Origin of the sequence: Streptomyces sp. SCSIO ZS0520 (genome assembly GCF_025643355.1) — a bacterium.
GTDB lineage: Bacteria > Actinomycetota > Actinomycetes > Streptomycetales > Streptomycetaceae > Streptomyces > Streptomyces physcomitrii.
Genome location: NZ_CP092644.1, coordinates 1722353 through 1837695, shown reverse-complemented (window position 1 = coordinate 1837695; position 115343 = coordinate 1722353). Strand labels below are relative to the sequence as shown.

The following is a 115343-nucleotide window of genomic DNA, read 5'->3' as shown; positions in this document are numbered from 1 at the left end:
CTGCCGGTCGCCGTTCGGGGAGCCCGGGTTGCCGCCGGCCGTGGAGCCGCGGCGCGGGAGGCCCGCCTGGGTCAGTTCGTGACCCCCGGCGGGGGCAGCGGGAGTGGAACCCTGCAGGTCGAAGCCTAGTCCCTGCGGGTCGGGAGCGGCAGGCTCCGGAGCGGATCCGCTCTGCTCGGGCTGCTCGCCGGGCCCGGGCCGGGGGCCCTGGTACGCGTCCTGGGGAGCGGGCACCAGATCGGCGCCGCCCGCCTCCGCGTAGGCGACATCCGGGTAGCCGTCCTGGCTCGGGTAGAACTGCTCGTCGTAGGTCGACTGCTGCCGCTCCTCGAAGGACTGCCGGGCCTCGTAGGGCCCCGGCTCCTCGTAGGACCGGTGGTCCTCGTAGGAGGGGCGCTCCTCGTACGGCGGCTGCTGCTCGTACGCTCCCGGCTCCTCGTACGGCTGCCCGTTCCCGTAGGACTGTCCGTTCCCGTACGCCTGCCCGTTCCCGTAGGGCCGGCCGTTCCCGTGGGGCTGCTCGTCTCCGTAGGAGAGGCCGTCCTCGTAGGGGCCCGGGTCCTGGGAGCGGGGCGGGAGGGGGAGGGCGTAGCCCGGGGCGGGGAGTTCGTAGCCGGGGCCCTGCGGGTGGCCGTTGCCGGGGCCCGGCGGGATCTGCCGGTGGGGGCCCTCGAGCTCGGCGGGGCCGGACTGGGCCTCCAGGGCCGCCCGGCGCTCCTCGCGCATCAGGGAGCGGCCGACCGGGTCCAGCTCGCGCAGGTCGTCGGGGATCTCCTGGTAGCGGCTGTCGTCGAAGCCCAGTTCGGCGGCGGTGCGCAGCGGGGCGGGCTCCGAGGCGTGCTGCTCCGGGATGATCGAGGAGACGGTGAACTCGGGGTCGGCGGCGAGGTCTCCGCCGCCGCCGTGGGTGATCACCTCGGGGAGCATGACCAGCGAGGTGGTGCCCGCCTGCTCGCCCGAGGGCCGCAGCTGGACCCGGATCTGGTGCCGGTCGGAGAGCCGCCCGACCACGAACAGGCCCATCCGCTGGGAGATCGCCGCGTCCACGGTGGGCGGGTTGGCCAGCTTGTGGTTGATGTCGGCGAAGTCCTCGGCGGTCAGGCCGATGCCCTTGTCGTGGATCTCGATCATCACCCGGCCGTCCGGCAGCCGGGTCGCGGTGACCTTCACCTTGGTCTGCGGCGAGGAGAAGGAGGTCGCGTTCTCCAGGAGCTCGGCGAGCAGGTGCACCAGGTCGGTGACCGCGCGGCCGTGGATGTCCGCCTCCGGCACCCCGGCCAGCTCGATGCGCTCGTACTGCTCCACCTCGGAGGAGGCCGCGCGCAGCACGTCCACCAGCGGAACCGGCTGGTCCCAGCGGCGGCCCGGCTCCTCGCCCGCGAGGACCAGGAGGTTCTCGCCGTTGCGGCGCATACGCGTGGCCAGGTGATCCAGGCGGAAGAGGTTCTCCAGCTGGTCCGGGTCGGCCTCGTTGTTCTCCAGGTCGGTGATCAGGGTCAGCTGGCCCTCGATCAGCGACTGGTTGCGGCGCGAGAGGTTGGTGAAGATCGCGTTGATGTTGCCGCGCAGCAGGGCCTGCTCGGCGGCGAGCCGCACGGCCTCGCGGTGCACCTGGTCGAAGGCGCGGGCGACCTCGCCGATCTCGTCCCGGGAGGAGATCGGGATCGGCTCCACCCGGGTGTCCACCCGGCCCGGGTCGGTACGCGAGAGCTGGTCGACCATCATCGGCAGGCGCTGCTCGGCGACGCCGAAGGCGGCGGTGCGCAGGCGGCGCATCGACAGGCTCATCTGGCGGGCCATCAGCCCGGCCAGGACGAAGGCGGCGAGCAGGGCGAACAGCACCACACCGGCGGTCACGAAGGTCGAGCGCCGGGCGTCGTCGGCGATACCGGCCGCCTCGGCCACGGCCTTGTCGGACAGCGTGGTCTCGATCTCGCGGTACGCGGTGAAGCGCAGCGTGTTCACCGCCCACCAGGCCTCGGGGGTGACCCCCTTCTTCGCCAGGTCGGCGCGGGCCCCGCGGGAGGTGTCCGGCAGGGCGGTGACCAGGCCGACCATCTGCGGGGTCGCGGGCGGGGCGACGTACTTCTCGCCCCGGGCCTTCGCCTCGGCGGCCTGCTCCCTGGCCAGCGACTCGCCCTCGGCGCGGATCTGCTTCTCGGCCTTCTCGTAGCGGGCCACGTCCGCGGGGGTGCCGCCGGACTTGTACTCCTCGGTGGCGATGGCCTCCAGATACGAGTACGAGCCGAGCGAGGTGCGCTGCATCGCGAAGCCGGCGGCGTCGGGTCCCGGCTTGATCAGCAGGTGGGTGCCGATGGAGCGCTGGAGCGAGGCGGCGCCCTTGGCCAGCGCGATCGCGTAGACGGTGCGGCCGTAGCTGGTGATGTTGCCGGTGCCGAGGCCCAGTTCGTTGGCGAACTCCATCAGCGGGTGCTGGATGGCGATATAGCCCTCTTCGGTCTTCACCCCGGTCAGCTTGCCGGTGTAGGCGGCGGCGCGGAGGTCCTTGAGGTCGGGCTCGTTCTGCCGGAAGGCCTCCAGGCGGCGTTCGAGTCCCGCCTTGGAGGGCATGTTCCGGGCGGCCTTGTCGAACTCCGCGGCCGCCCGGTCGGTGGCGCCGCGGGCCGACTTGACGGCGGCGCTGTCCCGCTTGCCCTGGAGCAGCGGGGCCGCGCTGATGTCGCGCTCGTCGATCAGGGCGTTGCTGTAGGTCAGCGCGGCGCGGACCAGGACCGCGGTGTTCTCCGCGTCCTCGGCCTCCTGCCAGGTGTCGATGGAGCCCTTGACCTGGAAGCCGCCCATGACCAGGCCGACCAGGACGGGTATGAGGAGGATCGCGTTCAGCTTGGCCGGTACCCGCCAGTTGCGGGGCGAGAAGCGGCTGCCCGCGGGCGGGAGCGACTCCGGGTGCGACAGGGTCGCGGACGCCGCCGCTCCACGCGAGGGCGGGGTGAAGTTGCCCCGTGCCGAGGGCTCGGGACCGTTATTGCTTCGCCTCACTCGACCAACAACCTCTCGGCGCCGGCACCTGACCCTGTGCCGCTCTGTGCGTCTCCCGGCCCGCGAGCACGGGCCGGTTCTGCGCATTCCAGCACGTCAGACCGGGCTCTAACAAACAGTTCGACGTGCAACTTCCGAGTGGCGCAGACCTCAGTCAAAGGGGGTGAAAAGGGGCGAGCCCCGCCAAAAGGCGGGGCTCGCGTAGCTGGCCGGAGTTGAACACATGCGAACAGTGCTCAGCTCGGTGCAATTCTCTCTCGAAACGTTATGAACACCCCGTTAACGCGTGTCGCAGCCCACAGGGGCACCCGGTGCGCCTACTGCAACTGCCGTACGGATCAAGGAACTTGTGCAGTACCGGGACCGGGCGCGGCCGTGGCCGGGGTGGTGTCCGCTAGCGCAGTCGTGCCATGAGGGCGTGTTCGACGAGGGTGATGAGGGCGGATTTGGCGTCTGCGCGGTGGCGGGCGTCGGTGGTGATGATGGGGGTGTCGGGGCCGATCTGGAGTGCTTCGCGTACTTCGTCGGGGGTGTAGGGCTGGTGTCCGTCGAAGCCGTTGAGGGCGATGACGAAGGGGAGTCCTGAGTTTTCGAAGTAGTCGACGGCGGGGAAGCAGTCGGCGAGGCGGCGGGTGTCGACGAGGACGACGGCGCCGATGGCGCCGCGGACGAGGTCGTCCCACATGAACCAGAAGCGGTCCTGTCCGGGGGTGCCGAAGAGGTAGAGGATGAGGTCCTGGTCGAGGGTGATGCGTCCGAAGTCCATGGCCACGGTGGTGGTGGTCTTGTCTCCGGTGTGGGTGAGGTCGTCGATGCCCGCGCTGGCGGATGTCATCACTGCCTCGGTGCGCAGCGGGTTGATCTCCGAGACCGCGCCGACGAACGTGGTCTTGCCCACGCCGAAGCCACCCGCGACGACGATCTTCGCGGAGGTCGTCGAGCGACCCTGGTCAGAGCTTGCGAAGTCCACTGAGCACCCTTTCGAGCAGAGTCACGTCTGGCTGGCCACCGGCGTTCTCGTCGCCGCCCGGCTGGTGGATGGCGACGAGTCCCGCCTCCGCCAGGTCGGCGACGAGGATGCGGGCCACACCGAGGGGCATCGAGAGCAGCGCGGAGACCTCCGCCACCGACTTCACCTCGCGGCACAGGTGGCATATCCGCTGGTGTTCCGGGAGGAGTCCCATCTGCTGGGCCGGGTCGGCCGTGGTGCTGACCAGCGCCTCGATGGCGAGCTGGTAACGGGGCCGGGTCCGGCCGCCGGTCATCGCATACGGACGTACCAGCGGCTGGTCGCCCTCGGATCCGTACAGGTCCTGTTGGGCTCCGTACGGATCATGAGAGGCGGTGGGCGGGGTCATCTGGGTCCTCCGGGCGGGACAGCAAGGGGTCTGCAGTGCCGTCTGACAAAGCCGGTGGGGAGCGCTTGGCGGCCGGACGGTTGGACGGTCGGTCGGTCGTACGGACGTGACGGAAACATGAGGCGGGCAATACGGGAGCGGGGCCGTCAGTGCAGCAGGCTGCCCTGGAGCTCGGCGCGCAGGTCGGGGGTGAGTACGTTCCCGGCGCGGTCGACGAGCAGCGCCATCTCGTAGCCCACCAGGCCGATGTCGCACTCCGGGTGGGCGAGGACGGCCAGTGAGGAGCCGTCCGAGATGGACATGATGAAGAGGAACCCCCGCTCCATCTCGACGACGGTCTGGTTCACGAGCCCGCCCTCGAAGATGCGCGAGGCACCCGCGGTGAGCGAGGTCAGTCCGGAGGCGACCGCCGCGAGCTGATCGGCGCGGTCACGCGGGAAGCCCTCGGACATCGCCAGAAGCAGCCCGTCGGCGGACACGACGACGGTGTGGGACACCCCGGGGGTGTTGTCAACGAAGTTGGTGATCAACCAGTTGAGGTTCTGTGCAGCCTGGCTCATCGGACTCAACTAACGCTCCTGCTGGTGAGTGGGGCGCGGGAAACTGCCGGTCGACGGACCGCCTCCGGCCTGGCGACCCTGTTGGATGCCCCGGCGGAGATTGGTCAGCCGCCCGCGCACCTCGTCCGGCGCACGGGAAACCTGGGGACCTGCTGTCTGCTGCTGCTGGGACTCCGCGGTACCCGGCACCAGGTTGGCGCGGGGGACCCGCCGGGGCAGGCCGGAGTCGGTGACTCCGCCCGCGGAGGGCTGACGTACCCGCTCCGCCTGGCGGACCAGTTCGTCGTTCGGGGAGCTGCGCCAGCCGGAGCGGGCGCCCTCGGCCGCGCGCGGCGCACCGTCCGGGCCCTGGCCGCCTGCGGCGGGCTGCTGCGGACGGCCCGGCAGGCCGCCGAGACCGGGGCGCCTGCCCTCGGGTCCGGTGCCCTGCGGACGGCCGGTGCCCGGACGCCCGGGCGGCGGGCCCGCCGGCTGCTGCGGTTCCTGGGCGGCCAGCCGCTCCCGCTCGGCGGCAGCGGCCTGCTGCCCGCGGAACCAGCTGGTCTCCAGGGTGTCGTAGAGCGGGGTACGGCCGTCGCCGGGACCGGAGGCCGGGGGCAGCGCCTCCGGCTCGCTCGGCCGCGGGGCGGACGGCGAGGGCGGCAGCACCCCGCCGGGTCGCTGCGCGGGCGGCACGGGCGCCTCGTAACGGCCGTTCTCCGAGGGGGCCTCGGCGTCCGGGCGCGGGAAGGAACCGGTGCCCTGGGGCTCGTGGCCACCGCTCCCCGGCCGCGGGTAGGAGCCGGTGTCCTCGTAGGAGGCGTTGGCCGGGCTCGGGTACGCGCCGGTGTCCTCGTACGGGGCGTCCGCGGGCCGCGGGTAGGAACCCGTGTCCTCGCGCGGGTAGCCGCCGTCCGCACCCGGGTAGTCGGCGTGCGCCGGGCCCGGGTAGGAGCCGGTGTCCTCGTACGGCGTCTCGGCGGGGCGCGGGTAGGAGCCCGTGTCCTCGCGCGGGTAGTCCGCGGCGGGGGCCTCGTCCCGGTCGCGGCCGGGGGGCGGCGAGGCGAAGCCGCCGGGGTTGCGGCGGGCCGGGCCGCGGCCGCCGAAGACGTCGGAGCGCATGTACGGACCGGCGTTCGGCTGCGGCGGGCCGCCCTCGGGCCGGCCGCCGTCCTCCTCGACGCGGGGGAACTGGCCGGTGGAGCCGGGGCCGTCCAGGACCGGGCGGGCGAACTCGCCCGTGGAACCGGGGCCGTCGAGCTCGGACCGGGCGAACTGGCCGGTGGAGCCCGGGCCCTGGCGGTCGTCGAGCTGGGGGAACTGGGCCGTGGAGTCGGGCTCCTCGTGGCCGCGGGGTCCGTCCTGGACGGGGCGTCCGGCGCCGGGCCGGTCCTCGCCCCAGCCGGGGTTCGCGGGCCGGGGGCCGCCCGGCAGTTCGGGGCGCGGTCCGCCCGGCGGCGGCAGCTGCGGACGGCGGGTGCCGTCGCCGCGCTCGCCCGGGCGGGGGCCCTCGCCCTGCCGCGGACCCGGGAGCCCGGTTCCGGCGGACTGGAGACCGGCGGGCACCGGGGAGCCGGGCCTGCCCTGCTGCGGCTGCTGCGGGACCGCCGGGGTGGAGCCGGAGTCACCGGGGCGCGAGCCGCCCTGCTGGGGGCCGGTTCCCCCCGGGCCGGGGCCGCGGCCGCCGGTGTCCCGGGTGGGCAGCGCGGCGCGCGGGCCGGTGCCCTGGACCTGGCCGCGGCCGGGGCCGGAACCGAGGCGCTTGCCACCGGAGTCGGAGCCGCCCGCCGACGGGGCGTTCTGCGCCTGCTGCGAGGCGACCGCGCTGCGACGGCCCGCCGCGGCCTGCGCCGCCGCCGAACCGCCCACGCCGCCACCGGGCTTGGCGGGCATCTTCCTGCCGCCCTGCGCGACATCGACCGGGAGCATGACCAGGGCGGTCGTCCCACCGGAGTCGGAGGGCCGCAGCTGTATCCGGATGCCGTGGCGCTGCGAGAGGCGGCCGACCACGAACAGGCCCATCCGGCGCGAGACGGAGACGTCCACGGTGGGCGGCGCGGCGAGCCGCTCGTTGATGGAGGCCAGGTCCTCGGGGGACAGGCCGATACCGGTGTCGTGGATCTCGATGAGCACCCGGCCGTCCGGCAGCGCGTGGCCGGTGACCTTCACCTTGGTCTGCGGCGAGGAGAAGGAGGTCGCGTTCTCGAGCAGCTCGGCGAGCAGGTGCACGAGGTCGTTGACGACGCGGCCCGCGACCTCGGTCGCCGGGACCGAGGACAGCTCGATCCGCTCGTACTGCTCCACCTCGGAGGCGGCGGCGCGGAGCACGTCGACCAGCGGGACCGGGCGGGTCCAGCGGCGGCCCGGCTCCTCGCCCGCGAGGACGAGGAGGTTCTCGCCGTTGCGGCGCATACGGGTCGCCAGGTGGTCCAGCTTGAAGAGCGAGGACAGCTGGTCCGGGTCGGCCTCGCGGGACTCCAGCTCGGAGATGAGCGAGAGCTGGCGCTGGATGAGGCCCTGACTGCGGCGCGAGAGGTTGGTGAACATCGCGTTGACGTTGCCCCGCAGCAGGGCCTGCTCGGCGGCGAGCCGGACCGCCTCGCGGTGCACGTCGTCGAAGGCCGCGGCCACCTTGCCGATCTCGTCCCGGGAGTGCACACCGACCGACTCCACGGAGGTGTCCACGTCCTGCGGGTCCGACTCGGAGAGGTGCTTGACCAGCTCGGGCAGCCGGTCCTGGGCGACCTTGGTGGCGGTGTCCTGGAGGCGGCGCAGCGAGCGGATCATGGAGCGGGCCACCACGAAGGCGCCGACGAGCGAGACACCGAGCACGAGGAAGACCAGCGCACCGCTGATGATCGCTTCCTGCTCGGACTCGTTGCGCAGTTCGCGGGCCTGCTGCTCCATCTGGTTGAGCAGGGTCAGCTCGATCCTGGTCATCTGCTCGATCTTGGCGGTGTCCGCGTCCACCCAGTCCTTGTAGGACCGCTTGTCCTCGGTGCGCATCCCGTCGGGCTGCGTGAGGACGCGCTTGGCGTAGGCGTCCGCCTCCTTGATCGTCGGGCTGCCGTCCTCGATCGGCTTCAGCAGCTCCTCGACGTTGCCGCCCTGGTAGATGTTGCGGAAGGAGCTCAGCTCGTCCGCCTGGTTCTCCTGGGCGGCGTCGCCGTACTGGCGGTCGGTCTCGGAGAGGTCGCCGCGCTCGCGGTTGTTCGGCGGCAGCGCGGCGGCGATGATCGCGCGCTGCACCGAGGCGTACTCCTTGGCGGAGGAGAAGGCCGCCAGGGCGCGGGTGCGCTGGATCATGTCCGGGTTGCTGGTGGCCTGCGCCATGTCCTGCGAGAGGCTGAGCAGCTGGTCGATGAGCCTGCTGTACGCCTCGACCGTGCGGGAGGTGTTGTTGTCGTCCTTGTACGCCTCCTGCCGGATGCCGCTGAGCTTGGTCAGGCTTCCGGAGATGCGGATGACGTTGTTGCGGATCCCGTCGAGGCTGGCCGCGTTCCCGCGGTCCTGGATCTCGTGGGTGGCCTCCATGAAGGCCTGGCGCTCGCGGTCGGTGGTGTCGCGGGGGCCCTTGACGTCGAAGTCGCTGCCCTTGCCGCCGTTGGCGAGCGGACCGGCCGACTGGTCCCGCTCCTTCTGCAGGGCGCTGGCCAGCTCGGTGGCCTGCTTGGTCATCTCGGTCAGCAGGCGCATGTTGTCCAGCTGCTCGATGTCCTCCATCGACTGGTTGATGCGCATGCCGCCGAGCGTGGTCGCGGCGACCACGGGGAGGGCGAGCAGCGAGACCAGGCGGGTGGAGATGCGCCAGTTGCGCAGCAGGAGCCGGTTGCCGGTGCCGGGTGTGGCCGGGGCGGCGGAGGCGGCCGGGGCCGCGCCCTTGCCGCCGGTGCCCGTGCCGGGCCGGGCCTCGCCGGCCTTCGGGGCGCCCGCGGACGGGCTCGGGGCGTGCTGGGCCGAGGAGCCGCTCGCGCTGCGCTCCTGCTCAGCCGCGGCTTCCCCACGGCTCTGGGGGGCCTGGGGAGACCCCTTGCCATCCCTCTTGAAACGTCCCTGCACTAGCGTCGCAACCTCTGGACCAGGCGTCCTGCCGGAATACGGCGGGACGGTGTCGGTGTTCCGGGATGTCCTGCACCCCGTGGCGGTCGTGATGACCGGCCCTGATGTTCCCCCTTCCCGCAGTCACCCGGCGCGTGGTCGTGCGCGCGAGTGCGCCGGGTCGAACCCGCGGCGGTCCCGGGAATTCCAGCACAGTGCTCGATCTCCAACAAGGCCCGACGGCCAGCCTGTGACTCTCGTGACACCTGGTGATTTCAAGGTCACGAAGGGTGCAAAGCGTTCTGGTGCACTACCCGCATTCAGGACGAAATCCCAGGCGGGCCGCGGGTGCCCCAGTCGAGATGATCAGGTGCGTAATGGAGGGTTTTCGACTCTTTGGCGCTTTCGAGGGCGCGGGGGGATGGAGCGATTCGCGCTATTTGTCCGTTAGTTCGTGAGTAAAATCACATGCACTTCGCTGTCTGCTCCCGGTGTCCGCCGGGGAGGGGATGTTTAGCCTGTGCCTTTACAGGGACGGTGAATCCGACAACCCGCGCCCCCCACGGCGGTCGACGGCGACCGCACGGCGGGGGCGCCGTGACGACAGGGCCAGACGGCAGATGAAGAGCATGATGTTCCGCAACATTGCCAACCCGCGGCGCACCACCCTCGCCCACCTGGAGGGCGCGGAGGGTCCGACGGCCCCCGAGCAGCCGGAGCACCCGGCCGCGCTCCCCGCCCAGACCGCCAACCCCCGGCGCACCATCCTGATGACCGCCCCCGAAGCGGCGGTCGTCGCCTCCTGACCCCCGGGCCAGGACCTCTTCCGGCACTTCCGGCCCGCCCCCGGTGCGCACCCGGCACCGGGGGCGCGCCGTGCCCCGGCCCGCCGCCGGGCGGCCCGGGCGCCCCCGCGCGGAGCGATAGCCTGGAGCGTCAGACTCCGGCCAGCGGAAACAGAGGGGCACAGGCACTCCCGTGCGCATCGCCAGGTTCTCCATCGACGGCAACGTCGCGTTCGGCGCGGTCGAGGGCAGCGCCCCCGACGAACTCGTCCTCGACATCATCAAGGGCATCCCGTTCGCGGACTTCGAGCTCTCCGGTACGAAGGTCCCGCTGAGCAAGGTCCGGCTGCTGCCGCCCGTACTGCCCAACAAGGTCGTCGCCTACGGCCGCAACTACGCGGCCCACGCGAAGGAGCTCGGCAACGAGACCCCCGAGGTCCCCTTCGCCTTCTTCAAGCCCTCCACCTCGGTGATCGGCCCCGGGGACGAGATCCAGTACCCCTCCTACAGCCAGGAGCTCCACCACGAGGCGGAGCTGGCGGTGGTCATCGGGCGGATGTGCCGCGAGGTGCCGCGCGAGCGGGTCAAGGACGTCATCCTCGGCTACACCTGCGCCAACGACGTCACCGCCCGCGACATCCAGCGCACCGAGAAGCAGTGGGCCAGGGCCAAGGGCTTCGACACCGCCTGCCCGCTCGGCCCCTGGGTGGAGACCGGCCTCGACCCCTCCGACCTGACCATCCAGTGCACCGTCAACGGCGCCCAGCGCCAGCTCGGCCGCACCGGCGAGATGATCCACTCCGTCGAGGACCTGGTCGTCAACATCTCCGAGGCCATGACGCTGCTCCCGGGCGACGTCATCCTCACGGGCACCCCGGAAGGGGTCGGCCCGCTCAACGTCGGCGACGAGGTCGCCGTCACCATCGAAGGCATCGGCACTCTCACCAACAAGGTGATCAAGCGTGGCTAACGCATCCTCCCCGTCCCCCGTCCGGGTCCGGTTCTGTCCCTCGCCGACCGGCAACCCCCATGTGGGCCTGGTCCGCACCGCCCTGTTCAACTGGGCCTTCGCCCGGCACCACCAGGGCACCTTCGTCTTCCGTATCGAGGACACCGACGCGGCCCGCGACTCCGAGGAGTCCTACGAGCAGCTCCTGGAGGCCATGCGCTGGCTCGGCTTCGACTGGCAGGAGGGCCCCGAGGTCGGCGGCCCGCACGCCCCGTACCGCCAGTCCCAGCGGATGGACCGCTACCAGGAGGTGGCCGACAAGCTCCTCGCGGGCGGCTACGCCTACCCCTGCTACTGCACCACCGAGGAGCTGGACGCCCGCCGCGAGGCCGCCCGCGCCGCCGGGAAGCCCTCCGGCTACGACGGCACCTGCCGCGAGCTGACCGCGGAGCAGAAGGCCGCCTACGAGGCCGAGGGCCGCAGCGCGGTCATCCGCTTCCGGATGCCCGACGAGCCGATCACCTTCACCGACCTGGTCCGCGGCGAGCTGACCTTCACCCCGGAGAACGTCCCCGACTACGGCATCGTGCGCGCCAACGGCGCCCCGCTGTACACCCTGGTCAACCCGGTGGACGACGCCCTGATGGAGATCACCCACGTCCTGCGCGGCGAGGACCTGCTCTCCTCCACCCCCCGCCAGATCGCCCTCTACAAGGCGCTCATCGAGCTGGGTGTGGCCAAGCAGGTGCCGCTCTTCGGGCATCTGCCGTATGTGATGGGCGAGGGCAACAAGAAGCTCTCCAAGCGCGACCCGCAGTCCTCGCTCAACCTCTACCGCGAGCGCGGCTTCCTGCCCGAGGGCCTGCTCAACTACCTCTCCCTGCTCGGCTGGTCGCTCTCCGCGGACCGGGACATCTTCTCCGTCGAGGAGATGGTCGCCGCCTTCGAGATCGCGGACGTCAACCCCAACCCGGCCCGCTTCGACCTGAAGAAGGCCGAGTCGATCAACGGCGACCACATCCGGCTGCTCGACGTGAAGGACTTCGCCGCGGCCTGCGCGCCCTGGCTGAAGGCCCCCTTCGCGCCCTGGGCCCCCGAGGACTTCGACCAGGCGGCCTTCGACGCGATCGCCCCGCACGCGCAGACCCGCCTGACCGTGCTCTCCGAGATCACCCAGAACGTCGACTTCCTCTTCCTGCCCGAGCCGGTGGCGGACGAGGCCTCCTGGACCAAGGCGATGAAGGAGGGCTCCGACGCCCTGCTGCGCACCGCCCGCGGAAAGCTGGAGGCGGCCGACTGGTCCAGCCCCGAGTCCCTGAAGTCCGCCGTCCTCGCCGCCGGTGAGGAGCACGGGCTCAAGCTCGGCAAGGCCCAGGCGCCGGTCCGGGTCGCGGTCACCGGGCGCACGGTGGGCCTGCCGCTCTTCGAGTCCCTGGAGGTGCTCGGCAAGGAGCGCACCCTGGCCCGCATCGACGCGGCGCTGGCCAGGCTCGCCGGCTAGTACGGTCCGGTTCTCCCCGGGGGCGGCGTCCGTACGGGCGCCGCCCCCGGGCGCAGGCGCGGCCGCTACTGTCGGAGCAGGGCCACCCGGCGACGGGGAGCCGCGGGACGGGAGCCGGGAGACGGGGAGAGCGGGCAGTGACCATCGAAGCCGTTGTCTGGGACATCGACGACACCCTCTTCGACTACGCGGGCGCCGACACCGCGGGCATGCGGGCCCACCTCGCCGCCGAGGGCGTCCTGGACCACCACGCGTCCGCCGCCGCCGCGCTCGCCGAGTGGAAGCGGATCACCCAGGTCCACTGGGCCCGCTGCGAGGCGGGGGAGACCGACTTCCTCGGCCAACGCCGGGACCGCGTACGGGAGTTCCTCGGCACCCGGCTCGACGACGGGCAGGCGGACGCCTGGTTCGAGCGGTACGTGGTGCACTACGAGGCGGCCTGGTCGCTCTTCCCCGACAGCCTGCCCGCCCTCGACGCGCTCACCGGGCACTACCGGCAGGCCGTGCTCTCCAACTCCGCGCTGCCCAACCAGGAGTACAAGCTGCGCACCCTCGGCGTCCGCGAGCGCTTCGAAGCCGTGCTGTGCGCGGTCGAACTCGGTGTCGCCAAGCCGGAGGCGGCGGCCTTCCTCGCGGTGGCCGAGGCGCTGGGCCTGCCCCCGGAGCGGATCGCCTATGTGGGCAACGAACCCGACATCGACGCCCGGGGCGCCCGGGACGCCGGAATGCTCGGCATCTGGCTCGACCGGCTCAACTCCCCCTTGCCCACGCCGTCCGGAGTCCGGCGGATCTCCACGCTCGGCGAACTTCAGGCCCTGCTCGGCGGCCATACTCGTTTTGGAGCGCCGTCCACCTTCGGGTAATGTTCTTCCTGCGCCGCCCGGAAGGGGTCCAAAGCCCGGCCGGTCGGCGTACGGATAAGCAGAAGCCCTCAGCAGGGGCTTGCGCTTTGATGGCCTATGGTGTAATTGGCAGCACGACTGATTCTGGTTCAGTTAGTCTAGGTTCGAGTCCTGGTAGGCCAGCTCGCAGAGCTCATCTGCAAAGCCCCCGTTGTGTAGCGGCCTAGCACGCCGCCCTCTCAAGGCGGTAGCGCCGGTTCGAATCCGGTCGGGGGTACAGATCCATCCCGCGGTGACAGCCGGGTAGCTCCCACTGTCCATGCGGTGACAACACTCGGCTCCGGTCGGGTGGGATCGCCAGGGCCCCCGTTGTGTAGCGGCCTAGCACGCCGCCCTCTCAAGGCGGTAGCGCCGGTTCGAATCCGGTCGGGGGTACTGCAGGTGGTCTAGACCACCAGTGGGCTATGGTGTAATTGGCAGCACGACTGATTCTGGTTCAGTTAGTTTAGGTTCGAGTCCTGGTAGCCCAGCTCGATCGTGTACAGCACGGTCCGCGCCCCCGTTGTGTAGCGGCCTAGCACGCCGCCCTCTCAAGGCGGTAGCGCCGGTTCGAATCCGGTCGGGGGTACGCAGACGAAGGGCCCTCCGCGGTGGCGGGGGGCCCTTCGGCATTCCATGACTCCGGTGCGCGCCGCCTCGGCGCGGGGCTCAATACCCGTACCGCCGGGCCGATTCCTCCTCCTGGGCCAGCCGCCGCAGGGAGAGCAGCAGCGGCTCGAAGAGCACGGCCGAGCCGACCGCGGTCTCCACCTGCTCCGCCTCCGAGTCGAGGGCCTCCAGGGTGTCCAGGTCGCGCTCCGCCAGTTCGTGCATCGCCCGGGCGTAGGGCAGCAGGGTCTCGATGTCCCCGGGGAAGCCGAGCCGGCGCAGGGTGGCGAGCCCGGCCGCCAGGGAGCGGTAGACGGGGGAGAGGGCCCCGATCTGCTGGGCGTTGGACCAGCCGAGCCGGGTCAGCAGCTCCTCCAACTCCGCGGTGGCGGCGGCGACTTCGGGGTCCTCCAGGTCCTCGGCGGGCGGATTGCCCTGGGGGAGCGCCCAGAGCGCGGCGCCCAGCCGGATGGTGCGGCCGAGCGAGTCGTCGTCGACATGGCTCAGCACCTCGCGGGCGGTGGCCACCGGCACCTTGCCGATCTGGATCAGCGCGCGCACCAGGCGCAGCCGCCGCAGGTGGTGTTCGCCGTACTCGGCCTGGGTCGCGCTGATCCGGCGGCCCGGCGGGAGCAGGCCCTCGCGCAGATAGAACTTGATCGTCGCGGTGGAGACGCCGCTGTGCTCGCTCAGCTCGGAGAGTCTCATCCCTTGCGCCTCCTGATGGTGAGTGCCACTATCCAAGCATGGATAGTCGAGCTATCCAATGGCGAGCGGGAGGTCCCAGGATGTTCGCGAAACCGGTTCCGGGCCGGGCGGTGGCCGCCGCCGAGGGGGAGGTCGTCGTCCTGCTGATCGGGATGCGCATCAACCACTTCTGGGCGGTGCACCACTGGCTGCCCGTCTTCCTCGCCATGCCCCGCATGCTGCGCGAGCTCTCCCGGGACAAGGAGCGCGGGCTGCTCGGCCACACCCTGCTCTCGGGCTCGCCCCGGACGTACTACGTGGTCCAGTACTGGGAGTCGAGGGAGAAGCTGTACGCCTACGCCAAGGCGCCGGACATGTTCCACCGGGCGGCCTGGGCGCGGCTCAACCGCAAGGAGAAGAAGGCCCGTCAGCACGTCGGGCTCTGGCACGAGAGCTATCTGGTGCCCGAGGGCGGCTACGAGAACATCTACTTCGACATGCCCCCGTACGGACTGGCCAAGGCCAAGGGCGTCCTGCCCGTCGAGGCGCGGGGCCGCAGCGCCGCCGCCCGTCTCGCGCACCGGACACCCGGGCGGGAGACGGCTTCCGCCTCGGAGACAACTTCCGTCCCGGAGGCGGCGCCCGCGCCGGAGGTGTCTGTCGCTGCGGAGGCCGCGCCCGCCGCGGAGTCGGCTCACTCGGCTCACGCACCGGAGGTCGGGCAGGGCCGGGTGCGCTGACGGCCCGCCGGGGGCCGTGCGCCGCGAGGGGCGGCGGCCCGCGGGGGAGCCCGTCAGCCGTTGCGGCGCAGGGCCTCCGAGAGGCGGCCCGCGGCGTCGATGACGGCCTGGGCGTGCATCCGGCCCGGGTGCCGGGTCAGCCGCTCGATCGGTCCGGAGACCGAGACGGCGGCGACCACGCGGTTGGACGGTCCGCGTACCGGCGCCGAGACGGAGGCCACCCCGGGCTCGCGCTCGCCGATGGACTGGGCCCAGCCCCTGCGGCGCACCCCGGACAGGGCGGTGGCGGTGAACCGGGCGCCCTGCAGGCCCCGGTGGAGGCGCTCGGGCTCCTCCCAGGCCATCAGGATCTGGGCCGAGGAGCCGGCCTTCATGGTCAGCGTGGAGCCGACCGGCACGGTGTCGCGCAGCCCGGAGAGCCGCTCCGCCGCGGCCACGCAGATCCGCATGTCGCCCTGGCGGCGGTAGAGCTGGGCGCTCTCCCCGGTGACATCGCGCAGGTGGGTGAGCACCGGGCCCGCGGTGGCGAGCAGGCGGTCCTCGCCCGCGGCCGCGGCCAGTTCGGACAGGCGCGGGCCCAGGATGAACCTGCCCTGCATGTCCCTCGCCACCATGCGGTGGTGTTCCAGTGCCACCGCGAGACGGTGTGCCGTGGGCCGTGCGAGCCCGGTCGCCGCGACCAGCCCGGCGAGGGTGGCCGGACCGGACTCCAGGGCGCTCAATACCAGAGCTGCCTTGTCGAGAACGCCGACGCCGCTAGAGTTGTCCATGCAACGATATTCACGTCTCACTCTGTGAAACGCAAGTTCCTTTTTCCGTGGGACTTGCCACTCTGTAGGGACAGCGGCCCGCGGACCAATCGGGCCCGGTGGGGCATGCCCGGCACTGCGGGCAGCCGACCGCGAACTCTCTAGTGGGGCCGGCGGGCCCGTGACGGACCGCCCGGCCGAAGGGAAAGCGATGGGTAGGACACTCGCGGAGAAGGTCTGGGACGACCATGTCGTCCGGCGCGCCCAGGGCGAGCCCGACCTCCTCTTCATCGATCTGCACCTGCTGCACGAGGTGACCAGCCCGCAGGCCTTCGACGGCCTGCGCCAGAACGGCCGCCCCGTCCGGCGCCTCGACCTCACCATCGCGACCGAGGACCACAACACCCCCACCCTCGACATCGACAAGCCCATCGCGGACCCGGTCTCGCGCGCCCAGCTGGAGACGCTGCGCAAGAACTGCGCGGAGTTCGGGGTGCGGCTGCACCCGCTCGGCGACGTCGAGCAGGGCGTCGTCCACGTGGTGGGCCCCCAGCTGGGACTGACCCAGCCCGGCACCACCGTGGTCTGCGGGGACTCGCACACCTCCACCCACGGGGCCTTCGGCGCGCTGGCGTTCGGCATCGGCACCTCCCAGGTCGAGCATGTGCTCGCCACCCAGACGCTGCCGATGTCCCGCCCGAAGACGATGGCCATCACGGTGGACGGCGAACTCCCCGAGGGCGTGACCGCGAAGGACCTGATCCTCGCCATCATCGCGCGCATCGGCACCGGCGGCGGCCAGGGCTACGTACTGGAGTACCGCGGCTCGGCCGTCGAGAAGCTGTCGATGGAGGCGCGGATGACCATCTGCAACATGTCCATCGAGGCCGGCGCCCGCGCGGGCATGATCGCCCCCGACGAGACCACCTTCGACTACCTCCGCGGCCGGGCGCACGCCCCCGAGGGCGAGGAGTGGGACGCCGCCGTCGCGTACTGGAAGACCCTGCGCACCGACGAGGACGCCGAATTCGACGCCGAGGTGGTCATCGACGCCGCCGAGCTGGCCCCCTTCGTCACCTGGGGCACCAACCCGGGCCAGGGCGCGCCGCTGTCGGCGCACGTCCCCGACCCGGCTTCGTACGAGGACGCCTCGGAGCGCTTCGCCGCCGAAAAGGCCCTGGAATACATGGGGTTGACGGCCGGGCAGGCGCTGCGCGACATCACGGTGGACACCGTCTTCGTAGGTTCCTGCACCAACGGCCGGATCGAGGACCTGCGCGCCGCCGCCGAGGTGGTCACCGGCCGCCGGGTCGCCGAGGGCGTACGGATGCTGGTGGTGCCGGGCTCGGCCCGGGTGGGCCTGCAGGCCGTGGACGAGGGTCTGGACCGGGTGTTCAAGGAGGCCGGTGCCGAATGGCGGCACGCGGGCTGCTCCATGTGCCTCGGTATGAACCCCGACCAACTCGCCCCCGGCGAGCGCTCCGCGTCCACCTCCAACCGCAACTTCGAGGGGCGGCAGGGCAAGGGCGGGCGCACCCACCTGGTCTCGCCGCAGGTCGCCGCCGCCACCGCGGTCCTCGGCCACCTGGCCTCGCCCGCCGACCTGTCCGGCGCCCCGGCGTCCCCGGCCGTTCCCGAACCCTCCGGAGTCTGAACACCATGGAAGCCTTCACCACGCACACCGGGCGGGCCGTCCCGCTGCGCCGCAGCAACGTCGACACCGACCAGATCATCCCCGCGCACTGGCTGAAGAAGGTCACCCGCGACGGATTCGAGGACGGGCTCTTCGAGGCCTGGCGCAAGAACCCCGACTTCGTGCTCAACCGGCCCGTGTACCAGGGCGCCACCGTGCTGGTGGCCGGACCCGACTTCGGCACCGGCTCCTCGCGCGAGCACGCCGTCTGGGCGCTGCAGAACTACGGCTTCAAGGCCGTCGTCTCCTCCCGCTTCGCCGACATCTTCCGCGGCAACTCGCTGAAGAACGGCCTGCTCACCGTCGTACTCGACCAGAAGGTCGTGGACGCGCTGTGGGAGCTGACCGAGCAGGACCCGAACGCCCCGGTCACGGTGGACCTCCAGGACCGCCAGGTCCGCGCCGAGGGCGTCACCGCCGACTTCGAGCTGGACGAGAACGCCCGCTGGCGACTGCTCAACGGCCTCGACGACATCAGCATCACGCTCCGCAACGAGGACGACATCGCCGCCTACGAGGCCGCCCGCCCCTCGTTCAAGCCGAGCACCGTGCAGCTCTAGGCACCGCCGCCGCACCACCCCGCGCCCCGCTCCGTACCCCCGGCCGTCCTCGGCCGGGGGTACGCCCATTCGCGCGCTTCCCCGGCGCCCGGAGGCATCCGGCGGCCCGACACGCCGGAAGGCTCAACTCCCTTGATTCGAGGGGCACAAGAGAGCTTTCGGCCCTGTTCAGGGACGGTATCCGGCTACCGCCACGACCCCGTACGGGCGGGGCAGTTGCGCCCCCCGCAGGCGACAACTCGCCCCAGATGGCACAATCGGCGCATGGACCGCGACGACCAACTCGAGCTCTACGAGGCCGTGGCGGACCAGCTGAAAGAAGCGCACGCAAGGGTGCGCGCACTGCAAGTCCCGGAGGGCGTACGGATGGCGCTGACCCGGAAGCTGCTGGTCATCACGGCCGTGGCCAAACACGATCTGGCACAGGCGGCAAGGCGCCTCGAGCGATTGACCGCTGATCTTGACGCGGGCCGATTCCCGGAAGAGGCCTGAACGTCAAGCCCTGGGCCGCGCAACGAAGTCCACAGGAACCCAGTTGGTTGCGGCACAAGGGTGATTACACCGTTTCGTGTTTGATTTGCGGTATATATCTGCCTAACGTGCGAAAAAGCTTGAACACATTCGTTCCGGCAATGTCTCCGAAGGGGAAGACGTGAACAAGGCGCAGCTCGTAGAAACGATTGCCGACAAGGTCGGCGGGCGTCAGCAGGCCGCCGATGCTGTCGACGCCGTACTCGACGCCATCGTCCGCGCCGTTGTCGGCGGAGACCGGGTCTCGGTCACCGGCTTCGGCTCGTTCGAGAAGGTCGACCGGCCCGCCCGATACGCCCGCAACCCGCAGACCGGCGAGCGGGTTCGGGTCAAGAAGACCTCGGTGCCGCGCTTCCGCGCGGGCCAGGGATTCAAGGATTTGGTGAGCGGCTCGAAGAAGCTCCCCAAGAACGACGTCGCGGTGAAGAAGGCCCCCAAGGGCAGCCTCACCGGCGGCACCAAGACCACCGCCAAGGCCGCGGCCAAGAAGGCGACCGCCAAGAAGGCCACCGCGAAGAAGGCCACCACGGCCCGTAAGACGGCGGCGAAGAAGGCGACCGCCAAGACCACGGCGAAGAAGGCCACCGCCAAGAAGTCCGCGGCGAAGAAGTCCACGGCCAAGAAGGCGGCGACGAAGAAGTCGGCCGCCAAGAAGGCCACCGCCAAGAAGACCGCCCCCGCGAAGAAGGCGACCGCCAAGAAGGCGCCCGCCCGCAAGTCGACGGCCCGCAAGACCACTGCCAAGAAGGCGACCTCTCGCCGGAAATAAGCCCACGGGCCGCTCACGCGCCGGGCCGGACTCCTCAGGGAGCCCGGCCCGCGGCGTTTTGTCACGGTGTGTGGCGAGAGGGGTGCGGGGGGTGCGGCGGCCGGTCCCGGCTCCTGCCCGCGTCCCGCGCGGCGGCCCCGGAGCAATCAGACCCCGAACGGCCCCCGCGGCTTCGGAAATGTCCCGGGACCGCGGTCAGAAAGTCTGCAGCGTGATCAGGGTGATCCGCCGGTCCCCGCCCTCGCCGGACATCTCGATACGCACCCGCTGCCCGGACCTGAGCAGCCGCAGACCGCCCGCGTCGAAGGCGGCGGCGTCGAAGGGCACCGGGGTCCCGTCGTCGAGGAGCACACTGCCGCTGCGGGAGTCGGGATCGTAGGTGTACGAGGTCGCCTGCATGCCGCCAGCCTAGAGCCTTTCCTTCCGCGGCTCACTCGGCGATCAGCAGCCGGGACGCGGCGGCCAGGGTGCGCGGGCCCACGCCGAGTGCGAAGGCCGCCCGCAGATCCTCGCCGGTGTCGACGTCCTGGCGTACCGAATCCACATCGGAGAGCAGGATTTCGCGGGCGCCGGAAGCGAGATGGCGGGTGCGGGAAGCCTCTCCGAATGCGGGCCGCAGGGAATTGCCGGGAAGGGCGCTCAGCAAAGTCGTGCCCCGCCGGGCGGCGTCCGCGACAAATGCGCGACCGAAGGGTTCGGCGGCTTTCAGCACCCGGCCGAGTTCCGCCGGGCGAAGGGCCGGAAGGTCCGCGTTCATCGCCGCGACCGGGGCGCGGGGGCGGATCCGCCGGGCCGCCCGTACCCCTTGCCGCAGCGCCGCGTTGAGGCCGCTGCCCGGCGGATCGGGCACGATCCGGGCGCCGAGCCGGGAGAGTTCGGCCGCCGCCTGCGGGTCGTCCGTCACCACCGTGACCTCGCCGACCGGCGGGCAGGCCAGCGCCGCGGCCACCGTGTCGAGCGCGAAGGCGAGGGCGAGGCGGGGGCGGAGCCCGTCGCCCGCGAACGGGGCGAGCCTGCTCTTGCCGAGCCCGAGCGGCTTCAGCGGAATGACCAGAGTCCATTGCACCTGTAGGGTCCGTCCCTTCCTTCGCGCCCCATTGTGACCGCCCGGCCCCGTCTCCCGGGCGCCGGTGAGCGCCCGGAGCGCGGAGATGGGTGGTGTGGGCAACGACAGGGGGGCGTACGGTGTCTCTCGACAGACCGGCGGCCCGGGGCGACACTTGTGCGGCCGAGAAGCAGCTAGAGGAAGGTGTCGCGCGTGTCCCGCCGCAAAATCGGCTTCTGGTACCGCCTTGCCGCGGTCATCTGCAAACCGCCGCTGGTGGTTCTGGTCAAGCGGGACTGGCGCGGAATGCAGCACATTCCTGCCGACGGCGGTTTTATCACCGCGGTGAACCACAATTCGCTGATCGATCCGTTCCTCTACGCGCACTTTCAGTACAACTCGGGTCGCGTTCCGCGTTTCATGGCCAAGCACAGTCTTTTCGGCAAGGGAATCGCGGGCACCTTCATGCGGGGCACCGGGCAGATCCCCGTCTACCGCGAGAGCACCGACGCCCTGAGCGCCTTCCGGGCCGCCATCGCCGCGGTGGAGAGCGGGGAATGCGTGGCCTTCTACCCGGAGGGCACCCTGACCCGCGACCCCGCCCTGTGGCCGATGACCGGAAAGAGCGGGGCGGCCCGGGTCGCCCTGCAGACGAAGTGCCCGGTCGTCCCGGTCGCCCAGTGGGGCGCCAACGAGGTGCTGGCCCCGTACTCCAAGAAGCCTCGGCTCTTCCCGCGCAAGACGCACCGCGTCCTCGCCGGGGAGCCGGTGGACCTCTCGCGCTTCTACGACCAGGAGATGACGCCGGAGATCCTCAAGGAGGCCACCGAGGCCATCATGGCCGCCATCACCGCGCTCCTGGAGGATGTACGCGGCGAGAAGGCGCCCGACCGCGCCTACGACCCGCGCCGCGAACGCATCGAGCAGCGGCGCCGGTCCGCGGCCGCCCGGGAGAGGTCCGGGGACCTCGCGAGCGGCGCGCACACCGCCGACAGCGCGGACGCAGCGAAGGACGCCACGTGACCGACACCGTCAAGGCAGCGGTCTTCGGCACCGGTTCCTGGGGTACGGCCTTCGGCATGGTGCTCGCCGACGCGGGCTGCCAGGTCACCCTGTGGGGACGCCGCCCCGAACTCGCCGCCGCCGTCAACTCCACCCGGACCAACCCCGACTACCTGCCGGGCATCGAACTCCCGGCGAATCTCGGTGCCACCACGGACGCCGCCGAGGCCGCCGCCGACGCCGACTTCACGGTGCTCGCGGTGCCCTCGCAGACGCTGCGCGCCAACCTCGCCGCCTGGCAGCCGCTGCTGCACCCCGGCACGGTGCTCGTCTCCCTGATGAAGGGCGTCGAACTCGGCTCCGCGATGCGGATGAGCGAGGTGATCGAGGACGTCACCGGCGCCGGCGCCGAACGCGTCGCCGTGGTCTCCGGGCCCAACCTCGCCCGGGAGATCGCCGCCCGGATGCCCGCCGCCGCGGTGGTGGCCTGCCGCGAGGCCGCGGTCGCCGAACGCCTCCAGCGGCACTGCCACACCCCGTACTTCCGCCCGTACACCATCACCGACGTCACCGGCTGCGAACTCGGCGGCGCGGTCAAGAACGTGATCGGTCTCGCCGTCGGCATCGCGGACGGCATGGGCCTCGGGGACAACGCCAAGGGCTCGCTCATCACCCGGGGCCTCGCGGAGACCACCCGGCTCGGGCACGCGATGGGCGCCGACCCGCTCACCTTCTCCGGGCTCGCGGGCCTCGGCGACCTGGTGGCCACCTGCTCCTCGCCGCTCTCGCGCAACCACACCTTCGGCACCAACCTCGGCAAGGGCATGACCCTGGAGGAGACCATCGCGGTCACCAAGCAGACCGCGGAGGGCGTCAAGTCCTGTGAGTCGGTGCTGGATCTGGCCCGGCGGCACGGCGTCGACATGCCCATCACGGAGACCGTCGTCGGCATCGTCCACGAGGGCAAGCCCCCGGTCGTGGCGCTGAAGGAGCTGATGGCGCGCAGCGCCAAGCCGGAGCGCCGCTGAGCACGCGCCCCCACGCGCGCCTGCCACGCAGGCCGCGCGCGCTGACGCGGGCAGTACCAGCGGGTACGCTCATCGCGATATGAGCAGCGAGAACTCCTCCCAGAGCCACGAGACCCGCAAGCCGCGCATCGCCGTCGTCTTCGGCGGCCGCAGCTCCGAGCACGGCATCTCGGTCGTCACCGCCGGTGCCATCCTGCGGGCCATCGACCGCACCAAGTACGACGTGCTGCCCATCGGCATCACACGGGACGGGCGATGGGCGCTCACCGCGGACGAACCGGACCGCATGGGCATCACCGAGCGCCGGGTGCCGAGCGTCGACCAGCTCGCCGAGTCCGCCGAGGGCGCGGTCATCCTGCCGGTCGAGCCCGCCAACCGCGAGGTGGTCTACGCCGAACCGGGCCTGGTGCCCAAGGCGCTCGGGGACGTGGACGCCGTCTTCCCGATGCTGCACGGCCCCTACGGCGAGGACGGCACCCTGCAGGGCATGCTCGACCTCGCCGGGATCCCGTACGTGGGCGCCGGTGTGCTCGCCTCGGCGGTCGGCCAGGACAAGGAGTACATGAAGCGGATCTTCCTCTCCTTCGGGCTGCCGGTCGGGCCCTACCTGGTGGTGCGGCCGCGGGAGTGGGAGCAGGACGAGGCGGGGGCGCGGGCCGGGATCGCGGAGTTCGCCGCCGACCACGGCTGGCCGCTGTTCATCAAGCCCGCCCGGGGCGGCTCCTCGATGGGCATCACCAAGGTCGACTCCTTCGAGGGCCTGGACGAGGCCATCGCCGAGGCCCGGCGCCACGACCCCAAGTTCCTGGTCGAATCGCTGCTGCGCGGGCGGGAGATCGAGTGCGGGGTGCTCGAATTCGAGGACGGGCCGCGGGCCAGCCTGCCCGCCGAGATCCCGCCGGTCACCTCGCACGACTTCTACGACTTCGAGGCCAAGTACATCGACTCGGCCGCCGGGATCGTGCCCGCGCCGCTCACCGAGGAGGAGACCGCCGAGGTGCGGCGCCTGGCCGTGGCCGCCTTCGAGGCGACCTCCTGCGAGGGCCTGGTGCGCGCGGACTTCTTCCTCACCGAGGACGGCTTCGTCATCAACGAGATCAATACGATGCCGGGCTTCACCCCGATCTCCATGTACCCGCGGATGTGGCAGGAGAGCGGCGTGGCCTACCCCGAACTCGTCGACCGGCTGATCCAGGCGGCGCTCAACCGCTCCACCGGGCTGCGCTAGCCGCGGGCCCGCCCGCGAGCCGCCGCCGGGCGGCCGCCGTCACCGGAACTACAGCCTGGAGGCGATCCCCTTGGGGACCGTCCTGCTGATCGGGGCGGCGAAGTCGGTGAGCGGGGCGAGGCCTTCGCCGGTGCGGCCCTCGGGGATGGTGACCTCGACATAGGCCTTGCGCCGGGCCGTGGTGAAGCGGAAGGAGCCGTCCTGCTGCTTCTCCAGGAGCCAGCCGACGCCGTCCACCTCCACGCCGTCGGCCTTCAGATCGTCCATCTTCGCGGGGCGCTCCACCCCGCAGCGAAGTATGATCGCCGGATCGCCCCAGCCCGCGGTCAGTTCGGACCGCGGCCGCGGGTCGTTCCTCCCGTCCCCGGCGACCTCGCGCGGCAACCGCCCGCCGAGGTCCCGGCACAGCCGTGCCGCTTCGGCGCGGGGGGCGGGAACCTCGGCCTCTGTTCCCCCGTCACCGGAGGTACAGGCCGTGGCGAGCAGCAGCAGGGCGAGGGCGGCCGGGGGGCCGGCGGCAGCCGGGCGGCGGGAGAGCGAGAAGTTCACCGGCCAAGCGTAGACGGGGGCTACAGATGCACGACCGGGCAGGTCAGGGTCCGGGTGATCCCGTCGACCTGCTGCACCTTCGCCACCACCAGGCGGCCCAGTTCGTCGACGGTGTCCGCCTTGGCGCGGACGATGACGTCGTAGGGGCCGGTCACGTCCTCGGCCTGCACCACGCCGGGGATGTCACTGATCGTCTCGGCGACGGCCGATGCTTTACCGACCTCCGTCTGGATCAGGATGTACGCCTGTACCACGGAACCTCCAGGGCGGCCACGAGGACGCTGTGCAAGGGATCACGTACGGAAAGGGACGCCACGGTACCGCGTCGCCGTGCGCCGCGGGGAGACCCACGGCCGCGACGGCGGACTCGGAGTGCCACAGGCGCGCCGGGCTCGCCCGCCACGACCGTACCGAGCCCGCGGTGTCCCCGCGACCGCGCGCCCAGGGCCCCGGGGGACACTGGGGGCACCCGCACCACCGGACGGCGGAGAGCCGCGGCCCGGGGAAACCAGCAGACCGGTGAAAGGCAAAGGTGAGACGCGGTGAAGGGAACCGTGGGCGAGTTGGGGGAGTTCGGGCTCATCAGGGAGCTCACTTCCCGGCTCACCACCACCCCGGCGGTCCGGATCGGGCCGGGGGACGACGCCGCGGTGGTGGCCGCGCCGGACCGCAGGGTCGTGGCGAGCACGGACATCCTCCTGGAGGGACGGCACTTCCGCCGCGACTGGTCCACCGCCTACGACGTGGGCCGCAAGGCCGCCGCGCAGAACCTCGCGGACATCGCCGCGATGGGCGCCGTACCGACCGCGCTGCTGCTCGGCCTGATCGTGCCGGCCCAACTCCCCGCCACCTGGCCCTCGGAGCTGATGGACGGGCTGCGCGACGAGTGCCAGGTCGCCGGTGCCGCGGTGGTCGGCGGGGACCTGGTGCGCGGCGAGACCATCACCGTCGCCATCACCGCGCTCGGTGACATGCGGGGCCAGGAGCCGGTGACGCGCGCGGGTGCGCGGCCCGGTGACGTGGTCGCCGTCACCGGCTGGCTCGGCTGGTCCGCGGCCGGTCACGCGGTGCTCTCCCGCGGCTTCCGCTCCCCGCGCGCCTTCGTGGAGGCCCATCGCCGCCCGGAGCCCCCGTACCACGCGGGCCCCGCGGCCGCCGCGCTCGGCGCCACCGCGATGACCGACATCAGCGACGGGCTCATCGCCGACCTCGGGCACATCGCCGAGGCCAGCAAGGTGCGGATCGACATCCGCTCCGGCGCGGTCGACGTGCCCTCGCAGATGAACGACATCGGCCAGGCCGTCGGCGTGGACCCCCTGCAGTGGGTGCTCACCGGCGGCGAGGACCACGCGATCGTCGCGACCTTCCCGCCCGAGGTGAAACTGCCCGCCCGCTGGACGGTGATGGGCGAGGTGCAGAACCTCTCCGCCCTGCCGCAGGTCACGGTGGACGGCGCCCCCTGGACCCGCAAGGGCGGCTGGGACCACTTCGGGGACATCGAGTCATGAGCACCCCGCGTACCCCGGGCAGCGCCCCGCCCCGCGTGCTGACCGTCGCCGGTTCCGACTCCGGCGGCGGCGCGGGCATCCAGGCCGATCTGAAGACCATGCTGGCCCTCGGCGTGCACGGGATGAGCGTGCTGACCGCGGTCACCGCGCAGAACTCCCTCGGCGTGCACGGCGCCTGGGAACTCCCGCCGGAGGCGGTACGGGCCCAGTACCGGGCCGTGGTGGACGACATCGGGGTCGAGGCCGTGAAGACCGGCATGCTCTCCTCCGCGGTCCTGGTGGAGACCGTCGCCGAACTCCTCGCCGCGGGCACGGCCCCGGTCGTCGTCGATCCCGTGGGCGTCTCCAAGCACGGGGACCCGCTGCTCGCCGACTCGGCCCTGGACGCGGTACGCCACCGGCTGCTTCCGGTCGCGACGGTGGCCACCCCCAACCTCGACGAGGTGGCCCAACTCACCGGCATCCGGGTGGAGTCCGCCGAGGGGCTGCGCGAAGCGGCCCTGGCGGTCCTGGAGTTCGGCCCGCGCTGGGCGCTGATCAAGGGCGGCCATCTGCCGGGCGAGGCCGTCGACCTGCTCACCGACGGCACCGCCGAGCACTGGCTGCGCGCCCCCCGCCACGACAACCGGCACACCCACGGCACCGGGTGCACCCTCGCCAGCGCGCTCGCCTCGGGTCTCGCCGGGGGACTGCCGGTGCCCGAGGCCGCGGCCCGGGCCAAGGAGTACGTCACCGGGGCGCTCGCCGCCGGGTTCGCGCTGGGGGCGGGGATCGGGCCGGTGGACCACGGCTGGCGGTTCACCGGGGGCGGGGACGGCTGAGGCTCCCGGACCGGTCTACGCCCGGAGGACGGAGCCGGTGCACCCCGGTGAGCCGCTACCGGTGCACCTCGGGGAGCACATAAGTGAAGGGCCGGCCCACCCGGAGGTGGACCGGCCCTTCACGGCAACCAGCTGAGTGGTCACGCTGCCAGACGTCAGCGCGCGACCTTGCCGGCCTTGATGCACGAGGTGCAGACGTTGAGCCGCTTCGGCGTCCCGCCGACCACGGCACGCACGCGCTGGATGTTCGGGTTCCAGCGACGCGGCGTACGGCGGTGCGAGTGCGAGATGTTGTTGCCGAAGCCCGGCCCCTTGCCGCAGACGTCGCAGTTGGCAGCCACGGGTCACTCCAAAGACTTCAGAACTTACGGTTGAACCCGGCATGCCGGGTCAGAGGTCTGAGTGGCGGTGCCAGGGGGAAAAGGCCCGAAAGTATCGGGCAACCGGAGCAGCATACAACGGGTGCTCCGGTTCGACGAAATTACCATGATTGCCCCCGCCCCCCGAACCCGCCCGCAGGCGGGCCTGGGTCTACCCTGCCTCCCAGTCCACCGAGCAAGGAGGCACGGGTGCCGCAGTTCCTCGACGCCGGCGCCGTACGTGTCTGGTGCGCGCTGGCCCTCGGCGCCCTCGGCCGGGCCCGCGAGGAGATCGACGCGATCAACGTCTATCCGGTCGCGGACGGTGACACCGGGACGAACCTCTATCTGACCCTGGAGTCCGCCGCCCAGGAGATCGAGCAGGTCTTCACCGGCGGCGGGGCCCCCGAGTCCGCCGGGGCCGGTCACCCGCTCTCCCTCGGCGAGGCGGTACGGGCGATGGCGTACGGCGCGCTGATCGGGGCGCGCGGCAATTCCGGAACCATCCTCGCGCAGCTGCTGCGGGGCATGGCCGAGGTCCTCGCCCAGGACGCCCCGGGCCCGGTCGGCCGGGACCGGTCGGCGCTGCCCGGATCCGCCGAGGCGCAGGCAGCAGGCGTACGGGACGGGGCGGCGCCGCCCGCGGAGAGCGGCGACCGCGCCTCGGGGGACGCCGCCGACGGCCGCCTGCTCGCCCTGGCCCTGCGCCGGGCGGCGGATTCCGCTTACCAGGCCGTCGCGCACCCCGTGGAGGGCACCGTCCTGACCGTGGCCACCGCGGCGGCGCGGGCCGCGGACCGGCTCGGCGGCGAACGCGACTGCGGTGCCGTCGCCCGCGCCGCCTACGAGGGCGCCAGGACGGCGCTGGCCGCCACCCGCGGGCAGCTCGCCGTGCTCGACCGCGCGGGAGTCGTGGACGCGGGCGGGCGCGGACTGGTGGCGGTGCTCGCGGCCCTGGTGGAGGCGCTGACCGGGCAGCGGCCGGATCCCGCCGGGGGCCGGGGCCAGGGGCGCGGGACGGAATCCGCGGCGGACGCGGCCTCCCCCGCGGAGCCCGGCGCCGGTGGGGCCCCTGCCGTGCGGAGCGAGGCGCCGCCCGGGCCCGCGGCGCCGGAGTGCGCCGAGCCCGCGGTCGGCGGCAGCGAGGCCGCGGCGGACACCGGGGCCGCGGGGGACGACTCAGGAGCCGCGGACGACGGCACCGGGCCCGCCTTCGAGGTGATCTATCTCCTGGAGGCGGAGGAACCGGCGGTGGCCGCGCTGCGCGAGCGGCTCGACGCCCTCGGTGACTCCCTGGTGGTGGTCGGCGGCGAGGGGCTGTGGAACGTCCATGTGCATGTGGACGACGCGGGCGCCGCGGTCGAGGCCGGGATCGAGGCGGGCCGCCCGTACCGGATCCGGATCACCCACTTCGCCGCCGGGGACGTGCACACCCGCACCGGACGGCCGCTGCCCGCGCGGGCGCCCCGGGCCGTGGTGGCGGTGGTGCCGGGCGAGGGCCTCGCGGAGCTGTACGCCGAGGCGGGGGCGACGACGGTGCCGCTGCGCCCCGGCCACCAGCTCGCCAGCGCCGAACTCCTCGGGGCCCTGCACCGGGCGCACGCCGAGGAACTGGTGCTGCTGCCCAACGACACCGAGCTGCGGCACACCGCCGCGGCCGCCGCCGCACAGGCCCGCTCCGAGGGGCTGCGGGTCGCCGTCATCCCGACCCGTTCCGCGGTGCAGGGGCTCGCGGCGCTCGCCGTGCACGAGCCGGAGCGGCGCTTCGACGAGGACGTGGTCCAGATGACCTCGGCCGCCGGTGCCACCCGCCACGGCGAACTGGCCGTCGCCCAGGCGCAGTCGTGGACCATGGCGGGCGTCTGCCAGGCCGGGGACGTGCTCGGCCTCATCGACGGGGACGTGGCCGTGATCGGCGACGACGTCCAGGGCATGGCGGTCACCGTGCTCGACCGGATGCTCTCGGCGGGCGGCGAGCTGGTCACCCTGGTCCTCGGCGAGGAGTTCCCCGACACCTTCGCCGAACAGCTCGAAGAGCACGTACGGGAACGGCACTTGGCGGTGGACACCGTGGTCTACCGGGGCGGCCGGGGGTCGGCGCTGCTGTTGGTCGGGGTGGAGTAGGGGCGGCTGCCGCCGCTCAAGTGCCTTGGCTCGGCGCGGAGTTGCCCGATTCCCTTGCCGCGAGCCGGAGTTCGGCCGCCTCGGCACGGTGCTGGGCGGCGCTGTCGGAGTCCTCCTCGGCGTACTCCCGCTCGACCAGGCGGGCCCGGTCGGCCGCAGCCGCGGGGCGGCCGAGGTGGTGGGCGAGCCAGCCCGCTTCGAGCAGGGCCGCGGCACGGCGTTCGCGTGCGGCCGGGCCCAGTGCGCCGAAGGCCTCGGCGGCGCGGTCCATCAGGGCCAGGGCCTCCTCGTACGCCTGCCGCGCCGCCTCCGGGTCGGGGTCGCCGTCCGGGGCGCCGGGGGCGAGATGGGGCAGCAGACCGGCGAACTGGTGCAGGGTGTCGGCGTGTTCGGCGGCGAGGCGGGTGCGGAGGTCCTCGACTTCGGTGGTTCCGGTCCCGGCGGGTGCGATGTCCTCGGGGGTCTCGGGGGTCTCGGGGGTGTCGGTGGTTCCGGCGGTCTCGGCCGTTCCGGCGGTCTGGGTAGCCCCGGTCCTGTAGGTCGCGGTGGTGTCGGCGGGCGCGTTGTCCTCGGCCGTCTCGGGGGTCTCGGTGGTTCCGGTGGTCCTGATGGTCCCGGCCTCCTCGGCACTCCGCAGTGCCGTCTCGGCCTCTCGTAGGGCGGTGGCCATCAGGGTGCGGGCCTCCTGCGGTGCGTCGAGTTCCCGGGCCAGCCAGGCGCGGGCGCGCAGGCTGCGGACCAGGCCGGGGGTGTCGCCGAGGCCGCGCCACAGTTCGGAGGCGCGGGCGTAGGCGCGGGCCGCCTCGCGCGGCAGACCGGCCCGGCTGAGGGCCTCGCCCGCGAGGTGGGCGAGGGCCGCGTGGTCGTCCTGCTCCGGCCAGGTGCGGGCCGACTCGGCCGCCCGGAGCCAGTGTTCGGCGGCGGCGCGGTGTTCGCCCAGGGCGCTGAGGCTCTCGCCGAGCCACCAGCGCGTCTGCACCACGGGGCCCTCGCCGTGGGTCTCGGCCGAGAGTTCGGTGAGGACGCCTTCCAGCACCTCGGCGGCCTCCGCGTGCCGGTTCTCGCGCAGCAGCAGCCCGCCGAGCCGGTGGCGCGCCCAGGCGCCCAGGGTGCCGCTCTCGCCCGCCTCGTCCGCCCAGTGCGCGGCCTCCAGGGCGTGCGCGGCCGCCTCGGCGCTCTGTCCCGTCCCCTCGGGCCCTCCGGTGGCGCCGAGGAGGTCGGAGAGGCGCAGGTGCACCCGGGCCCTGCCGGACGCGGTGAGGTGGCCGCCGCCGTGCTCCAGGGCGGCCCCGGCCGCGGCCAGGGCGCCCGCCACGTCGCCGCGCCCGCGCAGCAGATCGCTGAGCCGGATCTCGTACTCGGCCGCGAACCACGGCACTTCGGCGCGCGTGAACAGCTCGGCCGCGGCGCGGTAGTGCGTACCGGCCGCGGTGAACTCGCCCCGATGCTCCGCCAGTTCACCGAGCGCGGCGTGCGCCTCGGCGAGCCGGGAGGGGAGCGGGGGCTCATCGGCGTGCGCCTCCGCGAAGGCGAGCAGCTCCTCGGCGGCCTGCTCCGCTTCGCGGAAGGCCTCGTCGGAGGTCTGCTCCGCCTCGCGGCCGAACTCCCCGGCTGCGGGGGCGACTTGCCCGGCCGCGTCCTCCGCAGCCACCCCGGCCAGCAGCACCCGTACCCGGGCGGCGAGGACCGCGGCGGTCTGCGGGGCCCCCGTGGCGCCCCGGGAGTGCAGGGCGAGGACCCGGGAGCGGGCCTCGGCCGCGGTTGCCCGGGCCTCGGGCAGGAGGCCGGTGCGGGCGAGTACCGCGGCCGCGCGGGCGCGGCAGGCCTCGGCCTCGCCGGGGTCGGCCGCCTCCTCGAAGAGGGCGGCCGCCTCGTGCAGGCAGGCCACCGCCTCGTCGGGCTCCGCCGCCGCGTCCCAGGCGCGGTGCTCGGCGACCCGCGCGCGGTCCCGGGCGCCGAGGGCGCCGTCACCGGCCTCCGCCGCCCGTGCCACCGCCGCCCAGGCCGCCACCGCCTCCGGACGCTGGGCCGCGGTGGCCGCCCGCGCGTGGTCCAGGAGTGCGGCCAGCCGGTCCTCGGCCGCGGGGGCGTCCGCGGCACCGGGGCCGTCTGCCCGCTGCCCTCCGGCACCGGGAGCGGAGTCGGCGGGCGGCAGGGATGCGGCGGTGGCCGACGGGGATCCGGCAGTCGGCAGGGATCCGGCGGCCGGCAGGGTCTCGGCGGGCGGCAGGGACGCGGCGGGAGGCAGGGTCTCGGCGGCCGGTACCGGTGCAGGTCGCGGCACGGTCGCCGGCCTGGTCGTACGGATGCCGAGGGGCAGGCGCTCCGCGAGCGGCTTCGCGGACATGCGGGCGCGGACGCGGGCGCCGAGGTGGCCGGTGCCGTTGCGGGCGTCGAAGCGGGCGGCCAGGGCCAGGGTCTCGGCGCGGGCGTGGGCGGCGAGCCCGGCGGCCTGCCAGGTGCGGCCCGCGGGACCCGGCACCTGCTGGGAGCCGTGGCCCAGGGCGACCAGGCGGTCCATCAGGCGGGTCACCACGGCCAGGAACTCCATCCGGCTCAGCGGGTCGCCGTCGGCGGTGAAGTAGGCGGGGCGCTCGGCGAGCAGTTCCAGGGCGCGGGGCTCGTTGCCGGTGAGCGCGCAGAACTCGACGTGGTCCGCGAAGGCCTCCCGCATGCTCTCCATGGGGCGCACCAGGCGCAGCCCGCGCAGATGGTTGGCGCGGGCCTCGTCCGGGCGGCCCTCGCGCAGCAGCGGCAGGAGCGAGGAGGCGAGGGCGGCGTGCGGTTCGTGGGCGCAGCTGTGCTCGCCGGACAGGACCGGCGCCCACAGGGCGAGGGCGGCGCGGTCCTCGCCCCGGTGGGCCTGCCAGGAACCCTGCTCGTGCAGTTCGCAGGCGTGGCAGTCGGCCATGTCGTCGCGGTCGGCGGCGAGCCAGGCCTTGTAGGCCCGCTGGGCGCGCGCGGTGTCGCCGATGTGGCGGGCGACGGCGTGCTCGCAGGAGCGCACCGCCCGCTCGGAGTGTCCGGCGAGCCGGTAGCGGTGCGCCATCTCGGCGAGCCACTTCTCGATGGAGGCGAGCGGGATGTGCGGCTGTCCGAGCATGCCCGCGGACATCCACTTGAAGACCCAGTGCAGGGAGTGCGCCTCGTAGGAGTCGAAGTCGCCCGGGCGCTCGTCCCACATGCGCAGCAGCCGCGCGAAGGGCACGAACATCTTGTCCTTCTCGGAGCTGTAGTTGTACGACCGCAGCTGGTGTCCGAGGGCCTCGACCACGGCGAGCGGGATGCCGAGCCGCTCCGCCTCGGCGAGCAGCTGCTCGGCGCGGGCGTTGCGGGCCGGGCCCTCCGGCTGCTCGTCGTTCTCGGCGACGGCCGCCCGCAGCTCGCCGAAGTCCATGGCCGGGGAGCCGGGCCGGGGGTGGCTCATGTGCCGTCCTGTTCCGGGGCGTGGTGGGTGGCCCATTCGAGCAGGCCGAGGAAGGAGCGGTTGAGGAGCGCGGAGTCGGCGGGGCGCAGCGGGCGCTGGGCCATGAGGAGCGCCTGGCCGTAGAGGGATTCCACCGCGGTGCCGACGAGTCCGGGATCGCCGAGCGAACTGATCCGCCGTACCAGCGGGTTGAGGTGGTTGAGGACGAGGCGGGCGCGCGGGGCCTCGCCGCGCAGCGAGCCGAGGATGCCCGCCCAGAGTTCGTCGGCGCCCTCCGCGGCCTCCTCGCGCGCCTGTTCGTGGCGGGCGGCCCGGTCGTCCAGGTGCAGGGCGGGCACCGAGAGCGGGTGGAAGGAGCGCAGCGCCACCTCGCAGCCGAGCGCGTCGAGCCGGGCGCGTGCGGTGCCGAGGAACCCGGCGAGCGCCAGCTCCTCGGCGGGCTCGACGGGGTCCAGGTGCGCGGTGACGGTGTCGGCGTCGAGTTCGGCGGCGACCGTGCCCGGGCGCACCGAGGGCAGCGCCTCGATGAGGGCGGCGTCATAGGTGTAGCCGCCGTTGACGACGCCGATGCCCTGGGCGGCGGCGATCGGCGCGACCTGGCGGAACTCCTCCACGGTGCGGGTGAAGTGCACCACCGGGTGCCGCCCGGCGAACTCCTCCAGGCTGAGCTGCCCGTCGGTGGTCTCGAAGGGCAGCCAGGGCAGCATGGTGCGCAGCATGTCCGGGTCGTGGCGGGCCAGCGACTTCACGCCGAGGTGGTGCACGGCGAGGAAGGCGCCGAGCCGCTCGGGGTCCCCGGCCGCGAGGCGGGCGAGCCAGTCCCGCAGATGGGCGCCGAGGGCGTCCCGGACGGTGGCGAGGGTCTCGTCCTCGTACAGGGACTCGCGGGAGGCGGTGGGCCGCAGGCTGTCCGTGTCGAGGACGCAGCGCACGAAGAACGCCCAGTCGGGCAGGAGTTGCTCGGCCCGCTCGGTCAGCAGCATGCCCTTGAGATGGACCCGGTGCCGGGCGCGCTGGGCCGGGCTGACCGCGGCGGGCAGCACATGGGCGACGCCGCGGACGCCCGCCAGCGGGATGTCCAGGGTGATGCTGTCCAGCGGGGCGAAGCCGAAGACCTCCTGGCAGTGCGCGGCCAGGGCGCCGCGCCGGGCGGCCGGGCTCGGGTACGAACGGTCCCAGGGCGCGGGCAGCTCGCCGATCGGCTCCTCGCCGACCCGTACGTCGTAGGGGAGCAGGGCGCCGAAGTCCCGGGCCAGGGCGCGCACCCGGTCCTCGGTCAGCCATTCGCGGGTGTCGCCGCGGGCCACCAGGTGGACGGTGGTGCCCGGTTCGGGGCGCGCGGCCTCGTCGAGGGTGCGCACGGTGTACGAGCCGTCGTCGCTCGCGGTCCACTCCACCGGGGGCGCCCCGGGCTCGCGGGCGCTGCGGCTGACCACCCGGATGCGGTCGGCGACCACGAAGCAGGCGAGCAGCCCGATGCCGAACTGCCCGAGGAATCCGGCCTGTCCCTCCCGCGCGGCCTCAAGACCGTCGGCCCGCTTGGAGCTGCGCCCGATGGTGGCGAGCAGGCTGTGCACATCCGCCTCGGTCAGGCCGATGCCGGTGTCCTCCACCCGCAGGGCGCCCTCCTCGGCGTAGAGCCGCACCCGGGCCGGGGCGCCGGGCTCCTCGGCGAGGCGGGCGGTGAGGGCGTCGACGGCGTTCTGCAGCAGCTCGCGCAGATAGACCTTGGGGCTGGAGTAGAGGTGGTGGGAGAGCAGGTCCACCAGGCCGCGCAGGTCGACCTGGAAGGAGTGCGGCGACGGCGGTGTCGGCGGTGTCGGCAATGTCGAAGGGTCCATGCTCGCTTCGCCGGTGGGGGAGGGGCGGCGCGGGTCGGGCGGTTCCGGTGGGAACCGCGGGCGGCTGCGGGGGGAGTGCGTCATCCTAGGCCGCCGGTCAGCCTTGTGACCAGCCGATCATCGGGTAACTGCCGTGCTGCGGAGGGTGGTCGGCCGCCCGCTCGCGGGGTGCGCGGCCGACTCCCGTACGGCGTACGGGGGTTGGGGCGGCCGTGCCGCGCGGCCGGGCGGCTGCCGGTGCGGCCGGGCGGCGCCGGGCCGGGGCCGGTGCCCCGGTTGCCGGGCGTTGTCGGTGCCGTGGTGTCCAATGGGGGGCGTGTCCGTGCCCGAAGAAGCGCAGCCCCAGCCGCTGCGACAGCCCCTGAAGAAGGTCCTCGGCGCCGCCACCGCGAAGGTGATGGCCGAGGCACTCGACATGCACACCGCAGGCGACCTCCTGCACCACTACCCCCGGCGCTACGCCGAGCGCGGCGAGCTGACCCGGCTCGCCGAACTCCCGCTCGACGAGCACGTCACCGTGGTCGCCCAGGTCGCCACCGCCCGGATCCTCACCTTCAACTCCGGCCGCGGGCAGCGCCTTGAGGTCGTCATCACCGACGGCAGCGGACAGCTCCAGCTGGTCTTCTTCGGCCGCGGGGTGCACAAGCCGCACAAGGACCTGCTGCCGGGGACCAGGGCGATGTTCGCGGGCAAGGTCTCCGTCTTCAACCGCAAGCTGCAACTGGCCCACCCCGCCTACCAGTTGCTGCGCGGCGAAGGAGCCGAGGACGCGGTGGACAGCTGGGCGGGCGCCCTCATCCCGCTCTACCCGGCCACCGCGAAGCTGGAATCCTGGAAGATCGCCAAGGCGGTGGACGCGGTGCTGCCCAGCGCCCAGGAGGCCCTGGACCCGCTGCCGCCCGCGCTGCGCGAGGGGCGCGGACTGCTGCCGCTGCCCGAGGCCCTGGAGAAGATCCACCGGCCGCGCACCAAGGCCGACATCGAGCAGGCCCGCGCCCGCCTCAAATGGGACGAGGCCTTCGTCCTGCAGGTCGCCCTCGCCCGCCGCCGCCACGACGAGAGCCAACTGCCCGCCGTGGCCCGGATCCCCGGCCCGGACGGCCTCCTCGACGCCTTCGACGCCCGTCTGCCCTTCACCCTCACCGAGGGCCAGCGGACGGTCAGCGCGGAGATCTTCGCCGCCCTCGCCACCGACCACCCCATGCACCGGCTGCTCCAGGGCGAGGTCGGTTCCGGCAAGACCCTGGTCGCCCTGCGCGCCATGCTCGCCGTGGTCGACGCGGGCGGCCAGGCCGCGATGCTCGCCCCGACCGAGGTGCTCGCCCAGCAGCACCACCGCTCGATCACCGAGATGATGGGCGAGCTGGCCGAGGGCGGCACCCTCGGCGCGGCCGAGAAGTCCACCAAGGTCGTGCTGCTCACCGGCTCGATGGGCGCCGCCGCCCGCCGCCAGGCCCTGCTGGACCTGGTCACCGGCGAGGCCGGGATCGTCATCGGCACCCATGCGCTGATCGAGGACAAGGTGCGGTTCCACGACCTGGGCCTGGTCGTGGTGGACGAGCAGCACCGCTTCGGCGTGGAGCAGCGCGACGCCCTGCGCGGCAAGGGCAAGCAGCCGCCGCACCTGCTCGTCATGACGGCCACCCCCATCCCGCGCACCGTCGCCATGACCGTCTTCGGCGACCTGGAGACCTCCGTCCTGGACCAGCTCCCCGCCGGGCGCTCACCGATCGCGAGCCATGTGGTGCCCGCCCAGGACAAGCCGCACTTCCTCGCCCGCGCCTGGGAGCGGGTCCGCGAGGAGGTCCGCCAGGGCCACCAGGCGTACGTGGTCTGCCCCCGCATCGGCGACGGCGAGGACGAGAAGGCGGCCCCGAAGGGCGGCAAGGACGGCGCCAAGGGCAAGGAGTCCGCCGCCGAGGACCCGGAGAAGCGCCCGCCGCTCGCGGTGGTCGAGGTCGCCGCCGAGCTGTCCGCGGGCCCGCTGAAGGGCCTGCGGGTGGAGATCCTGCACGGCAGGATGCCGCCCGAGGACAAGGACGCGGTGATGCGCCGCTTCGCCGCGGGCGAGAGCGACGTCCTGGTGGCCACCACCGTGATCGAGGTCGGGGTGAACGTCCCCAACGCCACCGCCATGGTCATCATGGACGCCGACCGCTTCGGCGTCTCCCAGCTGCACCAGCTCCGCGGCCGGGTCGGCCGGGGCTCCGCGCCCGGGCTCTGCCTGTTGGTCACCGAGATGCCGGAGGCGAGCCCCGCCCGGGCCCGGCTCGGCGCGGTCGCCGCCACCCTGGACGGCTTCGAGCTCTCCCGGATCGACCTCGAACAGCGCCGCGAGGGCGATGTGCTCGGCCAGGCCCAGTCCGGGGTGCGCTCCAGCCTCAAGGTCCTCGCCGTCATCGAGGACGAGGAGATCATCGCCGAGGCGCGGCAGGAGGCGAGCGCCCTGGTCGCCGAGGACCCGGAGCTCCAGGGCTATCCGGGGCTGCGCACCGCCCTCGACGCCCTGCTCGACGAGGAGCGCGAGCAGTACCTCGACAAGGGCTGAGCGCAGGGGGACAGGGGTGGCCGCCCCGCCCCCGCCGCCTATCGTGGAAGAGCACCGCGTACGAGCCGGGACCGCCCGTACGCGGGAGGAACCCGGAATCCGGCCACCCTGAACAACCTGGCCGACCCGACCCCCCCGCAGAACGAGCAGAAGAACGAAGGGCTCCGATGACCCGCGTGATCGCCGGCCGGGCCGGTGGACGCCGACTCGCCGTACCGCCGGGCAACGGCACCCGTCCGACCTCCGACCGCGCGCGCGAGGGCCTCTTCTCCACCTGGGCCTCGCTGCTCGGCGGCGGCTTCGAGGGCGAGCGCGTCCTCGACCTCTACGGCGGTTCCGGCGCGGTCGGCCTGGAGGCGCTCTCCCGCGGCGCCGCGCACTGCCTGCTCGTCGAGTCCGAGGCCCGGGCGGTGCGCACCCTGCGGGAGAACGTCCGCGCGCTCGGCCTGCCCGGCGCCGAGGTCAGGGCGGGCAGGGCGGAGCAGATCGTGGCGGCCCCGGCCCCCGGGGAACCGTACGGACTGGTCTTCCTGGACCCCCCCTACGCGGTGCCCGACACGGAACTGCGGGAGATCCTGATCACACTGCGCGCGGGCGGCTGGCTCACCGAGGACGCGCTGGTCACCGTGGAGCGCAGCACCCGGGGCGGCCCCTACACCTGGCCGGAGGGCTTCGAGGAACTGCGCTCCCGCCGCTACGGCGAGGGAACGTTTTGGTACGGTCGCGCCGCCGCTGTGACCGTCCCCGGACGCACAGACGCCTCATGACATCGGAGAGCGAGGGACTTCAGTTGCGCCGCGCCGTCTGTCCTGGGTCGTTCGACCCCATCACCAACGGACATCTCGACATCATCTCCCGAGCCTCCCGGCTGTACGACGTCGTGCACGTCGCGGTGATGATCAACCAGTCCAAGAAGGGCCTCTTCGAGGTCGAGGAGCGGATCGAGCTGATCCGCGAGGTCACCGCCGAGTTCGGCAACGTCGAGGTCGAGTCCTTCCACGGACTGCTCGTGGACTTCTGCAAGCAGCGCGACATCCCGGCCATCGTGAAGGGCCTGCGCGCCGTCAGCGACTTCGACTACGAACTCCAGATGGCCCAGATGAACAACGGCCTCTCCGGAGTCGAGACGCTCTTCGTGCCGACCAACCCGACCTACAGCTTCCTCTCCTCCTCGCTGGTCAAGGAGGTCGCCAACTGGGGCGGCGACGTCGCCCACCTGGTGCCCCCGCAGGTGCTCGGCGCCCTGAACCGGCGCCTCGGCCGCACCTAGGGGCGGGAGCCGTCCGGCGCCTGAGGGCCCGTCAGACGGTGTCGGCGGGCCCGCGCCAGGCCGTACAGTCGTGAGCGTCCGTCTCCCGCGACCCGGGGGCGTCCGACTCCCGTCAAGGGACTCCCGTCAAGGCAAGAGAGTGGCGAGCACACGGTGGACGTGCAGAAGAAGCTCGACGAGATCGTCGACGCAGTCACAGGCGCCCGGTCCATGCCCATGTCGGCCTCCTGCGTGGTCAACCGCGCCGAGCTGCTCGCGCAGCTCGAAGAGGTCCGCGCGGCGCTGCCCGGCTCGCTGGCCCAGGCGCAGGAGCTGATCGGCGACCGGGACCAGATGGTCGCCGCGGCCCGCCAGGAGGCCGAGCGCATCCTCGCCTCCGCCCGCGCCGAACGCGGCTCCCTCGTCTCCGGCACCGAGATCGCCCGGCACTCCCAGGACGAGGCCGAGCGCATCCTCGCCGAGGCCCGCCGGGAGGCCGAGGAGGTCCGCGCCGAGGCCGACGACTACGTCGACTCCAAGCTGGCCAACTTCGAGGTCGTGCTCACCAAGACCCTCGGCTCGGTCGGCCGCGGCCGCGAGAAGCTGCTCGGCGCCCAGCCCGGCGGCGAACAGGGCTACGAGGACCCCGACTACGCCGAGGCCCCCGAGCGCAGCCAGGACCCCGAGACGCTGCGGCAGCGCGCCGACGCCTATGTGGACGTGAAGCTCGGCGCCTTCGAGGCGGTGCTCGCCAAGACCCTGGAGGCGGTCGGCCGCGGCCGCCAGAAGCTGCACGGCAGGGTCGCCACCGACGAGCTCGGCGCCCTCGCGGAGCTGGGCGCCGAGGGCGGCCACACCACCGACTCGGACTACCTCGCGGGCCTCGCCGGACCCGCCGCGGCACCGGCCGCCCCCGCCGCCCCCGAGCCGCCCGCGGCGGTCCCGCCGCCCCCGTCCCCGACGCCCTTCGCCCAACCCGAGCAGCCGTCCTACGCCCCGGCCGCCCAGGAGGCCGCCGCCCAGACCGGGGCCTACGCCGCCCAGGACCCGTACGGCTACCAGCAGCAGGATCCCTACGGCGGCTACCAGCAGCCCTACGCCCAGCCGGACGCCTACGGCTACCCGCAGCAGCAGGACCCCTACGCCCAGGGCGGCTACCCGCCCCAGCCCTACCCGCAGGACCCGCTCCAGGGCCAGGACCCCCTCGGCCAGGGCTACGATCCGGCCGCCTACGACCCACAGCACGGCTACCCGCAGAGCCGCCACCCCCAGGCCCCGCAGGAGCCCACCGCCCTGGACGAGACCAGCCTCTTCGACACCGGGATGATCTCGGCGGAGCAGCTGCGCCAGTACGAACAGGGCCGCTGACCCCGGGCCCCGACCGCCCGGACCGGCCGCCGCCGGCGGCCCCCGAGCATGCTTCGGGGACCGGATTGGGCCGTGGGCGAAAGGTCAAGTATCCTGGCTCTTCGGTCACGCGCGCCCCGCGCCGTGCGCCGATCACCGCTGTACGAGGCTCGCCCGTTCCGACGGGCCTGGGCCGTGCAGCACCCCACCGAGTTCTGAGGACCGACAGCAGGAATGGCCGCGAACGCCCGCCTTGACCACCGCAACCCGCTCGTGTTCGACACACATGAGCTGGGTCGGCGTCCCGGCGCGCTCCAGCGTCTTGACCGGACCGTCGACGCCCCGGGCGGTGAGGCGCCCTTCGGTATCGAGGGCGTCGTACAGGTGCCGGAAGGCGCCCCGGTGGAACTCGACCTCCGCCTGGAGTCCGTCATGGAAGGTGTGCTCGTCACCGGCACCGCCCGTGCCACGGCCGAGGCGGAGTGCGTAAGGTGTCTGGAGCCGCTCGGACTCGACGTCGAAGCGGACTTCCAGGAGATGTTCTCGTACCCTGACGCCGACGAGCGGGGCCGTGGGATCGCACGATCCGACCCGGACCCGGCCGAGGACGAGGAGGACGAGGACAGGCTCTTCCTCGAGGACGGCATGTTCGACCTCGAACCCGTGCTGCGGGATGCGGTGGTGCTCGCACTGCCGATGCAGCCGGTGTGCCGGGAGGACTGCCCGGGACTGTGCTCCGAGTGCGGAGTCAGGCTCGCGGACGATCCGGACCACCACCACGACGCCGTCGACATCCGTTGGGCGGCACTGCAGGGACTCGCCGGAACCACCCGGGACGGCGAGAAGGACGAGATGAGCGGTGAGGGACCCGAGTCGGGACCCGCCGCCGAGAAGCAGGAGAAGTAGCCGTGGCTGTTCCGAAGCGGAAGATGTCGCGCAGCAACACGCGCCACCGCCGGTCGCAGTGGAAGGCTGCGGTCCCCACCCTGGTCGCGTGCGAGCGCTGCCGTGAGCCCAAGCAGCAGCACATCGCCTGCCCCGCTTGCGGCACCTACAACAAGCGCCAGGTCCTCGAGGTCTGAGCGGCTGGTGAGAGGCACAGTGTCGGAAACCCGGGAAACCCGGAAGAACGCCCCTCGCTCCGGTGGGAGCGCAGCGGCGGACACGGCCTCGTCCCACACGCTTCTGGAAGGGCGGCTCGGCTATCGGCTCGAGTCCGCCCTTCTGGTGCGCGCGCTGACCCACCGTTCCTACGCGTACGAGAACGGCGGCCTGCCCACCAACGAGCGCCTGGAGTTCCTCGGGGACTCCGTGCTCGGCCTGGTGGTCACGGACACGCTGTACCGCACCCACCCCGATCTGCCCGAAGGCCAACTGGCCAAGCTGCGGGCCGCGGTGGTCAACTCGCGCGCGCTGGCGGAGGTGGGCCGCGGGCTCGAACTCGGTTCCTTCATCCGGCTCGGCCGCGGTGAAGAGGGCACGGGCGGCCGGGACAAGGCCTCCATCCTCGCCGACACCCTCGAAGCGGTGATCGGCGCGGTCTACCTCGACCAGGGACTCGACGCGGCGGCGGAGCTGGTGCACCGGCTCTTCGACCCGCTCATCGAGAAGTCCTCCAACCTCGGTGCCGGACTGGACTGGAAGACCAGCCTCCAGGAACTCACCGCGACCGAGGGGCTCGGCGTGCCCGAGTACCTGGTCTCGGAGACCGGCCCCGACCACGAGAAGACCTTCACAGCTGCCGCCCGCGTCGGAGGCGTCTCGTACGGCACCGGCACTGGCCGCAGCAAGAAGGAAGCAGAGCAGCAGGCTGCCGAGTCGGCCTGGCGCGCCATCCGCGCCGACGCCGACGCACGGGTGAAGGCGGCGGCCGCCGAGGCCGCCGAGGAGCAGCAGCCCCCGTCCGGGGCCGACTCCCCGGCGACGGGCTCCGCCCCGGCCTGAGCCGGACGAAACGCAGGTGCCCGCGCCCCGGTCCGCCGGGGAGCGGGCACTCTCGTCTGCGGCCCACCCCGCGAAGGACCGTGGCCCGCCCCGCGAAGGAGACAGAGAGTGCCCGAGCTGCCCGAGGTCGAGGTCGTACGCCGCGGACTCGCGCGCTGGGTGGCCCACCGCCCGGTGGCGAGCGCCGAGGTGCTGCACCCGCGGGCGGTACGCCGCCACCTCGCGGGCGGCGAGGACTTCGCCCGCCGCCTCGGCGGGGTCACCTTCGCCGCCCCGCACCGGCGCGGCAAGTACCTGTGGCTGCCGGTCGAGGACGCCGGCTTCTCCGTACTGGCCCACCTCGGCATGAGCGGACAGCTCCTGGTGAAGACCGAGGCGGCCCCCGACGAGAAGCACCTGCGGATCCGCATCCGCTTCGCCGACGCGCTCGGCACCGAACTCCGCTTCGTCGACCAGCGCACCTTCGGCGGCCTCTCGCTGCACGAGAACACCGCGGAGGGACTGCCCGAGGTCATCGCCCACATCGCCCGCGATCCGCTCGACCCGGACTTCGACGAGGAGTCCTTCCACACCGCGCTGCGCCGCCGCCGCACCACCGTCAAACGCGCCCTGCTCGACCAGTCCCTGATCAGCGGCGTCGGCAACATCTACGCGGACGAGGCCCTGTGGCGCGCCAGGCTCCACTACGACCGGCCGACCGCCACCCTCACCCGCCCCAAGTCGGCCGAACTCCTCGGCCACGTACGGGAGGTGATGACCGCCGCGCTCGACGTCGGCGGCACCAGCTTCGACAGCCTCTACGTCAATGTGAACGGCGAGTCCGGCTACTTCGACCGCTCGCTCGACGCCTACGGCCGCGAGGACGAACCCTGCCGCCGCTGCGGCACCCCGATGCGCCGCCGCCCCTGGATGAACCGCTCCAGCTACTTCTGCCCCCGCTGCCAGCGGGCACCACGGGCGGTACCGGCCTGAGGGGTTGGGCCACCGTCATGTGAAGTAGCGGGGCTCGGCGGTGAGTTGGCGGCTCCGGCTGAGAGGGCGTCAATCTCCTTGCGCGGCACGGCGGTTGGCCGGTGCCGACACCGCGCGCCCGACGACGGGGACGTGCCGCTCAGTACCCGAAGTCCTGGGTCCACCACGGCCCGCCGTCGCCGAAGTGGGCGCCGACGCCGAGCCGGGTGAACTCGCAGTTGAGGATGTTGGCGCGGTGGCCCTCGCTGTTCATCCAGGAGTCCATGACCGCCTCCGCGTCCGCCTGGCCGCGGGCTATGTTCTCGCCGCCGAGCCCGGATATGCCCGCCTGCTCGGCGCGGTCCCAGGGGGTGTCGCCGTCCGGGTCGGTGTGGTCGAAGAAGTCCCTGGCGTCCATGTCCTTGCTGAAGTTCTCGGCGAGGGCGGCCAGTTCGGCGTCCGGCTTGACGGGGGAGCAGCCCGCCGCGGCCCGCTCCTCGTTCACCAGGTTGAGCACCTGGGTCTCCGGGTCCCCGCCGGGGGAGGGGGAGGCCGGGGGCTCGCTGGTGCGCGTCGGCCGGGGCGCGGCCGTGGTCCTCTCCGGGGCCGTGGTCTTGCGCGGGGCCGCCGTCCTGCTGGGGGCGGTGGACTTCTCGGGGGTGGCCGTCCGCTCGGGGCGCGGGCTCTTCTTCGGCTCGGCGCTCTCGTGGCCGCTCCGCTCCGGGCGCGGCTCGGGCTTGCCGGAACCCTTGGCCGGGGTGTCGGAGGGGCTCGCGGATCCGGTGCCGGCCCGCGCCCACGGCGGGAGCTCGGCGCCGGTCTGGGTGCGCAGGCCCGAGGGGCTCCGGTCGGCGCCCACCGTCTCGTGGCCGCCGTCCGAGGTGAGGTGGAGGCTGTCGGCGGGGAGCACACCGGTGGCCAGGGCCACCACGCCCGCCGCCACCGCGGCGGAGGCGCCCAGCAGTCCCGTACGCACGGGCACGGAGCCCTTCTTCCGATGGCGTCCCATACTCCGGCCCTTTCTCCTCCAGCGCCCCCCTTGAGGGGAATTCACCCAATCGAGTGAGACTTATTGGAGGGGGACGGTACCCCATGGGAGGCGGTACGGGTGTGCTCCGAGAGCGGCCGGGCGGTTAGCGTGCAGCCATGACGGAAGAAGTCCGGCTCACCGCCTGGGTGCGGGGCCGCGTGCAGGGCGTGGGTTTCCGCTGGTTCACCAGGGCGCGGGCGCTGGAGATCGGCGGGCTGAGTGGCTTTGCTCTCAACCTGGACGACGGCCGGGTCCAGGTGGTCGCCGAGGGGCCCCGCGAAGGCTGCGAACACCTGCTCGACTGGCTCCGCGCGGGCGACACACCCGGGAAGGTCGCGGGCGTCACTGAGATCTGGGACACCCCGCGGGGCGGTTACGAGAGCTTCGCGATTCGCTGAGGGGAAGCCGCGGGGAACCGGCCTGAGCTGCCGCCGGGGCGCTGCCGGCGGCCCCGGCGCGCAGAAATTCCCAGGTGATTGCCGAAAGGGTCTTGCCCGACGGCGCGCCGCGAGCAAAAATGATCTCCAGACGCCCGCCGTGCAGAGGGTTGCGCCCGGCAAGCGGTGCCGCACATTCCGTGCGCTGACACCCCGGCCGCCCGCCGATACGGGCCGTGATCGTGTTGACCGTCAAACTTTTTGGTGAGACTCTGGAAGTCCCCGCGCACCTTGGTCGTTCGGCATGTGAAAAGAGCCCGCAACAACGAGCATGCCGAGGCCGGGGCAGCGATTTCCCTCACGACCACGACCACGACCCCACCGCATCGGTCGGTCACTCATTGTGGAGGACCATCCATCATGGCAAAGGCGCTTCTCGGTTACGTCGGCGGCTCCGACCCGCGACTCCTCGCCGAGATGCGAAGGCTCCAGCAGCGTGTCCAGGATCTGGAATCCGAGCTCGGACGGATCCAGGCCGAGAACGACGCGCTGGCGGCTGCCGCATCGCACGGCGACCCGCTCCTCGAGGGCATCGACGTATCCCAGGCCGAGCCTGCGCTCACCTGACGATCCCTGCTTACCCATCGATCGGGCTGCCGTCCCGGCAGCCCCTCGCTCGAAACCGCAAGGGACGCTTCGGCGTCCCTTCTGCTTTGTGTCCGGCCCCCGTTCGCGCGGGACGGGCTCCCCGAGCCCCTTTCGTCATCTGTCATGTGCCCTCCACCTAGGACAGTGAAACCGCGTGTTCACCCGCTGAGACATCGCAGGCAGGCGCGTCGACGCGCCCCGGCGGCTTCGAGCGGGCGGTGCCGCGGCGGACCGGGGAGGTAGAGTCCAGCGGCGTGCACCTCAAGGCCCTGACCCTGCGCGGCTTCAAATCCTTCGCCTCGGCCACGACGCTGAGATTCGAGCCGGGCATCACCTGCGTCGTCGGACCGAACGGTTCCGGCAAGTCGAACGTCGTCGACGCGCTGAGCTGGGTCATGGGCGAACAGGGCGCCAAGTCCCTGCGCGGCGGCAAGATGGAGGACGTCATCTTCGCCGGCACCACCGGGCGCCCCCCGCTCGGCCGCGCCGAGGTCTCGCTGACCATCGACAACTCCGACGGCGCCCTGCCCATCGAGTACGCCGAGGTCACCATCACGCGGATCATGTTCCGCAACGGCGGCAGCGAGTACCAGATCAACGGAGACACCTGCCGCCTCCTCGACATCCAGGAACTCCTCTCCGACTCCGGCATCGGCCGCGAGATGCACGTCATCGTCGGCCAGGGCCAGCTCGACTCCGTACTGCACGCCGATCCGATGGGCCGCCGCGCCTTCATCGAGGAGGCCGCGGGCGTCCTCAAGCACCGCAAGCGCAAGGAGAAGGCGCTGCGGAAGCTGGACGCGATGGGGGCCAACCTCGCCCGCGTGCAGGACCTCACCGACGAACTCCGCCGCCAGCTCAAGCCGCTCGGACGGCAGGCCGCCGTCGCCCGCCGGGCCGCCGTCATCCAGGCCGATCTGCGCGACGCCCGGCTTCGGCTGCTCGCCGACGACCTCGTCGGCCTCCAGGAGGCGCTGCGCACCGAGGTCGCCGACGAGGCCGCCCTGAAAGAGCGCAAGGAGGCCACCGAGGCCGAGCTGAAGGCCGCGCTCCACCGCGAGGCCCAGCTGGAGGACGAGGTCCGGCGCCTGGCCCCGCGGCTCCAGCGGGCCCAGCAGACCTGGTACGAACTCTCCCAGCTCGCCGAGCGGGTGCGCGGCACCGTCAGCCTCGCCGACGCCCGGGTCAAGAGCGCCACCGGCGCGCCCCCCGAGGAGCGCCGCGGCCGGGACCCGGAGGACCTGGAGCGCGAGGCCGCCCGGATCCGCGAGCAGGAGGCCGAACTCGAAGCCGCCCTGGAGGCCGCCGAACGCGCCCTGGAGGACACCGTCTCCCACCGCGCCGAGCTGGAACGCGAACTCGCCGCCGAGGAACGCCGCCTGAAAGACCTCGCCCGCGCCATCGCCGACCGCAGGGAGGGCCTGGCCCGGCTCAACGCGCAGGCGGGGGCGGCCCGTTCGCGCGCCGCCTCGGCCCAGCAGGAGATCGAGCGGCTGGCCGCCGCCCGCGACGAGGCGCAGCAGCGCGCGGTCACCGCCCAGGAGGAGTACGAGCAGCTGCAGGCCGAGGTCGACGGGCTGGACGCCGACGACACCGAACTCGCCGCCCGGCACGAGGGCGCCAGAGCGGCGCTCGCCGAGGCCGAGTCCGCGCTCTCGGCCGCGCGGGAGGCCGCCGCCGAGGCCGACCGCTCCCGGGCCGCGCTCGCCGCCCGGCACGAGACGCTCGCCCTCGGGCTGCGCCGCAAGGACGGCACCGGCGCGCTCCTCGACGCCAAGGACCAGCTCACCGGCGTCCTCGGCCCCGCCGCCGGGCTCTTGAGCGTCAGCCCCGGCCATGAAGTGCCGCTGGCCGCCGCGCTCGGCGCCGCCGCCGACGCGATCGCGGTGGCCGGTCCCGCCAGCGCCGCCGACGCCCTGAGGCTGCTGCGCAAACAGGACGCGGGCCGCGCCGCCCTCCTGCTCGCCGACGCCGCGGGACCCGATGGCACCGCCCGCCCCGAGGGCCTCGCCTACGCCGCCGACCTGGTCCGCGCCCCTGCCGAACTGCTGCCCGCGGTACGGCGGTTGCTCGCCGGACTGGTCGTCGTACCCACCCTGGAGGACGCCGAGGACCTGGTCCGCGCCCACCCGGAACTGACCGCGGTGACCGCCGAGGGCGACCTGCTCGGCGCGCACTTCGCCCAGGGCGGCTCCGCGGGAGCGCCGAGCCTGCTGGAGGTGCAGGCCTCCGTGGACGAGGCCGCGGCCCGTCTGGAGGAGCTGGCCCTGCGGTGCGAGGAGCTCGCCGCGCAGAAGGAGCGCGCGGGCGAGGAGCGCCGGGCCGCCGCCGCGCTCGTCGAGGAGCTGGGCGAGCGCAGGCGGGCCGCCGACCGCGAGAAGTCCGCCGTGGCCAAGGAGCTCGGGCGGCTCGGCGGTCAGGCCCGGGGCGCCGCGGGCGAGGCCGAGCGCGCGGCCGCCGCCGCGGACCGGGCGCAGGAGGCCTACGAGCGGGCGGCCACCGAGGCCGAGGAGCTAGCCGAACGCCTGGCCGTGGCCGAGGAGACCTCCCCCTTCGGCGAGGACGAGGAGCCCGACACCGCCGCCCGGGACCGGCTCGCCGCCGACGGGGCCAACGCCCGGCAGACCGAGATGGAGGCGCGGCTCCAGGTCCGTACCCACGAGGAGCGGGTCAAGGGGCTCGCCGGGCGGGCCGACGGACTGGACCGCGCCGCGCGCGCCGAACGGGAGGCGCGGGCCAGGGCCGAGCAGCGCAGGGCCCGGATGCGGCACGAGGCCGAGGTCGCCGGGGCGGTCGCCTCCGGCGCGCGGCAGCTGCTCGCCCATGTCGAGGTCTCGCTCGCCCGCGCCGAGGCCGAGCGGGCGCTCGCCGAGCGGGCCAAGGGCGCCCGGGAGCAGGAGCTCGCCACCGCCCGCGGCCGGGGCCGCGACCTGAAGTCCGCGCTGGACAAGCTCACCGACTCGGTGCACCGCGGCGAGGTCCTCGGCGCCGAGAAGCGGATGCGGATCGAGCAGCTGGAGACCAAGGCCCTGGAGGAGCTGGGTGTCGAACCGGCGGGCCTGGTCGCGGAGTACGGGCCCGGGCAGCCGGTGCCGCCCTCCCCGCCCGCCGAGGGCGAGGAGCTGCCCGAGGACCCGGAGCACCCGCGCAACCGGCCCCGGCCCTTCGTCCGCGCCGAGCAGGAGAAGCGGCTGAGGTCCGCCGAGCGCGCCTACCAGCAGCTCGGCAAGGTGAACCCGCTGGCCCTGGAGGAGTTCGCGGCCCTGGAGGAGCGGCACCAGTTCCTCTCCGAGCAGCTGGAGGACCTGAAGAAGACCCGGGCCGACCTGCTGCAGGTGATCAAGGAGGTCGACGAGCGGGTGGAGCAGGTCTTCACCGAGGCCTACCGGGACACCGCGCGCGAGTTCGAGGGCGTCTTCTCGCGGCTCTTCCCCGGCGGCGAGGGCCGGCTGATCCTCACCGACCCGGAGAACATGCTCACCACCGGCGTCGACGTCGAGGCCCGGCCGCCGGGCAAGAAGGTCAAGCGGCTCTCCCTGCTCTCCGGCGGCGAGCGCTCGCTGACCGCGGTGGCGATGCTGGTGTCGATCTTCAAGGCGCGGCCGAGTCCCTTCTATGTGATGGACGAGGTCGAGGCCGCCCTCGACGACACCAATCTGCAGCGCCTGATCCGCATCATGCAGGAGCTCCAGGAGGCCTCCCAGCTCATCGTGATCACGCACCAGAAGCGCACGATGGAGGTCGCCGATGCCCTCTACGGGGTGTCGATGCAGGGCGACGGGGTCTCCAAGGTGATCAGCCAGCGGCTGCGCTGAACCGCCCGGGGCCACTCCTTGAGCCCATCATCTCTTCGACACCTGAACACTCCTCGTCCCTTTACGGCGGCTTTCTTTCTCGAACCCACCCCTTGACGTAAAAACTTGAAGACATAAGGTCTCCTGCGTACCTCATTCCTTCAGGTGGTGGGCACAGGGAACTTGTGCACCACTGGAAGGGTTCATCCCCCACGCCGTGGCGCGGGCCGCGGCCAGAGGAGTACCACGTGACCAGCACCTCGCAGGCCTCGCAGTCGGGGGCCGGCAGTCAAGGAGGGTCCGAGCACCTCGGACACGTCATCTTCATCGCCGCCGCGGCGGCGATGGGCGGTTTCCTCTTCGGTTACGACAGCTCCGTCATCAACGGTGCCGTGGAGGCCATCCGCGACCGCTACGACATCGGCTCCGGCACCCTGGCCCAGGTCATCGCGATCGCCCTGATCGGCTGTGCGATCGGCGCCGCCACCGCGGGCCGTATCGCCGACCGGATCGGCCGTATCCGCTGCATGCAGATCTCCGCCGTCCTGTTCACGGTGAGCGCGGTCGGCTCGGCGCTGCCCTTCGCGCTCTGGGACCTCGCGATGTGGCGCATCATCGGCGGCTTCGCGATCGGCATGGCCTCGGTCATCGGCCCCGCCTACATCGCCGAGGTGGCACCGCCCGCCTACCGCGGCCGCCTCGGCTCCTTCCAGCAGGCCGCCATCGTCATCGGCATCGCCGTCTCGCAGCTCGTCAACTGGGGCATCCTGAACGCCGCCGACGGCGACCAGCGCGGCAAGCTGATGGGCCTGGAGGCCTGGCAGCTCATGCTCGGCGTGATGGTCATCCCCTCCGTCCTGTACGGGCTGCTGTCCTTCGCGATCCCCGAGTCCCCGCGCTTCCTCATCTCGGCGGGCCGGGACGAGAAGGCCCGCGAGGTGCTCGCCGAGGTCGAGGGCGAGGGCAGCCACCTGGACGGGCGGCTCGCCGAGATCCGTACCGCCATGCACCGCGAGCACAAGTCCACCTTCAAGGACCTGCTCGGCAGCGGGGGCTTCTTCTTCAAGCCGATCGTCTGGGTCGGCATCGGGCTCTCCGCCTTCCAGCAACTGGTCGGCATCAACGTCGCCTTCTACTACTCCTCGACGCTGTGGCAGTCCGTGGGCGTCAACCCGAGCGACTCCTTCTTCTACTCGTTCACCACCTCGATCATCAACATCATCGGCACCGTGATCGCGATGATCTTCGTCGACCGGATCGGCCGCAGGCCGCTCGCCCTGATCGGCTCGGTCGGCATGGTGATCGGCCTCGCCCTGGAGGCCTGGGCCTTCTCCTACGACCTGGTGGACGGCAAGCTGCCCGCGACCCAGGGCTGGGTCGCCCTGATCGCGGCCCACTGGTTCGTCCTCTTCTTCGCCCTGTCCTGGGGCGTGGTGGTCTGGGTCTTCCTCGGCGAGATGTTCCCGAACCGGATCCGGGCGGCCGCCCTCGGCGTCGCCGCCTCCGCGCAGTGGATCGCCAACTGGGCCATCACCGCGAGCTTCCCCTCGCTCGCCGACTGGAACCTCTCCGTCACCTACGTCATCTACTGCCTGTTCGCGGCGCTCTCGATCCCCTTCGTGCTCAAGTTCGTGAAGGAGACCAAGGGCAAGACCCTGGAGGAGATGGGCTAGCCGCCCCCTCCCCCCGGCCCGCTCCCGCCACCCCGCCGCGCACCCGCGCCGCGGGGTGGCGACGCTCCGCGGCGGCGGGGCACACACGGGCCGGGGGCCCATGGCCGATACTGGGTGGCGTTATGGAAACCGTCATCCTTGCTGTAGTCATCGCCGTCGTCGTGCTCGGCGCACTCGGCGGGCTCGTCGTCGGCAGCCGCCGGAAGAAGCAGCTGCCCCCGCCCGAGGCGCCCCCCACCACCCCCGATCTCACCGCCCCGCCCACCGAACCGCAGGTCGGCGACGAGGCCGGCACCGCGGCCCCGGAAGCCCGCCGCACCGTCGAGGAGGTCGGGCTGCCCGAGGGCGCCGAGCCCTCGCCGGACCTCGTCGAGGCCGAGGCGCCCACCCCGATCGAGGTGCCCGAGCCCAGCGCCGGCCGCCTGGTACGGCTGCGCACCCGGCTCTCCCGCTCCCAGAACGCCCTCGGCAAGGGGCTGCTCACGCTCCTGTCCCGGGAGCACCTGGACGAGGACACCTGGGAGGAGATCGAGGACACCCTGCTCACCGCGGACGTCGGTGTCGCCGCGACCACCGAACTCGTCGACCGGCTGCGCGAACGCGTCCGGGTCCTCGGCACCCGCACCCCCGCCGAGCTGCGCACCCTGCTGCGCGAGGAGCTGCTCGCCCTGGTCGGCCCGGACCTGGACCGCACCGTGCACACCGAGTCGCCGCTGGACACCCCGGGCATCGTGATGGTCGTCGGCGTCAACGGCACCGGCAAGACCACCACCACCGGCAAGCTCGCCCGGGTCCTGGTGGCCGACGGCAAGATCGTGCTGCTCGGCGCCGCCGACACCTTCCGGGCCGCCGCCGCCGACCAGTTGGAGACCTGGGGCGAGCGGGTCGGCGCGCTGACCGTCCGCGGCCCGGAGGCGGGCGACCCCGCCTCGGTCGCCTTCGACGCGGTCAAGGAGGGCGCCGAGACCGGTGCGGACGTCGTCCTCATCGACACCGCGGGGCGCCTGCACACCAAGACCGGCCTCATGGACGAGCTGGGCAAGGTCAAGCGCGTCGTCGAGAAGCACGCCCCGCTCGACGAGGTGCTGCTCGTCCTGGACGCCACCACCGGCCAGAACGGCCTGGTGCAGGCACGGGTCTTCGCGGAGGTCGTCGACATCACCGGCATCGTGCTGACGAAGCTGGACGGTACGGCCAAGGGCGGCATCGTCGTCGCCGTCCAGCGCGAACTGGGCGTCCCCGTCAAGCTCGTCGGCCTCGGCGAGGGCGCCGACGACCTCGCGCCCTTCGAGCCGGAGGCCTTCGTCGACGCCCTGATCGGCGACTGAGGCACCCCGGCCGGTCCGCCCGGTCCGACCAGTCCGCCCGGTGCTTTCCGGCCACCACACGGCCCGGCCCCCGCGATCCTCCGCGGGGGCCGGGCCGTTTCCGTACGACGGGCCCTAGCTGTATTGACTCGCAGGGTTGTTGACGCGGGTGATGGGTGGTTGGCCGCCGAGTGCGGTGTGGCAGCGGTGGTGGTTGTAGGTGTGGAGGAAGTCTGCCAGTGCTGCGGATCGCTCGTCGTTGGAGGTGTAGGGCCGCAGGTAGGCCCACTCCTCCAGCAGGGTGCGGTTGAAGCGTTCGACTTTGCCGTTGGTCTGGGGCCGGTAGGCGCGGGTGAGCTTGCGACTCGCGCCCAGGTCGGCCAGAGCCTGCTGCCAGACGAGGCTCTTGCGGTAGGACCAGGCATTGTCGGTCAGGACCCGCTCGATGCGGTCAATTCCCGATGCGGTGAAGAAGGCGGCGGCCCGGTGCAGGAAGCCGGCGCAGGTGGTGGCCTTCTCGTCGGGGTGGATTTCGCTGTAGGCGAGGCGGGAGTGGTCGTCGACGGCGGAGTGGATGTAGTCGAAGCCCATGCTGCTGCGGGTGGCCCGGCCGGCCTGGCGGCCCAGGGCTTTGTGGCCGCCGCCGTCGGGGATCCGGCCGAGTTTCTTGACGTCGACGTGGAGCAGTTCGCCGGGCCTGTCGCGTTCGTAGCGGCGGATGACCTGGCCGGTGGGGCGGTCCAGGAAGGCGAGGCGGTTCAGGCCGTGCCGGGTAAGGATGCGGTGCACGGTCGAGGGTGGCAGGCCCAGGACCGGTCCGATGCGGGCGGGGCCGAGCTTGCGGTCCTGCCGCAGGCGGCAGACGCGGGCTTCGGTGTGGGAAGCGGTGCGGTGGGGTGTCGTGTGCGGGCGGCTGGAACGGTCCAGGAGCCCGCTTTCGCCTTCGGACCGCCAGCGGCGGATCCACTTGTGGGCGGTGGGCCGGGAGATGCCCATCTCCGCGGCGACGTGCGCGACCGGGCGGCCCGCGCGGATACGAGTGATGAGCAGGCGCCTGCCGTGGACGGTCAGCCGGGCATTACGGTGGGACACGAAGGCCTCCGTGCGTTCGGTGAAGATTCGACACCTCCACCACACACGGGGGCCTTCGCCGTGATCAAGCCCCACCAGCGTTAACAACGCTCGTGATCAATACACCTAGCCCGCCGCCTCCTGGGCGGCGAGGCGGTGGGCGACATAGGCGAGGGTGCCGAGCAGGAGGCGGGCCTCGGGCGGGCGGCGGGCGGCGTCGGCGAGGGCGGGGGAGCGCAGCCAGCGCACCGGGCCCGCGCCGCCGCGGTCGCAGGGCGGGGCGGTGATGTGGCTGCCGGGCCCGAGGCCGCGCAGGTCGAGGGCGGCGTCGTCCCAGCCCGTGCGGTAGAGCAGGGTGGGGAGCTGGGCCGCGGCGCCGGGGGCGACGAGGAACTGCGCCCGGCCCTGCGGGGTGAGCGCGACCGGGCCGAGCGGCAGCCCCATCCGCTCCAGGCGGGCCAGACCGCGGCGGCCCGCGGTCTCGGCGACCTCGATCACGTCGAAGCTCCGGCCCACCGGCAGCATCACCGCGGCGCCCGGGAAGGCGCCCCAGACCTCGGTGACCTCACCCAGGGTGGCGCCCGCGGGCACCAGCGGCGCGAAGTCGAGGGGGTGCGCGCCGGGGGAGGGGCAGTCGGGGGTGCCGCAGGAGCACCGGCCCTCGGCCGCGCGCGCCCCGGGGACCGTGTCCCAGCCCCACAGGCCGGTCAGTTCGGCCACGCCGGTGACGTCCGGAGTGCGGCCGCGGCGGCGGGAGTTGGCGCGCCGCTCCCGGATGCCGATCGTGAAGCCCATGCCTCCTCCAACGTGCCCGCCGCGCTGGGGGTTACGCGGCAGGGCGGCTCGTGACCGGCTGCGGCGGCGCGTGTCCCGTGCGCGGGTGGACCGTCCCGCGCGCCGTCGCGGCGACGGCGCGATGTCGCACGAGGGGTGGTGCGTGGCGCGGTGCGCGCCCCGGTGTGCACCGCTCCGCAGCCTTTCGTCTGTCCTATGTCAAGTGAATCGTGCGCGGACTCACGGGAGTTGTTCAGCGGGGGTGGCGAATGGTGGCGTTTGAGGGATCGACCTCGCTGGAGGGGTGATCGTAGGATTACTTTGAGTACACGGGCCCGGGGATTGCGCGTGTTCGCGGGTATGCCAACGGCAAGTCGGTCCCCTGTTCGACGGGTGGCGTCCCCTCGGACCGGGAGCCGCGGCGCTTCGCACTCTGGTAGGGCTTGGCACTGACAACGGGCCGCGGTGGCACCGGGCACGAGTGCGCGAGTGGCGGGCGGCCTTGAGGAACCCGAGGGATGGGGGCATCGCAGTGAGCGGCAACGGCGCGGGCGGTACGGCTGCGGACAAGCGTCCCAACGAACTGCTCGGCTCATGGTTCCTGCGCAGCGGCTGGTCGAAGGGCGAGCTGGCCCGCCAGGTGAACCGCAGGGCACGGCAGTTGGGCGCCAACCACATCTCCACCGACACCTCCCGGGTGCGCCGCTGGCTGGACGGGGAGAACCCGCGCGAGCCCATCCCGAAGATCCTCGCCGAGCTGTTCTCCGAGCGCTTCGGCTGCGTGGTCGCCGTGGAGGACCTCGGGCTACGCCCCACCCACCAGGCGCCCTCGGTCGCCGGGGTGGACCTGCCGTGGACCGGCCCGCAGACCGTCGCCCTGCTGAGCGAGTTCTCCCGCAGCGACCTGATGCTCGCCCGCCGCGGCTTCCTCGGCAGCTCGCTCGCGCTGGCCGCGGGACCCGCCCTGATCGAGCCGATGCAGCGCTGGCTGGTGCCCGCCCCCGGCAGCTCGCTCGCCCCGGCCGCCGCGCAGCCCCAGGGCGGCGGCTCCCGGCGCGGCGGCCGACTCTCCGCGCCCGAGCTGGAGTTGCTGGAGTCCACCACCGTGATGTTCCGGCAGTGGGACGCGCAGTGCGGCGGCGGACTGCGCCGCAAGGCCGTCGTCGGCCAGCTCCACGAGGTCACCGACCTGCTCCAGGAGTCGCAGCCCGCCGCCACCGCCCGCCGCCTGTTCAAGGTGGCGGCCGAACTCGCCGAGCTCGCCGGGTGGATGAGCTACGACGTGGGTCTTCAGCCCACCGCGCAGAAGTACTTCGTGCTCGCCCTGCACGCCGCGAAGGAGGCCGGCGACAGACCGCTCGGCTCGTACATCCTCTCCAGCATGAGCCGGCAGATGATCCACCTCGGCCGGCCCGAGGACGCCCTGGAGCTGGTCCACCTCGCCCAGTACGGCAGCCGCGACTGCGCGAGCCCGCGCACCCAGGCCATGCTCTACGCGATGGAGGCCCGCGCCTACGCCGGGATGGGGCAGCCCGGCAAGTGCAAGCGGGCGGTGCGGATGTCCGAGGACACCTTCGAGGACGTGCTCGACCTCAGCGAGCCGGAGCCGGACTGGATCCGCTTCTTCTCCCGCGCCGAACTGCACGGCGAGAACGGCCACTCCTACCGCGACCTCGCCTATGTCGCGGGCCGCAGCCCCACCTACGCCTCGCTCGCCGAACCGGTCATGGCCACCGCCGTGGAACTCTTCGGGCAGGACCCGGAGCACCAGCGCTCGTACGCGCTCAACCTCATCGGCATGGCCACCGTGCACCTGCTGCGGCGCGAGGCCGAGCAGGGGGCGCGGCTCGCGGGCGAGGCCCTCACGCTCGCGGGCAAGATCCGCTCCGAGCGGGTCAACACCCGGATCCGCAGGACCGTCGACACCGCGCTCCGGGACTTCGGCGAGGTCGCCGAGGTCGCCCAGCTCACCGAGCGCCTCGCGCTCCACCTGCCCGAGACCGCCGCGGCGGTCTGAGGCCGCACCCCCGTCCACCCGGTCCCGCCCGGCCGCACTCCGCGTGCGCGCCGGGCGTCCGTATGCAAGGTTTCGTCACATGGCGGCCGCGGGCGGCGTTCGTATGCGGTCCGCCCGGGGCGCGGTGGCGCGGGCACCCGCTGCGGTCCGGGCGGCGAAGGTTGCGCCGCGATAACGATCGCCGCGGCCCCCGGTGCCAGTTCATCCACGTGTAACACCCGTGGCGCCTTCGTGACTGCGGGGAAACATCGAGCGGCATCGGCGGAAACGGCGCCGCGCGACTCTCTGACGTCATAACCGGCCCGCTCACATCCGCTCCGGCATCCCCGCAACGGGCCGTACGACGACGAGGAGACGCCGATGCCCCCAGGCATCACGCTTGCCGCAGACACTCCGCAACTGTCTGCCGCCAACACCGGATTCATGCTGCTCTGCTCCGCCCTGGTGATGCTCATGACACCGGGTCTCGCCTTCTTCTACGGAGGCATGGTCCGCGTCAAGAGCACCCTCAACATGCTGATGATGAGCTTCATCAGCCTGGGCATCATCACCATCCTCTGGGTGCTCTACGGCTTCTCGGTGGCCTTCGGCACCGACAAGGCCAGCCTCTTCGGCTGGGACTCCGACTACGTGGGCCTCAGCGGCATCGGCCTCACCCAGCTCTGGGACGGCTACACCATCCCGGTCTACGTCTTCGCGGTCTTCCAGCTGATGTTCGCGATCATCACCCCCGCCCTGATCAGCGGCGCCCTCGCGGACCGGGTGAAGTTCACCGCCTGGGCCCTGTTCATCGCCCTGTGGGCCACGGTCGTCTACTTCCCGGTCGCGCACTGGGTCTGGGGCACCGGCGGCTGGGCCTTCGACCTCGGCGTCATCGACTTCGCGGGCGGTACCGCGGTGCACATCAACGCCGGTGCCGCGGCCCTCGGCGTGATCCTCGTCATCGGCAAGCGCGTCGGCTTCAAGAAGGACCCGATGCGCCCGCACAGCCTGCCGCTCGTGATGCTCGGCGCCGGTCTGCTGTGGTTCGGCTGGTTCGGCTTCAACGCGGGCTCCTGGCTCGGCAACGACGACGGCGTCGGCGCGCTGATGTTCCTCAACACCCAGGTCGCCACCGCCGCCGCCATGCTCGCCTGGCTGCTCTACGAGAAGGTCCGCCACGGCGCCTGCACCACCCTCGGCGCCGCCTCCGGCGCGGTCGCCGGACTGGTCGCGGTCACCCCCTCCGGCGGCTCCGTCTCCCCGCTCGGCGCGATCGCCGTCGGCGCCGTCGCCGGTCTGCTGTGCGCCATGGCCGTCGGCCTGAAGTACAAGTTCGGCTACGACGACTCCCTCGACGTGGTCGGCGTCCACCTGGTCGGCGGCATCGTCGGCTCCGTCCTCATCGGCTTCTTCGCCACCGGCGGCGGCCAGTCCGACGCGGCCGGCGTCTTCTACGGCGACCACACCTTCGACCAGCTGTGGAAGCAGCTCGCCGGAGTCGGCGGCGTCCTCGCCTACTCGCTCGTCGCCTCCGCGATCCTCGCCTTCCTCGTCGACAGGACGATCGGCATGCGGGTCAGCGAGGACGACGAGGTCCTCGGCATCGACCAGGTCGAGCACGCCGAGACCGCCTACGACTTCAGCGGCGCGGGCGGCGGCAGCTCCTCCCGCAACACCGCGGCGCCCGCGGCCCCGGCCGCACCGAACAAGAAGGTGGACGCATGAAGCTCATCACCGCCGTCGTCAAGCCCCACCGGCTCGACGAGATCAAGGAAGCCCTCCAGGCCTTCGGCGTCCACGGGCTCACCGTCACCGAGGCCAGCGGCTACGGACGCCAGCGCGGCCACACCGAGGTCTACCGCGGCGCCGAGTACACCGTCGACCTGGTGCCCAAGATCCGTATCGAGGTCCTCGCCGAGGACGACGACGCCGAGCAGCTGATCGAGGTCGTCGTCAAGGCCGCCCGCACCGGCAAGATCGGCGACGGCAAGGTCTGGTCCGTCCCCGTCGAGGAAGCCGTACGGGTACGGACCGGCGAGCGCGGCCCCGACGCGCTCTGAGAACACAACCGACAGGAGTCGCCGGGTGACGAGTGTGCACGAAGGTACGGAAGACACCGGCAGGACGGCGGACGACGTGACCGGCGACGACACCCCACCCGGCGGCTACGCGGCGGCCCGGCTGCACCTCCTCACCGCGGAGGGACAGCAGGGGCCGCCGCGCCGCGCCGCCCTCGCGAAGCTCACCGACGCCTGGCTGGAGCAGCTCTTCACCTCCGCCGCCGGGCAGCTGCGCGGGGTCAGCCTGCTCGCCGTCGGCGGCTACGGCCGCGGCGAACTCTCCCCGCGCAGCGACCTCGACCTGGTCCTGCTGCACGACGGCAAGGCCGACCAGGGCGCCCTCGCCGCCCTTGCCGACCGCATCTGGTACCCCGTCTGGGACCTCGGCCTCGACCTCGACCACTCGGTGCGCACCCCCGCCGAGGCCCGCAGGACCGCCGGCGAGGACCTCAAGGTCCAGCTCGGCCTGCTCGACGCCCGCCACCTCGCGGGCGACCTCGGACTCACCGCCTCGCTGCGCACCACCGTCCTCGCGGACTGGCGCAACCAGGCCCCCAAACGCCTGCCCGAACTCCAGGAGCTGTGCGCCGAACGCGCCGCCCGCCAGGGCGAGTTGCAGTACCTCCTCGAAGGCGACCTCAAGGAGGCCCGCGGCGGACTGCGCGACGCCACCGCGCTGCGCGCCGTCGCCGCCTCCTGGCTCGCCGACGCCCCCCGCGAGGGACTCGACAACGCCCGGCGCCGCCTGCTCGACGTACGCGACGCCCTCCACCTGGCCACCGGCCGCGCCACCGACCGGCTCGCCCTCCAGGAACAGGACCAGGTGGCCGAGGCCCTCGGCCTGCTCGACGCCGACGCCCTGCTCCGCCAGGTCTACGAGGCCGCCCGCACCATCTCCTACGCCAGCGACGTCACCTGGCGCGAGGTCGGCCGGGTACTGCGCGCCCGCTCGGTGCGCCCCCGGCTGCGCGCCCTCATCGGCGGCGGCAAGGCGGTGCCCGAGCGCACCCCGCTCGCCGAGGGCGTCGTCGAACAGGACGGCGAGGTCGTCCTCGCCCGCGCCGCCCGCCCCGAACGCGACCCGGTGCTGCCGCTGCGCGCCGCGGCCGCCGCCGCCCAGGCCGGGCTGCCGCTCTCGCTGCACGCGGTACGCCGCCTGGCCGCCGCCACCAAGCCGCTGCCCGCGCCCTGGCCCGCCGAGGCCCGCGAACAGCTGGTGACCCTGCTCGGCGCGGGCCGCCCCACCGTCGAGGTCTGGGAGGCCCTGGAGGCGGAGGGCCTGGTCACCCGGCTGCTGCCCGACTGGGAGCGGGTGCGCTGCCGCCCGCAGCGCAACGCCGTCCACACCTGGACCGTCGACCGCCACCTGGTGGAGACCGCCGTCCAGGCCGCCGAGCTGACCCGCCGGGTGCACCGGCCCGACCTGCTCCTGGTCGCCGCCCTGCTGCACGACATCGGCAAGGGCTGGCCCGGCGACCACAGCGAGGCCGGTGAGATCATCGCCCGCGACGTCGCCGCCCGGATCGGCTTCGACCGCGCCGACGCCGCCGTCCTCGCCACCCTGGTCCGCCACCACCTGCTCCTCGTCGAGACGGCCACCCGCCGGGACCTGGACGACCCGGCCACCGTGGAGGCCGTCGCCGAGGCCGTCGAGAGCACCTCCACCCTGGAGCTGCTGCACGCCCTCACCGAGGCCGACGCCCTCGCCACCGGGCCCGCCGCCTGGTCCGCCTGGCGCTCCTCCCTCGTCACCGACCTGGCCGGCCGGGTCGCCGCCGTGCTCAGCGGCCGGGCCCCCGCCGCGACCGCCGACCCCGAGCCCACCGCCGAGGAGGAGCGCCTCGCCGTCGAGGCCCACCGCACCCGGGCACCCGTACTTGCCCTGCACGCCCGGCCCGAGACCGAGCAGGAGGAACCCGGCACCGCCGAGGCCGCCGACCCCGAACCCCTCGGCGTGGAACTGCTCATCGCCCTGCCCGAACAGCCCGGCGTACTCCCCGCGGTCGCCGGGGTCCTCGCCCTGCACCGCCTGACCGTGCGCACCGCGGAACTGCGCGCGCTGGATCTGGCGGGGGAGCTGGACGGCGGGCGGGCCGGGGAAGCCGGGGGCGGTGACGCCGCCGGGGTCGACGCCGCGAGCGCTGAGGCCGGGACGAGCGCCGGGTCCGCTTCGCCGCCGGACGCCGGCGCGAGCCCGGTGCTCCTGCTGAACTGGCGGGTCGCCGCCGAGTACGGCTCGCTGCCGCAGGCGGCCCGGCTCCGCGCCGACCTGGTGCGCGCCCTGGACGGCTCCCTCAACATCGCCGGACGGCTCGCCGAACGCGACGCCGCCTACCCGCGCCGCCGGGGGACCGTGGCCCCGCCGCCCCGGGTCAGCGTCGCCTCGGACAGCTCGCACCGGGCCACCGTCCTGGAGGTCCGCGCCCAGGACGCCCCCGGCCTGCTGCACCGCATCGGCCGCGCCCTGGAGGACTCCGCGGTACGGGTGCGCAGCGCCCATGTCTCCACCCTCGGCGCCAACGCCGTGGACGCCTTCTACGTCACCGGGCTCGACGAGCGCCCCCTGGCCGAGGACCAGGCCGAGGCCCTGGCCAGGGACCTGGAGAAGACCTTGCGCGCCTGAGGCCGGACGGGGGGGAAGGGCGGGTCGCCCGCGCGGCACCGGGCCGGGGCCGGGACACCCGCACACGGCGCCGTCCTCGCGCACGGCCCGCGCCCTCGGGGGCCCGGGCCGCCCCGTGCCGGATCCCGTGCGGATCCCGTGCCGGATCCACCGCCCGATCCCGTGCCGGATCCGGCGGTGCCCGGGGTGCAGACCGCTTGCCGGGCGGCCGGATACCCTGGAGGACGACCTGTACGACCCGTACGCCCTGTCCGCCTGCCCGGGGCCCTGCCAAGGGGCCGGGGCGGCACGCCACCGACCCGAGGATTCGCGACCGCCGTGTTCGACACTCTTTCCGACCGCCTCGCAGCGACATTCAAGAGCCTCCGCGGCAAGGGGCGCCTCAGCGAGGCGGACATCGACGCCACGGCGCGCGAGATCCGTATCGCCCTGCTCGAAGCGGACGTCGCCCTGCCCGTGGTGCGGGCCTTCATCAAGCAGGTCAAGGAGCGCGCGCTCGGCGCCGAGGTCTCCCAGGCGCTGAACCCGGCCCAGCAGGTCATCAAGATCGTCAACGAGGAGCTCATCGGCATCCTCGGCGGCGAGACCCGGCGGCTGCGCTTCGCCAAGCAGCCGCCCACGGTGATCATGCTCGCCGGTCTCCAGGGCGCCGGTAAGACCACCCTCGCCGGAAAGCTCGGCCGCTGGCTCAAGGGCCAGGGCCACACCCCGCTGCTCGTCGCCTGCGACCTCCAGCGCCCCAACGCCGTCAACCAGCTCGCCGTCGTCGCCGAGCGCGCGGGCGTCGGCGTCTATGCCCCCGAGCCGGGCAACGGCGTCGGCGACCCGGTGCAGGTGGCCCGCGACTCCATCGAGTACGCCCGCTCCAAGCAGCACGACATCGTCATCGTCGACACCGCGGGCCGCCTCGGCATCGACCAGGAGCTGATGCGGCAGGCCGCGGACATCCGCGACGCGGTCAGCCCCGACGAGGTCCTCTTCGTCGTCGACGCGATGATCGGCCAGGACGCGGTCAACACCGCCGAGGCCTTCCGGGACGGCGTCGGCTTCGACGGAGTGGTGCTGTCCAAGCTCGACGGCGACGCCCGCGGCGGTGCGGCCCTGTCCGTCGCGCATGTCACCGGCCGCCAGATCATGTTCGCCTCCAACGGCGAGAAGCTGGACGACTTCGACGCCTTCCACCCGGACCGGATGGCCTCCCGCATCCTCGGCATGGGCGACATGCTCACGCTGATCGAGAAGGCGGAGCAGACCTTCAGCCAGCAAGAGGCCGAGAAGATGGCCTCCAAGCTGGCGAGCAGCAAGGGCAAGGACTTCACCCTCGACGACTTCCTGGCCCAGATGGAACAGGTCCGCAAGATGGGCAGCATCAGCAAGCTGCTCGGCATGCTCCCCGGCATGGCCCAGGTCAAGGACCAGATCAACAACCTCGACGAGCGCGATGTGGACCGCACCGCCGCCATCATCAAGTCGATGACCCCGGCCGAGCGCCAGGAACCGACGATCATCAACGGCTCCCGCCGCGCCCGTATCGCCCGCGGTTCGGGCGTCGAGGTCAGCGCGGTCAAGAGCCTCGTCGAGCGCTTCTTCGAGGCCCGCAAGATGATGTCGCGGATGGCGCAGGGCGGCGGCATGCCGGGCATGCCCGGGGTGCCCGGCATGGGCGGCGGCCCCGGACGGCAGAAGAAGAAGCAGAAGCAGGCCAAGGGCAAGCAGCGCTCCGGCAACCCGATGAAGCGCAAGCAGCAGGAGCAGGAGGCCGCCCTGCGCCGCCAGCAGGCCGAGGAGAACGGCGGCGCCTTCGGCCTGCCCGCCGGCGAGCCCGGCAAGGACTTCGAACTCCCCGACGAGTTCAAGAAGTTCATGGGCTGAGGCCCGTCGCGGGTACGCAGGCCCGCGTACGCGAAGGGGGCGCCCTCCTGTCCGGGAAGGCGCCCCCTTCGCGCGTATACGCCCGCGGGTCCTGCGGTTCGGGTAGGCGAGCGGAGGGGGCCCGGGCTCAGCCTCGGGACTCGGGCTCAGGTCGGGGACCCGGACTCAGGCCCGGGTGTACGGGCTCAGGTCGGGGGAGCCGGGCTCAGGGGATACGGGCCAGCAGGTACCGGAAGACGTTCGGCAGCCAGACCGTGCCGTCGGGGCGGCGGTAGGAGTGCAGGGCCTCCTGGAGCTCCTTGTCGGTCTGCGAGGGGTCAGTGCCCGCGGGCGCGTCGAAGAGGCCCGTCGCGCGCAGCCCGCGCAGCGCGCTCTCCGGGTCCGGATAGCCGAAGGGGCAGGACACCCGGCCCGATCCGTCCGGCCGCAGCCCGGCCCGCTCGGCCGCGTACTCCAGGTCGTCACGTCCCGCGGCCCGCAACCCGGCGCCCTCCGCGGCGACGCGGTCCAGGACGCCCCCGGGACCGCCGTCCGGGGAACCGTCCCGACCGCCGCCCGGGGAACCCTCCGGACCGCCGCCCCAGGAACCCTCCGGACCGCTGCCCGGGGAACCGTCCGGACCGCCGGGCCCGCCGAGGACCGCGTCCCGCAGCGCCGTCACCGCGCAGCGCTCCGGCGGGCCCCAGCCGGTGAGCACCACCCGCGCCCCGCGCCGCGCGTACGGCGCCGCCTCGCGCAGCCGCCGGATCAGCCGCGCGGTGTCGCCCGGTGCGCAGCCGACCGGCTCCAGGGCCGTCACCACGGTGAACGGCTCGGCGGGGGCGGGGAGTCGACCGGGCTCGCCCTCGTACAGGACCGCGGGCGGCCCGGCCTGCCCGGGCTCCGGCTCCCGCGGCGTCAGGCGTTCGCGGGCCAGCGCGAGGCGCTCGGGGTGCGCGGACTCCACGCCGGTGACCGCGGCCCCGCGCACCGAGGCGAGGAGCAGGGCGAGCCCCGCCCCGCAGTCCAGGCCGAGCAGGCGGGTGCCCTCGCCGACGCCGAGCCGCTCGTGCACCGTCACATGGAGCGGGACGAGCATCCGCTCCTGGATCTCCGCCCAGTCGCGTGCGCGTACCGCCGGATCGTGGGCGGCGGGCGGTGCCGCCGCGTCCGGGTGCTGCCGCACGGGCATAGATGTCATGGATTCGCGCCCCAATCAGCCGAGAGATCTCCTCCGCCGCGCTGTGCCGTGCGCCCCCGTGCCGTGCCCGCACGAACCCGCGTGCTCCTCTCAGCCAGGGAACTGCGCAACCGGCGCCGCGTCCAGGGGGAGTGGGCCAATGGACGTGCGCCCCCCGCACACCCCGACGCGCGGGCACCGCCGACCCCGGTTGGCCACGCAGCGGGTACGCCCGGTAACGTCACCGCGGACATCCCATGAGGTCCCGGGCACTTCTCCCGACGCCCGGGCGGGCATCGGATGCCGCGCGGCCGCCTCGAACGAAGGTCCCGAGGCCCTGATCGTTGACGGCCGCGGCGGGTCGAAGGGTACGTACGCATACGTACGGCAATGCCCTGACCTGCGCTGATATCGGACCGATCGAGGCAGGAACGGCCTCTCGGTGCTTAGGCGGCCAACTGACTGGTAGGGGCAAAATATTTGGGATGCCCCGGAATAGGAACACCGTGGCCCTCCCGCTCGTTGTGCACGACGTGAGCACGACACCACCTGTACTGGCAGCGGAGCTGGCGGAGGCGTGGGCCGAGATTCAGCGGCACCACCCCGAGCTTCCGGACCTCGCCGCCCCCGAGTCCTTGATCGGAGAGTCCTCGTCCGCCTGCGGCGCCGAGCTCTCCTTCGAAAGGCTGCTCCACGAAGCAGTCCACGGCATCGCCGCCGCCCGCGGAGTGCGCGACACCTCGCGGGCCGGCCGCTATCACAACCGCAGATTCCTGGCCATCGCCGAGGAGCTCGGCCTGGACCACCCCGAGGAGCCCCACCCCAGTAGTGGGTTCTCCCTGGTCACCCTCAACCCGGAGGCGCGCAGGCGCTACCGCTCCACCACCGAGCGGCTCCAGCGCGCCCTGCGGGCACACAGCGCGGCCACCGCCGCCGACAGTGCCGGGGGCTTCCGCGGTCCGGCCGCCCGGCACGGCTCCTCCGGCGGGGGAGTGCGCGTCAAGGCGGTCTGCGACTGCGGGCGCAATGTGCGCGTCGTCCCCTCCGTCCTCGCCCAGGCGCCGATCGTCTGCGGCGGCTGCGGCAAGCCCTTCCGGATCCCGGAGGTGGTGGGCGCCGGCGCCCGCTGACCGCGCGACGCCGCGGGCCGCCCCGGTCCACCGGTCACGATCCGGCAGGCAGGGGGCCCGCGGCGATGCGTGCCGTCCTCGGCCGGTGACGGCCGGGCTCCGGGGGTGTGGCACAATGGGCAGCTGTACTCGACAGTCGCACAGGACCCCTCTCTCCTCCGGCTGACGCGTCCATCGGGCCATCGGGTACCGCAACCCCACGCGGCACCTCCCTGTGTCCCACCACGTCAAATCCAGGAGAACCCACTCCCGTGGCAGTCAAGATCAAGCTGAAGCGTCTGGGCAAGATCCGTTCGCCTCACTACCGCATCGTCGTCGCCGACTCCCGTACCCGCCGTGACGGCCGGGCCATCGAGGAGATCGGCCTGTACCACCCGGTGCAGAACCCCTCGCGCATCGAGGTCGACGCCGAGCGCGTCGCGTACTGGCTCTCCGTCGGCGCGCAGCCGACCGAGCCCGTGCTCGCCATCCTCAAGAAGACCGGCGACTGGCAGAAGTACAAGGGCGAGCCCGCCCCGCCCCCGCTGCTCCAGCCCGAGGAGAAGACCACGCGTCCGGTCTTCGAGTCCCTCAGCAGCGAGGACGAGCCCAAGGGTGAGGCCATCACCCAGAAGGCGAAGAAGGCCGACAAGAAGGCGGACGAGGCTCCGGCCGAGGCCGCCGCGTCCACCGAGGCCTGAGCATGCTCGAGGAGGCTCTTGAGCACCTCGTGAAGGGCATCGTCGACAACCCCGACGACGTGCAGGTCGCCTCCCGCAACCTGCGCCGTGGCCGCGTGCTGGAGGTCCGGGTCCACCCCGACGACCTCGGCAAGGTGATCGGCCGCAACGGCCGCACCGCGCGCGCCCTGCGTACCGTCGTCGGCGCCATCGGTGGCCGGGGTATCCGCGTCGACCTCGTGGACGTCGACCAGGTCTGAGGCGCCCGCGCGGCTTGTCCGCGCGGTTCCCACCTCGTACAAGGGCTGATGTTCGGGGCCGGAGGCAGTCCAGACTGCCTCCGGCCCCTCTCTCTTTCTTTGGATCCCTCCGGACCAGGAGCAACACAGGTGCAGCTTGTAGTCGCGCGGATCGGGCGCGCCCACGGCATCAAGGGTGAGGTCACCGTCGAGGTGCGCACCGACGAGCCCGAACTGCGGCTCGCGCCCGGCGCCGTCCTCGCCACCGACCCCGCCTCGGTGGGGCCGCTGACCATCGAGACGGGCCGCGTGCACAGCGGACGGCTGCTGCTGCGCTTCGCCGGGTCCGGGGACCGCAACGCCGCCGAGGCCCTGCGCGGCACCCTCCTCATCGCCGAGGTCGATCCGGAGCAGCAGCCCGAGGACCCCGAGGAGTTCTACGACCACCAGCTCCTCGACCTCGACGTGGTCACCGCCGACGGCACCGAGGTCGGCCGGATCACCGAGATCTCGCACCTGCCCTCCCAGGACCTGTTCATCGTCGAGCGGCCCGACGGCAGCGAGGTGATGATCCCCTTCGTCGAGGAGATCGTCACCGCCATCGACCTCGACGCCCAGCGCGCCGTCGTCGACCCGCCGCCCGGCCTCATCGACGACCGCGCCGAGATCGCCTCCGCCCGCGAGGACGGCGACCAGGACGCCGATCAGGACCGCGGCCGGGACGGCGACTTGGGCACCCCCGGGGGCGCCGCGGACGAGGACGGGAACTGATGCGGCTCGACGTCGTCACGCTCTTCCCCGAGTACCTCGAACCGCTCCACCTCTCCCTCGTCGGCAAGGCCCGAGCCCGCGGACAGCTCGGCGTGCACGTCCACGACCTGCGGCAGTGGGCGTACGACAAGCACCACACCGTCGACGACACCCCCTACGGCGGCGGCCCCGGCATGGTCATGAAGACCGAACCCTGGGGCGAGGCCCTCGACGAGGTGATCGCCACGGGCTACGAACACGGCGCCGCCGAGCCCGTCCTCGTCGTCCCCACCCCCAGCGGGCGGCCCTTCACCCAGGAGCTCGCCGTCGCCCTGTCCGCGCGGCCCTGGCTGATCTTCACCCCGGCCCGCTACGAGGGCATCGACCGCCGCGTCACCGAGGAGTACGCCGCGCGCCTGCCGGTCTGCGAGGTGTCCATCGGCGACTACGTCCTCGCCGGGGGAGAGGCCGCCGTCCTCGTCATCACCGAGGCCGTGGCCCGGCTCCTCCCCGGCGTCCTCGGCAACGCCGAATCGCACCGCGACGACTCCTTCGCCCCCGGCGCCATGGCCAACCTCCTCGAAGGCCCCGTCTACACCAAGCCGCCCGAGTGGCGCGGCCGCGGCATCCCCGAGGTGCTGCTCAGCGGCCACCACGGCAGGATCGCCCGCTGGCGCCGCGACGAGGCCCTGCGCCGGACCGCCGCGCACCGCCCCGAGCTGATCGAGCGCTGCGAGGCCATCGCCTTCGACAAGAAGGACCGCGAGACCCTCAGCATCCTCGGCTGGGCCCCCGGCCCCGACGGCCGATTTTGGCTCCGGCCACCCGCCGTGGAAGAATGACCAGCTGCTGTACGTCGTCCGGCGTGCGCCCCTGCCACAGGGGGACACGACGCCCGCCCCGATGCCAGCAGCTCCGCACCCACCACTTCGCCCGTTGATGACCTGTGGCATCAGCGAAGAAAGCAGACACACATGTCCCACCTGCTCGACTCCGTCGACGCCGCCTCGCTGCGCACCGACGTCCCGGCCTTCCGCCCGGGTGACACCGTCAACGTCCACGTGCGCGTCATCGAGGGCAACCGCTCCCGTGTGCAGCAGTTCAAGGGTGTCGTCATCCGCCGCCAGGGCGCCGGTGTCCGCGAGACCTTCACGGTCCGCAAGGTCTCCTTCTCCGTCGGCGTCGAGCGCACCTTCCCGGTGCACACCCCGATCGTGGAGAAGATCGAGCTCGTCACCCGCGGTGACGTCCGCCGCGCCAAGCTCTACTACCTGCGCGAGCTGCGCGGCAAGGCCGCGAAGATCAAGGAGAAGCGCGAGAACTGATCTCGCGCACCGGTGTCACAGCGAGGCCGGATAGCATCTCGCCCCGATGGACACCGATGCACAGCACACGGAGCGCGACCGCTCGTGCCGAGCCTCCGCCCCCGGCGGCAGCGGGGACACCACCCCGCCGCCCCCGGTGACGGAGCAGGCAGCCGAACGGTCGCGCTCCGCGCGTGTACCCGGGGCCGACGAGGCCCCTGAACCCCCGGACACCCCTGAGGGCGCCGTGGACACGGAGTCTTCCGGCCCCGACCGCGCCGCCGGGGCCGAGGACACCACCGCCGGAGCCGAGCCCCGGGGATCCCGCGGCGGGCTGCTCGGCAGGATCCCCGGCGGGCGGCTGACCGCGGCCTTCCTCGGCGGACTCGTCCTGCTGCTGCTCGCCGCCGTGTTCGTGGTGCAGCCCTTCCTCATCCCCAGCGACTCGATGGAACCGGCCTACCGGGACGGAGATCGCGTACTCGTCAACAAGTTGGCGTACCGTTTCGGAGCGAAGCCCGAGCGTGGCGAGGTCGTCGTCTTCGACGGCACCGGCTACTTCGGGGACGGGGACTACATCAAGCGCGTCGTGGGCGTGGGCGGCGACCGCGTCACATGCGACGGACGGGGGAGGATCGCGGTGAACGGCCGACCGCTCGACGAGCCCTATCTGCACCCGGGAGACACCCCCTCCACGGTGGCCTTCGACGTGGTGGTGCCCGAGGACACCCTCTTCGTGCTCGGCGACCACCGCAGCGCCTCCCGCGACAGCCGGGACCATCTCGGCTCACCCGGCGGCGGCATGATCCCCCTGGACGCGGTCGTCGGCCGCGCCGACTGGACGGTGTGGCCGCCCTCGCGCTGGACCTCCCACGAGCGTCCCGGCGGCTACGACGGCATACCCGCACCCGGCGCCCACCATGGGTAAGCGCGGCATCCCCCGCGGCGAACACCGCGCGGGCGACGACCAGGAGGAGCGCCCCGCCACCGGCGGCCGCGCCGAGCGCCGCAAACTCGCGCGCAAGGTCAAAAGACGCCGCCGGCGCTCGGCGATCAAGGAGATCCCGCTCCTCGTCGGCGTCGCCCTGATCATCGCGCTCGTCCTCAAGACCTTCCTCGTCCAGGCCTTCGTCATCCCCTCCGGCTCCATGGAGCAGACGATCAAGGTCGGCGACCGGGTGCTCGTCGACAAACTCACCCCCTGGTTCGGATCCAAGCCCGAACGCGGGGACGTCGTCGTCTTCAAGGACCCCGGCGACTGGCTGGAAGCCGAACGCAAGAAGAAGAAGGACCCGCCGGTCGGCGTCAAGCAGATCAAATGGGCCCTCACCAACATCGGCCTGCTGCCCTCCGACGACGAACGCGACCTGATCAAGCGGGTCGTCGGCGTCGGCGGGGACACCGTGAAGTGCTGCGACAAGCAGGGCCGCGTCACGGTCAACGGCACGCCCCTGAACGAGCCCTACCTGCACCCCGGCAACAAGCCCTCCGACTTCTCCTTCACGGTCAAGGTCCCCGAGGGCCGCCTCTTCGTCCTCGGCGACCACCGCGCCGATTCGGCCGATTCCCGCTATCACCGCACCGAGGCGTTCAACGGTACGGTCTCCGAGGACAGCGTCGTCGGCCGTGCACTCGTCATCGCCTGGCCCTTCGGCCACTGGCGCGGGCTGACGGAGACGAAGACCTACGCCTCCGTGCCCGATGCGGCCGCCGTCGCGGCAGACGCCCCCACGGTGTCGCATAGGGTGGATGCAGCGGAACGAAACGGAATGATCCCGCTCCCGATCCCTGCGGAACTCCCGCTCGTTATGGGAGTGGTGGGCCTTCGTCTCACCTGGAACAGACATCGGCACGGACTGAGGAGTGGATGTGGGGGATTTGGCGGTCGGCGCACGATCCGGACACGAGGGCCCCGAGGAGCGGCCCGAGAACCGGCAGGACCCATCCGTCACACCCCCTCCGACCGAGCCGGACGAGCAGAACCGGACCGCTGAGGACGGCGAGCCCGCCCCGGAGACCGGCGGCCGGGCGCAGGCCCGCCAGGACCGGAAGAAACCGCGTTCCTTCTGGAAGGAGCTCCCGCTCCTCATCGTCATCGCGCTGGTGCTCGCCCTGGTCATCAAGACCTTCCTGGTCCAGGCCTTCTCCATCCCCTCCGACTCCATGCAGAACACCCTGCAGCAGGGCGACCGGGTCCTCGTCGACAAGCTCACCCCCTGGTTCGGCGCCGAGCCCGAGCGCGGCGAGGTCGTCGTCTTCCACGACCCGGACAACTGGCTGGCGGGCGAGCCCACCACCACCCCCAACGCCCTGCAGACCGGCCTCAGCAAGATCGGCCTGATGCCGTCCGCGGACGAGAAGGACCTCATCAAGCGGGTCGTCGGCGTCGCCGGGGACACCGTGGAGTGCAAGGGCACCGGCCCGCTCAAGGTCAACGGCAAGCCGCTCGACGAGCCGCACATCTACCCCGGCAACACCCCCTGCACGGTCGACGACCTCGGCGGGCAGTTCAAGGTCATCGTTCCCAACGGCAAAATCTGGGTCATGGGCGACCACCGCCAGAACTCCCTCGACTCCCGCTACCACCAGCAGGACAAGGACCGCGGGATGGTCCCCGTCGACGAGGTCGTGGGCCGCGCCGTCGTCGTCGCCTGGCCGCCCACCCGCTGGAACACCCTGCCGGTGCCCGACACCTTCGACCAGCCCGGCCTGAACGCCGCCCTCGGCGCCGCGCCCTCCGCCCTCGGCCTCGCCGGAGCGCTGCCGCTGGTCCTGTGGCGCCGGCGCCGCCTGCTCGCCCAGGACAGCCGCGACAGCAGGGTTACTGGCACGAGTACCGCCGGGTAGGGTGCGATCCCAGATCGCCGATCTCCCGCGTCGGGCCGCGGGTCGTATCCCCGACCTGGGAGCGCACCACCATGAGCAGTGCCCCACCCACCGCACAGGAGCGCGGGCGGCTCGGCAGCAAGCTGTCCGGAGCCGCCGTGGCCCTCGGCTGCGTGCTCTTCCTCGGCGGCTTCCTCTGGGGCGCCATCGTCTACCAGCCCTACACCGTGCCCACCGAGTCCATGTCCCCGACCATCGGCGCCGGTGACCGGGTACTCGCCGAACGCATCGACGGCTCCGAGGTACACCGCGGCGATGTCGTCGTCTTCAAGGACAAGGCCTGGGGCGACCTGCCCATGGTCAAGCGGGTCGTCGCCATCGGCGGCGACAAGGTCGCCTGCTGCACCGACGGCAAGCTCACCGTCAACGGCAAGCAGATCGACGAGCCCTACCTCAAGCCCGGCACCTCCGCCTCACCCAGCGGCATACCCGCCACCACCGTCCCCGAAGGCCGCCTCTTCCTGCTCGGCGACGAACGCAGCGGCTCCCTGGACTCCAGCGTCCACCTGGAGGACGTCGGCCATGGCTCCGTCGCCCGCGGCAACGTCGACGCCCGGGTGGACGCGGTCGCCTGGCCCATGGACGGCATGCTCGGCAGCCCCGACGGCTTCGAACAGCTGCCCGGCGGCATCTCCCAGCCCGGCCCCCTTCCCCTGGTGCTCGGCGCCGTCGTCCTCGGCGCGGTACTCGTGCTCGGCGGCGCCGCCTACGGCCCCCTCGCCCGCCGCCTGCACAGGCGCGGCGACGGCAGCCGGGAGCTCGCCGGTGTCGGCTGAGACCGAAGGCCACCCGCCCGCCGGGACCGCACCGCTCGGCAGCCCCGGACGGCCCCTGCGCAAGGTGTCACGGCTCATCCTCCTCGACCCCGGGGATCGCGTCCTCCTGCTCCACGGGCACGAGGTGGACGACCCCTCCCACGCCTGGTGGTTCACCCCCGGCGGCGGCCTCGAAGGCACCGAGACCAGGGAGCAGGCCGCTCTGCGCGAGCTGGCCGAGGAGACCGGCATCACAGACGTACAGCTCGGCCCCGTCCTCTGGCGACGCAAGTGCTCCTTCCCCTTCGCCGGACAGCGCTGGGACCAGGACGAGTGGTACTTCCTCGCCCGCACCACGGAGACCGAGGTCACCGCCCGCGCCCTCACCGACCTGGAACGACGCAGTATGGCCGGGGCCCGCTGGTGGAGCTGCGAGGAACTGTCAGGGACACATGAGACGGTGTATCCGACCAGACTCGCCGGGCTGCTGCGCAGGCTGCTCGACGAAGGCCCCCCGGCGGAGCCCGAGGACCTCGACACGGAAATCGTCTAGAGGTGTCCCCGGCTGACGCACAATGGGGGGACGCACGGCTGAAGGGGAACATGCCATGAGCGCCGAGGACCTCGAGAAGTACGAGACCGAGATGGAGCTGAAGCTCTACCGGGAGTACCGCGATGTCGTCGGGCTGTTCAAGTACGTGATCGAGACCGAACGGCGCTTCTACCTCACCAACGACTACGAGATGCAGGTGCACTCGGTCCAGGGCGAGGTCTTCTTCGAGGTCTCCATGGCCGACGCCTGGGTCTGGGACATGTACCGCCCCGCCCGGTTCGTCAAGCAGGTACGGGTCCTCACGTTCAAGGACGTGAACATCGAGGAGCTCAACAAGAGCGACCTGGAACTGCCCGGCAGCTGACCCTCGGCGACCGGACGGTCGCGAGAACGAGAAGGCGACCCAGCACCTCCCGCCGCCCCTTCGGCGCTCCACCCGCGGGGTGCTCCCCTCCCCGCAGCGCTTCCTCTCCCTCCCGCGGTGCCTTCCGGCGCCGCTTGCCTCGCGATGGTGTCCCCGCGTACCGCTGCTTGTGCGGCTGCTCCCCGTCTGCAACATCCTCAGCCCCCGTGGTCCCCGTGCTGTCGCAGCGCCGGTGACATCGACGTCCCGGCGCCCGCCGACAGACCGACTCCGGCCTGCCGAGAACCGTTATAGGCCGTGACGGGCAGTGAGCGACAGCGCTCGCAAGGGTGAGAGAGTTATCCACAATCGAGGGGTTATCCACCAAGATCCACAAGGTTTCCGGGACGGGCCCAAGGTGCTCCCCGGAGGTGGTTCGACATGACCACGCACTACAGCACCCCGCACGCCCCCGGCGCGGCCCGCCGGGCATCCGCCGCGAACCGGTGGCCCACCGGCACGGCCCGCCGGCACCTCGGCTCCTACGGCGAGGACCTGGCCGCCCAGTACCTGAAGGAATCGGGGATGACCATCCTCGAACGCAACTGGCGCAGCGGCCGCACCGGCGAGATCGACATCATCGCCCGCGACGGAGACGCCCTCGTCATCTGCGAGGTCAAGACCCGCAGCGCCCACGGATTCCAGCACCCCATGGCCGCCGTCACCCCCGCCAAGGCCCAGCGGCTGCGGCAGCTCACCGAACTCTGGCTGCACGGGAACGGCGGCCCACCACCCGGCGGCGTCCGGATCGACCTGATCGGGGTGTGCGTGGGCCGCAACCTCGCCCCCGTCATCGAGCACGCCAAGGGAGCAGCCTGATGGGATTCGCCCGCGCCTGCTCCGTCGCCCTCGTCGGCGTCGAAGGCGTCGTCATCGAAGTACAGGCGGACCTCGAACCAGGAGTCGCCGCCTTCACCCTCGTCGGCCTGCCCGACAAGAGCCTCAGCGAAAGCCGGGACCGGGTACGCGCCGCCGTCGTGAACTCCGGCGCCGAATGGCCGCAGAAGAAACTCACCATCGGCCTCAGCCCCGCCTCGGTGCCCAAGAGCGGCAGCGGCTTCGACCTCGCCGTGGCCAGCGCCGTCCTCGCCGCCGCGGGCCGCCTCGACCCGCGCGCCCTCACCGACATCGTCATGATCGGCGAACTCGGACTCGACGGACGGGTACGCCCCGTGCGCGGCATCCTCCCCGCCGTCCTCGCCGCCGCCGACGCGGGCTGCCGCCAGGTCGTCGTCCCCGAGAGCGCCGCCGCCGAGGCCGCACTCGTCCCCGGCGTCTCCGTACTCGGCGTACGCAGCCTGCGCCAGCTCATCGCGGTGCTCAACGACGAACCCGTACCGGAGGAAACCCAGGACCCCGAAGCCCTGCCCGCCACCACGCTCACCGGCGGCACGGGACTCGCCGCCCTCGGCACCGGACTCGGCAACACCGCCCACGGGCGCCGCGGCCACGACCTCGCCGACATCGTCGGACAGCACACCGCCCGGCTCGCCATGGAAGTCGCCGCTGCGGGCGGCCACCACGTCCTGTGGACCGGACCACCGGGCGCAGGCAAGACCATGCTCGCCGAACGCATGCCGACCCTCATGCCCCCGCTCACCCGCGAGGAGTCCCTCGAAGTCACCGCCGTCCACTCCATCGCCGGCATCCTGCCGCCCGGCAAACCCCTCATCGACACCGCGCCCTACTGCGCACCCCACCACTCCGCGACCATGCAGTCCCTGGTCGGCGGCGGCCACGGAGTCGCCCGCCCCGGCGCGGTCTCCCTCGCCCACCGCGGCCTGCTCTTCCTCGACGAGGCACCCGAATTCAGCGGACACGCCCTCGACGCCCTGCGCCAGCCCCTCGAATCCGGCCATGTGGTCATCGCCCGCGCCGCCGGAGTCGTCCGCCTCCCCGCCAAATTCCTGATGATGCTCGCCGCCAACCCCTGCCCCTGCGGCCGCCGCAGCAGCGGACCCCACTTCGCCTGCGAATGCCCCGCCGCCGCGGTACGCCGCTACCAGGCACGCCTGTCCGGGCCCCTCCTCGACCGCGTCGACCTCAGAGTCGAGGTACGGCCCGTCACCCGCGTCGAACTCGCGGGCACCGGCACCCGCGGCGAAACTAGCGCCACCGTCGCCGCCCGCGTCCTGGCCGCCCGCGAACGCGCCGCCGCCCGGCTCGCCCACACCCCCTGGCGCACCAACAGCGACGTACCGGGCCATGAGATGCGCACCCACTGGCCACCCGCCACCGGCGCCATGCACCGAGCCGAGGCCCAACTGGAGAGCGGCAGCCTCACCGCCCGCGGACTCGACCGCGTCCTGCGCGTCGCCTGGACCGTGGCCGACCTCGCCGGACACGATCGGCCGACCGAGCAGGACGTAGCCCTCGCCCTCCACCTGCGCACCGGCATTCCGCAGGGCACCCCCATGGCGATCGGAGCGGGCGCATGACCACCCCCGAGCCGGAGCGCGAGGCCCGCGCCCTGCTCACCCGCGTCATCGAACCGGGCGACGAGACCGGCGGCCGGTGGATCCGCCGCTTCGGCCCCTGCGAGGTCGCCGAACGCCTCAGCAGACGCGCCCACCCCCTGCCCGGAGTCACCGGGACCCGCTGGGAAGGGCTCTGCAAACGCGCCGTCCACGCGAACCCGCGCCAGGACCTCGCCGCCGCCCACCGGGCCGGGGCCCGGCTCGTCTGCCCCGGCGACAGCGAATGGCCCGCCCAGCTCGACGACCTCGGTGACACCCGCCCCCTCGCGCTCTGGGTCCGCGGGGGCCCCTTCCTGCGGCTGTGGGCCCTGAGATCCGTCGCCCTCGTCGGCGCCCGGGCCTGCACCGAATACGGCGCCCACCTCGCCGCCGGACTGGCGAGCGGGCTCACCGAACGCGGCTGGGTCGTGGTCTCCGGCGGCGCCTACGGCATCGACGGCGCCGCCCACCGCGGAGCCCTCGCCGCACAGGGCGCCACCGCCGCCGTCCTCGCCAGCGGCGTCGACCAGGCCTACCCCCGCGGCCACGCCGAACTCCTCAACCGCATCGCCGAGCAAGGACTCCTCCTCAGCGAACTCCCACCCGGCGACCACCCCACCGCCGGCCGCTTCATCCTGCGCAACAGAGTCATCGCCGCCCTCACCCGGGGCACCGTCGTCGTCGAAGCCGCCCACCGCAGCGGCGCCCTGGCGACCGCCCGCAGCGCACAGCGCCTGGGCCGCGCGACCATAGGAGTCCCCGGCCCGGTCACCAGTGCCCTCAGCGCCGGAGTACACGAACTCCTGCGCGGTGAGGCCACCCTGGTCACCGACGCCGCGGAGATCATCGAACTCGTCGGCGGCATCGGCGAACTGGCACCGGAGCGTCGGGGACCCGTCGTCCCCCGGGACCTGCTCGCCCCGCAGACGGCCCGGGTACTCGCGGCCCTGCCCGGCCGTGGAACCGCCACCGTCGAACACATCGCCCGCGGCGCGGCCACCACCAACGACGAGGCCACCACCCGGCTTTACGAACTCCGCTCGCTCGGCTTCGCCGAACGGGCCGCCGACGGCTGGAAGTTGGCCGATCCGGCGCGCACCGGCCACTTCGCCCCCACTCTGCCGGGGAGCGAGACGGTGCCCTCGGGCAACGGCATAACCGATCCGGCCGGGTAGACGTACGGGTTGGGCCTGGTTGGGCGCCGGGCTCGACGTATCGGTGGAGGGCAAGGCAAGGCAAGGCAAGGCGAGGCGAGGCGAGGCAAGGCGAGGCAAGGCAGGACGTAGCGGTCAGATGCCGGGATCCGGTCGGGGAGCTGGGCGGACCTCACGACGGGAGGGGGATCAACCGCCGGCTGGATCAAGGCCTCGGACGTGCGTATATCCACGAGTGGGAGGCGCCGTCAGCGGGCGTCACCGGTGCCGCCCGAACAGTGCCGATGTCGCGGGCAGTTGACACGCCGAGCGGAGTCGGAGCCCTCCGGGGCGGCGAACTGCCCATGACGGAGCGTGATCCGCCATCCGGATGAACGCCGACTCCCTTGGAAATCCCGGCAGTTGATCCACCCTGATGATCACCCATGGTGACTGGCGTCGCTCCGGAGGGCCCACAGAGGAACGTATCTGCGTACCCCGAGGCGCTCCTACCTCGCACAAAGCAACCTCCCAGTCACGCTACGCTCACGACCATTCGGCACGACAATCAGGCAAGACGCCATCCGACCGGCGGCACCCAGCATCCATCGGCGAGTTCACGGCAGAACGGCACAAGGCGAGGAATGCCCCAGCACACCTCCGGCTCCGAACGGGCGGCAGCCCCACCCGCTGCCCGCTCCGGCGTGCAGCCCCCGGGCCCCGCCACGCTCGACGAGCTGTGGCGGACGTACAAGGCCACGGGTGACGGACGGCTACGCGAACAGCTGATCCTGCACTACTCGCCGCTGGTGAAGTACGTCGCCGGACGGGTCAGCGTGGGGCTGCCGTCCAATGTCGAACAGGCCGACTTCGTCTCCTCCGGGGTCTTCGGCCTCATCGACGCCATCGAGAAGTTCGACCTGGACCGGTCCATCAAGTTCGAGACGTACGCGATCACCCGGATCCGCGGAGCCATGATCGACGAACTCCGCGCTCTCGACTGGATCCCCCGATCCGTACGGCAGAAGGCGCGCAACGTCGAACGTGCCTACGCCACCCTCGAAGCGCAGCTCCGGCGCACCCCCTCCGAGAGCGAAGTCGCCGAGGAGATGGACGTCACCCTCGACGAACTCCACGCCGTGTTCAGTCAGCTCTCGCTCGCGAACGTCGTCGCACTCGAGGAACTCCTCAATGTCGGCGCCGAAGGCGGTGGGCGGCTCAGCCTGATGGACACCCTGGAGGACACGACCGCCGACAACCCTGTCGAAGTCGCCGAGGACCGCGAACTGCGCCAACTGCTCGCGCGCGCGATCAACACCCTCCCCGAACGCGAGAAGACCGTGGTCACCCTCTACTACTACGAGGGCCTCACCCTCGCCGACATCGGCACCGTCCTCGGCGTCACGGAGAGCCGGGTGAGCCAGATCCACAGCAAGTCGGTACTCCAGCTGCGCGCCAAGCTGGCGAGCTTCGGGCGCTGATCGGATCCAGGCGTCGTTGCCGGTCTGCCGGGTTGGGGATGCCGGGCAGTCGGATGCTGAATTGCCGGACTGATAAGGGTTCTGATGGGCCGGACAGGCGGTCCTTGGGTGAGGGAAGGCAATCGACTGCTTCCGGATTCGCCCTGTTCAGATGCTCTGCCGCGGCACGGTGATGTGCTGTTTGCCCGGTCGCGGTCTCCCGAAGAGCAGCCCCGATCCGTAAAGTGGACGGGTGCCAAGGATTCGAGCGGCCTCCGTGGCCGAGCACCGGACCATGCAGCGCGACGCCCTGCTGGACGCCGCCCGCTCCCTGCTGTCCGAGGGCGGTACCGACGCGCTGACGTTCCCCGCCCTTGCCGAGCGCACCGGACTGGCCCGTTCCTCCGTCTACGAATACTTCCGGTCCCGGGCGGCCGTGGTCGAAGAGCTGTGCGCGGTCGACTTTCCCGTGTGGGCCGCCGAGGTCGAGAGCGCCATGCAGCAGGCGGCCACCCCCGAGGGCAAGGTCGAGGCCTACGTGCGCCGTCAGCTGGCCCTGGTCGGCGACCGGCGGCACCGGGCCGTCGTCGCCATCTCCGCCAGCGAACTCGACGAAGGCGCCAGGGAGAAGATCCGCGCGGCCCACGGCGGACTCGTCACCATGATCGGCGAGGCCCTGGGCGCGATGGGGCACAGCCAGCCCCGGCTGGCGGCCATGCTCTTGCAGGGGGTCGTGGACGCGGCCGTGCGCCGCATCGAGCTCGGGGCGGCCGAGGACCCGGCGGCGATCACGGAGGCGGCTGTGGGGATGGCACTGCGAGGGTTCGGGGCTGAGTCGCGCCGCTTGGGGGCTCCCCCCCCCCCCCCCCCCCCAGCCCCTCCCTCCCGCCACCTCCACCCCCACCACCCCCCGGGATCTACTCCACCTCCACCCCCCAAACCGGCAGCAGCCGTGACGCCCCCCGCCTCAGCAGCCACGGAGGCAGCAGCAGCCGCGGGTCGAGGTACTCCTCGCCGATCCGGGCGCCCCAGTGCAGGCAGCTCGCTCCGCCGCAGTGCCACCCCGGAGGTTGCAGCACGCCGAGCCGCTGGCCTGCTCTCACCTCGTCGCCTTTTCTCACCTGTGCGGTCACCGGTTCGTAGGTGGTGCGTACCGGTGGGTCGCCGGTGCCCTTGAGGTCCACCGCGACGACGCCTCGTCCGGCGACCTGACCGGCGAAGGTGACCGTGCCCTCCGCGATGGTCCGTACCGGCACCCCGGGCGCACCGGCCAGGTCCACTCCGCGATGGCCGCGTCCATAGGGCGTGGCGGGAGGTTCCCAGCCCCGGAGGAGGGCGGGGCGTACGCCGATCGGCCAGACCCGACCGACCTTCGGGACCGAACCCGGGCCCGCCCCCGCGCCGCCCTCCCTCTCCGCGCCCATGCCCGCAGCCGCGCCGCCCCTCGGCCCGCCCCTGCATCCGCCCCCGTGCATATCGCCGCCTCCTGGCGCGCGCGTTTCCGCCGACCGCGTGTTTCCGGCCTGGTCTGCCGCCGCCCGCCGTCTCTCCGTCCCGGTCCGCACTTCCCGTACCGCCGCCGCCCGCTCGCTGCCCACGCGCCGACCGCTGCCGCAGCCGACCTCACCGGAGAACCCGCGAGCGCTCCCCGCAAGCCCCGCCGAGCCGACGCCCTGCTGCCCCTGCCCCTGGCCCCCGGCCCGGAGCCTGTGGTCCCCGGCCCGCTGCTCCTGGCCCGTGCTCTGCTGCCCGCCTCCGGTGCCGGCAGCCCGAAGGCCCGTGAAGACGGCAGGCCCCGCCGCCACGCCCGCCGCGAGGGCCGGGGCGCCGAGGGCCCCCGTGAGGGTGAGGCCGAGGAGGGCCCTGGTCCAGTGGCCGGGGCGGGTGGTGGTGCGCATGGGGAGAGGATGCCGTGGGGGAGGGGGGCAAAGAGGATCTTGGCGGGGATCTGTGGACTACTGGCGGGTTGTGGACAACGGCGTCACCCGCTGCCTCCCGGGTCCCGTACACTTCCTATGGCGATCCGGGTCACCGGGTCGACTTCGCACGCCCCGACATTCAGCCTTTGTGGCGGTGTCCGCGCTCCTCGGTCCCTTGTGGCACAGCGCGCCGGGGCGTCAGGCGCGCCGGCCGTCCGGCAGGTGCGACAACCGAGCACATAGGAGAACACGGCCATGGCCGTCGTCACGATGCGGGAGCTGCTGGAAAGCGGCGTCCACTTCGGTCACCAGACCCGCCGTTGGAACCCGAAGATGAAGCGTTTCATCTTCACGGAGCGCAACGGCATCTACATCATCGACCTGCTCCAGTCGCTGTCGTACATCGACCGCGCCTACGAGTTCGTCAAGGAGACCGTCGCCCACGGCGGCACGGTCATGTTCGTCGGTACGAAGAAGCAGGCGCAGGAGGCCATCGCCGAGCAGGCGACCCGCGTCGGCATGCCGTACGTCAACCAGCGCTGGCTGGGCGGCATGCTCACCAACTTCTCGACCGTCTACAAGCGCCTGCAGCGCCTGAAGGAGCTCGAGCAGATCGACTTCGAGGATGTGGCCGCCTCCGGCCTCACCAAGAAGGAGCTCCTGGTCCTCTCCCGCGAGAAGGCCAAGCTGGAGAAGACCCTCGGCGGTATCCGCGAGATGCAGAAGGTGCCCAGCGCCGTCTGGATCGTGGACACCAAGAAGGAGCACATCGCCGTCGGCGAGGCGCGCAAGCTGAACATCCCGGTCGTCGCCATCCTCGACACCAACTGCGACCCGGACGAGGTCGACTACAAGATCCCGGGCAACGACGACGCGATCCGCTCCGTCACCCTGCTCACCCGCGTGATCGCCGACGCCGTCGCCGAGGGCCTCATCGCCCGTTCCGGCGCCGGCAAGGCGGCCGAGGGCGAGAAGGCCGCGGGCGAGCCGCTCGCCGAGTGGGAGCGCGACCTGCTCGAGGGTGAGAAGAAGGCTGACGAGAAGCCGGCCGACGAGGCCGCGGAGAAGCCGGCCGAGGCAGCGGCGGACGAGAAGCCGGCCGAGGCCGCGGACGAGAAGCCGGCCGAGACCGAGGCCGCCGCGGAGAAGCCGGCCACGGACGAGCAGGCCTGACCGCACAGGTTCGGTAGCCGACGGCGGGGGCCGCCCCACAAGGGGGCTCCCGCCGTCGCCCCGTGGATCCGCGTGGATCGCGCGGATCTCGATCTTCCAGACTTCGAGGAAAGATTCTCTTCAATCATGGCGAACTACACCGCCGCTGACGTCAAGAAGCTCCGCGAGCTCACCGGCGCCGGCATGATGGACTGCAAGAAGGCGCTGGACGAGGCCGAGGGCAACGTCGACAAGGCCGTCGAGGCGCTCCGTATCAAGGGCCAGAAGGGCGTCGCCAAGCGCGAGGGCCGTTCCGCCGAGAACGGCGCCGTGGTCTCCCTCATCGCCGACGACAACACCTCCGGTGTCCTCGTCGAGCTGAAGTGCGAGACCGACTTCGTCGCCAAGGGCGAGAAGTTCCAGGCCGTCGCGAACGCGCTGGCCGCGCACGTCGCCAAGACCTCCCCGGCCGACCTCACCGCGCTCCTCGCCTCCGAGATCGAGCCCGGCAAGACCGTCCAGGCGTACGTGGACGAGGCCAACGCCAACCTCGGCGAGAAGATCGTCCTGGACCGCTTCGCCCAGTTCACCGGCGGCTACGTCACCGCGTACATGCACCGCACCATGCCCGACCTGCCCCCGCAGATCGGTGTGCTCGTGGAGCTGGACAAGGCGGACGCCGAGGTCGCCAAGGGCATCGCGCAGCACATCGCCGCCTTCGCCCCGAAGTACCTCTCCCGCGAGGACGTCCCGGCCGAGGTCGTCGAGTCCGAGCGCCGCGTCGCCGAGGAGACCACCCGCGCCGAGGGCAAGCCCGAGGCCGCGCTGCCCAAGATCGTCGAGGGTCGCGTCAACGGCTTCTTCAAGGAGGCCACGCTCCTCGGCCAGCCGTACGCGCTCGACAACAAGAAGAACGTCGAGAAGGTCCTCGCCGAGGCCGGTGTCACCCTGAAGCGCTTCTCGCGCATCAAGGTCGGCATCTGAGTCCTGGCGGCGATTGCTCCCGGACCCGGCTAGGGTTCTGGGGAGTCGCCCGCGTACCGAGCCCCGTACGGCCGGTACGCGAAGGACGACCGCAGATCTGACGAGGAGGCCATTGCCGCGCATGGGTTGCGAACAACTCCCCACCGGCAGTGGCCTTCTTCGTATGCGCACCACGAGGAGAACTCCATGAGCAAGGCCGACAAGGGCGAGAACACCGAGGGCAAGGCCGGCGGCCGTTTTCTGCTGAAGCTTTCGGGTGAGGCGTTCGCCGGCGGCGGCGCCCTCGGAGTGGATCCCGACGTGGTGCACGCCATCGCCAAGGAGATCGCGGCGGTCGTCCGGGACGGTGCGCAGATCGCCGTCGTCATCGGCGGCGGCAACTTCTTCCGCGGCGCCGAGCTGCAGCAGCGGGGCATGGACCGCGCCCGCTCCGACTACATGGGCATGCTCGGCACCGTCATGAACTGCCTTGCCCTCCAGGACTTCCTGGAGCGCGAGGGCATCGACTCCCGCGTCCAGACCGCCATCACCATGGGGCAGGTCGCGGAGCCGTACATCCCGCTGCGCGCGGTGCGGCACCTGGAGAAGGGCCGGGTGGTGATCTTCGGCGCCGGTATGGGCATGCCGTACTTCTCCACCGACACCACCGCCGCGCAGCGCGCCCTGGAGATCGACGCGCAGGCCCTCCTCATGGGCAAGAACGGCGTGGACGGTGTCTACGACTCGGACCCCAAGACCAACCCCGATGCGGTGAAATTCGACGCGCTCGGCTACGGCGAGGTCATCACCCGCGATCTGAAGGTCGCCGACGCCACGGCCATCACCCTGTGCCGCGACAACAGCCTGCCGATCCTGGTCTTCGAGCTTCTGACCGAGGGCAATATCGCGCGGGCCGTGAAGGGTGAGAAGATCGGCACCCTTGTCGGGGACCGGAGCACCCGGAGCTGACCGGCCGGGGGTGGACAACCCCCTGCCGGTCGGACACCGTGCAGGGAACAGACGCGACGCAGCCTGCCGCCCAGTGGACGGCGGACCCACTCAAGACACGCAGGAGCAAGTGGTGATCGAAGAGAGCCTCCTCGAGGCCGAGGAGAAGATGGAGAAGGCCGTCGTGGTCGCCAAGGAGGACTTCGCCGCGATCCGCACAGGCCGTGCGCACCCGGCGATGTTCAACAAGATCGTGGCCGACTACTACGGTGCGCTGACGCCGATCAACCAGCTCGCCTCGTTCTCGGTGCCGGAGCCCCGGATGGCCGTGGTGACCCCGTTCGACAAGAGCGCGCTGCGCAACATCGAGCAGGCGATCCGCGATTCGGACCTCGGCGTCAACCCGAGCAACGACGGCAGCATCATCCGGGTGACGTTCCCCGAACTCACCGAGGAGCGCCGCAAGGAGTACATCAAGGTCGCCAAGACCAAGGGCGAGGACGCGAAGATCTCGATCCGCTCCGTGCGCCGCAAGGCGAAGGAGTCCATCGACAAGCTCATCAAGGACGGCGAGGTCGGCGAGGACGAGGGCCGCCGTGCGGAGAAGGAGCTCGACGACACCACCGCCAAGTACGTGGCCCAGGTGGACGAGCTGCTGAAGCACAAGGAAGCCGAGCTGCTCGAGGTCTGATGAACGACTCTCCTTGGGGCGCGCCGCCGCGGACCGGCTCCCCCCGGGTGCGGCCGGGCCCCGGGCACGACGCTGCCTGGGGGGCCGCCCCGGCGGGTCCCTCGTACGAAGGGCATCCGGCCCCGCAGACTCGGCCCATGCCCACCGTGCCCGAGGTGCCCGAGAACGGCGGAGACCGGGAACACGAACAGGGGGCCGCCCCGCTCGGCGGCCCGCTGTTCCCGGCCGAGTCACCCGACCCCTTCCGCGACGGCACACCGCCGCCGCGCCCGACCCCGCACGAGCCGCAGGAGCACATGTCCACCGCGAGCCCCTCCGCGCCCGCCCCGCAGAAGAAGAGCGCGGGCAGGGACCTCGGCGCGGCGATAGGGGTCGGTCTCGGCCTCGGCGCGGTGATCGTGGCCTCCCTGTTCATCGTGAAGGCCGTCTTCGTCGGCGTGGTCGTGGCGGCCGTGGTCGTCGGCCTGTGGGAGCTGACCTCCCGCCTGAAGGAGCGCAAGGACATCCACGCCCCGCTGGTGCCGCTGGCGCTCGGCGGCGCCGCGATGGTGGTCTCCGGGTATGTGCGGGGCGCCGAGGGCGCCTGGATCGCGATGGCGCTGACCGCGCTCGCGGTCCTCGTCTGGCGCATGGCGCAGCCGCCCGAGGGCTATCTGAAGGACGTCACCGCGGGCACCTTCGCCGCCTTCTACGTCCCCTTCCTCGCCACCTTCGTCTCGCTGATGCTCGCCGCCGACGACGGCCCGCGCCGGGTGCTGACCTTCCTGGTGCTCACCGTCGTCAGCGACACCGGGGCGTACGCGGTCGGCTGGCGCTTCGGCCGCACGAAGCTCGCGCCGCGCATCAGCCCCGGAAAGACCCGGGAGGGGCTGGCCGGGGCGGTGCTGTTCGCGATGGTGGCGGGCGCGCTGTGCATGCAGTTCCTGATCAGCGACGGCGCCTGGTGGCAGGGCCTGCTGCTGGGCCTGGCCGTGGCGGTCAGCGCGACCGTCGGCGACCTCGGCGAGTCCATGATCAAACGCGACCTCGGCATCAAGGACATGGGCACCCTGCTGCCCGGCCACGGCGGCATCATGGACCGCCTGGACTCCCTGCTGCCGACCGCGCCCGTGGTGTGGCTCCTGATGGTGCTCTTCGTCGGCTCGGGCTGACCGTCCGGGTCCCGGCGAAGTCCCCGCGGCGCCCCGCGCGTACGCCCGGCTGGTCCGCCGTCCGCGGGGCGGCGGACCCGTCCGGATGATCTGCCACACTGGTGAGGTTATGCCTGCACCCGGAGAACTCACATTCGTCGCCCCGCGCGGAGCCAAGAAGCCGCCGCGGCACCTCGCCGACCTCACGCCCGCCGAGCGGAAGGAGGCGGTCGCCGGGATCGGCGAGAAGCCGTTCCGGGCCAAGCAGCTCTCGCAGCACTACTTCGCGCGGTACGCGCACGACCCGGCGCAGTGGACCGACATCCCCGCCGCGGCGCGCGGCAGGCTCCAGGAGGCGCTGCTCCCGGAGCTGATGAACGTGGTGCGGCACATCTCCTGCGACGACGACACCACCCGCAAGACCCTGTGGCGGCTCTTCGACGGCACCCTCGTCGAGTCGGTGCTGATGCGCTACCCGGACCGGGTCACCATGTGCATCTCCTCGCAGGCCGGCTGCGGCATGAACTGCCCGTTCTGCGCGACCGGTCAGGCGGGCCTGGACCGGAACCTGTCCACCGCGGAGATCGTGCACCAGATCGTCGACGGGATGCGGGCGCTGCGGGACGGGGAGATCCCCGGCGGGCCCGCGCGGCTGTCCAACATCGTCTTCATGGGCATGGGCGAGCCGCTCGCCAACTACAAGCGCGTCATCGGGGCCATCCGCCGCCTCACCGACCCCGAGCCGGACGGCCTCGGGCTCTCCCAGCGCGGCATCACCGTGTCCACCGTGGGCCTGGTGCCCGCGATGCACCGCTTCGCCGACGAGGGCCTCAAGTGCCGCCTCGCGCTCTCCCTGCACGCCCCCGACGACGAGCTGCGCGACACCCTGGTGCCCGTCAACACCCGCTGGAAGGTCCGCGAAGTCCTCGACGCCGCCTGGGAGTACGCGGCCAAGTCGGGGCGGCGGGTCTCCGTCGAGTACGCGCTGATCCGCGACATCAACGACCAGGCCTGGCGCGGCGACCTGCTCGGCAGGCTCCTCAAGGGCAAGCGGGTGCACGTCAACCTGATCCCGCTCAACCCGACGCCGGGCTCCAAGTGGACCGCCTCCCGCCCCGAGGACGAGCGGGCCTTCGTCGACGCCATCGCGGCGCACGGCGTCCCGGTGACCGTGCGGGACACCCGCGGCCAGGAGATCGACGGGGCCTGCGGGCAGCTCGCCGCCGCCGAGCGCTGAGGGCGCCCGGGGGCGGTTGTCCACAGGCGCCGACGGTCCGAAAAGCGACGGCGGTACCCTGGGCGGCGTACCACGCACCAGCACCACTTCGAGACACGCATTCCGCAGTACACCGTCCGACATACCCACACCGGCACACACCGTGCCGGCCCACATATTCCGACAGGGGAGCGCCACAGCGCTGAGAGTGCGGCACGGACCGGGCGACCGGGCCGATGGCCGCAGACCCTCTGAACCTCGCCCGGGTCATTCCGGGTAGGGAGTTCGGACACTTCTCCAGCTGTTGCGCCCTGCCCGCGGCCACCCGCCGCGGGCAGGGCCGCGTCTCTTCCTGGTCAGCCCAGGAGGAATCCAGTGAGCACCACCAAGAACTGCCTGGCCGCCGTCCTCGCCGCGGGGCTCGGCCTCGGCACGCTGACCGCCTGCGGGGACTCCGGGGACTCCGGCGGCGACTCCGGGAACGTCACCCTGGTCACCCACAGCTCCTTCGCGGTCTCCAAGGACGTCCTGAAGGAGTTCGAGCGCACGTCCGGCTACAAGGTGCGCGTCCTCAAGGACGGCGACGCCGGGCGCGCCGTCAACAAGGCCCTGCTCACCAAGGACAACCCGCAGGGCGACGTCTTCTTCGGCGTCGACAACACCCTGCTGTCCCGCGCCCTGGACGGCGGTCTCTTCCAGCCGTACAAGAGCCCCGCGCTGTCCTCGCTGGACGCGGACACCCGGCTCGACCCGAAGCACCGGGTCACGCCCGTCGACACCGGCGACATCTGCGTCAACTACGACAAGAAGTTCTTCAGCGAGAAGAAGCTGGCGCCGCCGAAGAGCTTCGCCGACCTCGCGAAGCCCGCGTACAAGGACCTGCTCGTCACCGAGAACGCGGGCAGTTCCTCGCCCGGGCTCGGCTTCCTGCTCGCCAGTGCCGCCGAGTACGGGGACCAGGGCTGGCAGGGCTACTGGAAGAAGCTGAAGGCCAACGGGATCAAGGTCGTCGACGGCTGGGACCAGGCCTACAACGAGGAGTTCTCCGGCTCCGCGGGCGGCCGCAAGGCGGGCGGCGAGCGTCCGCTGGTCGTCTCGTACGCCTCCTCGCCGCCCGCCGAGGTGGTCTTCGCCGACCCGCGGCCGAAGACCGCGCCCACCGGGGTCGCCACCGGGACCTGCTTCCGGCAGATCGAGTTCGCCGGACTGCTCGCGGGCGCCCGCAACACCGAGGGCGGCAAGGCGCTCGTCGACTTCTTCGCCTCCAAGGCCTTCCAGGAGGACATGCCGCTGAACATGTTCGTCAACCCGGTGCGGGCGGGCGCGAAGGTCCCGGCCGTCTTCACCGAGCACGGCACCGCGGTGGAGGACCCGCACACCCTGGCCCCCGGGAAGATCGCCGAGAAGCGCGACGACTGGGTCACGTCGTGGACCTCGCTCGTGCTGAAGTGAGCACACCGACGTGACGCACACCGATGTGACGCGTACCGAGGCGACCGGCGCGACGGCCCCGCCCCGGGTGCCGCGCCGGCCGCAGCGGCGCCGGAGCGCGGCGCGGCTCGGTCTGATGGCCGTGCCCGCCGTGTTCTTCGCGCTGTTCTTCGCCTACCCGGTCGCCGCGATCGTCGGGCGCGGCCTGAGGGACGGCGGCCACTGGCAGTTCGGGCGCCTGACGCAGGTGCTCGGCGACGCCGGGATCCGGCAGGTGCTGTGGTTCACCACCTGGCAGGCGCTCGCCTCCACCGCGCTCACCCTGCTGATCGCGCTGCCCGGCGCCTATGTGCTCGCCCGGCTCGACTTCCCCGGCAAGAGCCTGCTGCGGGCCCTGGTCACCGTGCCGTTCGTGCTGCCCACCGTCGTCGCGGGCACCGCCTTCCTGGCCCTCCTCGGCCGCGGCGGACTCCTCGACGACCTGTGGGGGGTGCGCCTGGACACCACCGTCTGGGCCATCCTGCTCGCCCATGTCTTCTTCAACTACGCGGTCGTGGTCCGCACCGTCGGCGGGCTCTGGTCCCAGCTCGACCCCCGGCAGGAGGAGGCCGCGCGGATGCTCGGCGCCTCCCGGGCCGCCGCCTGGCGCACCGTCACCCTGCCCGCGCTCGGCCCGGCCGTCGCCGCCTCGGCGCTGATGGTCTTCCTGTTCACCTTCACCTCCTTCGGCGTCGTCACCATCCTCGGCGGCCCCGCGTACGCCACCCTCGAAGTGGAGATCTACCGGCAGACCGCGGACGTCTTCGACCTGCCGACCGCGGCCGTGCTGACCCTGGTGCAGCTCACCGCGGTCGCGCTGATCCTCGCCGTGCACGCCTGGACCGTGCGCCGCAGGGAGAGCACGCTGCGCCTGCTCGCGCCCGAGTCCACGGCGCGCGCGCCGCGCGGGGCCGGGCAGTGGGCGCTGCTCGCCGGGGTGCTGCTCAGCGTCCTGCTGCTGCTCCTGCTGCCGCTGGCGGTGCTCGTCCAGCGCTCCTTCGACACCGCTGCCGGATACGGACTCGGCTACTACCGGGCGCTGACCTCCGCGGACAGCAATGTCTTCCTGGTCCCGCCGATCGACGCCGTCGGCAACTCGCTGACGTACGCGCTGGCCGCCACCGGCATCGCCCTGGTCGTCGGCACCCTGGCCGCCGCCGCGCTCACCCGCCCGGGAGGCGCCGGCCGCCTGGTCCGCGGCTTCGACGCCCTGCTGATGCTGCCGCTCGGGGTCTCCGCGGTCACCGTCGGCTTCGGCTTCCTCATCAGCCTCGACGAGCCCCCGCTCGACCTGAGGGCCTCCTGGATCCTGGTGCCGCTCGCCCAGGCCCTGGTCGGGGTGCCCTTCGTGGTGCGCACCATGCTGCCGGTGCTGCGCGCCCTGGACACCCGGCTGCGGGAGGCCGCCGCGGTGCTCGGCGCCTCACCGCTGCGGGTGTGGCGGGAGGTCGACCTGCCGCTGGTCCGGCGGGCCCTGCTGGTCGCCGCCGGGTTCGCCTTCGCCGTCTCGCTGGGCGAGTTCGGCGCCACCGTCTTCATCGCCCGGCCCGACAACCCGACCCTGCCGGTCGCCGTCGCCCGCCTCCTCGGCCGCGCCGGAGAGCTCAACTACGGGCAGGCGATGGCCCTTTCGGTGATCCTGATGGCGGTGTGCACGCTGTCCCTGCTGCTCCTCGAACGCCTCAGGCCCCGCACCGGCGGCGCGGCCAGGGGCCCGGCCGCACCCACCGGAGAGATGTGACCATGCTCCAACTCGACCGCGCCACCGTGCACTTCGGCCACCGCCCGGCCCTCGACGAGGTCAGCCTCGACGTCGCCGCGCACGAGAGCGTCTGCGTGCTCGGGCCCAGCGGCAGCGGCAAGTCCACCCTGCTGCGCGCCGTCGCCGGGCTCCAGGAACTCGACGCCGGACGCGTCCTGCTCGGCGGGAAGGACCAGCGCGGCGTCCCCGCCCACCGCCGCGGGGTGGGCCTGATGTTCCAGGACCACCAGCTCTTCCCGCAGCGCGACGTCGGCGGCAACATCGCCTTCGGGCTGCGGATGCACGGCGCCGGACGGGACCGGCAGCGCTCCCGCGTCGCCGAGCTGCTCGACCTGGTCGGCCTCGCGGACGCCGCCCCGCGGCCCGTCGGCGAGCTCTCCGGCGGGGAGCAGCAGCGCGTCGCCCTCGCCCGCGCCCTCGCCCCGAACCCCCGGCTGCTCATGCTGGACGAACCCCTAGGCCAGCTCGACCGCTCCCTGCGTGAACGCCTCGTACTCGAACTGCGCGAACTCTTCCAGGAGTTGGGCACCACCGTGCTCGCCGTCACCCACGACCAGCAGGAGGCCTTCACCCTCGCCGACCGGGTGGTGGTGATGCGCGAGGGCCGCCTCGCCCAGAGCGGCACCCCGATGGAGGTCTGGCAGCACCCCGCCGATGCCTTCGTCGCCCGCTTCCTCGGCTTCCACAACCTCACCGCGGCGACGGTACGGGGCGAGGCGGCCGAGACCGCCTGGGGCGGCATCGCTGTCCCCGCGGGCTCCCGGCAGGGGCCCGCGACCGTGCTCGTACGGCCCACCGGGGTGCGGCTGACGGACTCCGGCGCGGGCCTCACCTGCCGGGTCACCGCCCGGACCTTCCTCGGCGGTCAGGTCGCCGTCCACCTCCAGCCCGAGGGGGCACCGCGCCTCGAAGCGGTCTGCCCCCTGCACTCCGCGCCCGCCCCCGGCGACAAGGTCACCGTCGCCTTCGCGCGCCCGGAGGACGGGGAAATCGTGGTGCTGCCCGCGGAGGAGGCTGCCTAGAGTGCGGCCCATGAGCACACTCACCCATGAGCGGTACTGCCAGGAGATCCTCGCGCAGACCGAGGCACTGCGCGGAGTCCTCGCCTCCGGAGCCACCCTCGGCACCCGCGTCCCGACCTGCCCCGAGTGGACCCTGGACGAACTGCTCCGGCACACCGGCGGCGCCCTGCGCTGGTCCGCCGAACTGGTCCGCACCCGCGCCACCGAGGACATCCCCGAGGAGAAGGTGCCCCAGTGCGCCGGGCCCGCGGAGCAGACGGCCACCGCCCTGGCCGACTGGCTCGACGACTCCGGCCGCCGCCTGGCCGAGGCGCTGCGCGAGGCCGGACCCGAGACGCCCGTGTGGACCTGGGCCTGGCGGCAGGACGCCGGATTCTGGGCCCGGCGGATGACCCATGAGCTGGCCGTGCACCGCGCCGACGCCACCCTCGCCGCCGGACTCGACTACCAGGTCGACCCGGAGGTCGCGGCGGACGCCCTCGACGAATGGCTGGAGATCGTCGGCTTCGCCCAGCGCACGCAGCCCGAGGACGAGGCCGGCGAACTGCGCGGCGCCGGGCGGAGCATCCACCTGCACGCCACCGACGCCCCCGAAGGCCTCGACGCCGAATGGCTGATCACCTTCCACGAGGACGGATTCACCTGGGAGCGCGCGCACGGCAAGGCCACCGTCGCCCTGCGCGGCCCCCTCACCGCCCTGCTGCTCGCCTTCTACCGGCGCCGGACCCCCGACACGGGCGGCCTGGAGGTCCTCGGCGACCGGGAACTCCTCGACTTCTGGCTCGCCCGCGCCTCCTTCGGCTGACCGGGCGCCCGGCCGGGCCGCCGAGCCCTCAGCCGCCCGCCTCGTTCAGCCGCGCCAGGGCCTCGGGCGCCTGGTCCACCGAGTCGACCAGGGCGATCCGCGCGGCCATCGGGCGCTCCCCGGCCAGCGCCCGCAGCAGCGGCCAGGCGGGCAGCCGCTCGGTCCAGTGCGCGCGGTCGACGAGGACCATCGGGGTGGGCAGGCCCCGGGAGCCGTAGTAGTTGGGGGTGGCGTTGTCGAAGATCTCCTGCACGGTGCCCGCGGCGCCGGGCAGGAAGACCACCCCGGCGGTGGAACGCGCGAGCAGCCCGTCCTCGCGGGTGGCGTTCGCGAAGTACTTCGCCAGATGGGAGGCGAAGGCGTTCGGCGGCTCGTGCCCGTAGAACCAGGTCGGGATGCCGACCGAGCCGCCGCCCTCGGGCCAGCGCGCCCTGACCTCGAAGGCCGCCGCCGCCCAGTCGGTCACCGAGGGCGTGAACGAGGGCGCCTTGCCGAGGAGTTCGAGCGACTCCGTCAGCATCTCCTCCGGCAGCGGGGCGGAGTAGGCGCCGAGGTTCGCCGCCTCCATCGCGCCCGGGCCGCCGCCGGTCGCGACGGTGAGACCGGCCCGGGCCAGCGAGCGGCCTAGCCGTGCGGCGCCCGCGTAGGCCTCGGTGCCGCGCTCCATGGCGTGGCCGCCCATCACCCCCACCACCCGCGCCCCGGTGAGGAGTTCGTCGAGCGCGTCGGAGACCGAGTCGTCGTGCACGGCGCGCAGCATCGAGGCGAAGATGTCCCCGTCGGCCTTCGTCCGCTGGAACCAGGCGTAGGAGCGGGCGTCCGGCGTGGCGTCATAGCCCTCGTCCAGACCGGCGAACAACTCCTCGGCCGAGTACAGGAATCCGCGGTACGGGTCGAAGGGCAGCCCCGGAACCGGCGGGAAGACCAGCGCGCCCGCCGCACGGACCCGGCTGTCCGCGGCGGCCTCCATGGCGCAGCCGAGGAAGACGGCGCCCTCCACCGGGACGTCGAGCAGGGCCGGGGTGCGCGCGCTCAGGTCGACCGCCTGCACCCGCAGGCCCGCGAGCGAGGAGCGGGCGGCGAGCACCGCGTCGAACTCGGCGAGGGACTCGATCTCCCCGTCCGCGGCCGGTCCGCCGTCGTACGCTGCTTCGGGACGGCCCAACTGCCCGGCGGCGCGGGCGGATTCGGATATGGTCATCCGCTCATGCTAGGCCGTGGTCCCCTCCGGGGGAGGGGACCCGGACCGGCGCCCCTCGCTCAGGCCTCGCCCTCCACCGCGGCCGGGTCCATCCACATGACCTCCCAGGTGTGGCCGTCGAGGTCGTCGAAGGAACGGCCGTACATGAAGCCGTAGTCCTGGGTGCGGTCGTTGTCGGTGGCGCCCGCCGCGAGGGCCTTGCCGACGAGTTCGTCGACCTTCTCCCGGCTCTCCGCGCTCAGCGCCACCAGGACCTCGCTGGTGCCTCTCGCGTCGGCGATCTCCTTCTTGGTGAACTGCGCGTAGTGCGCGTGGCTGTGCATCATCGCGACGATGGTGTCGCTGATGACCACGCTGGCGACGTCCTCGGTCGAGAACTGCGCGTTGATCCCGAAGCCGAGCGCGGAGAAGAACCCCTTCGCGCGCTCCACATCGCCGACGGGCAGGTTCACGAAGATCATCTGCTGGTACATCTGCGGTCTCCTCAGGGGCGGTGCCGGTCCTCGCACGCCGTGCGCGTGCTGTTCGTGGGGATAGACCGCGGCCCCGCACGGAACTCATCGCCGCCCGCGGACTTCTTTCAGGTTTTTTCGCGGGCCGGTACGAGACACCGCCAGGGGCGGCTCCGGGCCGGTCCGGGACACCGCCCCGGAGCCGCCCCGCCGCCGTGCTCCCGCCGGATACCGCCAGCCTTGCAGCCCTACGTCAGCGGAAGCGCCGCGAGTTCGGCGACCAGCCAGGTCAGCGGGCCGAACACGGCCAGCAGGACCCCGGCGCGCAGCGCCACCGCGCCGCGCAGCAGGGCCGGGGCGGCGCCGAGGCCGAGCAGCGACTCCCGGGACCGCGCCCGCTCCTGCCGGGCCTCGGCGACCGCGGTGAGCAGGGTGGCCACCGCGCAGCCGGTGACGAGCAGGGCGCCGATGGTGCCGAGCGGGCCGAGCCGCGGCTCGCGGCCCGCGTACAGGGCGGCCGCGGCGAAGGCCGCCGAAGCCACCGCGCACAGCACGCCCAGCGGCCTGCCGAGGCGCGCGGCCTCCTGCTGCAGCACCCGCCCGGCGAGCAGCCGCATCGCGCCCGGCCGCAGCGCCTGCAGCACCCGGCCGCACTGGTAGGTGAGCCCGGGCCCCGCGAGGGCCAGCCCGACCGCGGTCACCAGCCATCCCGCGAGCACCCCGGCCGGGCTCCCGGCGAGCGTGCCGGGCAGCAGCGCGGAGGCGTCCTCGGAGCGGCGGGCGTAGGCCTCGACGGCCAGGCCCGCGGCGAGCAGGGCGATGCCCCAGGGCAGTCCGGCCGGAGCGGGCCGCGGGGCCGGGGCCTCCGCCGGCTCCTCCTCGTCCCGCTCGGGGCGGGGCCGCGGGCGCGGGCGCAGCGCCAGCCAGCAGGCACCGGCCACCGCGCCGGGCACCACCAGGAGCAGGGTCACCACCCCGGCCAGCGGCAGCGGCTGCCCCTGGGCGAGCAGCCCGGAGGCGGTACCGGCGTACGGCAGCCGCCCGAGGTCGCCGCGGAGCAGCAGGAAGGCGAGCAGCGCCGCCGCCGAGCCGAGCGCGCAGGCCGCGCCCGCGGACAGGGCGGCGAGCAGGGCGAGTCCGGAGGGGCCGAGCCCGGCCGCGGAGAGCGCCGAACGCGGCCGTACGCCCGGATCGGTACGGCCGACGGCGAGCGCGAACTGCACCGTGGCGGCGAGCGGGACCAGGCACCAGACCAGCCGCAGGGCCGACTCACCGGGCGCCTCGGGGTGGCCCATCGCCCAGCCGAGGGCGCACAGGAGCAGGAAGCCGGTACCGGCCGAGGCACCGGCGAGGAGCAGGCGGCGCAGCTGGACGAGCGGGCGCCCGCCGCGGGCTAGACGGAGAGCGAGCACGCCGCCCGGCCTTCCGCCTCGGGCTCCGGCCGCTCCACCGCGGAGAGGCGGCGGCCGTCCTCCAGGAGCAGCAGCCGGTCGGCGGCCTCGGCGGTCTCCTCGTCGTGGGTGGCGAGGACGACCGTGATGCCGTGCGAGCGGGCCGCGGTGGTCAGGGTGCGCAGCGCGTGGGTGCGGTCCGCGCGGTGCAGCGGGGCGGTCGGCTCGTCCGCGAAGAGCACCGCGGGCTGCGCGGTCAGGGCGCGGGCGATGGCGACGCGCTGCTGCTCGGTACGGGTCAGGGCGTGCGGGCGCTTGCGCGCGGTGCCGCCGACGTCGAGGCGCTCCAGCCACTCCAGGGCCGCCGCCTTCGCCGCCCGGTGGGTGGTGCCGCGCAGCATCAGCGGCAGGGCGGCGTTCTCCCAGGCGCGCAGCTCGGGCACGAGGCGGGGCTCGGGGCCGATCCAGGCGAAGCGGTCGCGGCGCAGCCGCTCCCTGAGCAGCGGCCCCATCGTGTGGACGGGCGAGCTGTTGAACCACACCTCGCCCTCCTGCGGCACCAGGCGGCCCGACAGGCAGCGCAGCAGCGTCGTCTTGCCGCAGCCGCGCGGGCCCGCCACCGCGAGGATCTCCGCCTCGCGGACGCCGAGCGAGACACCGGCGAGTGCGGGTGAGCCGTTGAGATCCACGTGCAGGGCGCGGGCCCACAGCACGTCGTTGTCCGGCGGGGCTGCCATGGGCGAACACCTCGGTTCTGGTCGGATTCCTGCCCCCGTCCGGGGGAACGAAGACACGGGCCGATCGGTCACTGGGCACCGTAGGTATTCGCCGCCGGGGCGCCGGGGTGCACACGGAGCCGGCCGCGCTCATCACCCGAACGTGTAAGCACATGAACGGGCGGCGCGGGCGGGCGGGGGCCGAGGGGCGCGGGGGCGGCGCAAGGCCCCGGCGCGATCCGCCGGGGCGCACGCCTCCGCGCCGGGGGCACGTCTGTTTGGCCACCCCCGGACGGGTGAGGAGGCGGCGGCCGGTTGCCGCGGATGGGCCCAGCCCGCCCGCCGGGGCGCCCCCGCGCGCCCGCCGCGGCGCTTTCGCACGGGCGCCCCGGCGGACTCGTACGGGCTCCCCGCGGCGGACCCGGAAGCCGCCGCCCGCCCGGATCCGGAGGGATGGTGCGCCGGGCGGCCCGTCCCCGCCCGGAGTCATGGCGCCGGTACGCGCGGTGCTCCCCGCACCCGGGCAACCTTGCACGGGAAGCGGGTAGCGGGCGGTGTTTGTGCGCCGAAAGCGGGGGCGGCCAGGAAAATGTTCTCCCCGGGGCGGTTTCCGCGGCCGTGGGCTATGTCGCGGAACGGGGCCGCGGGCTAGGGTGGACATCTCACCCGTTGGACACCGTCAGGAGGGCCGGAGTGACCACCGAGCCGGGTCGGCTGCGCAAGCTTCGCAACTACATCGGCGGCGAGTTCCGCGACGCCGCCGACGGACGGACCTCCGAGGTCGTCAACCCCGTCACCGGAGAGGCGTACGCGACCGCGCCGGTCTCCGGGGCCGCGGACATCGACGCCGCGATGAAGGCCGCCGCCGAGGCCTTCCCCGCCTGGCGGGACCTGATCCCCGCCGAGCGGCAGAAGGCGCTGCTCAAGATCGCGGACGCCTTCGAGGAGCGGGCCGAGGAGCTGATCGCCGCCGAGGTGGAGAACACCGGCAAGCCGATCGGTCTGACCCGCACCGAAGAGATCCCGCCGATGGTGGACCAGATCCGCTTCTTCGCGGGTGCCGCGCGGATGCTGGAGGGGCGCTCGGCCGGGGAGTACATGGAGGGCCTGACCTCGCTGGTGCGGCGCGAGCCGCTCGGTGTCGTCGCCCAGGTCACCCCGTGGAACTACCCGATGATGATGGCCGTGTGGAAGTTCGCCCCGGCGCTCGCCGCGGGCAACACCGTGGTCCTCAAGCCCTCCGACACCACCCCGGCCTCGACCGTGCTGATGGCCGAGATCATCGGCTCGGTCGTCCCCAAGGGCGTCTTCAACGTGGTCTGCGGCGACCGCGACACCGGCCGCGCCATGGTCGAGCATCCCGTCCCGGCGATGGCCGCCATCACGGGCTCGGTGCGCGCGGGCTCCCAGGTCGCCGAGTCCGCCTCCAAGGACCTCAAGCGCGTCCACCTCGAACTCGGCGGCAAGGCCCCCGTGGTGGTCTTCGAGGACGTCCGCGGCGAGCACCTCGCCAAGGCCGTCGAGGACATCAGCGTCGCCGGGTTCTTCAACGCCGGCCAGGACTGCACCGCCGCCACCCGGGTCCTGGTCCACGAGTCCCTGCACGACGAGTTCGTCCAGGCCCTCGCCAAGGCCGCCCAGGACACCAAGACGGGGCAGCCCGACGACGAGGACGTCCTGTTCGGCCCGCTGAACAACGCCCACCAGCTGGCCCAGGTCTCCGGGTTCATCGACCGGCTCCCGGCCCACGCCAAGGTGGAGGCGGGCGGCGAACGCGTCGGCGACAAGGGCTACTTCTACGCGCCGACCGTGGTCTCCGGTCTCCAGCAGGACGACGAGATCATCCAGAAGGAGGTCTTCGGACCGGTCATCACCGTCCAGTCCTTCCGCGACGAGGACGAGGCGATCGCCCACGCCAACGGCGTCGACTACGCGCTCGCCTCCTCGGTCTGGACCCGCGACCACGCCCGGGCCATGCGCCTGTCGAAGGCCCTCGACTTCGGCTGCGTCTGGATCAACACGCACATCCCGCTGGTCGCCGAGATGCCGCACGGCGGCTTCAAGCAGTCCGGCTACGGCAAGGACCTCTCCGGCTACGGCTTCGAGGACTACACCCGCATCAAGCACGTGATGACCTCGCTGGACTGACCCGCCGCACGGAACACGGGCCCCGGACGCAGGCAGCGTCCGGGGCCCGCGGTCTTCACCGGGCTCAGCGCGCGGCGACCCCGACCGGGGCGATGCCGTTCACCCACAGCTGGTCCACCCGCTGCCGCTCCGCCGCGTTCGGCTGCGAGTTGGTGCAGGAGGTGCCCGGGCCGCCGCCCGACATCAGCTCGCTGCACGGGCCCGAGTAGTGGTCCGGCAGGCCGAGCACATGGCCCGTCTCGTGGGCGGTCACCCGGGTCGAGTCGTACTGCTGGTTCTGCTGGTAGTCCAGGAAGATGTACCCGCGCCCGTGGCCGTCGGTGGAGGCGTAGGAGCCGCGGGAGTCATTGCCTTCGTAGTATCTGAAGTCCGGGTTGCTGCCCTCGCGCAGCTGGACATTGCGCACCGCGGCGTTCCAGATCGAGGTGCTGCGCGCGATCTGCGTGCGGAAGCTCGGGGCGCTGGAGGTGTTGTAGATGACGGTGACCGAGGCGGCGCCCGGGTTGGCGGCCCGCTTCTCGGCGACCGAGCGCTGCACGGCCTCGTAGAAGGCCTTGTTCGCGGCGGCGTTCTCCGCGGAACCGGCGTACGCGGCGACCGAGTCGGTGGCGAGCGGTGCCGGGGCGGCGCCCGCGGGGGAGGCGGTCAGGGAGAGGCCGCCGAGGGCGAGACCGAGGCCGAGCGCGGCGGACAGCAGGGGACGGCGAGTACGCATGGGGGGCTCCTGATTCTGAGGCGGGGGTGGAGCGGTCAGGGGGATCCTGCGGTGGGCCGGCCCGCCCCGGGCAGATATCGGACGGCGATACCTCGCGGACGCTCCCGCCCGGCCCGCACACAACTCCCGTGACAGCAGTGCGATATAGGGCCGGTACCTTCTCGTCCCGCGCGCGGGTGCGCACAGTGATTCCGGCCGGGCAGCGCGCCCGGCCCGGCGGAGATCCGCCCCGGCGAGAGGAATCACATGAAGAAGAGACTTGCGGGCCTGGCCGCGGTGTTCAGTGCCACCAGCGCCGCGGCGCTGGCCCTCACCACGGGCGCGGCCACCGCCGCCCCGCAGCCGATCGTCGGCGGCAGCGTGGTCACCAACGCCCCCTCCTGGGCGGCGGTCATCGGCGACCAGAGCGACGGCATGTGGTGCAGCGCCGCCCTCATCAAGAGCAACTGGGTGATCACCGCCGGGCACTGCAGCGGCGCCACCCAGGTCCGCGTCGGCTCCGCGAAGACCAACAGCGGCGGCACCCTGGTCAGCACCTCGAAGTGGGTCCGGCACCCCTCGTACAACGGCGGCTACGACTTCGGCCTCTACAAGCTGTCCACGTCCGTCTCGGGCGCCCCGCTCGCGATGGCGACCAGCACCCCCGCCGTCGGCTCCAGCGTCACCGAGTACGGCTACGGCCAGACCTGTGCGCCCTACGGCTGCGGCGGGATGAGCCCCTCGCTGAAGTCCCTCGGGACCAAGCTGGTCGCCGATTCCCAGTGCGGCGGCATCAACGGCTCCTGGGAGCTGTGCTTCGACACCTCCGTCACCGCCACCGACTGCTACGGCGACTCCGGCGGCCCCGCCCTCGTCGGCGGCAAGCTCGTCGGCGTGACCAGCCGCGGCGCCTCCGGCCCCGGCGAGTCCACCTGCGGCAACACCAACTCCATATACAGCGACACCACCGCGGTGCAGAGCTGGATCAACTCCACCATCGCCACCCGCTGAGCCACCCCCCGCGCACGTGGCAGTGCCGTCCGTGGAGGGCACTGCCACGTGCGCCGCAGCAGCTCAGCGCTCAGCAGAGGCAGCCGCCGAGGGCCGCGAGGGGTTCGAGGCAGGGCGCCGGCGCGGGGGAGCCCTCCGGGACCCGGGCCCGCAGCGGGCCCTCGTGGGCCAGCCACCAGTCGCGGTAGACCGGGCGGCGGCCGACCTTCAGGTGGTAGGCCTCCGCCAGGCGTTCCACCAGGACGGGAATCCGCGCGTCGACCACCGAACTCCGCTGCCAGCACAGGGAAATCGAGCGGGACACCGGAGAACCGGCCAGCGGCCGGAAGACAATGTCGGGCGGCGGGGTGCACAAAGGATGCACAAGGGCGACTCCTTCGCCCCGGCGCACCAGCGGCAGCACTATCTCGCAGGAGAGCGCGCGGTGCCGGATCCGTGGGACGAAACCACTGCGTTCACAGGCCCGGTGGAAGAGGCGCTCGCGCCCGCATTCCTCCGGATCATCGGCCGCAATCCAGGATTCCCCGGCCAGTTCGCACAACGGAACCTCCGCCCGGTCGGCGAGCGGATGGTCGGCGGGAAAGGCCACGAATGCCGGTTCCACCGGGACGATGTCCAGGTATCCCACCTCCTCGGGCAGTTTGCATTCGGCCCCGGGAAAAGCGAACAGCAAAGCCGCGTCGACCTCTCCGGCACCGAGCGCCCGGGTCCCCTCGGTGAGTGTGGGCACCGTGCTGGTGGCCACGCTCACCGAGGGCAGCAGGTCGGCGAGGGTGGTCAGCATCGTGGGCAGGTCCAGCTCGGCCATGGCGGCGAGCCGCAGCGGCCGGGACCCGGCGGTGCGGCGCGCCAGTGCGGAGGTCTCCGCGACCAGCCGATCGAAATCGGCCAGCAGTTCCCGGCCGCTGCCAATCACATATCTGCCGAGTTCCGTTAATCGGACGCCGTCTCTGGAGCGGGTGAAGACCGCGCCGCCCAGCTCCTTTTCAATACGTTTCACCTGGGCGGTCAATGCGGGCTGGGCCAGGCACAGCGCCCGCGCCGCTTTCCGTATGCTGCCCGAGGCCTCCACCTGCGAGAGGATTCTGAGGTGGCGCAGTTCCATTCGCATTGAGGACCTCTTCCGTCCCGCCCCGGCCGCCACCTCTCCCGGGCGGCAGACGTCCGGGAGAATCAACTCCACGTGTTCCGTTCAGTATTGGACGGCCTCGGGAATTCGGAAAGGCTTCGGCAGAAGTTCGCGGCGCCTCAGGCCGGGGCCGCCGCCTCGCGGAGCGCGAGGAGGACGTCGAGGCGGTTCGTGGTGAGCGAGTCCACCCCGGCCGCGAGCAGCCGGCGCATGCTCCGCCGGGTGTCCGGGGTCCACGCCGAGACGAGCAGCCCGTCCTCGTGCACCCGCCGCACCAGGTCCCGGTCCACCAGGCCGAAGCGGTAGTTGAGCCAGCGCGGGGCGACCGCGGCCAGCACCCCGGGGCGCGGCGGCGCGAGCGAGGTCCAGGTCAGCGCGATCTCCGCCGCCGGATCGGCCGCGCGGACCCGCAGCATCTGCTCGGTGGCCGCGGTGTAGTACGCGCGGTCCGCGGCCCCGGCCTCCTGCACGGCCGCCACGATCCGGCGGACGTCGGCGGCCGTGGCCCCCGGCACGTCCACCATCACCCGGGCGCCGCCGGTCGCCGCCAGGGCCTCGGCCAGGCTCGGCACCCCGCCGCCGGTCAGCTCGGCGACCTCCTTCGCGGTGAGCGACCTCAGCGCCCGCTCGTGCCCCCACAACCGCTTCAGGCTCGCGTCGTGCAGCACGACGGGCAGCCCGTCACGGGTCAGGCGGACATCGAACTCCACGGCGTCGGCGCCCAGTTCGAGCGCCAGACGCAGCGAGTCCAGGGTGTTCTCACGGGCGAGGTAGGGCACCCCGCGGTGGGCCACGGCAGTCACGGTCGGCATGCCGCCATTGTGCCGGGCGAGGGCCCGGCCGCAGCTCAGGGGGCCAGTCGCCCGGCGGTGTACGTGTCGATCTCGGTGAGCAGCCGCTCCTTGCCCGCCCGGTCCAGGAAGGAGGCGCGCACCGCGTTCTTCGCCAGCTCCGCGAGCCCGCGCTCGTCGAGGCCGAGCAGCTTCGCCGCGACCGCGTACTCCTTGTTCAGGTCGGTGCCGAACATCGGCGGGTCGTCCGAGTTGATGGTGACCGGTACGCCCGCCTCCACCATCCGCGGCAGCGGGTGCTCCTCGATGCGCGCCACCGCGCGGGTGGCGATGTTCGAGGTCGGGCAGACCTCCAGCGGGATGCCGTGCTCGGCGAGGTGCGCGAGGAGCCGGCGGTCCTGGACGCTGCTGGTGCCGTGGCCGATCCGCTCGGCGCCGAGGTGCTCCAGCGCGTCCCAGACCGTCTCCGGGCCCGTCGTCTCACCGGCGTGCGGCACCGACCGCAGCCCCGCCGCCCTGGCCTGGTCGAAGTACGGCTTGAACTGCGGCCTCGGTACGCCGACTTCGGGCCCGCCGAGCCCGAAGGAGACCAGCCCCTCGGGGCGCAGCGAGTCCGTGACCGCCAGCCGCAGGGTCTCCTCGGCGGCCTCCAGACCGGCCTCGCCCGGGATGTCGAAGCACCAGCGGAGCACGACCCCCAGCTCGGACTCGGCCGCCTTGCGGGCGTCCTCGATCGCCTCCATGAAGGCGCGCTCGTCGATCCCGCGCCGGGTGGAGGACCAGGGCGTGATCGTCAGCTCCGCGTAGCGGATCCGCTGCCGCGCCATGTCCCGGGCCACCTCGAAGGTGAGCAGCCGGACGTCCTCGGGGGTGCGCACCAGGTCCACCACCGACAGGTAGACCTCGATGAAGTGCGCGAAGTCGGTGAAGGTGAAGTAGTCGGCGAGCGCCTCGGGATCGGTCGGGACCTTCGAGTCGGGGTGCCGGGCCGCCAGTGTGGAGACGATGCGGGGGGATGCCGAGCCGACATGGTGCACATGGAGCTCTGCCTTGGGCAGGTCGGCGATGAAGTCGTGCAGGTCGGTCACGGGGTCCTCCGTGGTGCGGCGCCCTCGCGGGGCGCGGGTGATCGGCTGATCGGCTGGTACGAGGATCATCGTAGGCGGCCCCGGAAACGGGCGTGCCGCCACGTAGCATGACGGGCACGCTACGTGGAGGGGACCGCCGATGGCCGTGGAACCGCAGCAACCCGAGGGCCAGGGTGCGGTACCCGGGAAGCCCGAGTACCTCGATGCCCCGGCGGCCGGGGCACAACCGCCGGGGCCCGGCGCGGACACCGGGTCCGGAGCACACCGGGTGTCCGGAGCGGGGCTCACCCAGCCGGACTTCACCGTCCCGGCCGGGGAACCGCGGGACGCACCGCCGGGCAGCCCCGGCACCGGCGGTGGCACCCCGGCCGGTACCGGGGCCCCGGTCGACTCCGGTGCTCCGGTGGCCGAGGGCCCGCGCGACGCGGTCCCCGGACCGGCCGCCGCCACCCCGCCGCCGGACACCTCCCTGCACAGCCAGCCCACCCTGACCTCGCTGTCCTTCCCGTTCGGGGAGAGCCCCGCCGAGCAGTCGGGCGCGGGACCTGTCGTGCAGGGGCCGGGGCAGGCGGTTCCGGGGCAGGGCCCGGCCGCACCCGGTCAGGGCCCCGGCACCGGTGGCGGACCGGCCGGGGGCGGCGCCTCGGGTCAGCACTTCGGTACCGGCGGAGGCTTCGCCGGGCCCGGGGCGGGCTCGTCCGGCTTCTCGGTGCCGGGCGGGGCATCCGGGGCCCCGAGCACCGGCGGCTTCGCCGCGCCGGACCCCTTCGCCGCGCCCAACCCCTTCGCCGCCCCGGAGCAGGCGGTGCCGCCGGTGCCCCAGGCGCTGGGCGGGCCCGCGGGGTACGGGTATCCGGGCGCCGCGCCGCCGCCGTACGGTGCGCCCCCCGCGCCGTACGGCATGCCGCCCTACACCGGTGCCCCGTACCCGCCCTCGCCCTACGGCTGGAACGGGGCGGCGCCGATGCCGAGCAACGGCATGGGCGTCGCCTCGCTGGTCACCGGGATCGTCTCCGCGGCCGGATTCTGCATGTGGCCGCTGGCGCTCCTGCTCGGGATGATGGCGATCGTCTTCGGCACGGTCCAGCGCGGCAAGGTCAGCAGGGGAGAGGCGACCAACGGCGGGCAGGCACTCGCGGGGATCATCTGCGGCTCGGTGGGCGCGGGGCTGTCCGCGATCCTGGCGATCGTGATGATCGCCTCCTGAGCCCTGAGCCCTGCCCTGCCCTGCCTTGAGACTTGAGCCTCGGGAGCCGGCCCGGCCGGTCGACTTCCGGCTCTGCCGTCTCCTCGGCGCCCGGCGCCCGGCGGCTCAAGTGGGCTTCCGCGCCCGGATCGTGGGCCTTCGTGCTGTGAAGTGGGCTCCTCAGCCCGGGAGATGGCCGTTCGTACGGTGAAGTGGGCTCCCGCGCCCGAGAGATGGCCACTCGTGTCGTGAAGTGGCCTTCCAAGCCCGGGAATGGCCGTCCGTACCGCGAAGGGGCCTCCCGTGAAGTGGCCGCCTCCCCGCCGGGAGGCGCGCACCCGATACGTGCGAAGTGGCCCTTCCCGCCCGGGACAGGGGGGCTCAGGCTGTCCGGTTGCCTCCCTTGTGCGGGTGGGCCGGGGCTTCGATACTCCCGAGGACATGTCGCATACATGTCAGAGCGCGTCCGCACCGGCACGGACCACGCGGCCCCGAGACCCTGCCCGCGGGTCCGGCCGCTCTCCTCCCGGAGGTCCCTGTGAAGCTCAGACGCTCGTCCTCGCCCCGCCGGAACCGCACCCTGCGCCGCCAGGCCCTGGCCGCCGCCGGTCTGCTGACCGCCGCCTTCTTCCTCACCCCGGGCACCGGCGCCTCGGCCGCCCAGGAGCCCACCGGCGCGGCGGCCGCCCATGCCGCCGAGGCGGTCCTGGACGCCGATGTGCCGGGGACCGCCTGGTCGCTCGACCCGGCCACCGGCACCCTCGCCCTGACCGCCGACTCCACCGTGGACGCCACCGAACTGGCCCGGCTGAAGCGCGCGACCGCCCCGTACGCGCAGGCGGTCAGCCTGAACCGGGTCGACGGCACCCTGCGCCCGCATGTCTCGGGCGGCAGCAGTGTCTACGGCGCGGGCGCCCGCTGCACCGCCGGTTTCAATGTGCACAACGGGAGTGACTACTACTTCCTGACGGCGGGTCACTGCACCGAGGCCGCCCAGGACTGGTACGCCGACCCCGCGCTCACCGTCTATATCGGCTCGACCGCCGGGTCCAGCTTCCCCGGCAACGACTACGGGCTCGTGCGGTACCAGAACCCCGCCGTGCCGCACCCGAGCGACGTCCGCAACGCGACGGGCGTCGTCACCCAGATCACCGGGGCGGGCCAGGCCACTGTCGGCCAGCAGGTGTGCACCACCAACGACCGGACCACGGGCGTGCACTGCGGCACGGTCACCGGGCTGAACGCCACCGTCAACTACGGCAACGGACAGGTGGTTTCCGGCCTCGCGCAGACCACGCTGTGCTCGGAGCCCGGTTCGAGCGGCAGCCCGGTCTTCTCGGGCACCATCGCGCTCGGACTGATCTCCGGCGGCTCCGGCAACTGCACCAGCGGCGGCACCTCCTTCTACCAGCCCGTCCCGGAGGTGCTCAGCGCCTACGGCCTCACCATCTGAGGCCGCACCACCGGCACTTCGCCCCCGTCCAGGACAGGGCGGGGCCTCGGCGGGGCCCGGCGACCGTACCCCCGTACCGTTCGCCGGGCCCCGCCTGTCAGGGGCCCCGTCAGGGGCGGTCCGGTGAGCCGGGGGAGGGGTGCTGCTGACCGGTCGTCAGGCGCAGGCGCTCGCGGGCCACCATCAGGGCGAAGCCGAGCAGGTTGGCGCCGCGCCAGCGGGCGGGATCCCGCGCCGCCTCGTCCGCGGCGGCGAGGCCGATGCCCCAGATCCGGTCGACCGGGCTCGCCTCCACGAGCACCTTCTCGCCGGTGCCGAGCAGGAACGCGGCCAGCTCCGGATGGGCCGCGAACTTGTGGAAACTCCCCTCCACCACCAGGCCGAAGCGCTGCCGCGCCCATATCGCCTCGTCGAAGCCGCGCACCCGGCGGCCGGCCGTCTTCGCCGCGGCGGGCGAGGCGGCCGCCAGGGCCGCCCGCTCGGCCGCCTCGTCCCGGAACAGGCGCGCCTTGCCCGCCATCATCCAGTGCTCGGCGGTCGCGTACGCCACGCCGTCCACGGTGAACGGCGCGGGCCACCACTGGCTCAGGCAGCCGCGCCCGATGCGGCCGTCCGCCGCGGGCCGGTGCCCCCAGAAGTGCAGATACTCCACCTCGGCGCCCGAGAGCACCGCCTGCGCCAGCGCCTCACGGGAGTGCAGCCCGTCCTCGATCCTCACCATGACCGTGAGTGTGCCAGGCGCCACTGACAACGCCCCCGCGCGCGAGACGGCGCGGGCCGGGGCGTGCGGCTCCGGCAGCCGTGCGCCGCCGCGCCACCGACCAATTCCCGAACTCGCGTAATGCTCCGCCCCGTTGCCCCTCTCTCCAGTGACCGCGCAGGCAGGACCACAGGGGAACAGGGAAGGGCAGGTGTCCCGGCATGGCTGGCTCGCAGGCGGGTTCGGGGGCGGTGGAGTGGCTGCTGTCCGCGGCGCCGGACCCGGAGGGGTGCGAAAGATCCTGGGAGGAGGACCCGCACGGGGTCGTCCTGCTGCCCGCGGGCGCCCTGTGGGACGTGCTGCTCGTGCCGGGCGCGCTGGGCCGTGCCGCCCTCGACGTGCTGCTGCGCTGTACGGACCGCCCGGGGCCGGTGCTCGCCGGGATCGGCGACGCCCGCCTCGGCTTCTTCGTGCCGCCGGGCACCTCGGGGCGGTGGTTCGGCGAGGGGATCCGCGGGGCGGGCGCGGGCACCTGGATCGCGGTGCCGCACCCCGAGCGCCTCGGCACCGGGATGCGGTGGCTGATCCTCCCCGACGGCGAGGGCACCCTCACCGACCCGCCCCTTCTCGAACTGGCGCTGCGCGAGGCGGCAGACCTCACGGGGACCTGACGGAACGGACGGGACAGGGGGACAGGCGGGACGGACGGGGCAGGCTGGGCAGACGGACAGGCGGGACGGACGGGGCAGGGGAGACAGGCGGGACCGGCAGGGCAGACCGACAGGCGGGGGAGCGGCGGGCCCTGACGGCTCCGGCCGAGGCGTGCGGTGTCAGCGGCCCCAGCGTGCCGTCAGCCCCCCGTACCCGGCGAGCAGCGGCAGGCAGAGCAGCCAGCTGCCGGCCACGTCGAGCGGCCAGTGGTAGCCGCGGAGCACCAGGCCGCAGCCCACGCCGAGGTTGATCAGGACGCACAGGGCGATCACGATCCGGCGGGCGGCCCGGCGCAGCAGCGGCAGCAGGAGCAGGGCGCAGATCCCGTAGACCACGGTGGCCGTCGCGGTGTGCCCGGAGGGGTAGTAGCCGCCGGGGTTGGCGCCGGGCGGGCCCGGCCGGTCCACCAGGGCCTTCAGCGGGACCACCAGCAGCGGGACGGCGGCGAAGGCGGCGAGCGCGGCCAGCGGGGGCAGCCACCGGCGCCGCCGGTCGGCCCGGCGGGCGTGCCAGGCGGCCGCGCCGAGGAAGAGGAGCAGGACCGGGAGGGCGACCTCCATGTTGCCGAGGTCCGCGAAGAACTCGGCCGCGCCCCTCGGCTGCCGGCCCGCGAGGGCGCCGCTGAGCCGTTCGTCGGCGCGCAGCAGCGGGCCCTCGCTCACGACCTGCCAGGTCAGCAGGGCGAAGGCGAGGGCGCACAGCCCGAGAAGGAGCGGAAGTGCGTACGGCCGCCCCGGAACGGGGGGGATGGTTCCGAGGCGGCCGTCCTGATCGGTGTGCCGCGCGCCCCGGGGGGTTTGGGGCGGGCGGCGGTCCGATCGGTGAGGAATTCCGGAGCGCGAGGCCCCGGGTGCGTGCGCGAAGGCACGGCCGTCTCGTAGCTGGGGAGGCCACGCTCCGGCATCGCCCACAGTCCCCTGTGAGCGGGGTGTTTCACTCATCTGCGATAAACCTAAGGCAGGGTCAGGGCGGGCAACAGAGGCATCGGAAAGCCGCCATGCTGCTCGCACACCTTCTTCACACTGTGTGCGGTGAAGTCTGCCCGAGTGAGCGCGCCGAGGACAGCCGAAACCCCCGGGTCCGGTGCGGTTTCCGCAGGTCCCGGGGGCTGTCGGGGCGCAGGGCTCAGAGCTGTGTGAACGCCTCTTCGAGGATGTCCAGGCCCTCGTTGAGCAGGTCCTCGCCGATCACCAGCGGGGGCAGGAAGCGCAGCACGTTGCCGTAGGTGCCGCAGGTCAGCACGAGGAGTCCGGCGTTGTGGCAGGCCTTGGCGAGCGCGGCCGTCGCGGCGGCGTTCGGCTCCTTGCCCTCGCGGTCCTCGACCAGCTCGACGGCGAGCATCGCGCCCCGGCCGCGTACGTCGCCGATGATCTCGAACTTCTCCTGCATGGCCGCCAGACGGCCCTTCATGACCTCCTCGATCCGGCGGGCCCGGGCGGCGAGGTCCTGCTCCTTCATGGTCTCGATGGCGCCGAGCGCACCGGCGCAGGCCACCGGGTTGCCGCCGTAGGTGCCGCCGAGGCCGCCGGAGTGCGCGGCGTCCATGATCTCGGCGCGGCCGGTCACCGCGGCGAGCGGCAGTCCGCCCGCGATGCCCTTGGCGGTGGTGATCAGGTCGGGCACGATGCCCTCGTCCTCGCAGGCGAACCACTGGCCGGTACGGCAGAAACCGGACTGGATCTCGTCGGCGACGAAGACGATGCCGTTCTCCGTGGCGAACTTCCGCAGCGCGGGCAGGAAGCCCTTCGCGGGCTCGATGAAGCCGCCCTCGCCGAGCACCGGCTCGATGACGAGCGCGGCGACGTTCTCCGCGCCGATCTGCTTGCTGATCTGGTCGACGGCCTGCGCGGCCGCCTCCGGCCCGCAGTTCTCCGGACCGGTCGGCCAGCGGTAGCCGTAGGCCACCGGCACCCGGTAGATCTCCGGGGCGAAGGGGCCGAAGCCGTTCTTGTACGGCATGTTCTTCGCGGTCAGCGCCATCGTGAGGTTGGTCCGGCCGTGGTAGCCGTGGTCGAAGACGACGACGGCCTGCCGCTTGGTGTACGAGCGGGCGATCTTGACGGCGTTCTCGACGGCCTCGGCGCCGGAGTTGAACAGGGCCGACTTCTTCGCGTGGTCGCCCGGGGTCACCTCCGCGAGGGCCTCGGCGACGGCCACGTACCCCTCGTAGGGCGTGACCATGAAACACGTGTGGGTGAAGTCGCTGAGCTGCGCGGAGGCGCGGCGGACCACGGCCTCGGCGCTGGAGCCCACCGAGGTGACGGCGATGCCGGAGCCGAAGTCGATGAGGCGGTTGCCGTCCACGTCCTCGACGATGCCGCCCGCGGCCCGGGCGGCGAACACGGGCAGCACCGAGCCCACGCCCGCGGCGACCGCGGCACTGCGCCGGGCCTGGAGTTCCTGCGACTTGGGACCGGGGATGGCGGTGACGAGGCGGCGCTCCTGCGGGACTGCGGTCATGAGGGGCTCCTGGGCTCCTGGGGGATTTGCGGGGGCTTTCTCTGCTTTCTTCGCAGGCTAGGGCCGGGCCCGCACCCTGGGCATGCTCCAGTGGGGCGTTTTTCGCGGGGGCGATTGTCCGCCGTGGACATGGCCAGAAGGCGGCTGCCGCCGGGCGCCCCGGCCGCGTAAGCGGTGAACTCCCTTGCCGCGGGCACTAGATTGACCACCGGACTCAGGAGACCGGCTGGTCAGGGGGCACAGGCCATGCACACCGACGGCAGTGACGGCACACAGGACGCGCGCGGTGTCCAGCCGCACCCGGTGCCGCGCCCGGCGGGCCCGCCCCCCTCGGCGCCGCCCGCCCCCGCCGCACCCCCGCCGCCCGCCGCGCCGCCGGTCCCCGGACAGGCACCCGGGACCCGCGGCGGGACCCGGGAGTGGCTGGACGCGCCGCGGCCGGACGCGGCGCCCGGGCTGTGGCGGCAGGGGTACGTGCGGCCCGCGCCGGAGGCCGAGGAGCGGTCCGGCTTCAGCCGCGCGCTGCTGATCAGCATGCTCATCTCCTTCCTCTCCGGCGCCCTGCTGTGGTCGCTCTGGCAGGACGGCGACATCCCGTACCAGTTCGCCCTGCTGCGGGTGTTCACGCCGAACGACTGGTTCCACAGCGGTACGACGGCCCCGGTCGGCCTCGACGGCTCCTACGCCCTGGACGTGTACAGCGGGGCCGTCTTCGCGCTCCTCGTCTTCGGCTTCGGGCGGATCGGGAACTGGCGTGCCGCCCTGCGGTTCTTCGTCGAGGAGCGGCCCCAGCCCGCCCGGGCGCTGGCCTCGGCGCTGCTCGCCACCGGTCTGCTGCTGCTGGTCTGGAACTACGAGATCCCGCTGGTGTATCCGGTGCTCAGCCTGCTGAGCCTGGTCTTCGGCGAGGAGATGTTCCGCTCGCAGTTCCTCACGTACAGCGTCTACACGCTCATCACTCTGGCCGTGCTCTGGCCCTTCATGAAGCTGGGGGACTGGCCGGGGCTGGTGCGTACGCTCGCCGCCCGGGGCGGGCAGCCGGGGGCCGCGCCGCTGGCCGCCGGGCCGCCCGCGGTGGCCGCCGCCGAGTGGCCCGAGCTGCGCGAGGCCGGTCAGCGGGAGGCCGCCGAACTCCTCGCCGCGGAGCTGCGCGCCGGGCGGATGAACGACGTGGACTGCGCCCGGATCCGGCGGGCCTGGGACACGGCGCGGCGGGACCCGGCGCGGGTGAAGGAGTTCGCGGACACCGTGCTGCGCGAGGGCGCCGCCGCCTTCACCCACCCCTCCGGCGACCGCGACGTCCCCGGCCGCAGCGCCCGGCACGATCTGCTCACCGGGCAGGTGCGCCTCGGCGCCTGCGTGGACGACGACCGCAACGAGGCGCAGAGCCGGGGCGCCGGGGCCGCCCTGGACCCCACGGTCCTCGGCACCTCGCTGCTCGCGGTCGGGCCGCCCGGCGCGGGCAAGACCCGGCACCTGGTGCGCCCGGTGGTCGAGGCGCTCACCCTGCAGGCGCTGACTGGCGGCTGCGCGGTGATCGCGGTCGGCGCGGCCGGGGTGCCGCTCGGGCCCGACGAGGCCTTCGACGTGGTGGTCAAGCCGGGCAACCCCGCCTCCGCCCACGACCTCGACCTGTACGCGGGCACCGCCGACCCCGACGAGGCCGCCGCCTTCCTCGCCGAGGGCCTGGTCGGCGACCTGGAGTCCGTGGACACCCGGCGCGCGGCCACCGCGCTCGCCCAGCTGCTCGGCCCCTACCGCGCGGTGCACGGCCACTTCCCGGCCGTACCGGAGCTGTGCGAACTGCTCCAGGGGCTGCCCGGGGCCCTCGACCCGCTGCGCGAGGCGCTCGCGGCGGCCGGGCAGCAGGCGATGCTGCGCGAGCTGGAGGCCCGCTCGCGGCAGGCGGGCGGTGCCACCGACCCGGCGCCCGCCCTCGCCGACCGGCTCGGCCTGCTCGACCGCCCGGCCTTCGCCGACTTCTTCGCCACCGGCGGCGGGGGCGGGCCGCTGTCGCTGCGCGCCGTGGCCCGGCATCCGCTGCGGGTACGCATCGAGCTGCCGGGCCGGCCGCACGAGGAGGCCGCGCGGCTGCTCGCCCGCCTGGTCCTCGCGCAGTTCCTCGCGGTCACCGCCGACCGCGCGGCGCCCGGCCACTTCGCCTGCCTGGTCCTCGACGACGCCGGCCAGACCCTGAGCCGGGACACCGTCGGCGCCCTGCACCGGCTGCGCGCCGCCCACGCCGGGGTGGTCCTCGCCCTGCGCAGCATGAGCGAGGTGCCGGAGTCGCTGCACGGTCCGCTGCACGGGGCGGTCGGCTGCCGGGCGGCCTTCTCCGGGGTGACCACCTGGGACGGCCGGGGGTTCGCCGCCGCCTGGGGCACCAAGTGGGTGGAGACCCGCGAGGTCGCCAAGCACACCGTCTTCGCCGACCAGCCGCTGACCCGCGCCCTGCACGCGCTGCGCAGGCTGGCCACCGGCAAGGAGGTCACCACGGACGCGGTGACCGTACGGCAGGTCGAGCGCGACCACTGGTCCGCCTCCGAGCTGGCGCAGGAGGTGCCGCCGGGCCACGCGGTGCTCTCCGTCACCACCGTGGACGGGACGCGGGCCGATCCGCTCCTGGTGGACCTGCGGAGCTGAATCCGCGCACCCGGAGCGTGAGGTGAGGGCTCTGTGAAGGCTGTGGTGCGGAAGCGAAAGACCGGCGCCCGGCAGCAAACCGTACCGGGACGTACACGCGTGCTCATACAGTGAGGCAGAATCGACAGCAGTCGTTCATACGCAGCGGCAAAATGTTCATGGCGCAACGCCTCCTGGCCGCCTGCTCACCCCCGACGCAGCACAGATCAGAAGGGCTTATGCCTCCGACGCTCGCCTCGCTCGTCCAGCACACCGCGCTGAAACTCACCGTGCGCGCCGGCGAGGACCGCCTCGACACCCCCGTCCGGTGGGCGCACGCGAGCGAACTCGCCGATCCCGTCCCGTACATGGAGGGCGGCGAACTGCTCCTGATCACCGCGCTCAAGCTCGACGCGGAGGACCCGGCCGCCATGCGCCGCTACGTGAAGCGGCTGACCGGCGCCCGCGTCGCGGGCCTCGGCTTCGCCGTCGGGGTGCACTACGCGGACATCCCGGCCGCGCTCCTGGACGCCGCCACCGAGGAGGGGCTGCCGCTGCTCGCGGTGCCCCGGCGCACCCCCTTCCTGGCGATCAGCAAGGCGGTCTCCGCGGCCATCGCCGCCGACCAGTACCGCGCCGTGACGGCGGGCTTCGCCGCCCAGCGCGAGCTGACCAAGCAGGCCATGCAGCGCGGCCCCGAAGGGCTGCTCGCCGCCCTCGCCGCGCAGGTCGACGGCTGGGCCGCGCTCTACGACGCCGCCGGCACCGTGGTCGCCGCCGCCCCCGACTGGGCGCAGCGGCGCGCGGCCCGGCTCACCCCCGACGTGGAGCGGCTGCGCGAGCGACCGGCCCCGGCCAGCGCCGTGATCGGCGGCGCCGAGGACCGCACCGAACTGCACACCCTGGGCGCCGGGCGGCTGCCGCGCGCCGCGCTCGCCGTCGGCACCGCGGGGACGCTCGGCACCGCCGAGCGCTACGCGGTGCACGCCGCCATCGCCCTGCTCACCCTCACCACCGAGCGCTCCCGCTCGCTGCACCAGGCCGAGCAGCGGCTCGGCGCGGCGGTCCTGCGGATGCTGCTCGCGGGCGAACCCGACCACGCCCGCGCGGTCGCGGGGGACCTCTACGGCTCGCTGCTCGACGCGCCCTTCCGGCTGATCATCGCCGAGCCGGTGAGCGGCGGCCGCGCGGAGAGCGCCCGCGCGGGCGCCCGCCGGGGCGGCGCGCCCCTCACCGAACCGCTCAGCGCGCTGCGGGACACCATGGAGTCCGCCGCCGCCCGGGCCGGGGAGTCGCTGCTCGTGGTGCCCGAGGGGGAGCGCCTGGTGCTGCTCACCGTGGACGGCGGGGCGGCCGTCGCCGCCTGCGCCGAGCACGCCGCGGCCCTCGACCGCGCCCGCGAGGGCGAGCACCCCGGGGACGCCTCGGAGGAATCCCTGGTGGCCGGGCTCTCCGCGCCCACCGGGCCCATCGCCGCCGCCTCCGCCTACAAGCAGGCCGAGCAGGCGCTCTCGGTCGCCCGCCGCCGGGGCCGCTGCCTGGTCGAGCACGAGGAGGTCGCCGCGGGCTCGGTCCTGCCGCTGCTCGCCGACGACGCCGTACGGGCCTTCGCCGACGGACTCCTGCGCGCCCTGCACGAGCACGACGCGACCGGCCGCGGCGATCTGGTCGCCTCGCTGCGCGCCTGGCTCTCCCGGCACGGGCAGTGGGACGCGGCCGCCGCCGACCTCGGCGTGCACCGGCACACCCTGCGCTACCGGATGCGCCGGGTCGAGGAGATCCTCGGCCGCTCCCTGGACGACCCGGACGTGCGGATGGAGCTGTGGCTCGCGCTGAAGACGACGGCCGCGCCGGAGCAGTGACGGCCCGGCCGCCCGGAGCCGAGCCGCCGGGACCCGGGGTGCCCCGCTTGGGGCGCGCACGCCGCGTACGCCCCCACCGGGCGCCCCTGCCAATCCGTCGAAGAGCCGGGGGCCACTCCTACGCGCAGGACAAACCCCCGTCCTTCCCGGCGCCCCTACGGTGGAGGCACGGCCGCCCCGCCCCGGACGCCGTGTGGCGCGCCCCGCGACCACCGCACGACCGGCGCGACGCACCGCAAGCACCGTCAGCACCACGGACCGACAGCACGACGGACCGACACCACGACTTGAGGAAAGGGCCGGTGTCCGAGATGGAGAACCAGGCAGCCACCCACGCCTTCTGGCTGGCCGGACGCCGGACCGCCGGCGAGGACGTCCTCGAGGTGACCTCCCCCTGGGACGGCCGCCTCGTCGGCCGGGCCGCCGTGCCCACCGAGGCCGAGGTCGAGGAGGCGCTCGCCGCCGCCTACGCCGTACGCGAGGAGTTCGCCGCCACCCCGGCGCATGTCCGGGCCGCGGCCCTCGACCACGTCTCGCGGCGCCTCGTGGAGCGCACCGAGGAGATCGCCCGGCTGATCTCCGCCGAGAACGGCAAGCCGATGAAGTGGGCCCGCGGCGAGGTCGGCCGCGCCGTGTCGGTGTTCCGCTTCGCCGCCGAGGAGGCCCGCCGGTTCAACGGCGGCGAGGCCCAGCGCCTGGACACCGACGCGGGCGGCGCCGGACGGCTCGCCTTCACCCGCCGCTTCCCCAAGGGCGTGGTCCTCGGCATCGCCCCGTTCAACTTCCCGCTGAACCTGTGCGCGCACAAGATCGCCCCCGCGCTCGCGGTCGGCACCCCGATCATCCTCAAGCCCGCGCCCGCCACCCCGCTGTCCGGACTGCTGCTCGGCGAGCTGCTCTCCGAGACCGAACTGCCCGCCGGTTCCTGGTCGGTGCTGCCGGTGCCCAACGAGCGGATGCCCGCCCTGGTCCAGGACGAGCGGCTGCCGGTCATCTCCTTCACCGGCTCCGACAAGGTCGGCTTCCAGATCATGGATTCCGTGCCGCGCAAGCACTGCACCCTGGAGCTGGGCGGCAACGGCGCCGCCGTCGTCCTCGGCGACTACGCGAGCGAGCAGGACCTCGACTGGGCGGCCACCCGGATCGCCGCCTTCGCCAACTACCAGGGCGGCCAGTCCTGCATCTCCGTGCAGCGCGTCATCGCCGACGCCTCGCTCTACGAGCGCCTGGTGCCCCGGATCGTGGCCGCGGTCGCCGCCCAGGTCACCGGCGACCCCGCGGACGACGCCACCGACGTCGGCCCGCTGGTCAGCGAGGACGCCGCCAAGCGGGTCGAGAGCTGGGTCGAGGAGGCCGTCGCGGCCGGGGCGAAACTGCTCACCGGCGGCAAGCGGGACGGCGCCAGCTACGCCCCGACGGTGCTCGCCGAGGTCCCCGCCGAGGTCACCCTCTCCTGCGAGGAGGCCTTCGGACCGGTGCTCACCCTCCAGTCCGCCGACTCCGAGGAGGCCGCCTTCGCCGCGGTCAACGACTCCAAGTACGGCCTCCAGGCAGGGGTGTTCACCCACGACGTGCAGGCCGCCTTCCGCGCCCACCGCGCCCTGGAGGTGGGCGGCGTGATCATCGGCGACGTCCCCTCCTACCGCGCCGACCAGATGCCCTACGGCGGCGTGAAGCAGTCCGGCGTCGGACGCGAGGGCGTCCGCTTCGCCATGGACGACTACACCTACGAGCGGGTGATGGTCCTGACGGGCCTCGACCTCTGAGCAGGGGGTCCCACGGACCCGTACGACGGCGGCGGCCGGACCTCCCACGGGGGTCCGGCCGCCGCCGTCGCCGCCCGTCCGCGCGGGCCACTCGGCCGAACGCCCCGGCAAATCTGGTGAGGTCCGGCATCACGGGGTAGATACGACGGGGTAGCACCGTCAGCGGAGAGCGGCCGCGTTCTGGGCCCGCTCCCGGCCAGCCGACTCGCGGCGAGGTGAGCCAGCATGACCGCAGCAACCACACCTCCTACCCCCTCCACGTCCGCCACCGGGCCGACCGTCACCGAGCGGGAGGCGCGCGAGGTGGCCGAGGCCGCCCGCGAGGCGGACTGGCGCAAGCCCAGCTTCGCCAAGGAGCTCTTCCTCGGCCGCTTCCGCCTCGACCTGGTGCACCCGCACCCGGTACCCGCCGAGGAGGACGCCCGCCGCGGCGAGGCCTTCCTCGCCAAGCTGCGGGAGTTCTGCGAGACCAAGATCGACTCGGCCCGGATCGAGCGCGAGGCCCGCATCCCCGACGAGGTGCTCTCGGGCCTGAAGGACCTCGGCGCCCTCGGCATGAAGATCTCGCCCGAGTACGGCGGCCTGGGCCTGACCCAGGTCTACTACAACAAGGCGCTCGCCCTGGTCGGCTCCGCCAGCCCCGCGGTCGGCGCGCTGCTCTCGGCGCACCAGTCCATCGGCGTACCGCAGCCGGTGAAGATGTTCGGCACCGAGGAGCAGAAGCAGGCCTTCCTGCCGCGCTGCGCGCGCACCGACATCTCCGCCTTCCTGCTCACCGAACCGGACGTCGGCTCCGACCCGGCCCGGCTCGCCACCACCGCCGAACCCGACGGCGAGGACGGCTACCTCCTGGACGGGGTGAAGCTGTGGACCACCAACGGCGTCATCGCCGACCTCCTGGTGGTGATGGCCCGGGTGCCCGCCTCCGAGGGCCGCAAGGGCGGCATCACCGCCTTCGTGGTCGAGGCCGACTCCGAGGGCATCACGGTGGAGAACCGCAACGCCTTCATGGGCCTGCGCGGCCTGGAGAACGGCGTGACCCGCTTCCACCGGGTGCGGGTCCCGGCCGCCCACCGCATCGGCCCCGAGGGCGCCGGACTGAAGATCGCGCTGACCACGCTGAACACCGGACGCCTCTCGCTGCCCGCGATGTGCGCCGGGGCGGGCAAGTGGGCCCTGAAGATCGCCCGCGAGTGGTCCGGGGTGCGCGAGCAGTGGGGCCGCCCGGTGGCCCGGCACGAGGCCGTCTCCGCGAAGCTGTCCTTCCTCGCCGCGACCACCTTCGCCCTGGAGGCCGTCCTCGACCTCTCCTCGCAGATGGCCGACGAGGACCGCAACGACATCCGGATCGAGGCCGCGCTCGCCAAGCTCTACGGCTCCGAGATGGCCTGTCTGATGGCCGACGAACTCGTCCAGATCCGCGGCGGACGCGGCTTCGAGACCGCCGAGTCCCTCGCGGCCCGCGGCGAACGCGCCGTCCCCGCCGAGCAGTTGCTGCGCGACCTGCGCATCAACCGCATCTTCGAGGGCTCCACCGAGATCATGCACCTGCTGATCGCCCGGGAGGCCGTCGACGCCCACCTCTCGGTCGCGGGCGACCTCATCGACCCGGAGAAGAGCCTCGGCGACAAGGCGAAGGCGGGCGCCAGGGCGGGCGGCTTCTACGCCCGCTGGCTGCCCAAGCTGGTCGCCGGACCCGGCCAACTGCCCAGCAGCTACCAGGAGTTCCACCCCAGCGGGCACGCCGACCTGGCGCACCACCTGCGGTACGTGGAACGCGCCTCCCGCAAGCTCGCCCGCTCCACCTTCTACGCCATGTCCCGCTGGCAGGGCCGGATGGAGACCAAGCAGGGCTTCCTCGGCCGGGTGGTGGACATCGGCGCCGAACTCTTCGCGATGAGCGCCGCCTGCGTACGCGCCGAACTCCTGCGCAGCCGCGGGGAGCACGGCAAGGAGGCCTACCAGCTCGCCGACGTCTTCTGCCGCCAGTCCCGGATCCGCACCGACGAGCTCTTCGCCCGGCTGTGGACCAACACCGACGACATCGACGGCAAGCTCGTCAAGTCCCTGATGGGCGGCGCCTACACCTGGCTGGAGGAGGGCGTGATCGACCCCAGCGGCGAGGGCCCCTGGATCGCCGACGCCACCCCCGGCCCCTCCCAGAAGGAGAACGTCCACCGCAAGGTCCGCTGAGCGGAGGGCGCGAAAACCCGTTGCGCCCCGGGCGGGCGGCGCGGACGGTGAGGGCGTGACCGACGCACTCATCGAAGAACTCCGCGCCGCCTACGACGCCCAGCTGCGGGGCGTCAGCACCCCGGGCCCCGGCCGCGAGGTGACCTGCGACGGCCCGCTCACCCGGGTCACCGGCGGCCACCGGGGCCTGATCACCGGACCCCGCGACCTCGGCCT

The 115343-nt window shown here is 73.0% G+C and carries 97 protein-coding genes, 5 tRNA genes, 3 pseudogenes and 1 riboswitch (2 of these 106 running past the window's edge); of the genes and pseudogenes, 75 read left to right on the top strand and 30 right to left on the bottom strand.

The features are described 5' to 3' along the window. The 5 genes from MID12_RS06310 to MID12_RS06290 all read right to left on the bottom strand — a co-directional run. Window positions 1–3000, bottom strand: the 5' portion of a protein-coding gene (locus MID12_RS06310) for a nitrate- and nitrite sensing domain-containing protein (protein ID WP_263165332.1). Its footprint begins 390 nt before the window's first position; only the first 3000 of its 3390 coding nucleotides appear in the window; the start codon lies at window positions 2998–3000; its stop codon lies off the left edge, out of view. A 394-nt stretch (window positions 3001–3394) separates the two neighbouring features. Further along, a complete protein-coding gene (locus MID12_RS06305; protein WP_040247890.1) occupies window positions 3395–3970 on the bottom strand; it encodes a GTP-binding protein in 576 nt (191 codons plus the stop codon). Then, a complete protein-coding gene (locus MID12_RS06300) occupies window positions 3951–4358 on the bottom strand; it encodes a DUF742 domain-containing protein (RefSeq protein ID WP_040247888.1) in 408 nt (135 codons plus the stop codon). The genes MID12_RS06305 and MID12_RS06300 overlap by 20 nt, the downstream gene beginning before the upstream one ends. A gap of 146 nt (window positions 4359–4504) precedes the next feature. Further along, window positions 4505–4918, bottom strand: coding sequence for a roadblock/LC7 domain-containing protein (locus MID12_RS06295; protein WP_040247885.1), 414 nt, complete (start codon window positions 4916–4918; stop codon window positions 4505–4507). Window positions 4919–4927: 9 nt separating this feature from the next. After that, window positions 4928–8956: a nitrate- and nitrite sensing domain-containing protein gene (locus MID12_RS06290; RefSeq protein WP_263165330.1), complete on the bottom strand. Its 4029-nt coding sequence runs from the start codon at window positions 8954–8956 to the stop codon at window positions 4928–4930. A gap of 599 nt (window positions 8957–9555) precedes the next feature. Here MID12_RS06290 and MID12_RS06285 point away from each other — a divergent pair. The 9 genes from MID12_RS06285 (at window position 9556) to MID12_RS06245 (ending at window position 13640) form a co-directional block, all read left to right on the top strand. After that, the gene (locus MID12_RS06285) at window positions 9556–9741 is read left to right on the top strand and encodes a hypothetical protein (protein WP_040247881.1); all 186 of its coding nucleotides are present in this window, start codon (window positions 9556–9558) and stop codon (window positions 9739–9741) included. Window positions 9742–9913: 172 nt separating this feature from the next. Continuing rightward, a complete protein-coding gene (locus MID12_RS06280; RefSeq protein WP_040247879.1) occupies window positions 9914–10690 on the top strand; it encodes a fumarylacetoacetate hydrolase family protein in 777 nt (258 codons plus the stop codon). After that, on the top strand, window positions 10683–12170 hold the full coding sequence (gene gltX / locus MID12_RS06275) for a glutamate--tRNA ligase (RefSeq protein ID WP_078844787.1): 1488 nt from the start codon (window positions 10683–10685) through the stop codon (window positions 12168–12170). Before MID12_RS06280 ends, gltX begins: the two co-directional genes overlap by 8 nt. Before the next feature lie 137 nt (window positions 12171–12307). Continuing rightward, window positions 12308–13033: an HAD family hydrolase gene (locus tag MID12_RS06270; RefSeq protein WP_040247874.1), complete on the top strand. Its 726-nt coding sequence runs from the start codon at window positions 12308–12310 to the stop codon at window positions 13031–13033. Window positions 13034–13123: 90 nt separating this feature from the next. Next, window positions 13124–13195: transfer RNA gene (locus tag MID12_RS06265), tRNA-Gln, on the top strand. 21 nt (window positions 13196–13216) lie between these two features. Next, a tRNA-Glu gene (locus MID12_RS06260) sits at window positions 13217–13289 on the top strand. A gap of 85 nt (window positions 13290–13374) precedes the next feature. Then, a tRNA-Glu gene (locus tag MID12_RS06255) sits at window positions 13375–13447 on the top strand. Between the two features lie 23 nt (window positions 13448–13470). Then, window positions 13471–13542 (top strand) — tRNA-Gln (locus tag MID12_RS06250). 25 nt (window positions 13543–13567) lie between these two features. Then, window positions 13568–13640 (top strand) — tRNA-Glu (locus MID12_RS06245). 80 nt (window positions 13641–13720) lie between these two features. Here the strand turns inward: MID12_RS06245 and MID12_RS06240 are convergent. Next, on the bottom strand, window positions 13721–14368 hold the full coding sequence (locus tag MID12_RS06240) for a MerR family transcriptional regulator (RefSeq protein WP_263165329.1): 648 nt from the start codon (window positions 14366–14368) through the stop codon (window positions 13721–13723). Window positions 14369–14448: 80 nt separating this feature from the next. Between MID12_RS06240 and MID12_RS06235 the strand changes: the two are divergent. Then, window positions 14449–14934: pseudogene (locus MID12_RS06235) on the top strand (DUF4188 domain-containing protein); the annotation flags it as partial. 206 nt (window positions 14935–15140) lie between these two features. On the opposite strand, the gene ndgR reads toward MID12_RS06235, so the two are convergent. Next, window positions 15141–15857, bottom strand: coding sequence for an IclR family transcriptional regulator NdgR (gene ndgR, locus MID12_RS06230; RefSeq protein WP_040247869.1), 717 nt, complete (start codon window positions 15855–15857; stop codon window positions 15141–15143). Between the two features lie 190 nt (window positions 15858–16047). On the opposite strand from ndgR, the gene leuC reads away from it, so the two are divergent. From leuC to MID12_RS06210, 4 genes are all read left to right on the top strand, one after another. After that, entirely contained in the window at window positions 16048–17490 is a 1443-nt protein-coding gene (leuC, locus tag MID12_RS06225; RefSeq protein WP_040247867.1) for a 3-isopropylmalate dehydratase large subunit, read from the top strand. 5 nt (window positions 17491–17495) lie between these two features. Next, on the top strand, window positions 17496–18089 hold the full coding sequence (leuD, locus tag MID12_RS06220; RefSeq protein ID WP_040247864.1) for a 3-isopropylmalate dehydratase small subunit: 594 nt from the start codon (window positions 17496–17498) through the stop codon (window positions 18087–18089). A 264-nt stretch (window positions 18090–18353) separates the two neighbouring features. Further along, window positions 18354–18581 (top strand): hypothetical protein, encoded by a 228-nt coding sequence (locus tag MID12_RS06215; RefSeq protein WP_040247861.1) that lies wholly within the window; start codon window positions 18354–18356, stop codon window positions 18579–18581. A gap of 160 nt (window positions 18582–18741) precedes the next feature. Continuing rightward, window positions 18742–19389: an HU family DNA-binding protein gene (locus MID12_RS06210; RefSeq protein ID WP_263165327.1), complete on the top strand. Its 648-nt coding sequence runs from the start codon at window positions 18742–18744 to the stop codon at window positions 19387–19389. 195 nt (window positions 19390–19584) lie between these two features. On the opposite strand, the gene MID12_RS06205 is transcribed toward MID12_RS06210, so the two are convergent. Together MID12_RS06205 and cofC are read right to left on the bottom strand one after the other, a co-directional pair. Then, on the bottom strand, window positions 19585–19788 hold the full coding sequence (locus MID12_RS06205; RefSeq protein WP_040247855.1) for a hypothetical protein: 204 nt from the start codon (window positions 19786–19788) through the stop codon (window positions 19585–19587). A 31-nt stretch (window positions 19789–19819) separates the two neighbouring features. After that, window positions 19820–20455, bottom strand: a complete 636-nt coding sequence (gene cofC / locus MID12_RS06200; RefSeq protein ID WP_040247853.1) for a 2-phospho-L-lactate guanylyltransferase — start codon at window positions 20453–20455, stop codon at window positions 19820–19822. 192 nt (window positions 20456–20647) lie between these two features. On the opposite strand from cofC, the gene MID12_RS06195 reads away from it, so the two are divergent. The 3 genes from MID12_RS06195 to MID12_RS06185 all read left to right on the top strand — a co-directional run bounded on the left by MID12_RS06195 (window position 20648) and on the right by MID12_RS06185 (window position 23692). Further along, window positions 20648–21457: a lysophospholipid acyltransferase family protein gene (locus MID12_RS06195; RefSeq protein WP_040247850.1), complete on the top strand. Its 810-nt coding sequence runs from the start codon at window positions 20648–20650 to the stop codon at window positions 21455–21457. Then, window positions 21454–22464: an NAD(P)H-dependent glycerol-3-phosphate dehydrogenase gene (locus tag MID12_RS06190; protein WP_040247847.1), complete on the top strand. Its 1011-nt coding sequence runs from the start codon at window positions 21454–21456 to the stop codon at window positions 22462–22464. The genes MID12_RS06195 and MID12_RS06190 overlap by 4 nt, the downstream gene beginning before the upstream one ends. A gap of 79 nt (window positions 22465–22543) precedes the next feature. Further along, on the top strand, window positions 22544–23692 hold the full coding sequence (locus MID12_RS06185) for a D-alanine--D-alanine ligase family protein (protein WP_263165324.1): 1149 nt from the start codon (window positions 22544–22546) through the stop codon (window positions 23690–23692). 48 nt (window positions 23693–23740) lie between these two features. On the opposite strand, the gene MID12_RS06180 is transcribed toward MID12_RS06185, so the two are convergent. Further along, window positions 23741–24241 (bottom strand): DUF3515 domain-containing protein, encoded by a 501-nt coding sequence (locus tag MID12_RS06180; protein ID WP_040247842.1) that lies wholly within the window; start codon window positions 24239–24241, stop codon window positions 23741–23743. Window positions 24242–24261: 20 nt separating this feature from the next. After that, window positions 24262–24495 carry an Lrp/AsnC family transcriptional regulator gene (locus MID12_RS06175; RefSeq protein ID WP_040247837.1) on the bottom strand — a complete coding sequence of 78 codons (234 nt, stop codon included), beginning with the start codon at window positions 24493–24495 and terminating at the stop codon, window positions 24262–24264. A gap of 288 nt (window positions 24496–24783) precedes the next feature. Between MID12_RS06175 and MID12_RS06170 the strand changes: the two genes are divergently transcribed. Together MID12_RS06170 and thiD are read left to right on the top strand one after the other, a co-directional pair. Next, window positions 24784–25749: a thiamine-phosphate kinase gene (locus MID12_RS06170; protein ID WP_040247834.1), complete on the top strand. Its 966-nt coding sequence runs from the start codon at window positions 24784–24786 to the stop codon at window positions 25747–25749. Beyond that, window positions 25746–26570 carry a bifunctional hydroxymethylpyrimidine kinase/phosphomethylpyrimidine kinase gene (thiD, locus tag MID12_RS06165; RefSeq protein WP_263165322.1) on the top strand — a complete coding sequence of 275 codons (825 nt, stop codon included), beginning with the start codon at window positions 25746–25748 and terminating at the stop codon, window positions 26568–26570. Before MID12_RS06170 ends, thiD begins: the two co-directional genes overlap by 4 nt. Window positions 26571–26725: 155 nt before the next feature. On the opposite strand, the gene rpmB is transcribed toward thiD, so the two are convergent. After that, a complete protein-coding gene (rpmB, locus tag MID12_RS06160) occupies window positions 26726–26911 on the bottom strand; it encodes a 50S ribosomal protein L28 (RefSeq protein WP_040247828.1) in 186 nt (61 codons plus the stop codon). A gap of 195 nt (window positions 26912–27106) precedes the next feature. Here rpmB and MID12_RS06155 point away from each other — a divergent pair, with 195 nt between their 5' ends. Next, window positions 27107–29053, top strand: a complete 1947-nt coding sequence (locus MID12_RS06155; protein WP_411577046.1) for a DAK2 domain-containing protein — start codon at window positions 27107–27109, stop codon at window positions 29051–29053. A 16-nt stretch (window positions 29054–29069) separates the two neighbouring features. Here the strand turns inward: MID12_RS06155 and MID12_RS06150 are convergent, their stop codons facing one another. Further along, window positions 29070–32480 (bottom strand): tetratricopeptide repeat protein, encoded by a 3411-nt coding sequence (locus tag MID12_RS06150; RefSeq protein ID WP_263165318.1) that lies wholly within the window; start codon window positions 32478–32480, stop codon window positions 29070–29072. Then, entirely contained in the window at window positions 32477–34321 is a 1845-nt protein-coding gene (locus tag MID12_RS06145) for an HSP90 family protein (RefSeq protein WP_078844784.1), read from the bottom strand. Before MID12_RS06145 ends, MID12_RS06150 begins: the two co-directional genes overlap by 4 nt. A gap of 307 nt (window positions 34322–34628) precedes the next feature. Between MID12_RS06145 and recG the strand changes: the two genes are divergently transcribed. The 8 genes from recG to mutM all read left to right on the top strand — a co-directional run bounded on the left by recG (window position 34629) and on the right by mutM (window position 42381). Next, a complete protein-coding gene (gene recG / locus MID12_RS06140; protein ID WP_263165317.1) occupies window positions 34629–36869 on the top strand; it encodes an ATP-dependent DNA helicase RecG in 2241 nt (746 codons plus the stop codon). A 167-nt stretch (window positions 36870–37036) separates the two neighbouring features. Further along, complete coding sequence (gene rsmD / locus MID12_RS06135; protein WP_263165316.1) at window positions 37037–37636, top strand: 16S rRNA (guanine(966)-N(2))-methyltransferase RsmD; 600 nt, start codon at window positions 37037–37039, stop codon at window positions 37634–37636. 23 nt (window positions 37637–37659) lie between these two features. After that, window positions 37660–38139, top strand: coding sequence for a pantetheine-phosphate adenylyltransferase (gene coaD, locus MID12_RS06130; protein ID WP_210430278.1), 480 nt, complete (start codon window positions 37660–37662; stop codon window positions 38137–38139). 153 nt (window positions 38140–38292) lie between these two features. Then, window positions 38293–39486 (top strand): ATP synthase F0 subunit B, encoded by a 1194-nt coding sequence (locus MID12_RS06125; RefSeq protein ID WP_040247818.1) that lies wholly within the window; start codon window positions 38293–38295, stop codon window positions 39484–39486. 213 nt (window positions 39487–39699) lie between these two features. Then, entirely contained in the window at window positions 39700–40371 is a 672-nt protein-coding gene (locus MID12_RS06120) for a YceD family protein (protein ID WP_040247815.1), read from the top strand. Window positions 40372–40373: 2 nt separating this feature from the next. Further along, entirely contained in the window at window positions 40374–40547 is a 174-nt protein-coding gene (gene rpmF, locus MID12_RS06115; RefSeq protein ID WP_040247813.1) for a 50S ribosomal protein L32, read from the top strand. Window positions 40548–40554: 7 nt separating this feature from the next. Then, window positions 40555–41409 (top strand): ribonuclease III, encoded by an 855-nt coding sequence (rnc, locus tag MID12_RS06110; protein ID WP_397915629.1) that lies wholly within the window; start codon window positions 40555–40557, stop codon window positions 41407–41409. Between the two features lie 108 nt (window positions 41410–41517). Next, window positions 41518–42381, top strand: a complete 864-nt coding sequence (gene mutM, locus MID12_RS06105) for a bifunctional DNA-formamidopyrimidine glycosylase/DNA-(apurinic or apyrimidinic site) lyase (protein WP_040247811.1) — start codon at window positions 41518–41520, stop codon at window positions 42379–42381. Window positions 42382–42520: 139 nt separating this feature from the next. Here mutM and MID12_RS06100 read toward each other — a convergent pair whose 3' ends face one another. Beyond that, complete coding sequence (locus MID12_RS06100; protein WP_263165309.1) at window positions 42521–43342, bottom strand: CAP domain-containing protein; 822 nt, start codon at window positions 43340–43342, stop codon at window positions 42521–42523. 164 nt (window positions 43343–43506) lie between these two features. On the opposite strand from MID12_RS06100, the gene MID12_RS06095 reads away from it, so the two are divergent. The 5 genes from MID12_RS06095 (at window position 43507) to ftsY (ending at window position 51210) form a co-directional block, all read left to right on the top strand. Then, a complete protein-coding gene (locus MID12_RS06095; RefSeq protein ID WP_040247806.1) occupies window positions 43507–43788 on the top strand; it encodes an acylphosphatase in 282 nt (93 codons plus the stop codon). A 399-nt stretch (window positions 43789–44187) separates the two neighbouring features. Further along, window positions 44188–44394 carry a hypothetical protein gene (locus MID12_RS06090; protein WP_040247803.1) on the top strand — a complete coding sequence of 69 codons (207 nt, stop codon included), beginning with the start codon at window positions 44188–44190 and terminating at the stop codon, window positions 44392–44394. A gap of 275 nt (window positions 44395–44669) precedes the next feature. Further along, on the top strand, window positions 44670–48230 hold the full coding sequence (smc, locus tag MID12_RS06085; RefSeq protein WP_263165306.1) for a chromosome segregation protein SMC: 3561 nt from the start codon (window positions 44670–44672) through the stop codon (window positions 48228–48230). A gap of 227 nt (window positions 48231–48457) precedes the next feature. Next, a complete protein-coding gene (locus tag MID12_RS06080) occupies window positions 48458–49882 on the top strand; it encodes a sugar porter family MFS transporter (RefSeq protein ID WP_040247798.1) in 1425 nt (474 codons plus the stop codon). Window positions 49883–50004: 122 nt separating this feature from the next. Then, window positions 50005–51210, top strand: a complete 1206-nt coding sequence (gene ftsY, locus MID12_RS06075) for a signal recognition particle-docking protein FtsY (RefSeq protein WP_040247795.1) — start codon at window positions 50005–50007, stop codon at window positions 51208–51210. Between the two features lie 114 nt (window positions 51211–51324). On the opposite strand, the gene MID12_RS06070 is transcribed toward ftsY, so the two are convergent. Continuing rightward, a complete protein-coding gene (locus MID12_RS06070) occupies window positions 51325–52281 on the bottom strand; it encodes an IS481 family transposase (RefSeq protein ID WP_263165303.1) in 957 nt (318 codons plus the stop codon). A 105-nt stretch (window positions 52282–52386) separates the two neighbouring features. Then, window positions 52387–53055 (bottom strand): bifunctional DNA primase/polymerase, encoded by a 669-nt coding sequence (locus MID12_RS06065; RefSeq protein WP_263165301.1) that lies wholly within the window; start codon window positions 53053–53055, stop codon window positions 52387–52389. Between the two features lie 511 nt (window positions 53056–53566). Here MID12_RS06065 and MID12_RS06060 point away from each other — a divergent pair. The 5 genes from MID12_RS06060 (at window position 53567) to ffh (ending at window position 61588) form a co-directional block, all read left to right on the top strand. Next, on the top strand, window positions 53567–55051 hold the full coding sequence (locus MID12_RS06060; protein WP_263165299.1) for a hypothetical protein: 1485 nt from the start codon (window positions 53567–53569) through the stop codon (window positions 55049–55051). A 360-nt stretch (window positions 55052–55411) separates the two neighbouring features. Further along, the gene (locus MID12_RS06055) at window positions 55412–56758 is read left to right on the top strand and encodes an ammonium transporter (protein ID WP_263165297.1); all 1347 of its coding nucleotides are present in this window, start codon (window positions 55412–55414) and stop codon (window positions 56756–56758) included. After that, the gene (locus tag MID12_RS06050) at window positions 56755–57093 is read left to right on the top strand and encodes a P-II family nitrogen regulator (protein ID WP_040247787.1); all 339 of its coding nucleotides are present in this window, start codon (window positions 56755–56757) and stop codon (window positions 57091–57093) included. The genes MID12_RS06055 and MID12_RS06050 overlap by 4 nt, the downstream gene beginning before the upstream one ends. A gap of 25 nt (window positions 57094–57118) precedes the next feature. Beyond that, window positions 57119–59716 carry a [protein-PII] uridylyltransferase gene (locus tag MID12_RS06045; protein ID WP_411576912.1) on the top strand — a complete coding sequence of 866 codons (2598 nt, stop codon included), beginning with the start codon at window positions 57119–57121 and terminating at the stop codon, window positions 59714–59716. Window positions 59717–60034: 318 nt separating this feature from the next. After that, the gene (ffh, locus tag MID12_RS06040; RefSeq protein ID WP_040247784.1) at window positions 60035–61588 is read left to right on the top strand and encodes a signal recognition particle protein; all 1554 of its coding nucleotides are present in this window, start codon (window positions 60035–60037) and stop codon (window positions 61586–61588) included. A 205-nt stretch (window positions 61589–61793) separates the two neighbouring features. Here the strand turns inward: ffh and MID12_RS06035 are convergent, their stop codons facing one another. Further along, window positions 61794–62768 (bottom strand): class I SAM-dependent methyltransferase, encoded by a 975-nt coding sequence (locus MID12_RS06035; RefSeq protein WP_411576911.1) that lies wholly within the window; start codon window positions 62766–62768, stop codon window positions 61794–61796. Between the two features lie 464 nt (window positions 62769–63232). Between MID12_RS06035 and MID12_RS06030 the strand changes: the two genes are divergently transcribed. From MID12_RS06030 to MID12_RS05950, 17 genes and pseudogenes are all read left to right on the top strand, one after another. Beyond that, the gene (locus MID12_RS06030) at window positions 63233–63877 is read left to right on the top strand and encodes a hypothetical protein (protein ID WP_052482164.1); all 645 of its coding nucleotides are present in this window, start codon (window positions 63233–63235) and stop codon (window positions 63875–63877) included. Between the two features lie 251 nt (window positions 63878–64128). Then, the gene (gene rpsP / locus MID12_RS06025) at window positions 64129–64557 is read left to right on the top strand and encodes a 30S ribosomal protein S16 (RefSeq protein WP_040247779.1); all 429 of its coding nucleotides are present in this window, start codon (window positions 64129–64131) and stop codon (window positions 64555–64557) included. A gap of 2 nt (window positions 64558–64559) precedes the next feature. Further along, the gene (locus tag MID12_RS06020) at window positions 64560–64796 is read left to right on the top strand and encodes an RNA-binding protein (protein WP_040247777.1); all 237 of its coding nucleotides are present in this window, start codon (window positions 64560–64562) and stop codon (window positions 64794–64796) included. Window positions 64797–64925: 129 nt separating this feature from the next. Continuing rightward, window positions 64926–65546: a ribosome maturation factor RimM gene (gene rimM / locus MID12_RS06015; RefSeq protein WP_263165294.1), complete on the top strand. Its 621-nt coding sequence runs from the start codon at window positions 64926–64928 to the stop codon at window positions 65544–65546. Further along, the gene (gene trmD, locus MID12_RS06010; RefSeq protein ID WP_263165293.1) at window positions 65546–66367 is read left to right on the top strand and encodes a tRNA (guanosine(37)-N1)-methyltransferase TrmD; all 822 of its coding nucleotides are present in this window, start codon (window positions 65546–65548) and stop codon (window positions 66365–66367) included. The genes rimM and trmD overlap by 1 nt, the downstream gene beginning before the upstream one ends. A 132-nt stretch (window positions 66368–66499) precedes the next feature. Further along, entirely contained in the window at window positions 66500–66850 is a 351-nt protein-coding gene (rplS, locus tag MID12_RS06005; protein ID WP_040247772.1) for a 50S ribosomal protein L19, read from the top strand. 226 nt (window positions 66851–67076) lie between these two features. Then, the gene (gene lepB, locus MID12_RS06000; protein ID WP_411576910.1) at window positions 67077–67757 is read left to right on the top strand and encodes a signal peptidase I; all 681 of its coding nucleotides are present in this window, start codon (window positions 67077–67079) and stop codon (window positions 67755–67757) included. Further along, window positions 67750–68823 (top strand): signal peptidase I, encoded by a 1074-nt coding sequence (lepB, locus tag MID12_RS05995; protein ID WP_263165292.1) that lies wholly within the window; start codon window positions 67750–67752, stop codon window positions 68821–68823. Before lepB (MID12_RS06000) ends, lepB (MID12_RS05995) begins: the two co-directional genes overlap by 8 nt. Then, window positions 68708–69676: a signal peptidase I gene (lepB, locus tag MID12_RS05990; RefSeq protein ID WP_263172903.1), complete on the top strand. Its 969-nt coding sequence runs from the start codon at window positions 68708–68710 to the stop codon at window positions 69674–69676. The genes lepB (MID12_RS05995) and lepB (MID12_RS05990) overlap by 116 nt, the downstream gene beginning before the upstream one ends. A gap of 71 nt (window positions 69677–69747) precedes the next feature. Continuing rightward, window positions 69748–70491 carry a signal peptidase I gene (lepB, locus tag MID12_RS05985; protein WP_040247765.1) on the top strand — a complete coding sequence of 248 codons (744 nt, stop codon included), beginning with the start codon at window positions 69748–69750 and terminating at the stop codon, window positions 70489–70491. Next, window positions 70481–71023, top strand: coding sequence for an NUDIX hydrolase (locus MID12_RS05980; RefSeq protein WP_411576909.1), 543 nt, complete (start codon window positions 70481–70483; stop codon window positions 71021–71023). Before lepB (MID12_RS05985) ends, MID12_RS05980 begins: the two co-directional genes overlap by 11 nt. A 55-nt stretch (window positions 71024–71078) precedes the next feature. Next, entirely contained in the window at window positions 71079–71387 is a 309-nt protein-coding gene (locus MID12_RS05975; RefSeq protein ID WP_005311352.1) for a DUF2469 domain-containing protein, read from the top strand. A gap of 420 nt (window positions 71388–71807) precedes the next feature. Beyond that, on the top strand, window positions 71808–72245 hold the full coding sequence (locus MID12_RS05970) for a YraN family protein (RefSeq protein ID WP_078844782.1): 438 nt from the start codon (window positions 71808–71810) through the stop codon (window positions 72243–72245). Beyond that, complete coding sequence (locus tag MID12_RS05965; protein WP_263165289.1) at window positions 72245–73864, top strand: YifB family Mg chelatase-like AAA ATPase; 1620 nt, start codon at window positions 72245–72247, stop codon at window positions 73862–73864. Before MID12_RS05970 ends, MID12_RS05965 begins: the two co-directional genes overlap by 1 nt. Beyond that, window positions 73861–75057 carry a DNA-processing protein DprA gene (gene dprA, locus MID12_RS05960; RefSeq protein WP_263165288.1) on the top strand — a complete coding sequence of 399 codons (1197 nt, stop codon included), beginning with the start codon at window positions 73861–73863 and terminating at the stop codon, window positions 75055–75057. Before MID12_RS05965 ends, dprA begins: the two co-directional genes overlap by 4 nt. 602 nt (window positions 75058–75659) lie before the next feature. Continuing rightward, on the top strand, window positions 75660–76496 hold the full coding sequence (gene whiG / locus MID12_RS05955; protein ID WP_263165286.1) for an RNA polymerase sigma factor WhiG: 837 nt from the start codon (window positions 75660–75662) through the stop codon (window positions 76494–76496). Between the two features lie 256 nt (window positions 76497–76752). Further along, window positions 76753–77298: pseudogene (locus tag MID12_RS05950) on the top strand (TetR/AcrR family transcriptional regulator); the annotation flags it as partial. A gap of 94 nt (window positions 77299–77392) precedes the next feature. On the opposite strand, the gene MID12_RS05945 reads toward MID12_RS05950, so the two are convergent. After that, window positions 77393–77899 carry a peptidoglycan DD-metalloendopeptidase family protein gene (locus tag MID12_RS05945; RefSeq protein ID WP_411576908.1) on the bottom strand — a complete coding sequence of 169 codons (507 nt, stop codon included), beginning with the start codon at window positions 77897–77899 and terminating at the stop codon, window positions 77393–77395. A gap of 750 nt (window positions 77900–78649) precedes the next feature. On the opposite strand from MID12_RS05945, the gene rpsB reads away from it, so the two are divergent. The 10 genes from rpsB (at window position 78650) to MID12_RS05895 (ending at window position 89553) form a co-directional block, all read left to right on the top strand. Next, a complete protein-coding gene (rpsB, locus tag MID12_RS05940) occupies window positions 78650–79567 on the top strand; it encodes a 30S ribosomal protein S2 (protein ID WP_168543796.1) in 918 nt (305 codons plus the stop codon). Window positions 79568–79693: 126 nt separating this feature from the next. Continuing rightward, a complete protein-coding gene (tsf, locus tag MID12_RS05935; protein WP_040247729.1) occupies window positions 79694–80530 on the top strand; it encodes a translation elongation factor Ts in 837 nt (278 codons plus the stop codon). A 186-nt stretch (window positions 80531–80716) separates the two neighbouring features. Next, window positions 80717–81478 (top strand): UMP kinase, encoded by a 762-nt coding sequence (pyrH, locus tag MID12_RS05930; protein ID WP_040247726.1) that lies wholly within the window; start codon window positions 80717–80719, stop codon window positions 81476–81478. A gap of 112 nt (window positions 81479–81590) precedes the next feature. Beyond that, the gene (gene frr, locus MID12_RS05925) at window positions 81591–82148 is read left to right on the top strand and encodes a ribosome recycling factor (RefSeq protein ID WP_040256451.1); all 558 of its coding nucleotides are present in this window, start codon (window positions 81591–81593) and stop codon (window positions 82146–82148) included. After that, window positions 82148–83299 carry a phosphatidate cytidylyltransferase gene (locus MID12_RS05920; RefSeq protein WP_263165284.1) on the top strand — a complete coding sequence of 384 codons (1152 nt, stop codon included), beginning with the start codon at window positions 82148–82150 and terminating at the stop codon, window positions 83297–83299. The genes frr and MID12_RS05920 overlap by 1 nt, the downstream gene beginning before the upstream one ends. A 109-nt stretch (window positions 83300–83408) precedes the next feature. Next, the gene (gene rlmN, locus MID12_RS05915) at window positions 83409–84515 is read left to right on the top strand and encodes a 23S rRNA (adenine(2503)-C(2))-methyltransferase RlmN (RefSeq protein ID WP_040247713.1); all 1107 of its coding nucleotides are present in this window, start codon (window positions 83409–83411) and stop codon (window positions 84513–84515) included. 154 nt (window positions 84516–84669) lie between these two features. After that, a riboswitch (TPP riboswitch) is annotated at window positions 84670–84795 on the top strand. Between the two features lie 74 nt (window positions 84796–84869). Further along, window positions 84870–85946, top strand: a complete 1077-nt coding sequence (locus MID12_RS05910; protein ID WP_263165281.1) for a thiamine ABC transporter substrate binding subunit — start codon at window positions 84870–84872, stop codon at window positions 85944–85946. 115 nt (window positions 85947–86061) lie between these two features. Next, window positions 86062–87705 carry an ABC transporter permease gene (locus tag MID12_RS05905; protein WP_263172900.1) on the top strand — a complete coding sequence of 548 codons (1644 nt, stop codon included), beginning with the start codon at window positions 86062–86064 and terminating at the stop codon, window positions 87703–87705. 2 nt (window positions 87706–87707) lie between these two features. Next, window positions 87708–88748: an ABC transporter ATP-binding protein gene (locus MID12_RS05900; protein ID WP_263165280.1), complete on the top strand. Its 1041-nt coding sequence runs from the start codon at window positions 87708–87710 to the stop codon at window positions 88746–88748. A gap of 10 nt (window positions 88749–88758) precedes the next feature. After that, entirely contained in the window at window positions 88759–89553 is a 795-nt protein-coding gene (locus MID12_RS05895) for a maleylpyruvate isomerase family mycothiol-dependent enzyme (RefSeq protein WP_263165278.1), read from the top strand. Between the two features lie 28 nt (window positions 89554–89581). On the opposite strand, the gene MID12_RS05890 is transcribed toward MID12_RS05895, so the two are convergent. From MID12_RS05890 to MID12_RS05875, 4 genes are all read right to left on the bottom strand, one after another. Then, window positions 89582–90754 carry an LOG family protein gene (locus tag MID12_RS05890; protein ID WP_078844779.1) on the bottom strand — a complete coding sequence of 391 codons (1173 nt, stop codon included), beginning with the start codon at window positions 90752–90754 and terminating at the stop codon, window positions 89582–89584. Window positions 90755–90813: 59 nt separating this feature from the next. After that, window positions 90814–91227 carry a VOC family protein gene (locus MID12_RS05885; protein ID WP_263165275.1) on the bottom strand — a complete coding sequence of 138 codons (414 nt, stop codon included), beginning with the start codon at window positions 91225–91227 and terminating at the stop codon, window positions 90814–90816. A 227-nt stretch (window positions 91228–91454) separates the two neighbouring features. Further along, on the bottom strand, window positions 91455–92618 hold the full coding sequence (locus MID12_RS05880) for a hypothetical protein (protein WP_263165273.1): 1164 nt from the start codon (window positions 92616–92618) through the stop codon (window positions 91455–91457). Continuing rightward, window positions 92600–93334, bottom strand: a complete 735-nt coding sequence (locus MID12_RS05875; protein WP_168543786.1) for an ABC transporter ATP-binding protein — start codon at window positions 93332–93334, stop codon at window positions 92600–92602. The genes MID12_RS05880 and MID12_RS05875 overlap by 19 nt, the downstream gene beginning before the upstream one ends. Before the next feature lie 672 nt (window positions 93335–94006). Here MID12_RS05875 and MID12_RS05870 point away from each other — a divergent pair. After that, complete coding sequence (locus MID12_RS05870; RefSeq protein ID WP_040247699.1) at window positions 94007–95461, top strand: gamma-aminobutyraldehyde dehydrogenase; 1455 nt, start codon at window positions 94007–94009, stop codon at window positions 95459–95461. Between the two features lie 64 nt (window positions 95462–95525). Here MID12_RS05870 and snpA read toward each other — a convergent pair whose 3' ends face one another. Next, the gene (snpA, locus tag MID12_RS05865; protein ID WP_040247697.1) at window positions 95526–96176 is read right to left on the bottom strand and encodes a snapalysin; all 651 of its coding nucleotides are present in this window, start codon (window positions 96174–96176) and stop codon (window positions 95526–95528) included. Window positions 96177–96422: 246 nt separating this feature from the next. Here snpA and MID12_RS05860 point away from each other — a divergent pair, with 246 nt between their 5' ends. Further along, on the top strand, window positions 96423–97166 hold the full coding sequence (locus tag MID12_RS05860; RefSeq protein ID WP_040247696.1) for a S1 family peptidase: 744 nt from the start codon (window positions 96423–96425) through the stop codon (window positions 97164–97166). A 70-nt stretch (window positions 97167–97236) separates the two neighbouring features. On the opposite strand, the gene MID12_RS05855 is transcribed toward MID12_RS05860, so the two are convergent. From MID12_RS05855 to MID12_RS05845, 3 genes and pseudogenes are all read right to left on the bottom strand, one after another. Next, window positions 97237–98271: a LysR family transcriptional regulator gene (locus MID12_RS05855; RefSeq protein ID WP_208868859.1), complete on the bottom strand. Its 1035-nt coding sequence runs from the start codon at window positions 98269–98271 to the stop codon at window positions 97237–97239. Between the two features lie 143 nt (window positions 98272–98414). Next, entirely contained in the window at window positions 98415–99107 is a 693-nt protein-coding gene (locus tag MID12_RS05850; RefSeq protein ID WP_263165266.1) for a glycerophosphodiester phosphodiesterase, read from the bottom strand. 35 nt (window positions 99108–99142) lie between these two features. Next, a pseudogene (locus MID12_RS05845) lies at window positions 99143–100283 on the bottom strand (adenosine deaminase). A gap of 30 nt (window positions 100284–100313) precedes the next feature. On the opposite strand from MID12_RS05845, the gene MID12_RS05840 reads away from it, so the two are divergent. Both MID12_RS05840 and MID12_RS05835 read left to right on the top strand, forming a co-directional pair. Continuing rightward, the gene (locus MID12_RS05840; protein WP_263165264.1) at window positions 100314–101381 is read left to right on the top strand and encodes a DUF4190 domain-containing protein; all 1068 of its coding nucleotides are present in this window, start codon (window positions 100314–100316) and stop codon (window positions 101379–101381) included. Window positions 101382–101898: 517 nt separating this feature from the next. Then, a complete protein-coding gene (locus MID12_RS05835) occupies window positions 101899–102813 on the top strand; it encodes a S1 family peptidase (RefSeq protein ID WP_263165262.1) in 915 nt (304 codons plus the stop codon). A gap of 109 nt (window positions 102814–102922) precedes the next feature. Here the strand turns inward: MID12_RS05835 and MID12_RS05830 are convergent, their stop codons facing one another. After that, window positions 102923–103534, bottom strand: coding sequence for an NADAR family protein (locus tag MID12_RS05830; RefSeq protein ID WP_263165260.1), 612 nt, complete (start codon window positions 103532–103534; stop codon window positions 102923–102925). A 200-nt stretch (window positions 103535–103734) separates the two neighbouring features. Between MID12_RS05830 and MID12_RS05825 the strand changes: the two genes are divergently transcribed. Then, window positions 103735–104184, top strand: a complete 450-nt coding sequence (locus MID12_RS05825) for a hypothetical protein (protein ID WP_040247683.1) — start codon at window positions 103735–103737, stop codon at window positions 104182–104184. Between the two features lie 159 nt (window positions 104185–104343). Here the strand turns inward: MID12_RS05825 and MID12_RS05820 are convergent, their stop codons facing one another. Together MID12_RS05820 and gabT are read right to left on the bottom strand one after the other, a co-directional pair. Then, on the bottom strand, window positions 104344–104886 hold the full coding sequence (locus MID12_RS05820) for a phosphatase PAP2 family protein (RefSeq protein WP_263165258.1): 543 nt from the start codon (window positions 104884–104886) through the stop codon (window positions 104344–104346). Window positions 104887–105349: 463 nt separating this feature from the next. After that, entirely contained in the window at window positions 105350–106684 is a 1335-nt protein-coding gene (gene gabT / locus MID12_RS05815) for a 4-aminobutyrate--2-oxoglutarate transaminase (protein WP_263165257.1), read from the bottom strand. 246 nt (window positions 106685–106930) lie between these two features. On the opposite strand from gabT, the gene MID12_RS05810 reads away from it, so the two are divergent. The 5 genes from MID12_RS05810 to MID12_RS05790 all read left to right on the top strand — a co-directional run. Next, window positions 106931–109327, top strand: a complete 2397-nt coding sequence (locus MID12_RS05810; RefSeq protein ID WP_263165256.1) for an ATP/GTP-binding protein — start codon at window positions 106931–106933, stop codon at window positions 109325–109327. A 218-nt stretch (window positions 109328–109545) separates the two neighbouring features. Beyond that, window positions 109546–111168 carry a PucR family transcriptional regulator gene (locus MID12_RS05805; RefSeq protein WP_040247676.1) on the top strand — a complete coding sequence of 541 codons (1623 nt, stop codon included), beginning with the start codon at window positions 109546–109548 and terminating at the stop codon, window positions 111166–111168. 311 nt (window positions 111169–111479) lie between these two features. Next, window positions 111480–112934, top strand: a complete 1455-nt coding sequence (locus MID12_RS05800) for an aldehyde dehydrogenase family protein (RefSeq protein WP_040256432.1) — start codon at window positions 111480–111482, stop codon at window positions 112932–112934. Window positions 112935–113159: 225 nt separating this feature from the next. Then, complete coding sequence (locus tag MID12_RS05795) at window positions 113160–115127, top strand: acyl-CoA dehydrogenase family protein (RefSeq protein ID WP_263165254.1); 1968 nt, start codon at window positions 113160–113162, stop codon at window positions 115125–115127. Window positions 115128–115182: 55 nt separating this feature from the next. Continuing rightward, window positions 115183–115343 carry the beginning of a GNAT family N-acetyltransferase gene (locus MID12_RS05790; protein WP_263165252.1) on the top strand. It continues 634 nt past the right edge of the window, so 161 of the gene's 795 nt are visible here — the first part of the coding sequence; its start codon is at window positions 115183–115185; its stop codon lies off the right edge, out of view.

Bases quoted from the DNA above. Each gene is read 5' to 3' on its own strand.
- MID12_RS06020 (WP_040247777.1), top strand. From the start codon at position 64,560: ATGCTCGAGGAGGCTCTTGAGCACCTCGTGAAGGGCATCGTCGACAAC.
- lepB (WP_263165292.1), top strand. From the start codon at position 67,750: ATGGGTAAGCGCGGCATCCCCCGCGGCGAACACCGCGCGGGCGACGAC.
- MID12_RS05840 (WP_263165264.1), top strand. From the start codon at position 100,314: ATGGCCGTGGAACCGCAGCAACCCGAGGGCCAGGGTGCGGTACCCGGG.
- ftsY (WP_040247795.1), top strand. From the start codon at position 50,005: ATGGAAACCGTCATCCTTGCTGTAGTCATCGCCGTCGTCGTGCTCGGC.
- MID12_RS05900 (WP_263165280.1), top strand. From the start codon at position 87,708: ATGCTCCAACTCGACCGCGCCACCGTGCACTTCGGCCACCGCCCGGCC.
- MID12_RS06030 (WP_052482164.1), top strand. From the start codon at position 63,233: ATGCCCCGGAATAGGAACACCGTGGCCCTCCCGCTCGTTGTGCACGAC.
- leuD (WP_040247864.1), top strand. From the start codon at position 17,496: ATGGAAGCCTTCACCACGCACACCGGGCGGGCCGTCCCGCTGCGCCGC.
- MID12_RS06035 (WP_411576911.1), bottom strand. From the start codon at position 62,768: ATGACATCTATGCCCGTGCGGCAGCACCCGGACGCGGCGGCACCGCCC.
- MID12_RS06090 (WP_040247803.1), top strand. From the start codon at position 44,188: ATGGCAAAGGCGCTTCTCGGTTACGTCGGCGGCTCCGACCCGCGACTC.
- lepB (WP_040247765.1), top strand. From the start codon at position 69,748: ATGAGCAGTGCCCCACCCACCGCACAGGAGCGCGGGCGGCTCGGCAGC.
- MID12_RS05965 (WP_263165289.1), top strand. From the start codon at position 72,245: ATGGGATTCGCCCGCGCCTGCTCCGTCGCCCTCGTCGGCGTCGAAGGC.
- MID12_RS05905 (WP_263172900.1), top strand. From the start codon at position 86,062: ATGGCCGTGCCCGCCGTGTTCTTCGCGCTGTTCTTCGCCTACCCGGTC.
- MID12_RS06205 (WP_040247855.1), bottom strand. From the start codon at position 19,788: ATGCAGGCGACCTCGTACACCTACGATCCCGACTCCCGCAGCGGCAGT.
- MID12_RS05890 (WP_078844779.1), bottom strand. From the start codon at position 90,754: ATGACCATATCCGAATCCGCCCGCGCCGCCGGGCAGTTGGGCCGTCCC.
- MID12_RS05875 (WP_168543786.1), bottom strand. From the start codon at position 93,334: ATGGCAGCCCCGCCGGACAACGACGTGCTGTGGGCCCGCGCCCTGCAC.
- MID12_RS05825 (WP_040247683.1), top strand. From the start codon at position 103,735: ATGGCTGGCTCGCAGGCGGGTTCGGGGGCGGTGGAGTGGCTGCTGTCC.
- MID12_RS06150 (WP_263165318.1), bottom strand. From the start codon at position 32,480: ATGAGCCACCCCCGGCCCGGCTCCCCGGCCATGGACTTCGGCGAGCTG.
- MID12_RS06050 (WP_040247787.1), top strand. From the start codon at position 56,755: ATGAAGCTCATCACCGCCGTCGTCAAGCCCCACCGGCTCGACGAGATC.
- MID12_RS06295 (WP_040247885.1), bottom strand. From the start codon at position 4,918: ATGAGCCAGGCTGCACAGAACCTCAACTGGTTGATCACCAACTTCGTT.
- gabT (WP_263165257.1), bottom strand. From the start codon at position 106,684: ATGACCGCAGTCCCGCAGGAGCGCCGCCTCGTCACCGCCATCCCCGGT.
- leuC (WP_040247867.1), top strand. From the start codon at position 16,048: ATGGGTAGGACACTCGCGGAGAAGGTCTGGGACGACCATGTCGTCCGG.
- MID12_RS05795 (WP_263165254.1), top strand. From the start codon at position 113,160: ATGACCGCAGCAACCACACCTCCTACCCCCTCCACGTCCGCCACCGGG.
- MID12_RS05810 (WP_263165256.1), top strand. From the start codon at position 106,931: ATGCACACCGACGGCAGTGACGGCACACAGGACGCGCGCGGTGTCCAG.
- recG (WP_263165317.1), top strand. From the start codon at position 34,629: ATGGGGGGCGTGTCCGTGCCCGAAGAAGCGCAGCCCCAGCCGCTGCGA.
- ndgR (WP_040247869.1), bottom strand. From the start codon at position 15,857: ATGGACAACTCTAGCGGCGTCGGCGTTCTCGACAAGGCAGCTCTGGTA.
- MID12_RS06300 (WP_040247888.1), bottom strand. From the start codon at position 4,358: ATGACCCCGCCCACCGCCTCTCATGATCCGTACGGAGCCCAACAGGAC.
- MID12_RS06065 (WP_263165301.1), bottom strand. From the start codon at position 53,055: ATGGGCTTCACGATCGGCATCCGGGAGCGGCGCGCCAACTCCCGCCGC.
- MID12_RS05895 (WP_263165278.1), top strand. From the start codon at position 88,759: ATGAGCACACTCACCCATGAGCGGTACTGCCAGGAGATCCTCGCGCAG.
- dprA (WP_263165288.1), top strand. From the start codon at position 73,861: ATGACCACCCCCGAGCCGGAGCGCGAGGCCCGCGCCCTGCTCACCCGC.
- MID12_RS05945 (WP_411576908.1), bottom strand. From the start codon at position 77,899: ATGGGCGCGGAGAGGGAGGGCGGCGCGGGGGCGGGCCCGGGTTCGGTC.
- MID12_RS06215 (WP_040247861.1), top strand. From the start codon at position 18,354: ATGGACCGCGACGACCAACTCGAGCTCTACGAGGCCGTGGCGGACCAG.
- MID12_RS05850 (WP_263165266.1), bottom strand. From the start codon at position 99,107: ATGCCGACCGTGACTGCCGTGGCCCACCGCGGGGTGCCCTACCTCGCC.
- MID12_RS05860 (WP_040247696.1), top strand. From the start codon at position 96,423: ATGAAGAAGAGACTTGCGGGCCTGGCCGCGGTGTTCAGTGCCACCAGC.
- MID12_RS05855 (WP_208868859.1), bottom strand. From the start codon at position 98,271: ATGGAACTGCGCCACCTCAGAATCCTCTCGCAGGTGGAGGCCTCGGGC.
- MID12_RS06120 (WP_040247815.1), top strand. From the start codon at position 39,700: ATGGCCGCGAACGCCCGCCTTGACCACCGCAACCCGCTCGTGTTCGAC.
- tsf (WP_040247729.1), top strand. From the start codon at position 79,694: ATGGCGAACTACACCGCCGCTGACGTCAAGAAGCTCCGCGAGCTCACC.
- MID12_RS06055 (WP_263165297.1), top strand. From the start codon at position 55,412: ATGCCCCCAGGCATCACGCTTGCCGCAGACACTCCGCAACTGTCTGCC.
- MID12_RS05920 (WP_263165284.1), top strand. From the start codon at position 82,148: ATGAACGACTCTCCTTGGGGCGCGCCGCCGCGGACCGGCTCCCCCCGG.
- snpA (WP_040247697.1), bottom strand. From the start codon at position 96,176: ATGCGTACTCGCCGTCCCCTGCTGTCCGCCGCGCTCGGCCTCGGTCTC.
- rlmN (WP_040247713.1), top strand. From the start codon at position 83,409: ATGCCTGCACCCGGAGAACTCACATTCGTCGCCCCGCGCGGAGCCAAG.
- pyrH (WP_040247726.1), top strand. From the start codon at position 80,717: ATGAGCAAGGCCGACAAGGGCGAGAACACCGAGGGCAAGGCCGGCGGC.
- MID12_RS06240 (WP_263165329.1), bottom strand. From the start codon at position 14,368: ATGAGACTCTCCGAGCTGAGCGAGCACAGCGGCGTCTCCACCGCGACG.
- trmD (WP_263165293.1), top strand. From the start codon at position 65,546: ATGCGGCTCGACGTCGTCACGCTCTTCCCCGAGTACCTCGAACCGCTC.
- MID12_RS05970 (WP_078844782.1), top strand. From the start codon at position 71,808: ATGACCACGCACTACAGCACCCCGCACGCCCCCGGCGCGGCCCGCCGG.
- thiD (WP_263165322.1), top strand. From the start codon at position 25,746: ATGAGCACCCCGCGTACCCCGGGCAGCGCCCCGCCCCGCGTGCTGACC.
- rplS (WP_040247772.1), top strand. From the start codon at position 66,500: ATGTCCCACCTGCTCGACTCCGTCGACGCCGCCTCGCTGCGCACCGAC.
- MID12_RS05975 (WP_005311352.1), top strand. From the start codon at position 71,079: ATGAGCGCCGAGGACCTCGAGAAGTACGAGACCGAGATGGAGCTGAAG.
- rsmD (WP_263165316.1), top strand. From the start codon at position 37,037: ATGACCCGCGTGATCGCCGGCCGGGCCGGTGGACGCCGACTCGCCGTA.
- MID12_RS06145 (WP_078844784.1), bottom strand. From the start codon at position 34,321: ATGGACCCTTCGACATTGCCGACACCGCCGACACCGCCGTCGCCGCAC.
- MID12_RS06285 (WP_040247881.1), top strand. From the start codon at position 9,556: ATGAAGAGCATGATGTTCCGCAACATTGCCAACCCGCGGCGCACCACC.
- MID12_RS05885 (WP_263165275.1), bottom strand. From the start codon at position 91,227: ATGTACCAGCAGATGATCTTCGTGAACCTGCCCGTCGGCGATGTGGAG.
- MID12_RS06185 (WP_263165324.1), top strand. From the start codon at position 22,544: ATGAGCAGCGAGAACTCCTCCCAGAGCCACGAGACCCGCAAGCCGCGC.
- rpsB (WP_168543796.1), top strand. From the start codon at position 78,650: ATGGCCGTCGTCACGATGCGGGAGCTGCTGGAAAGCGGCGTCCACTTC.
- MID12_RS05830 (WP_263165260.1), bottom strand. From the start codon at position 103,534: ATGGTGAGGATCGAGGACGGGCTGCACTCCCGTGAGGCGCTGGCGCAG.
- MID12_RS05800 (WP_040256432.1), top strand. From the start codon at position 111,480: ATGGAGAACCAGGCAGCCACCCACGCCTTCTGGCTGGCCGGACGCCGG.
- whiG (WP_263165286.1), top strand. From the start codon at position 75,660: ATGCCCCAGCACACCTCCGGCTCCGAACGGGCGGCAGCCCCACCCGCT.
- MID12_RS06095 (WP_040247806.1), top strand. From the start codon at position 43,507: ATGACGGAAGAAGTCCGGCTCACCGCCTGGGTGCGGGGCCGCGTGCAG.
- MID12_RS05805 (WP_040247676.1), top strand. From the start codon at position 109,546: ATGCCTCCGACGCTCGCCTCGCTCGTCCAGCACACCGCGCTGAAACTC.